Source organism: Pseudomonas salicis, from assembly GCF_057128705.1.
In genome coordinates this window covers 453,306-561,985 of the sequence record NZ_JBSKHU010000006.1, presented here as the reverse complement: position 1 = coordinate 561,985, position 108,680 = coordinate 453,306, and the positions used below count along the sequence as shown (strand labels likewise).

104 protein-coding genes (1 of these 104 only partly in view) are annotated in these 108,680 nt (G+C 59.7%); 65 read left to right on the top strand and 39 right to left on the bottom strand.

Annotated features, from left to right (window positions below; translation table 11 throughout):
• Window positions 1-197: 197 nt before the first annotated feature.
• Together ACWKWE_RS23980 and ACWKWE_RS23975 are read right to left on the bottom strand one after the other, a co-directional pair.
• Window positions 198-1,418, bottom strand: a complete 1,221-nt coding sequence (locus ACWKWE_RS23980; RefSeq protein ID WP_483851896.1) for a CaiB/BaiF CoA transferase family protein — start codon at window positions 1,416-1,418, stop codon at window positions 198-200.
• 10 nt (window positions 1,419-1,428) lie between these two features.
• Window positions 1,429-2,610, bottom strand: coding sequence for an acyl-CoA dehydrogenase (locus tag ACWKWE_RS23975; protein ID WP_341961209.1), 1,182 nt, complete (start codon window positions 2,608-2,610; stop codon window positions 1,429-1,431).
• A gap of 174 nt (window positions 2,611-2,784) precedes the next feature.
• Here ACWKWE_RS23975 and ACWKWE_RS23970 point away from each other — a divergent pair, with 174 nt between their 5' ends.
• The 10 genes from ACWKWE_RS23970 to ACWKWE_RS23925 all read left to right on the top strand — a co-directional run bounded on the left by ACWKWE_RS23970 (window position 2,785) and on the right by ACWKWE_RS23925 (window position 12,729).
• Window positions 2,785-3,681, top strand: a complete 897-nt coding sequence (locus tag ACWKWE_RS23970; protein ID WP_166593828.1) for a LysR family transcriptional regulator — start codon at window positions 2,785-2,787, stop codon at window positions 3,679-3,681.
• A 436-nt stretch (window positions 3,682-4,117) separates the two neighbouring features.
• Complete coding sequence (locus ACWKWE_RS23965; RefSeq protein WP_401151830.1) at window positions 4,118-5,239, top strand: Re/Si-specific NAD(P)(+) transhydrogenase subunit alpha; 1,122 nt, start codon at window positions 4,118-4,120, stop codon at window positions 5,237-5,239.
• Between the two features lie 11 nt (window positions 5,240-5,250).
• Window positions 5,251-5,589, top strand: a complete 339-nt coding sequence (locus ACWKWE_RS23960) for an NAD(P) transhydrogenase subunit alpha part 2 (RefSeq protein WP_166593830.1) — start codon at window positions 5,251-5,253, stop codon at window positions 5,587-5,589.
• Entirely contained in the window at window positions 5,586-7,031 is a 1,446-nt protein-coding gene (locus ACWKWE_RS23955) for an NAD(P)(+) transhydrogenase (Re/Si-specific) subunit beta (protein WP_483851895.1), read from the top strand. The genes ACWKWE_RS23960 and ACWKWE_RS23955 overlap by 4 nt, the downstream gene beginning before the upstream one ends.
• A 188-nt stretch (window positions 7,032-7,219) precedes the next feature.
• Window positions 7,220-8,713, top strand: a complete 1,494-nt coding sequence (scpC, locus tag ACWKWE_RS23950; RefSeq protein ID WP_483851894.1) for a succinyl-CoA:acetate CoA-transferase ScpC — start codon at window positions 7,220-7,222, stop codon at window positions 8,711-8,713.
• A gap of 320 nt (window positions 8,714-9,033) precedes the next feature.
• On the top strand, window positions 9,034-9,249 hold the full coding sequence (locus tag ACWKWE_RS23945; RefSeq protein WP_166593833.1) for a DUF1127 domain-containing protein: 216 nt from the start codon (window positions 9,034-9,036) through the stop codon (window positions 9,247-9,249).
• 435 nt (window positions 9,250-9,684) lie between these two features.
• Complete coding sequence (locus tag ACWKWE_RS23940) at window positions 9,685-10,002, top strand: DUF2388 domain-containing protein (RefSeq protein ID WP_166593834.1); 318 nt, start codon at window positions 9,685-9,687, stop codon at window positions 10,000-10,002.
• 106 nt (window positions 10,003-10,108) lie between these two features.
• A complete protein-coding gene (locus ACWKWE_RS23935) occupies window positions 10,109-10,414 on the top strand; it encodes a DUF2388 domain-containing protein (RefSeq protein ID WP_166593835.1) in 306 nt (101 codons plus the stop codon).
• Between the two features lie 36 nt (window positions 10,415-10,450).
• Window positions 10,451-10,771, top strand: coding sequence for a DUF2388 domain-containing protein (locus ACWKWE_RS23930; RefSeq protein ID WP_166593836.1), 321 nt, complete (start codon window positions 10,451-10,453; stop codon window positions 10,769-10,771).
• Window positions 10,768-12,729 carry a DUF7844 domain-containing protein gene (locus ACWKWE_RS23925; RefSeq protein ID WP_483851893.1) on the top strand — a complete coding sequence of 654 codons (1,962 nt, stop codon included), beginning with the start codon at window positions 10,768-10,770 and terminating at the stop codon, window positions 12,727-12,729. Before ACWKWE_RS23930 ends, ACWKWE_RS23925 begins: the two co-directional genes overlap by 4 nt.
• Window positions 12,730-12,818: 89 nt before the next feature.
• Here the strand turns inward: ACWKWE_RS23925 and ACWKWE_RS23920 are convergent, their stop codons facing one another.
• Window positions 12,819-13,220, bottom strand: a complete 402-nt coding sequence (locus ACWKWE_RS23920) for a GFA family protein (RefSeq protein WP_483851892.1) — start codon at window positions 13,218-13,220, stop codon at window positions 12,819-12,821.
• Window positions 13,221-13,546: 326 nt separating this feature from the next.
• On the opposite strand from ACWKWE_RS23920, the gene ACWKWE_RS23915 reads away from it, so the two are divergent.
• From ACWKWE_RS23915 to ACWKWE_RS23875, 9 genes are all read left to right on the top strand, one after another.
• Complete coding sequence (locus ACWKWE_RS23915) at window positions 13,547-14,854, top strand: CitMHS family transporter (RefSeq protein ID WP_483851891.1); 1,308 nt, start codon at window positions 13,547-13,549, stop codon at window positions 14,852-14,854.
• 66 nt (window positions 14,855-14,920) lie between these two features.
• Complete coding sequence (locus ACWKWE_RS23910) at window positions 14,921-15,688, top strand: TerC family protein (RefSeq protein ID WP_166593840.1); 768 nt, start codon at window positions 14,921-14,923, stop codon at window positions 15,686-15,688.
• A 330-nt stretch (window positions 15,689-16,018) separates the two neighbouring features.
• A complete protein-coding gene (locus ACWKWE_RS23905) occupies window positions 16,019-17,662 on the top strand; it encodes a Na/Pi cotransporter family protein (RefSeq protein ID WP_166593841.1) in 1,644 nt (547 codons plus the stop codon).
• 67 nt (window positions 17,663-17,729) lie between these two features.
• Window positions 17,730-19,112 carry a M16 family metallopeptidase gene (locus ACWKWE_RS23900; RefSeq protein WP_483851890.1) on the top strand — a complete coding sequence of 461 codons (1,383 nt, stop codon included), beginning with the start codon at window positions 17,730-17,732 and terminating at the stop codon, window positions 19,110-19,112.
• Window positions 19,113-19,360: 248 nt separating this feature from the next.
• A complete protein-coding gene (locus tag ACWKWE_RS23895) occupies window positions 19,361-20,536 on the top strand; it encodes a DUF5924 family protein (RefSeq protein WP_166594266.1) in 1,176 nt (391 codons plus the stop codon).
• A gap of 10 nt (window positions 20,537-20,546) precedes the next feature.
• The gene (locus ACWKWE_RS23890; RefSeq protein ID WP_483851889.1) at window positions 20,547-21,716 is read left to right on the top strand and encodes an ABC transporter permease; all 1,170 of its coding nucleotides are present in this window, start codon (window positions 20,547-20,549) and stop codon (window positions 21,714-21,716) included.
• A complete protein-coding gene (locus ACWKWE_RS23885) occupies window positions 21,713-22,519 on the top strand; it encodes an ATP-binding cassette domain-containing protein (RefSeq protein ID WP_166593844.1) in 807 nt (268 codons plus the stop codon). The genes ACWKWE_RS23890 and ACWKWE_RS23885 overlap by 4 nt, the downstream gene beginning before the upstream one ends.
• Window positions 22,519-23,457, top strand: a complete 939-nt coding sequence (locus ACWKWE_RS23880) for an MlaD family protein (protein WP_483851909.1) — start codon at window positions 22,519-22,521, stop codon at window positions 23,455-23,457. Before ACWKWE_RS23885 ends, ACWKWE_RS23880 begins: the two co-directional genes overlap by 1 nt.
• Window positions 23,454-24,104 (top strand): ABC-type transport auxiliary lipoprotein family protein, encoded by a 651-nt coding sequence (locus ACWKWE_RS23875; RefSeq protein ID WP_166593845.1) that lies wholly within the window; start codon window positions 23,454-23,456, stop codon window positions 24,102-24,104. The genes ACWKWE_RS23880 and ACWKWE_RS23875 overlap by 4 nt, the downstream gene beginning before the upstream one ends.
• Here the strand turns inward: ACWKWE_RS23875 and ACWKWE_RS23870 are convergent.
• The 3 genes from ACWKWE_RS23870 to ACWKWE_RS23860 all read right to left on the bottom strand — a co-directional run bounded on the left by ACWKWE_RS23870 (window position 24,077) and on the right by ACWKWE_RS23860 (window position 26,832).
• Window positions 24,077-25,315: a nucleoside recognition domain-containing protein gene (locus tag ACWKWE_RS23870; RefSeq protein WP_483851888.1), complete on the bottom strand. Its 1,239-nt coding sequence runs from the start codon at window positions 25,313-25,315 to the stop codon at window positions 24,077-24,079. The genes ACWKWE_RS23875 and ACWKWE_RS23870 overlap by 28 nt on opposite strands.
• 126 nt (window positions 25,316-25,441) lie before the next feature.
• Window positions 25,442-26,095 carry an HAD family hydrolase gene (locus ACWKWE_RS23865; RefSeq protein WP_166593847.1) on the bottom strand — a complete coding sequence of 218 codons (654 nt, stop codon included), beginning with the start codon at window positions 26,093-26,095 and terminating at the stop codon, window positions 25,442-25,444.
• Window positions 26,096-26,286: 191 nt separating this feature from the next.
• Window positions 26,287-26,832 carry a gamma carbonic anhydrase family protein gene (locus tag ACWKWE_RS23860; protein WP_483851887.1) on the bottom strand — a complete coding sequence of 182 codons (546 nt, stop codon included), beginning with the start codon at window positions 26,830-26,832 and terminating at the stop codon, window positions 26,287-26,289.
• Window positions 26,833-26,944: 112 nt separating this feature from the next.
• Between ACWKWE_RS23860 and prlC the strand changes: the two genes are divergently transcribed.
• Together prlC and ACWKWE_RS23850 are read left to right on the top strand one after the other, a co-directional pair.
• A complete protein-coding gene (gene prlC / locus ACWKWE_RS23855; RefSeq protein WP_483851886.1) occupies window positions 26,945-28,996 on the top strand; it encodes an oligopeptidase A in 2,052 nt (683 codons plus the stop codon).
• Window positions 28,993-29,280, top strand: a complete 288-nt coding sequence (locus tag ACWKWE_RS23850; RefSeq protein ID WP_166593850.1) for a YheV family putative zinc ribbon protein — start codon at window positions 28,993-28,995, stop codon at window positions 29,278-29,280. Before prlC ends, ACWKWE_RS23850 begins: the two co-directional genes overlap by 4 nt.
• 86 nt (window positions 29,281-29,366) lie before the next feature.
• On the opposite strand, the gene ACWKWE_RS23845 is transcribed toward ACWKWE_RS23850, so the two are convergent.
• Window positions 29,367-30,041, bottom strand: a complete 675-nt coding sequence (locus ACWKWE_RS23845) for a dual specificity protein phosphatase family protein (protein WP_483851885.1) — start codon at window positions 30,039-30,041, stop codon at window positions 29,367-29,369.
• 195 nt (window positions 30,042-30,236) lie between these two features.
• Between ACWKWE_RS23845 and ACWKWE_RS23840 the strand changes: the two genes are divergently transcribed.
• From ACWKWE_RS23840 to ACWKWE_RS23830, 3 genes are all read left to right on the top strand, one after another.
• Window positions 30,237-31,295, top strand: a complete 1,059-nt coding sequence (locus ACWKWE_RS23840; RefSeq protein ID WP_483851884.1) for a PA0069 family radical SAM protein — start codon at window positions 30,237-30,239, stop codon at window positions 31,293-31,295.
• A gap of 240 nt (window positions 31,296-31,535) precedes the next feature.
• A complete protein-coding gene (locus tag ACWKWE_RS23835; protein WP_166593853.1) occupies window positions 31,536-32,270 on the top strand; it encodes a carbonic anhydrase in 735 nt (244 codons plus the stop codon).
• 147 nt (window positions 32,271-32,417) lie between these two features.
• Window positions 32,418-33,947, top strand: coding sequence for a SulP family inorganic anion transporter (locus ACWKWE_RS23830; protein WP_166593854.1), 1,530 nt, complete (start codon window positions 32,418-32,420; stop codon window positions 33,945-33,947).
• A 136-nt stretch (window positions 33,948-34,083) separates the two neighbouring features.
• On the opposite strand, the gene ACWKWE_RS23825 is transcribed toward ACWKWE_RS23830, so the two are convergent.
• Window positions 34,084-34,734 carry a hypothetical protein gene (locus tag ACWKWE_RS23825; protein ID WP_483851883.1) on the bottom strand — a complete coding sequence of 217 codons (651 nt, stop codon included), beginning with the start codon at window positions 34,732-34,734 and terminating at the stop codon, window positions 34,084-34,086.
• A gap of 354 nt (window positions 34,735-35,088) precedes the next feature.
• Here ACWKWE_RS23825 and coxB point away from each other — a divergent pair, with 354 nt between their 5' ends.
• From coxB to ACWKWE_RS23805, 4 genes are all read left to right on the top strand, one after another.
• Window positions 35,089-36,216: a cytochrome c oxidase subunit II gene (gene coxB / locus ACWKWE_RS23820; RefSeq protein ID WP_166593856.1), complete on the top strand. Its 1,128-nt coding sequence runs from the start codon at window positions 35,089-35,091 to the stop codon at window positions 36,214-36,216.
• A gap of 313 nt (window positions 36,217-36,529) precedes the next feature.
• Window positions 36,530-38,125, top strand: coding sequence for a cytochrome c oxidase subunit I (gene ctaD, locus ACWKWE_RS23815; RefSeq protein WP_483851882.1), 1,596 nt, complete (start codon window positions 36,530-36,532; stop codon window positions 38,123-38,125).
• Window position 38,126: 1 nt separating this feature from the next.
• Window positions 38,127-38,690, top strand: a complete 564-nt coding sequence (locus tag ACWKWE_RS23810) for a cytochrome c oxidase assembly protein (RefSeq protein WP_166593858.1) — start codon at window positions 38,127-38,129, stop codon at window positions 38,688-38,690.
• Between the two features lie 28 nt (window positions 38,691-38,718).
• Window positions 38,719-39,603 (top strand): cytochrome c oxidase subunit 3, encoded by an 885-nt coding sequence (locus ACWKWE_RS23805; RefSeq protein WP_483851881.1) that lies wholly within the window; start codon window positions 38,719-38,721, stop codon window positions 39,601-39,603.
• 132 nt (window positions 39,604-39,735) lie between these two features.
• Here ACWKWE_RS23805 and ACWKWE_RS23800 read toward each other — a convergent pair whose 3' ends face one another.
• Entirely contained in the window at window positions 39,736-39,939 is a 204-nt protein-coding gene (locus tag ACWKWE_RS23800) for a twin transmembrane helix small protein (protein ID WP_166593860.1), read from the bottom strand.
• A 71-nt stretch (window positions 39,940-40,010) separates the two neighbouring features.
• Here ACWKWE_RS23800 and ACWKWE_RS23795 point away from each other — a divergent pair, with 71 nt between their 5' ends.
• The 4 genes from ACWKWE_RS23795 (at window position 40,011) to ACWKWE_RS23780 (ending at window position 43,181) form a co-directional block, all read left to right on the top strand.
• The gene (locus ACWKWE_RS23795) at window positions 40,011-40,775 is read left to right on the top strand and encodes an SURF1 family protein (protein WP_483851880.1); all 765 of its coding nucleotides are present in this window, start codon (window positions 40,011-40,013) and stop codon (window positions 40,773-40,775) included.
• Complete coding sequence (locus ACWKWE_RS23790; RefSeq protein WP_483851879.1) at window positions 40,741-41,334, top strand: hypothetical protein; 594 nt, start codon at window positions 40,741-40,743, stop codon at window positions 41,332-41,334. The genes ACWKWE_RS23795 and ACWKWE_RS23790 overlap by 35 nt, the downstream gene beginning before the upstream one ends.
• 13 nt (window positions 41,335-41,347) lie before the next feature.
• Window positions 41,348-42,403 carry a COX15/CtaA family protein gene (locus ACWKWE_RS23785; RefSeq protein ID WP_483851878.1) on the top strand — a complete coding sequence of 352 codons (1,056 nt, stop codon included), beginning with the start codon at window positions 41,348-41,350 and terminating at the stop codon, window positions 42,401-42,403.
• 145 nt (window positions 42,404-42,548) lie between these two features.
• The gene (locus tag ACWKWE_RS23780; RefSeq protein ID WP_483851877.1) at window positions 42,549-43,181 is read left to right on the top strand and encodes an SCO family protein; all 633 of its coding nucleotides are present in this window, start codon (window positions 42,549-42,551) and stop codon (window positions 43,179-43,181) included.
• A gap of 224 nt (window positions 43,182-43,405) precedes the next feature.
• Here the strand turns inward: ACWKWE_RS23780 and ACWKWE_RS23775 are convergent, their stop codons facing one another.
• From ACWKWE_RS23775 to ACWKWE_RS23765, 3 genes are all read right to left on the bottom strand, one after another.
• The gene (locus ACWKWE_RS23775; RefSeq protein WP_166593864.1) at window positions 43,406-44,179 is read right to left on the bottom strand and encodes a MetQ/NlpA family ABC transporter substrate-binding protein; all 774 of its coding nucleotides are present in this window, start codon (window positions 44,177-44,179) and stop codon (window positions 43,406-43,408) included.
• 71 nt (window positions 44,180-44,250) lie between these two features.
• Window positions 44,251-44,925 carry a methionine ABC transporter permease gene (locus ACWKWE_RS23770; protein ID WP_166593865.1) on the bottom strand — a complete coding sequence of 225 codons (675 nt, stop codon included), beginning with the start codon at window positions 44,923-44,925 and terminating at the stop codon, window positions 44,251-44,253.
• Window positions 44,925-45,932 carry an ATP-binding cassette domain-containing protein gene (locus tag ACWKWE_RS23765; RefSeq protein WP_166593866.1) on the bottom strand — a complete coding sequence of 336 codons (1,008 nt, stop codon included), beginning with the start codon at window positions 45,930-45,932 and terminating at the stop codon, window positions 44,925-44,927. The genes ACWKWE_RS23770 and ACWKWE_RS23765 overlap by 1 nt, the downstream gene beginning before the upstream one ends.
• 393 nt (window positions 45,933-46,325) lie before the next feature.
• On the opposite strand from ACWKWE_RS23765, the gene katE reads away from it, so the two are divergent.
• Entirely contained in the window at window positions 46,326-48,485 is a 2,160-nt protein-coding gene (katE, locus tag ACWKWE_RS23760; protein WP_483851876.1) for a catalase HPII, read from the top strand.
• Between the two features lie 148 nt (window positions 48,486-48,633).
• Here katE and ACWKWE_RS23755 read toward each other — a convergent pair whose 3' ends face one another.
• The 4 genes from ACWKWE_RS23755 to ACWKWE_RS23740 form a co-directional block, all read right to left on the bottom strand.
• The gene (locus tag ACWKWE_RS23755) at window positions 48,634-49,347 is read right to left on the bottom strand and encodes a PA5502 family lipoprotein (RefSeq protein WP_483851875.1); all 714 of its coding nucleotides are present in this window, start codon (window positions 49,345-49,347) and stop codon (window positions 48,634-48,636) included.
• 157 nt (window positions 49,348-49,504) lie between these two features.
• Window positions 49,505-50,287 (bottom strand): zinc ABC transporter permease subunit ZnuB, encoded by a 783-nt coding sequence (gene znuB / locus ACWKWE_RS23750; RefSeq protein ID WP_166593869.1) that lies wholly within the window; start codon window positions 50,285-50,287, stop codon window positions 49,505-49,507.
• Window positions 50,280-51,089, bottom strand: a complete 810-nt coding sequence (gene znuC, locus ACWKWE_RS23745; protein ID WP_483851874.1) for a zinc ABC transporter ATP-binding protein ZnuC — start codon at window positions 51,087-51,089, stop codon at window positions 50,280-50,282. The genes znuB and znuC overlap by 8 nt, the downstream gene beginning before the upstream one ends.
• A complete protein-coding gene (locus ACWKWE_RS23740) occupies window positions 51,089-51,571 on the bottom strand; it encodes a Fur family transcriptional regulator (RefSeq protein WP_166593871.1) in 483 nt (160 codons plus the stop codon). Before ACWKWE_RS23740 ends, znuC begins: the two co-directional genes overlap by 1 nt.
• 66 nt (window positions 51,572-51,637) lie before the next feature.
• On the opposite strand from ACWKWE_RS23740, the gene znuA reads away from it, so the two are divergent.
• Complete coding sequence (gene znuA / locus ACWKWE_RS23735) at window positions 51,638-52,564, top strand: zinc ABC transporter substrate-binding protein ZnuA (protein ID WP_483851873.1); 927 nt, start codon at window positions 51,638-51,640, stop codon at window positions 52,562-52,564.
• A 163-nt stretch (window positions 52,565-52,727) separates the two neighbouring features.
• Here the strand turns inward: znuA and ACWKWE_RS23730 are convergent, their stop codons facing one another.
• Both ACWKWE_RS23730 and ACWKWE_RS23725 read right to left on the bottom strand, forming a co-directional pair.
• Complete coding sequence (locus ACWKWE_RS23730) at window positions 52,728-53,678, bottom strand: homoserine kinase (protein WP_166593873.1); 951 nt, start codon at window positions 53,676-53,678, stop codon at window positions 52,728-52,730.
• Window positions 53,679-53,712: 34 nt separating this feature from the next.
• Window positions 53,713-54,003 carry a DUF2782 domain-containing protein gene (locus ACWKWE_RS23725; protein ID WP_166593874.1) on the bottom strand — a complete coding sequence of 97 codons (291 nt, stop codon included), beginning with the start codon at window positions 54,001-54,003 and terminating at the stop codon, window positions 53,713-53,715.
• A gap of 74 nt (window positions 54,004-54,077) precedes the next feature.
• Here ACWKWE_RS23725 and polA point away from each other — a divergent pair, with 74 nt between their 5' ends.
• The gene (gene polA / locus ACWKWE_RS23720; protein WP_166593875.1) at window positions 54,078-56,843 is read left to right on the top strand and encodes a DNA polymerase I; all 2,766 of its coding nucleotides are present in this window, start codon (window positions 54,078-54,080) and stop codon (window positions 56,841-56,843) included.
• Between the two features lie 324 nt (window positions 56,844-57,167).
• Here the strand turns inward: polA and yihA are convergent, their stop codons facing one another.
• The gene (yihA, locus tag ACWKWE_RS23715; protein WP_062386430.1) at window positions 57,168-57,803 is read right to left on the bottom strand and encodes a ribosome biogenesis GTP-binding protein YihA/YsxC; all 636 of its coding nucleotides are present in this window, start codon (window positions 57,801-57,803) and stop codon (window positions 57,168-57,170) included.
• Between the two features lie 174 nt (window positions 57,804-57,977).
• On the opposite strand from yihA, the gene ACWKWE_RS23710 reads away from it, so the two are divergent.
• The 6 genes from ACWKWE_RS23710 to ACWKWE_RS23685 all read left to right on the top strand — a co-directional run bounded on the left by ACWKWE_RS23710 (window position 57,978) and on the right by ACWKWE_RS23685 (window position 65,070).
• Window positions 57,978-58,595, top strand: coding sequence for a c-type cytochrome (locus tag ACWKWE_RS23710; protein ID WP_341961148.1), 618 nt, complete (start codon window positions 57,978-57,980; stop codon window positions 58,593-58,595).
• Window positions 58,596-58,797: 202 nt separating this feature from the next.
• Window positions 58,798-59,436, top strand: a complete 639-nt coding sequence (locus ACWKWE_RS23705) for a thiol:disulfide interchange protein DsbA/DsbL (protein ID WP_166593877.1) — start codon at window positions 58,798-58,800, stop codon at window positions 59,434-59,436.
• 6 nt (window positions 59,437-59,442) lie between these two features.
• Entirely contained in the window at window positions 59,443-60,324 is an 882-nt protein-coding gene (locus ACWKWE_RS23700; RefSeq protein WP_371928481.1) for an endonuclease/exonuclease/phosphatase family protein, read from the top strand.
• The gene (locus ACWKWE_RS23695) at window positions 60,321-62,495 is read left to right on the top strand and encodes a GGDEF domain-containing protein (RefSeq protein WP_483851872.1); all 2,175 of its coding nucleotides are present in this window, start codon (window positions 60,321-60,323) and stop codon (window positions 62,493-62,495) included. The genes ACWKWE_RS23700 and ACWKWE_RS23695 overlap by 4 nt, the downstream gene beginning before the upstream one ends.
• A gap of 97 nt (window positions 62,496-62,592) precedes the next feature.
• On the top strand, window positions 62,593-63,369 hold the full coding sequence (locus ACWKWE_RS23690; RefSeq protein ID WP_483851871.1) for an N-acetylmuramoyl-L-alanine amidase: 777 nt from the start codon (window positions 62,593-62,595) through the stop codon (window positions 63,367-63,369).
• Window positions 63,370-63,450: 81 nt separating this feature from the next.
• Entirely contained in the window at window positions 63,451-65,070 is a 1,620-nt protein-coding gene (locus tag ACWKWE_RS23685) for an EAL domain-containing protein (protein ID WP_483851870.1), read from the top strand.
• A gap of 180 nt (window positions 65,071-65,250) precedes the next feature.
• Here ACWKWE_RS23685 and ACWKWE_RS23680 read toward each other — a convergent pair whose 3' ends face one another.
• The gene (locus ACWKWE_RS23680) at window positions 65,251-67,038 is read right to left on the bottom strand and encodes a KinB sensor domain-containing domain (protein ID WP_483851869.1); all 1,788 of its coding nucleotides are present in this window, start codon (window positions 67,036-67,038) and stop codon (window positions 65,251-65,253) included.
• 10 nt (window positions 67,039-67,048) lie between these two features.
• Entirely contained in the window at window positions 67,049-68,395 is a 1,347-nt protein-coding gene (algB, locus tag ACWKWE_RS23675; RefSeq protein ID WP_166593883.1) for a sigma-54-dependent response regulator transcription factor AlgB, read from the bottom strand.
• A 261-nt stretch (window positions 68,396-68,656) separates the two neighbouring features.
• Between algB and ACWKWE_RS23670 the strand changes: the two genes are divergently transcribed.
• The 5 genes from ACWKWE_RS23670 (at window position 68,657) to gltP (ending at window position 72,837) form a co-directional block, all read left to right on the top strand.
• Window positions 68,657-69,508: a BON domain-containing protein gene (locus ACWKWE_RS23670; RefSeq protein ID WP_483851868.1), complete on the top strand. Its 852-nt coding sequence runs from the start codon at window positions 68,657-68,659 to the stop codon at window positions 69,506-69,508.
• Between the two features lie 292 nt (window positions 69,509-69,800).
• Window positions 69,801-70,088 carry a hypothetical protein gene (locus ACWKWE_RS23665; protein ID WP_483851867.1) on the top strand — a complete coding sequence of 96 codons (288 nt, stop codon included), beginning with the start codon at window positions 69,801-69,803 and terminating at the stop codon, window positions 70,086-70,088.
• 88 nt (window positions 70,089-70,176) lie between these two features.
• The gene (locus ACWKWE_RS23660) at window positions 70,177-70,341 is read left to right on the top strand and encodes a DUF1328 domain-containing protein (protein WP_025257796.1); all 165 of its coding nucleotides are present in this window, start codon (window positions 70,177-70,179) and stop codon (window positions 70,339-70,341) included.
• Between the two features lie 5 nt (window positions 70,342-70,346).
• Window positions 70,347-70,814 (top strand): inhibitor of vertebrate lysozyme family protein, encoded by a 468-nt coding sequence (locus ACWKWE_RS23655; RefSeq protein WP_483851866.1) that lies wholly within the window; start codon window positions 70,347-70,349, stop codon window positions 70,812-70,814.
• Between the two features lie 691 nt (window positions 70,815-71,505).
• Window positions 71,506-72,837, top strand: coding sequence for a glutamate/aspartate:proton symporter GltP (gene gltP, locus ACWKWE_RS23650; RefSeq protein WP_166593887.1), 1,332 nt, complete (start codon window positions 71,506-71,508; stop codon window positions 72,835-72,837).
• Window positions 72,838-72,956: 119 nt separating this feature from the next.
• Here gltP and ACWKWE_RS23645 read toward each other — a convergent pair whose 3' ends face one another.
• Window positions 72,957-74,021 carry an aminopeptidase gene (locus ACWKWE_RS23645; protein WP_483851865.1) on the bottom strand — a complete coding sequence of 355 codons (1,065 nt, stop codon included), beginning with the start codon at window positions 74,019-74,021 and terminating at the stop codon, window positions 72,957-72,959.
• Window positions 74,022-74,124: 103 nt separating this feature from the next.
• On the opposite strand from ACWKWE_RS23645, the gene ACWKWE_RS23640 reads away from it, so the two are divergent.
• Window positions 74,125-74,541, top strand: a complete 417-nt coding sequence (locus tag ACWKWE_RS23640) for a PA0061/PA0062 family lipoprotein (RefSeq protein ID WP_166593889.1) — start codon at window positions 74,125-74,127, stop codon at window positions 74,539-74,541.
• Window positions 74,542-74,688: 147 nt separating this feature from the next.
• Here the strand turns inward: ACWKWE_RS23640 and ACWKWE_RS23635 are convergent, their stop codons facing one another.
• Window positions 74,689-74,922 (bottom strand): DUF1161 domain-containing protein, encoded by a 234-nt coding sequence (locus ACWKWE_RS23635; protein ID WP_166593890.1) that lies wholly within the window; start codon window positions 74,920-74,922, stop codon window positions 74,689-74,691.
• Between the two features lie 133 nt (window positions 74,923-75,055).
• Entirely contained in the window at window positions 75,056-75,487 is a 432-nt protein-coding gene (locus tag ACWKWE_RS23630; RefSeq protein ID WP_166593891.1) for an OsmC family protein, read from the bottom strand.
• A gap of 289 nt (window positions 75,488-75,776) precedes the next feature.
• On the opposite strand from ACWKWE_RS23630, the gene ACWKWE_RS23625 reads away from it, so the two are divergent.
• Window positions 75,777-76,778: an LLM class flavin-dependent oxidoreductase gene (locus tag ACWKWE_RS23625; RefSeq protein ID WP_341961130.1), complete on the top strand. Its 1,002-nt coding sequence runs from the start codon at window positions 75,777-75,779 to the stop codon at window positions 76,776-76,778.
• A 253-nt stretch (window positions 76,779-77,031) separates the two neighbouring features.
• On the opposite strand, the gene ACWKWE_RS23620 is transcribed toward ACWKWE_RS23625, so the two are convergent.
• Entirely contained in the window at window positions 77,032-77,256 is a 225-nt protein-coding gene (locus ACWKWE_RS23620; protein ID WP_074757492.1) for a DUF1161 domain-containing protein, read from the bottom strand.
• A gap of 144 nt (window positions 77,257-77,400) precedes the next feature.
• On the bottom strand, window positions 77,401-77,616 hold the full coding sequence (locus tag ACWKWE_RS23615) for a dodecin (RefSeq protein ID WP_166593893.1): 216 nt from the start codon (window positions 77,614-77,616) through the stop codon (window positions 77,401-77,403).
• A gap of 176 nt (window positions 77,617-77,792) precedes the next feature.
• On the opposite strand from ACWKWE_RS23615, the gene ACWKWE_RS23610 reads away from it, so the two are divergent.
• Window positions 77,793-78,119, top strand: a complete 327-nt coding sequence (locus tag ACWKWE_RS23610; protein WP_166593894.1) for an ElaB/YgaM/YqjD family protein — start codon at window positions 77,793-77,795, stop codon at window positions 78,117-78,119.
• A gap of 10 nt (window positions 78,120-78,129) precedes the next feature.
• Here the strand turns inward: ACWKWE_RS23610 and ACWKWE_RS23605 are convergent, their stop codons facing one another.
• Window positions 78,130-79,029: a LysR family transcriptional regulator gene (locus ACWKWE_RS23605; protein ID WP_483851864.1), complete on the bottom strand. Its 900-nt coding sequence runs from the start codon at window positions 79,027-79,029 to the stop codon at window positions 78,130-78,132.
• 134 nt (window positions 79,030-79,163) lie between these two features.
• On the opposite strand from ACWKWE_RS23605, the gene trpB reads away from it, so the two are divergent.
• The 3 genes from trpB to ACWKWE_RS23590 all read left to right on the top strand — a co-directional run bounded on the left by trpB (window position 79,164) and on the right by ACWKWE_RS23590 (window position 81,808).
• Window positions 79,164-80,390, top strand: coding sequence for a tryptophan synthase subunit beta (gene trpB, locus ACWKWE_RS23600; RefSeq protein WP_166593896.1), 1,227 nt, complete (start codon window positions 79,164-79,166; stop codon window positions 80,388-80,390).
• Window positions 80,390-81,202 (top strand): tryptophan synthase subunit alpha, encoded by an 813-nt coding sequence (trpA, locus tag ACWKWE_RS23595; RefSeq protein WP_166593897.1) that lies wholly within the window; start codon window positions 80,390-80,392, stop codon window positions 81,200-81,202. The genes trpB and trpA overlap by 1 nt, the downstream gene beginning before the upstream one ends.
• 126 nt (window positions 81,203-81,328) lie before the next feature.
• Window positions 81,329-81,808: an anti-virulence regulator CigR family protein gene (locus ACWKWE_RS23590; RefSeq protein WP_166593898.1), complete on the top strand. Its 480-nt coding sequence runs from the start codon at window positions 81,329-81,331 to the stop codon at window positions 81,806-81,808.
• A gap of 142 nt (window positions 81,809-81,950) precedes the next feature.
• Here the strand turns inward: ACWKWE_RS23590 and ACWKWE_RS23585 are convergent, their stop codons facing one another.
• Window positions 81,951-82,280, bottom strand: coding sequence for a DOPA 4,5-dioxygenase family protein (locus tag ACWKWE_RS23585; protein ID WP_166593899.1), 330 nt, complete (start codon window positions 82,278-82,280; stop codon window positions 81,951-81,953).
• Between the two features lie 47 nt (window positions 82,281-82,327).
• Entirely contained in the window at window positions 82,328-83,278 is a 951-nt protein-coding gene (locus tag ACWKWE_RS23580) for a choline sulfate utilization transcriptional regulator (protein ID WP_166593900.1), read from the bottom strand.
• A gap of 114 nt (window positions 83,279-83,392) precedes the next feature.
• On the opposite strand from ACWKWE_RS23580, the gene betC reads away from it, so the two are divergent.
• Complete coding sequence (gene betC, locus ACWKWE_RS23575) at window positions 83,393-84,898, top strand: choline-sulfatase (RefSeq protein WP_483851863.1); 1,506 nt, start codon at window positions 83,393-83,395, stop codon at window positions 84,896-84,898.
• 38 nt (window positions 84,899-84,936) lie between these two features.
• Window positions 84,937-85,863, top strand: coding sequence for a choline ABC transporter substrate-binding protein (gene choX / locus ACWKWE_RS23570; RefSeq protein ID WP_166593902.1), 927 nt, complete (start codon window positions 84,937-84,939; stop codon window positions 85,861-85,863).
• A 181-nt stretch (window positions 85,864-86,044) separates the two neighbouring features.
• Here the strand turns inward: choX and aroE are convergent, their stop codons facing one another.
• Together aroE and hemF are read right to left on the bottom strand one after the other, a co-directional pair.
• Complete coding sequence (gene aroE, locus ACWKWE_RS23565; RefSeq protein ID WP_483851862.1) at window positions 86,045-86,872, bottom strand: shikimate dehydrogenase; 828 nt, start codon at window positions 86,870-86,872, stop codon at window positions 86,045-86,047.
• Entirely contained in the window at window positions 86,869-87,792 is a 924-nt protein-coding gene (hemF, locus tag ACWKWE_RS23560; protein ID WP_166593904.1) for an oxygen-dependent coproporphyrinogen oxidase, read from the bottom strand. Before hemF ends, aroE begins: the two co-directional genes overlap by 4 nt.
• A gap of 227 nt (window positions 87,793-88,019) precedes the next feature.
• On the opposite strand from hemF, the gene ACWKWE_RS23555 reads away from it, so the two are divergent.
• Complete coding sequence (locus tag ACWKWE_RS23555; RefSeq protein WP_166593905.1) at window positions 88,020-88,997, top strand: NADPH:quinone reductase; 978 nt, start codon at window positions 88,020-88,022, stop codon at window positions 88,995-88,997.
• A 56-nt stretch (window positions 88,998-89,053) separates the two neighbouring features.
• Here the strand turns inward: ACWKWE_RS23555 and tsaC are convergent, their stop codons facing one another.
• From tsaC to ACWKWE_RS23540, 3 genes are all read right to left on the bottom strand, one after another.
• Window positions 89,054-89,611 carry an L-threonylcarbamoyladenylate synthase type 1 TsaC gene (tsaC, locus tag ACWKWE_RS23550; protein WP_166593906.1) on the bottom strand — a complete coding sequence of 186 codons (558 nt, stop codon included), beginning with the start codon at window positions 89,609-89,611 and terminating at the stop codon, window positions 89,054-89,056.
• 39 nt (window positions 89,612-89,650) lie between these two features.
• Complete coding sequence (gene dprA, locus ACWKWE_RS23545; protein WP_483851861.1) at window positions 89,651-90,763, bottom strand: DNA-processing protein DprA; 1,113 nt, start codon at window positions 90,761-90,763, stop codon at window positions 89,651-89,653.
• Between the two features lie 124 nt (window positions 90,764-90,887).
• Complete coding sequence (locus ACWKWE_RS23540) at window positions 90,888-91,913, bottom strand: LysM peptidoglycan-binding domain-containing protein (protein ID WP_166593908.1); 1,026 nt, start codon at window positions 91,911-91,913, stop codon at window positions 90,888-90,890.
• Between the two features lie 148 nt (window positions 91,914-92,061).
• Here ACWKWE_RS23540 and def point away from each other — a divergent pair, with 148 nt between their 5' ends.
• The 5 genes from def (at window position 92,062) to ACWKWE_RS23515 (ending at window position 96,729) form a co-directional block, all read left to right on the top strand.
• Complete coding sequence (gene def, locus ACWKWE_RS23535; RefSeq protein WP_401152422.1) at window positions 92,062-92,568, top strand: peptide deformylase; 507 nt, start codon at window positions 92,062-92,064, stop codon at window positions 92,566-92,568.
• Window positions 92,569-92,626: 58 nt separating this feature from the next.
• Window positions 92,627-93,586, top strand: coding sequence for a methionyl-tRNA formyltransferase (fmt, locus tag ACWKWE_RS23530; RefSeq protein ID WP_483851860.1), 960 nt, complete (start codon window positions 92,627-92,629; stop codon window positions 93,584-93,586).
• Window positions 93,583-94,902 (top strand): 16S rRNA (cytosine(967)-C(5))-methyltransferase RsmB, encoded by a 1,320-nt coding sequence (gene rsmB / locus ACWKWE_RS23525; RefSeq protein ID WP_483851859.1) that lies wholly within the window; start codon window positions 93,583-93,585, stop codon window positions 94,900-94,902. Before fmt ends, rsmB begins: the two co-directional genes overlap by 4 nt.
• 129 nt (window positions 94,903-95,031) lie before the next feature.
• On the top strand, window positions 95,032-96,405 hold the full coding sequence (trkA, locus tag ACWKWE_RS23520) for a Trk system potassium transporter TrkA (protein ID WP_166593912.1): 1,374 nt from the start codon (window positions 95,032-95,034) through the stop codon (window positions 96,403-96,405).
• A gap of 33 nt (window positions 96,406-96,438) precedes the next feature.
• Window positions 96,439-96,729 carry a tetratricopeptide repeat protein gene (locus ACWKWE_RS23515; RefSeq protein ID WP_483851908.1) on the top strand — a complete coding sequence of 97 codons (291 nt, stop codon included), beginning with the start codon at window positions 96,439-96,441 and terminating at the stop codon, window positions 96,727-96,729.
• 131 nt (window positions 96,730-96,860) lie between these two features.
• Here ACWKWE_RS23515 and ACWKWE_RS23510 read toward each other — a convergent pair whose 3' ends face one another.
• The gene (locus ACWKWE_RS23510; protein WP_166593914.1) at window positions 96,861-97,748 is read right to left on the bottom strand and encodes a lysophospholipid acyltransferase; all 888 of its coding nucleotides are present in this window, start codon (window positions 97,746-97,748) and stop codon (window positions 96,861-96,863) included.
• A 199-nt stretch (window positions 97,749-97,947) separates the two neighbouring features.
• Window positions 97,948-98,502 carry a DNA-3-methyladenine glycosylase I gene (locus ACWKWE_RS23505; RefSeq protein WP_483851858.1) on the bottom strand — a complete coding sequence of 185 codons (555 nt, stop codon included), beginning with the start codon at window positions 98,500-98,502 and terminating at the stop codon, window positions 97,948-97,950.
• Between the two features lie 82 nt (window positions 98,503-98,584).
• Here ACWKWE_RS23505 and glyQ point away from each other — a divergent pair, with 82 nt between their 5' ends.
• The 4 genes from glyQ to ACWKWE_RS23485 are packed head-to-tail and all read left to right on the top strand — an operon-like array spanning window position 98,585 to window position 102,978.
• A complete protein-coding gene (gene glyQ, locus ACWKWE_RS23500) occupies window positions 98,585-99,532 on the top strand; it encodes a glycine--tRNA ligase subunit alpha (protein WP_166593916.1) in 948 nt (315 codons plus the stop codon).
• Complete coding sequence (glyS, locus tag ACWKWE_RS23495) at window positions 99,529-101,583, top strand: glycine--tRNA ligase subunit beta (protein WP_483851857.1); 2,055 nt, start codon at window positions 99,529-99,531, stop codon at window positions 101,581-101,583. Before glyQ ends, glyS begins: the two co-directional genes overlap by 4 nt.
• Window positions 101,584-101,599: 16 nt before the next feature.
• A complete protein-coding gene (gene gmhB / locus ACWKWE_RS23490) occupies window positions 101,600-102,151 on the top strand; it encodes a D-glycero-beta-D-manno-heptose 1,7-bisphosphate 7-phosphatase (RefSeq protein ID WP_483851856.1) in 552 nt (183 codons plus the stop codon).
• Window positions 102,152-102,207: 56 nt separating this feature from the next.
• Window positions 102,208-102,978 (top strand): lysophospholipid acyltransferase family protein, encoded by a 771-nt coding sequence (locus ACWKWE_RS23485; protein WP_166593919.1) that lies wholly within the window; start codon window positions 102,208-102,210, stop codon window positions 102,976-102,978.
• 166 nt (window positions 102,979-103,144) lie between these two features.
• On the opposite strand, the gene ACWKWE_RS23480 is transcribed toward ACWKWE_RS23485, so the two are convergent.
• Together ACWKWE_RS23480 and ACWKWE_RS23475 are read right to left on the bottom strand one after the other, a co-directional pair.
• A complete protein-coding gene (locus ACWKWE_RS23480) occupies window positions 103,145-104,350 on the bottom strand; it encodes an MFS transporter (protein WP_483851855.1) in 1,206 nt (401 codons plus the stop codon).
• Window positions 104,351-104,418: 68 nt separating this feature from the next.
• Complete coding sequence (locus ACWKWE_RS23475; protein ID WP_483851854.1) at window positions 104,419-107,061, bottom strand: MGH1-like glycoside hydrolase domain-containing protein; 2,643 nt, start codon at window positions 107,059-107,061, stop codon at window positions 104,419-104,421.
• Between the two features lie 272 nt (window positions 107,062-107,333).
• Here ACWKWE_RS23475 and ACWKWE_RS23470 point away from each other — a divergent pair, with 272 nt between their 5' ends.
• On the top strand, window positions 107,334-108,449 hold the full coding sequence (locus ACWKWE_RS23470) for an acyltransferase family protein (protein WP_483851853.1): 1,116 nt from the start codon (window positions 107,334-107,336) through the stop codon (window positions 108,447-108,449).
• 176 nt (window positions 108,450-108,625) lie between these two features.
• On the opposite strand, the gene ACWKWE_RS23465 is transcribed toward ACWKWE_RS23470, so the two are convergent.
• A protein-coding gene (locus tag ACWKWE_RS23465) for a WecB/TagA/CpsF family glycosyltransferase (RefSeq protein WP_483851852.1) crosses the window boundary here: on the bottom strand, window positions 108,626-108,680 show its 3' end. Its footprint extends 677 nt past the window's final position; 55 of the gene's 732 nt are visible here — the last part of the coding sequence; its start codon lies beyond the right edge, outside the window; its stop codon occupies window positions 108,626-108,628.

The window sequence follows — 108,680 nt, the reverse complement described above, 5'->3', positions numbered from 1 at the left end:
GAACCTGTAACTCGTTGATCTTCAAGGAGTTTTCGGTTCCGACTGCGCCGGAAGTGGGGCGAATTATAGACACATCCAGAGAGGCGTCAACACTTAATTTCAAATTTATGTCAAAAAACCAAAACATGAGCAAAATCAGCGAGTTCCTTCTGTTTATATAGGGCAGCACTCCTGACGCCCTATATATAGAAGAGTCGCTAAAGCACGCCAGCCTCACGCAAGGCCATAACTGTCTCGTCCGACAGCCCCAATAGATGGGTTAGAACCTCCGACGTATGCTCCCCCAACAACGGTGGCGCTCGGCGGTACTCCACCGGCGTACCCGACAACCGAATAGGGCTGGCCACCTGAGGCACCGTTCCACCCAAGGCATGGGGCAGCTCAATCCTCAAACCTCGCGCCTCAACCTGTGGGTCGGCAAACACTTGGGCCACATCATTGATGGGGCCACACGGAACACCCGCCCCTTCAAGTGCAGCCACCCACTCAGCCGTTGTCTTGAAGACCGTCGCCTGGCGAATCAGGGGAATCAGCTCAGCCCGATGCGCCACACGCTGCTTGTTGGTGGCGAAGCGCGGATCGTCAGCCCATTGCGCCTGACCAGCAACTTCCGCGAACTTACGGAACTGACTGTCGTTTCCTACGGTAAGAATGAAGTCGCCATCGGCAGTGGGAAAATCCTGGTACGGCACGATGTTCGGATGCGCATTGCCCAGACGGCGAGGTGGTGTGCCCGTTGTCAGGTAATTCATGGCCTGATTCGCCAGGCACGCGACTTGAACATCCAGCAGCGCCATGTCGATATGCTGGCCAACGCCACCCTGATCCCGGTGGGCGAGGGCGGCCAGAATGGCTGACGTCGAATACAACCCAGTCAAAATGTCGGTCAGAGCGACCCCGACCTTCACGGGCCCGGCACCGTCCTCGCCCTCAGGCCGACCGGTCAGGCTCATCAATCCACCGAGCCCCTGGATCATAAAGTCATAGCCCGCGCGCTTTGCGTAAGGGCCGGTCTGCCCAAACCCTGTGATCGAGCAATAGATAAGCCGCGGGTTCTCGACTTGCAGCGACGCGTAGTCCAAGCCATACGCCTTGAGCCCACCGACCTTGAAATTCTCAATGAGGATGTCTGACTTTGCCGCCAGCTCACGCACCAGCTTCTGACCTTCCGCCCGTGTGAAGTCGATCGTGACGGACTGCTTGTTCCGATTGGCCGACAGGTAATAGGCAGCCTCGGACGTGTTCTCGCCCCTTGGGTCCTTCAGAAAAGGAGGCCCCCAAGCGCGCGTATCGTCGCCATTGCCAGGGCGCTCGATCTTGATCACGTCGGCACCCAGATCTGCGAGTATCTGGCCCGCCCACGGACCAGCTAAAACGCGAGATAGGTCCAGCACCCGCAAATGCGATAGCGCGCCCATGACTGGCTCCTTAATAGAAAGCCTGAATGCCAGTCTGCGCACGCCCGAGAATCAGCGCATGCACGTCGTGCGTTCCTTCATAGGTGTTCACGACTTCCAGGTTCACCAGATGACGGGCAATACCGAACTCGTCAGAGATCCCATTGCCGCCAAGCATGTCCCGAGCCATGCGTGCGATGTCGAGCGACTTGCCGCAGGAGTTGCGCTTCATGATCGACGTGATTTCCACCGCCGCAGTGCCTTCGTCCTTCATACGTCCCAAACGCAGGCAGCCTTGCAGGGCGAGCGTGATTTCAGTCTGCATGTCGGCGAGTTTTTTCTGGATCAGCTGATTGGCTGCCAGAGGACGCCCGAACTGTTGACGATCCAGCGTGTACTGGCGAGCGGTGTGCCAGCAGAACTCCGCTGCGCCCAGCGCTCCCCAAGAGATGCCATAACGCGCAGAGTTCAGGCAGGTGAACGGGCCTTTCAGACCTCGGACGTCCGGGAAGATGTTTTCTTCCGGGACGAACACGTTATCCATGACGATCTCGCCTGTGATAGACGCCCGCAAACCGACCTTCCCGTGGATAGCCGGAGCGCTCAGGCCTTGCCAGCCTTTTTCGAGCACGAAGCCACGGATATCACCGGCATCGTCTTTGCCCCAAACCACGAACACGTCAGCAATCGGGCTGTTGGTGATCCACATCTTGCTGCCGGTCAGACGATAGCCGCCGTCTACCTTGCGGGCACGGGTGATCATCGCACCCGGATCGGAACCATGGTTCGGCTCGGTCAGGCCGAAGCACCCAATCCACTCGCCAGACGCCAGCTTGGGCAGATACTTCTGCTTTTGCGCTTCGGTACCGAATTCGTTGATCGGCACCATCACCAGCGATGACTGCACACTCATCATTGAGCGATAGCCAGAATCCACGCGCTCGACTTCGCGAGCGATCAGGCCGTAGCAGACGTAGTTCAGGCCACTGCCACCGTATTGCTCAGGAATAGTCGCGCCCAACAGGCCGACCTCACCCATTTCCCGAAAGATCGCAGGGTCGGTTTGCTCATGACGAAACGCTTCAAGGACGCGGGGGGCGAGTTTGTCTTGGGCGAACTGCTCGGCGCTGTCGCGAACCATGCGCTCTTCTTCAGTGAGCTGCTGGTCCAGCAACAGGGGATCAATCCAGTTGAAGCTTGCCTTACCGCCCATGACGTTCTCCTCGCTAAATGATGTTCCCGGACATTGCCGGGAAAAGTCGTGAGTTGATGCTAGGCGCGGATAGGCCCATGGGCAAACGACGATTTCGCATAGTCTTGTGCTAATTTCTCACTCCGAGAATGTGCAAAGCGCCATATCTCAGGCCAATGAGTGAGGTTCAGGTACATGCGCCGCAAAATCCCCAGCACTGCCGCACTGGTCAGCTTCGAGGCTGCAGCGCGTCATGAAAGCTTTACCAAGGCTGCGGATGAGCTTTCGCTCACGCAAAGCGCCATTTGCCGACAGATTGGCGGCCTGGAAGAATTCTTGAATGTGGAACTGTTCCGACGCTCACGAAGGGGCGTGAAGCTGACAGAAGCGGGCCTTTCCTACAGCCGCCGTGTCGCTACCCAACTCGATGCAGTTGAACGGGACACGCTCTCCGTCATGGGCCATCAAGGCGCGAACGTGATTGAACTGGCCGTGGTTCCAACCTTCGGAACTCAATGGCTGCTACCTCGCCTCAAGGACTTTCAGCAACAGAACCCTGACGTCACGATCAATCTGACCAACCGGACGCGGCCGTTCCTGTTCGCGGACACCGACTTTGATGCCGCCATCTATTTCGGCGATGCCGACTGGTCAGGTACGGAATCTCATCGCTTGATGAGCGAAAACCCCATGCCGGTTTGTAGTCCTGCTTTGCTGGGCAACAAACCCCGACTCAGCGCGCGTGAATTATCGGAAATGCCGTTGCTGCAGCAGACCACCAGGCCCTATGCATGGCGACAGTGGTTCGGCTCGATGGACATGAATGTGGCCCGCGACATGACAGGCGCGCGATACGAGCTATTCTCCATGCTCGCTCAAGCGGCTATGCATGACATGGGAGTCGCGCTGATTCCACCTTTTCTGATCCAGCGAGAACTGGCCGAAAAGCGACTGGTGATTGCCAACCCGCATGCGCTGTCGAGCGTAAAAGCCTATTACCTGATGATTCCGGAGCGAAAAGTCGAATCCGCATCATTGAAAGCCTTTCGGGACTGGCTGGTGCATCAGGCTGAAACCTACGCTCTGCCTTGATTTGCGCCTGATTCTATTCAAATGCTGACTTTGTAGTTAGTAAACCAAAAGCGCTACAGATATCTCGTAATGTCGCATTTAAGAAACACCCCTGTTCTTTATACAAAACACGCTGAAGGCTACGATGTGCGCGGCTTACAGCCTGATTACCCCTCACTTTCATCAGGGGCTTTAAAAAAAGTCAAAATGTCACCGGTATCGCTACAGGCCTTTAAACATATGGCCTGTGGCGTTTTATTGCGTCAAACGGTCACAGGGTGACTTGTAGTTAAGTACACGTCGCGTTACAGAATTCCTTGAAGCCCCCGAATTCCGCCTGCAAAATGCCGCGCCCCCGTCTTGTCTAGCGGGGACGTGGTGATCGCTGCCCCAGACGCGCCATCCGCAGCGCGCTGGCCTATTTTCAAAGATAAAAAGATCACGCAGGAGATTTGACGTGCACATTGGAGTCCCTCTAGAAACCCAGTCCGGTGAAACTCGGGTTGCTGCAACTCCGGAAACCATCAAGAAGCTCATTGGCCAGGGTCATAAGGTCACCGTCCAGTCAGGCGCCGGCATTACCGCCAGTGTCACGGACAGTGCCTATGAAGTGGCAGGTGCTTCGATTGGCAGCGTTGGCGACGCCTTCGGCGCCGAGCTGATCCTCAAGGTCGTCGCGCCCAGCGACAGCGAGCTGGCTCTGATCAAGAGCGGGACCGTTGTCATCGGGATGCTCAACCCCTTCAACAACGAGATCATCGCCAAGATGGCCGAGCGCGGGATTACCGCCTTTGCCCTTGAAGCAGCGCCGCGCACCTCGCGCGCGCAAAGCCTCGATGTGCTGTCCTCGCAAGCCAACATTGCCGGTTACAAATCGGTTCTGCTGGCCGCGCATCACTACCCGCGCTTCATGCCGATGCTGATGACCGCTGCCGGTACGGTGAAGGCTGCCCGTGTGTTGATCCTCGGTGCAGGCGTTGCCGGTTTGCAGGCCATCGCCACCGCCAAACGCTTGGGCGCAGTGATCGAGGCCTCTGACGTGCGCCCTGCGGTGAAGGAGCAGATCGAGTCCCTCGGCGCCAAGTTCGTCGACGTGCCTTATGAGACTGACGAAGAGCGCGAAGCCGCGGTCGGCGTGGGCGGTTACGCACGTCCGATGCCTGCCAGCTGGATGCAGCGTCAAGCCGTGGCCGTTCACGAGCGTGCCAAGCAGGCGGACATCGTGATCACTACCGCACTGATTCCCGGTCGCAAGGCGCCGGTGCTGCTAAGCGCAGAAACGGTCTCGCAGATGAAGCCAGGCTCGGTGGTCATCGACCTCGCGGCAGCCCAGGGCGGCAACTGCCCGCTGACCGTGGCGGACCAGGTGGTAATCGAGCACGGCGTGACTATCGTCGGCCACACCAACCTGCCTGCGATGGTTGCGGCTGACGCGTCCGCTCTTTATGCACGCAACCTGCTGGATTTCCTGAAGCTGGTCTTCACCAAGGAAGGCCAGTTCGAGATCAACCTTGAAGACGACATCGTCGCCGCGTGCCTGATGTGCCGCGACGGCCAGATTGTCCGCAAGAACGGCTGAGGATAAAAACAATGGAAGACATGCTGATCTCTCACGGCGTCTACAACCTGATCATCTTCGTGCTGGCGATCTACGTCGGCTACCACGTGGTCTGGAACGTCACCCCTGCGTTGCACACCCCACTGATGGCCGTGACCAACGCCATTTCGGCGATCGTCATCGTGGGCGCCATGCTGGCCGCTGCGTTGACCGTCACCCCACTGGGCAAAACCATGGGCACCCTGGCGGTCGCGCTGGCAGCCGTCAACGTGTTCGGTGGTTTTCTGGTCACCCGCCGGATGCTTGAAATGTTCAAGAAAAAGGCTGCTCCTAATAAGAGCCCAGCCAAAACTGAGGTGCCGAAGCAATGAGCATGAACCTCGTCACCCTGTTGTACCTCGTTTCAGCGATCTGCTTTATTCAGGCGCTTAAAGGACTGTCGCACCCGACCACATCGCGTCGCGGCAACCTGTTCGGCATGCTCGGCATGGGACTGGCGGTGCTGACCACGATCGGCCTTGTGTTCAAACTGGCAGCGCTGTCCACCGACGGCGCTAGCGCAGGCATCGGCTATATCATCGTAGGCCTTTTGGTCGGCGGCACTGCCGGCTCGATCATGGCCAAGCGCGTTGAAATGACCAAGATGCCAGAGCTGGTGGCCTTCATGCACAGCATGATCGGTCTGGCGGCGGTGTTCATTGCCATCGCGGCCGTGGTCGAGCCTCAATCCCTGGGCATCGTTGCGCACCTGGGCGAGTCGATCCCGACCGGTAACCGTCTGGAGCTGTTCCTCGGTGCCGCCATCGGCGCGATCACCTTCTCCGGTTCAGTCATCGCCTTTGGCAAGCTGTCGGGCAAGTACAAGTTCCGCCTGTTTCAGGGCGCTCCTGTGCAGTTCGCAGGTCAGCACAAGTTGAACCTGATTCTGGGTCTGGCCACATTGTTCTTCGGCCTGACGTTCATGTTCACCGGCAGCCTGTTCGCCTTCAGCGTCATGCTGATCCTGGCGTTCGTGATTGGGGTGTTGCTGATCATCCCGATTGGCGGCGCGGACATGCCTGTGGTCGTGTCGATGCTCAACAGCTACTCGGGCTGGGCAGCAGCCGGTATCGGGTTCTCGCTGAACAACTCGATGCTGATCATCGCAGGCTCTTTGGTGGGTTCAAGCGGTGCGATTCTGTCCTACATCATGTGCAAGGCCATGAACCGCTCGTTCTTCAACGTGATTGGCGGCGGTTTCGGTGGCGCAGCGGATGCAGGCGCAGTAGATGGCGCGAAAGAAGCTCGTCCGGTGAAGTCCGGCTCGGCCGACGACGCGACCTTCCTGCTGACCAACGCAGACACCGTGATCATCGTTCCAGGCTACGGTCTGGCGGTGGCACGTGCCCAGCACGCCCTGAAAGAGCTGACCGAGAAGCTGACCCACGCTGGCGTGACCGTGAAGTATGCCATCCACCCGGTGGCCGGTCGGATGCCGGGACATATGAACGTCCTGCTCGCCGAAGCCGAAGTGCCTTACGACCAGGTGTTCGAGATGGAAGACATCAACTCCGAGTTCGGTCAGGCCGACGTGGTGCTGGTGCTGGGCGCCAACGACGTGGTCAACCCGGCGGCGAAGAACGATCCCAAGTCGCCGATTGCGGGCATGCCGATCCTCGAAGCCTTCAAGGCCAAAACCATCATCGTCAACAAGCGCTCGATGGCCAGCGGTTATGCCGGTCTGGACAACGAACTGTTCTACCTCGACAAAACCATGATGGTGTTCGGTGACGCGAAGAAGGTCATCGAAGACATGGTGAAAGCCGTCGAATAAGGCTCTGGCCTGCGGCTGAACGAACCCTCGACGCGTCTATCGGTCGAGGGTTTTTTACATCTTCTGTAACAGTGTTTTACGCTGAGAGCCGCCGTTTAGAGCCTCCAATACGACCTAAGTCATGGGACGCGCCATACCCGACGCTCTAGACTTTGCTGCTCGCATCCTTGTCTTGAGATAAGAACACCATGCACCGTGAACGTATTCGCCTGCCGTCTTTGATGAGCAAGGTAATGAGCGCGGCCGACGCCGCTTCCCTGATCAAAGACGGCATGACCGTCGGCATGAGCGGCTTTACCCGCGCAGGCGAAGCCAAGGCCGTACCCAAGGCGCTGGCTGAGCGCGCCAAGGTGTCGCCACTGAAGATCAGCCTGATGACCGGCGCCAGCCTGGGCAACGATCTCGACAAGCAGTTGACCGAAGCGGGCGTGCTGTCCCGCCGTATGCCATTTCAAGTCGATAGCACGTTGCGTAAGGCGATCAACGATGGCTCGGTGATGTTCATCGACCAGCACCTCTCGGATACCGTCGAGCAACTGCGCAACCGCCAGATCAAGCCGGTGGACATTGCGGTCATCGAATGCGTGGCGATCACCGAAGAAGGTCATCTGGTGCTGAGCTCGTCCGTGGGCAACTCGGCCAGCTTCGCAATCCTCGCCGAGCAAGTGATCATTGAGATCAACATCGCACAGCCTTTGGCGCTCGAAGGCTTGCACGACATCTATATACCTACTTACCGCCCGACACGCCTGCCGATTCCGGTGCTCAAGGCTGACAGCCGAATTGGCAGCCACGCTGTGAAAATCGACCCGGCGAAGATCGTAGGCATCGTATTCAGTGATCAGGCTGACTCACCTTCAACTGTACTGCCTGCTGACGAAGAAACTCAGGCCATCGCCGGGCATTTGGTGGAGTTCTTCAAGAACGAAGTGCGCCAGAACCGTCTGACCAATCAATTGATGCCGCTGCAAGCGGGCGTCGGTACCATCGCCAACGCGGTGATGACCGGGCTGATCGACTCGCCGTTCCACGGCATGGCGATGTATTCGGAGGTATTGCAGGACTCCACGTTCGATCTGTTCGAAGCCGGGAAGCTGGATTTCGCTTCGGGCTGCTCAATGACCCTGTCCGAACGCAAGCACAATGCGGTCTACGACAACCTTGAGCAGTACAGATCGAAACTGTTATTGCGCCCTCAGGAAATCTCCAACCACCCCGAGGTCGTTCGGCGCCTCGGGATTATCGGCATCAACACTGCGCTGGAGTTCGACCTGTACGGCAACGTGAACTCCACCCACGTTGGCGGCACACGAATGATGAACGGGATCGGTGGCTCCGGTGACTTTGCCCGCAACGCGCATTTGGCGATCTTCGTTACCAAGTCGATCGCCAAGGGCGGTGCGATTTCCAGCGTGGTGCCGATGGTCAGCCACGTCGATCACACCGAGCACGACGTTGACATTCTGGTCACCGAACAAGGACTCGCCGACCTGCGCGGTCTGGCACCCCGCGAGCGCGCCCGCGTGATCATCGATAACTGCGTGCACCCCGCATACCGCGAGGCGTTGAACGACTACTTCCTCCGTGCTTGCGCCATGGGTGGACACACCCCTCACGTGCTGCGCGATGCACTCAGTTGGCACCTCAACCTCGAAGAAACCGGCCGCATGCTGGCGGTGTGAGAAAACAGTTTGGAATTGGCGATGACCTTTCGTCGCCGCTTCTGGCGGGCTGAACGCCATTCTGGCAAAAACTGTACTGCTGTACCGGTTGTTTTCAGGGTCGAAAACACAGATTTCACCATTTCAACGCACAAAATGCCCCATTTCGGTGCTTACCGGTACAGTTGCCCCATATATGAACAAAACAGTGCCCCTTCACAGTTAACTGGAGCAGCACAATACAAGTGAACTGTGTCTGGAGAGAGCAGGGCAACGAGAGGAAGATGGGCACCAATCCAAGTCACTATCTAATCCCGCCACAAGCGGAAGGAAGAAGCACCATGGAACGCACCGTAAGTTCCGAACTGTTCTACGAAGAAACCGCAAAATCCGCTCAAGGCTCCCTGCCGCTGCGCATGTTCGCCAACCTGATGCTCTGGCAGCGCCGTCTGTCCAGCCGCCACCAGCTGGCACGTCTGGATGCTCGTCTGCTGGCTGACGCCGGTATCAGCGAATCCCAGCGTTACGAAGAGCTGAGCAAGCCGTTCTGGCGCTAAGTTAGCGTCTGCTGGTCCCAGGCTACGAGCCTCTCACCAGCAACCCGAATTGTTCAAACGAAACCCGTCGCAGGTGACTGCTGACGGGTTTCGTCGTTTCTGGGTCTTGATATCCGGGAAAGGGCGGTATGGCAATTCGACCTGCCAGTAACAGTCCTTCGGATGATACCGCCGTAGAGAAACCTTGCTGCTGAACACGAAAAACCGCGAATAGGTACAGTTTTGAAAAATACCGATTCTTACAGGTACAGTGCCGCATCTGTGCGGCTTCCAGCGGTGCGGGAGAACCACTCTTTGCGAGCTGGCAAAGAGCCGTTCTGGTCCTCACGATCCCGCATACGCTAGTCTTGCACCACTTTTTGTACCCATCGCTGTCAGACCGTTCCGCTCATTCACCGATGTGGTTTTAGATTCACCCTTCCTTGGAGTTCACATATGTCTCGTCTTCGCCTGCTGAGCGCTGCAGCCCTTTTGATTGCGGCCACTGGCGCTCAGGCGTCCAGCTTCGTGGTCACTACCGATACCCTCGTGCGTGCACTGGACGCTTCGTCCAACGCCACGTCGAAAATTTCGTCGTCTTTCCATGACGACAAAATCGTTTTGGCCGCACGTGACGATGCCGCCAGCTTCGTGGCAAGCAATGGCGATATTCGTGGCGTGCATCTGGAAGGCGCGTTTCAGCACATTCGCGAAGTCAGCCCCGGCCTGAACGCCACCGACGCACAACTGGCTCAAGCCATTCTGGCGATCTGATTCAGCCCCGCGACAGCTTTCATACCGCTAGCCCCGACACCTTCACTGGCTCTGGCCGGGGCATTTGCGCTAGCCTTGCGACTCGTTTTCCGAATACCGAAGACTCATGCGTTCATTGTCTCGCCTGTTGTTTGCAGCGACTGTCAGCCTGATGGGTAGCACCCAGGCTCATGCGTTCGACACAACCACACAAAGCTTGATCAAAAGCGGGTACGCCACCAGCCAGGTGACGACCGGGCCTTTCGAGAACAAACTGATACTTGCCGCCCAGGATGATGCAGCAGCGTTCATTGCCACTGATGGCCAACTGCGAGGAGCACAACTGGAGTCGGCATTGATATACCTACGTCAAACCTCTCCAAAACTTCATGCAAGCGACCTTGAACTGGCGCAAGCAATCCTCGTCCAATAGTCACTTTTTGCATCCCCGAATTTTTGGAGACGTTCCATGCGTACCCCGCTGATCGCCGCTGCCCTTGGTTTGCTGCTGCTGACCGATATGGCACAGGCTCAAACCCTCAAGGCCACCAGTAACATTGTTGTCCGCGCCTTGGGCCGCAGTGTCGATTTCACTTCCGACACCACATCCTCCGTTCGCAACTGGAAACTGATCGTCGAAGCTCAAGACGACGCCGCCAGCTACGTCGCCAGCAACGGCAACATCCATGGCGCTCGTCTGGACGCTGCGTTTGTTACGTTGCGCGAGCGTCTGCCTGAAGCCCGCAATGCCTCCGATCAGGACCTCGCCGAGGCCATCCTCGCACTGTGAGGCGTCTGGCCGCCTGGCTGCTGGCGTCGGCGCTTTCGCTGATCTGCCCAAGCGCCTTCGCCGATCTGAGCCTGTCGCTGCACACCGACGGGCTTGATGCCGCGCAACAGAAGGCCAGCCAGACGCTGCTCGACGAAGCCATGGCGCACCTGCCGCCAATGTTCATCAGCAAGCTGGACCGCAAGGTCCAAGTCCACTGGACGGATGACATGCCGTCCAATGCCTATGGCCGCGCTGACGGGCCTTACAGACTCGATCTGAATCAACACCTGCTGGCGGGGCTGGCTGACGGCACTGCTGCCACCACCCGGACCAATCGCCCACACGGCACCGTGCGCGAAGAAATGCTGGCGACTGTGCTACACGAGCTCACCCACATTTATGACCATGCCCAATTGTGGTCACCGGAAGAGCGCAAGCTGATCATCGCCTGCACCCGCCAAGGCAACAGCATGGGCAAAATCGGCCTGCGCGACAGTTGTCGCGGCCAGACGGATCGGCATTTCACCTTCAGCGACGACCCGCGTCTGCTGGACCTCGCAGGCTGGCCGCAATATGTGGGTCGGCGAGGGGAGCGCGAAGAGCGCAACGGCCAGGTCGCACGCAGCCCGGACATTTACGAAATCAGCAGCCCGCTTGAATTCGTTGCAGTGAACATGGAGTACTTCCTCCTCGACCCCGCGTATGCCTGCCGTCGGCCTTCGCTGTATGACTACTACAAGAAGCTGTTCAACTGGGCGCCAGCGGCCAAAGACGAATGCCCGACGTCTTATCCTTACCTCAACGCAGGCAACGACTTCGCCCGTGAACCCCTCGGTAAACTCGACCCCGAACGCGTGTACGAGGTCGACTACCTGCTCGCCGAAGCCAACCAGAATCTGGTGAGTCGTTGGGGCCACAGCATGCTGCGGCTGGTCATCTGCAAACCGGGTCGCCCGCGTGGGCCGGATTGCCGACTCGATCTGGATCAACATCTGGTGCTGTCGTACCGCGCCTTCGTTAATGACCTGCAGCTGTCCAGTTGGAGCGGCCTGACCGGGGCCTATCCGTCGCGTCTGTTCGTGCTGCCGCTAGGGCAGGTCATCGATGAGTACACCAAGACCGAACTGCGCAGCCTGGCGTCGGTGCCGCTGAAACTCTCCCGCGAGCAAATCAACGGATTGGTGCAGCACGCTGCCGAAATGCACTGGGCCTACGACGGCAACTATTGGTTCATCTCCAACAACTGTGCGGTTGAAAACCTCAAGTTGCTGCGCAGCGGTACTGACGATCCAAGGCTCGTCGGGTTGGACAGCATTTTGCCTAACGGCTTGCTGGAGGTGCTGAAGGGCAGGGGACTGGCGGACACCAGCGTGCTGGACGATCCGAAGAAGGCCTTGCGGATGGGCTACCGATTCGACTCCTATCGCGACCGCTATCAAGCGATGTTCGACGTGTTGCGCAAGACCACTGACGTGAAGGAAACAACGGTGGAGGATTGGCTAGGCTTGCCCGCGAAAGAACGCCAACCGTATTTCGCCAAGGCGGATTTACGCACCAGTGCAGCGATGTTGCTGCTGGAACAGGCGAGCATGCGTAGGCAGTTGCTGCTCGCGCAGGATGAGGTGAAGCAGCGTTACCTCAGCGCGGTGGAACAGAAGGACAAAGGCGTTTCCAAGGCGACTGGCACGTTGCAGGACATTCTCGCGAACAGCGGCTTCCTCAGTCGCCCGGCTGAATTGCTCGGCAGCGGCGGTTATGGCCTGCCGCAAGAAGGCGAGTGGGGACGTCTGGAAGCGGAAAGCACCCAGCGTCAGCAGCAGTTGCAACGGCTGACGGGTGATCTGGACAAAGAGGTGAGGGCACTGCTGGAGCCAGACCGCGCGGCCGAGATTGCAGCGACCGAGGAAAACCTCAAGCAGGTCGGCGAGCACCTGCGCGCGCTGCACAAAGCGGCGGGTGGGTTGGAATTGCCGTGATGGTCACGTTGTAACAGCGGGCTTGGCCGCGGCGGGTTTCTCAAAATCGCTGTCGACGGCGAGCCTGACCGCCACAAAGGTCGGCGAGCTTATACAGACTCGCCCCGTTCCCCCGGCAAATGCTCATCCAGATGCAGCCAAGGTAGGCGGCTGTCGGTCCAGATATGCCGTTCGGCAGCGGCCAGTTCGGGTTGGTCGAGAGTGGCGATGGTGACGTCCATGGTCCCGGGGCTGTTTCGGGTGAACAGCGCGACCTGTGCCCCACAGTTACTGCAGAAATAACGTACGCACGTCGGGCTTGAGTCGTACGCCGCCGGACTGCCTGCCGTCCACGTGTACACCTCCATCGGCACGGTGATCCAGGTCACCACGATCCCGCCCGACGTCCGCCGACAGATCGAGCAATGACAATGAGCGATGTCCCGCAAAGGCGCGTCGAGTTGATAGCGCAGGTTCCCGCAATGGCATCCGCCTGTGTGCCTTTCACTCATGTCGCATCTCCCGTTCGTGTTTAACGTCTGACTCTCGCAGGGGCGTTTTACTTCATCTTTTCCTACAGCGATCAGCGGAAAGGCGTCGAAAGCTGGCTGAAAGCTAAGCCCTTTAGCATCCCCCCACCGCCGGCGACAGACCGGCCAAGCCAGGGCCGCACCTTTAAAAGCGGCCCGGCCCATCTACAACAACAATTCGGTGATTCTGATGCTCGCTTTCGCTCCGCAGTACCCCTCGCACGCTCTCCAACGCCACGCGCAGCACGTCTTGAACTGATCGCTTCATCACGTCCGTTTCCACGTCGCGTCCTGCCTGGAGTATTTCTATGTTGACCTTCCTCGGCTTCGCCATGGTCGTTGCCTTCATGTACCTGATCATGAGCAAACGCCTGTCCGCGCTCATTGCCCTGATCATCGTACCTATCGTATTTGCGCTGTTCGGCGGTTTTGCCGCGGGTATCGGTCCGATGATGCTCGCCGGCATCACCAAACTCGCGCCGACCGGCGTGATGCTGATGTTCGCCATTCTCTACTTCGCACTGATGATCGACTCAGGCCTGTTCGACCCGGCCGTGCGCAAGATCCTCAAGCTCGTCAAAGGTGACCCGGTCAAAGTGTCGGTCGGCACCGCCGTGTTGGCGTTGGTCGTCTCGCTGGACGGCGACGGTGCAACCACCTACATGATCTGTGTCGCAGCGATGCTCCCGCTGTACAGCCGCCTGGGCATGAGCCCGCGCATCATGGCGGGCCTGATCATCCTGGCGGGTGGCGTGATGAACATGACGCCGTGGGGTGGTCCGACCGCTCGCGCCGCCAGCGCTCTGCATGTCGACCCCTCCGATATTTTCGTGCCGATGATTCCGGCCATGCTTGCCGGTGTGATCACGATTCTGGCGATCGCCTATTTCTACGGCAAACGCGAGCGCGCACGTCTGGGCGAACTGCATCTCCCAGGCGATGAAGTCGATCACAGCGAAATCAGTGTCTCGCAATTTCCCGACGCTCGCCGTCCCAAACTGATCTGGTTCAACGGTGCGTTGACCCTGGCGCTGATGGTCGCGCTGATCATGGGCCTGTTGCCACTGCCGGTGCTGTTCATGATCGCGTTCAGTATTGCGATGATCGTCAACTATCCCTGCCTGCAAGCGCAGAAGGATCGTGTCGCCGCCCATGCGGGTAGCGTGCTGGCAGTGGTCGGGTTGATTTTCGCGGCGGGGATTTTCACCGGTATCCTGACCGGCACCGGTATGGTCGATGCGATGTCCAAAAGTTTGCTGGCGGTGATTCCGGACGCGATGGGGCCGTATCTGGCCGTCATTACCGCCATCGTCAGCATGCCGTTCACCTTTTTCATGTCCAACGATGCGTTTTACTATGGCGTCTTGCCGGTGCTGTCCGAGGCCGCGTCGCATTACGGCATCACCCCGGTGGAAATGGCACGTGCCTCGATCGTCGGCCAACCCGTCCACCTGTTGAGCCCGCTCGTGCCATCGACTTATCTCTTGGTGGCCCTGGCGGGTATCGAATTTGGCGATCACCAGCGCTTTACCCTCAAGTGGGCCGTGCTGGTGTGCGTATGCATAATGGTCGCAGCGCTGCTGATGGGGATATTCCCGGTCTTCAGCAGTCTATAAGGCACATTACTCCCCCGCTGCCGCGCGAGTGACATCGGGGATCTGACAAGCTCAAAGGAAAACCTAATGGAATGGCTGACCAACCCTGAGATCTGGGTTGCTTTCTTCACCCTGACTGCCCTGGAGATCGTTCTGGGGATCGACAACATCATCATGATCTCGATTCTGGTCAGCCGCATGCCCAAGGCGATGCAACCGCGCACCCGGATTTTCGGCCTCGCGCTGGCGATGGTTACGCGCATCCTGCTGTTGCTGTCGATCACCTGGGTCATGCGCCTGACGGACGACCTGTTCGTGGTGCTCGGCCAAGGCATCTCGGGCCGCGATCTGATCCTGTTCTTCGGTGGCCTGTTCCTGCTGTGGAAAAGCTCGCAAGAGATCTACCACGGCATGGAAGGCGAAGAGGAGGAGATCGACGAGCCGAAAGGCAAGGGCGGCATGTTCCTGTACACCATCATCCAGATCGCCATCATCGACATCGTGTTCTCGCTGGACTCGGTGATCACGGCGGTCGGCATGGTGTCTCATGTGCCGGTCATGGTCGCTGCGATCATCGTCGCCGTGCTGATCATGATGCTGTGCGCAGGGGTCATCAGCGACTTCATCGAGAAGCACCCTTCACTGAAGATGCTGGCGCTGTCGTTCCTGATCGTGGTGGGTACGGTGCTGATCGCCGAGTCGTTCGACGTGCACGTGCCTAAAGGCTATGTGTACTTCGCCATGGCGTTCTCGCTGGCGGTGGAAGCGATCAACATCAAGATGCGCACCTCGATGGCCAAGAAGAAGGCGATGAAAGAGCCGGTGAAACTTCGCAAGGACGTTCCGGGTCAATAACATCCCTGTGGGAGCGAACTCATTCGCGATGCGGACGTACAGCCGATACAAATGTGTCGGATGTCATAACCCATCGCGAATGAAGTCGCTCCTACAGTTTGTTTCGGCGACGACTTGCCAAACGGCTTATTTGTGACAGATTTGTTTCAAGAAATAATCGTCTGTGCCATGCTGGCATTAAGGCTCCAAGCCGACTAAAAGCTTTAGTTGAGTGTGCTGACCACGTCAGATGGGCACGCGCTTTCGCTCGCTACACGCTGCACTTTCAATCTTTTGCCCATGAGTGCCGGCCAGTCTGGCCCGCCGGGCAACCAACAGGGGGCTTTCCGTATGCTGACCCTGCTCGATTTGCTTTCCGCCGTCGCGCTGTTGATCTGGGGCACGCACATCGTTCGGACTGGCATTCTGCGCGTCTATGGCACGCAGCTGCGCCGCGTGCTGAGCCAGAACATGTCCAAACGCCCACTGGCCTTCGTCGCCGGGATTCTCGTCACCGCCTTGGTGCAAAGCAGTAACGCCACCGCCATGCTGGTGACGTCCTTCGTCGGCCAAAGCCTGATGGGGCTGACGCCTGCCTTGGCGATCATGCTCGGCGCCGACGTCGGCACGGCGGTGATGTCGCGAATCCTGACGTTCGACCTGTCGTGGCTCTCGCCGCTGCTGATCTTTCTCGGCGTTATCCTCTTCCTGTCGCGCAAACAGACCCGCGTCGGTCAGCTCGGCCGCGTCGGAATCGGCCTGGGGCTGATCATTCTGGCATTGCAGCTGATCGTCACTGCCGCCGCGCCGATCACCCAAGCGGCTGGTGTGAAAGTGCTGTTCGCCTCGCTGACCGGCGACTTGCTGCTCGACGCCTTGGTTGGCGCGATGTTCGCGCTGATTTCCTACTCCAGCCTCGCCGCTGTCCTGCTGACCGCCACGCTCGCAGGCGCTGAAATCATCGGCTTGCCGGTGGCGATTGGTCTGGTGATCGGCGCCAACATCGGCAGCGGTTTGCTGGCCTTCCTCAGCACCAGCATGCAGAACGTCGCCGGGCGTCAGGTCGCGCTGGGCAGCCTGCTGTACAAGCTGATCGGCCTGCTGCTGATCTTCCCCGTGCTGACACCACTGGTGCACTGGATGGAAACGCTGGACGCCAGCCCGTCGAGCCTGGTCATCAGTTTTCACGTGATTTACAACTCGCTGCGTTGCCTGATCATGCTGCCCACGGTTGGCCCGATGGGGCGACTGTGCGCGTCGCTCCTCCCTCAAGCGGCCGAGGTCAACGGTCAAAACAAGCCTCGTCATCTGGACCTGACCGCGCTGGCAACGCCGAGCCTGGCGCTGGCCAACGCCGTGCGAGAAACCCTGCGCATGGGCGATCTGATCGACAGCATGCTCAATGCGATGCAAGAAGTGCTGCGCGGCAACCAGACAGCGGTCACCCAGGAAGTCCGCCGACTTAACGATGAAGTCGAGGTGCTGTACAACGCCATCAAACTGTACCTGGCGCAAATGCCCCGCGAAGACTTGAGTGATCAGGACAACCGCCGTTGGGCCGAAATCATCGAGCTGGCGATCAACCTCGAACTGGCCAGCGGCCTGATCGAGCGTATGCTGCGCAAGGTGCAGCAGCAGAAGACGTCACAACGCCGGTCGTTTTCCGACGTGGGACTGGAAGAACTCTCCGGGCTGCACGAGCAATTGATGGCTAACCTGCGTCTGGGCCTGTCGGTGTTCCTCAGCGGCGACCCGGAAAGTGCTCGTCAGTTGCTGCGCGAGAAACGTCGTTTCCGGGCACAGGAGCGACGCCTGGCCCATGCCCATGTCAGCAGACTGCAACGTAAGATCGTGCAGAGTATCGAGACCAGTTCGTTACACCTTGAGCTGATCGCCGACATGAAACGACTCAATTCACTGTTCTGCAGCAGCGCCTATGTCGTCCTCGAAACCTCAGACACTGGCGCCTTGTCCAGCGAAAGCCAGCCAGAGTAATCGCGGTGAACGCCGGGGCCGGTCAGCAGTCTGTTACTCATACCGGCCCGCAAGGAAGCCCGTTTTTATGCGTTGCCTGCTGTTCGCTGTCCTGTTTCTGATATCCCTTCCGTCCATGGCGATAGACCGCTTTCAAGTGGAAGGCTATGTGTTGCCGAACGGTTTGCAACTGGTGCTCAAGCCTGCTGAGAAGGGGCATGTGTCGATTCGCTTGGTCGTGGGCATTGGCTTCGATGATTTCCCCTGCGCCGACAAGGAATTGCCGCATTTGCTGGAGCACTTGCTGTTTAGCGGCGTCGACGATTCCGGCGAAGGCGGGCTCGAACAGCAGATGCAGGCACTGGGCGGCGAGTGGAACGCGTTCACCAGCAACACCGACACCACCTTCGTGATCGAGGCGCCCGGGCAAAACCAGCGCAAGGTGCTGGACCTGCTGATCAGTGTGCTGACGCACACGCAGATTACCCAAGCCAATCTGGACACGGTCAAACGCATCGTCGAGCGCGAAGACGGCGGGCATTACTCGCATTTGCAGCGCTGGCTGGACAAGCGCGACCTCGGCCACAGCGCCAGCAGTCAATTGGCGGTGGAGCTGGGCCTCAAATGCGCTGAGCGTCCAGAAGTCGATCACATCACGCTGGATCAGATCGAGTCCATCCACGACAACTGGTATGCGGCCAACAACATGACGCTGATCATCGTCGGTGACCTCGACAAGCTGCTGCCCGCTTATCTGGAGCGCACCTTCGGCCAGCTGAATGCCGTGGACCCGACCGAGCATCCGCCGCTGGCGACCATCACCGAAAAAGCCGACGCGGAGCGCACATTGGTTCGCGGGGCATTGGGCGACGGCGCGAAGCTCCACTTGCTGTTTACTGAGCCGGACCTGGGCGACCAGCATGATGAGACCCTGGACTTGGTGAAGGCCTACCTTGACTGGGCGCTCTACAGCGAACTGCGTCTGAAGCAGGGGTATTCGTATGGCCCATGGGCGGACCGCGAAGCCTTCGGCGATACGGGGTTTCTGAGCCTGAATGCCGATCTGGATCGGGATGACGTCGACGCGGCCGTCAGTGCTGTGCGCGGGATGCTGGAGCGGCTGCGCAAGGAAGGTATGGACCCGGCGACGTTTGCCCGGTTGCAGCAGGCGGCGATTGCCAAGGAGGCGTGGGCCGCTCAAGGCAACAGCGCGTTGGCGGACTATTACTGGGGCGCGATCAACGATTACGACGACGGCCACTTCGACGACCCGACCAAACGCCTGCGCGGCGTGAGCCTGGATTTGGCGAACAGGGCCATGCGACAGTTGTTGGCACAGCCTGGGTATCTGCGCCTCGAGGAACCGCTGGTCAGTTATGACGAGTTGTACGAAATCGGCGTCGCGTTGGCGGTGTTGGCCGCGCTGCTGATCGCGTGGCGCTGGCGGGTGTACAGAAGACGAACGCTTTGATGCAGGCCGCTTCTGGCCGGAGGCCGTAGGAGCGTGGCTTGTCCCGCGATCTGGCGCGAAGCGTCAGTAAAATCAGGCACCTCGGTTGTTTCAAACATCCCGCGCTTGCCGGTTTTGCTGCCGGTTCCCGGCAGATCGCGGGACAAGCCACGCTCCTACGCCTTCGGCAGAACCAAGAGCAAGCTTCAGCCTTGCAGCATTGGTATCCTGCCAAGGATTTTTTTCCTACAGCCGAAGTGATCACCGAAATGCCGGACCTCAACGCTCTGATGCAGAACTCCCTCGTACAGCGTGTGCTGGAGTTCATCAAACGCTATCCGGGCCTGATCGCGCTGTTCGGGTTTTGTTCTGGGGTTGGCAGTTTCATCCTCGTTGATCGCCAGGCACGGCCCGCTAGCTGGATCGCGATCATCCTGCTGATCAGTTGGCTTTGGTTGATGGTGGAAAACAGCGCTGTCAGGCTCATCGCCAAACTCCTCAAACGCGAAATCCCTCAGCCGCTGTTGCGCTACGCCACGCAGATGATCCATCAGGAAAGTCTGTTTTTTGTCCTGCCGTTCTTTTCCATCACCACGACCTGGAATAGCGGCCAGCTCGCGTTCACCGGGTTGCTAGCCGTGGCAGGGCTGATTTCGATCATCGATCCACTGTATTACAAATGGCTGGCGCCCCGGCGCTGGTTGTTTCTGGCGCTGCACACCCTGACGCTGTTCGCGGCGATGCTCACCGCGCTGCCGATCATCCTGCACCTGACCACCGCCGAGAGTTACAAACTGGCGTTGGCGACCGCCATGCTGCTGTCCATTCCGAGTCTCGCGTCGAGCTTCCCCGTCACCAACTGGAAGCGCGGTGTCGGCCTGGTGATCCTGACGCTGGCCATCGGCGGCGCGGGCTGGTTGCTGCGATCGTGGGTGCCACCGGCGACGCTGTGGATGACCGAAGTGGCCGTGAGCACTCAGTTCGACAACCAGAACCGCACCCCCGGCGAAAGCATTCAGGAGATCGGCGTCAACCAACTGCGCAGCAGCGGTCTTTACGCTTACACCTCGATCAACGCGCCTCGCGGTTTGGACGAGCGGATTTATCACGTTTGGCGCCACAACGGCGAAGAAGTGGACCGAATCGCTCTAGACATTCACGGCGGACGTAAGGAAGGCTATCGGGCGTGGACACATAAACAGAATTTCCCGCCGGACGTGCTCGGCAAATGGCAGGTGAGGGTGCTGACAGAGGATGGCCAGATGATCGGCGTATTGCGCTTCCAGGTGACCGACACCGATCAGCCTGCGGTGACTCGCAAAAAGATCAAACCAGCAGGTTTGAAGCCCAATGCAGATACGTTGGGTTCGTCTGATTCGGATGACGACAAGGGAGATGACGATAAGCCATCATCGAGCTCGCCCGCACCGGCCAAAACCAACTAAGCTCGTGCCCATGACCCCAACGACCGACCTGGTTACCCACACGCCCAAGGCACCGGGCAGCGCCTCACTGGATACTTCGACTCAACCCACGCAGCTGTGGATAGTCGGGGACTGGACGCTTGCCCACTACCACGATCTGAAGCGGCAGACCGATGCCTTGAGCGACGGTTTCAGCCCTGCGACGCACGTGGACATGAGCCGATTGGGCGCCCTCGACACAGCCGGGGCGTCGCTGCTGGTCGAGTTGTTGGGGGCGCAACGCTTGCGGCTTCTGGCGGTTCAGGCTCCCAATCTTCCAGAGTCCAGCCGCGCCCTGATGCAGACCATCCAGAGCGCCCTTCACGATTATTGCCAGCCACTGAAAGACCCGGAAGTCGCCGTCGGCACCCAACTGTTGGCACGAGTTGGTTCGGCGGTAGAGGTGCTCTGGCGCGACACGCTGCAACTGCTCGGCTTCATCGGGCTGATCCTGCAAACCTTCGTCGCGACGATGTTCCGCCCTCGACGCTGGCGCACCACCTCGGTGATCGCCCACATCGAACAAATCGGCCTGGACGCGGCGCCCATTGTCGCGCTGCTAACGTTCATGGTCGGTGCTGTGGTGGCGTTCCTCGGTGCTACCGTTCTCAAGGCCTTCGGCGCGACGATCTTCACCGTCGATCTCATCGGCTTCTCGTTCCTGCGGGAATTCGCAGTACTGCTGACGGCGATTCTGTTGGCAGGGCGCACCGCCAGCGCCTTCACGGCCCAGATCGGCTCGATGAAAGCCAACGAAGAGCTGGACGCCTTACAGACGCTGGGGCTGAGTCCTACGGAAATGCTGGTCTTGCCCCGCGTGCTTGCCTTGCTCATCTCGCTGCCAATACTGACCTTTCTGGCGATGATCTGCGGCATCGTCGGCGGTGGCGTGGTGTGCGCGCTGTCGCTGGGGATTTCGCCCGCGATGTTTCTGTCGCTGATGCAGGCAGACATCGGCGTGCAGCATTTTCTGGTGGGTATCGTCAAAGCGCCGATCTTCGCGTTCTTCATTGCGGCGATTGGATGCCTGGAAGGCTTCAAGGTCGAGGGCAGCGCGGAGTCGGTGGGCGCTCACACGACGTCAAGCGTGGTGCAGTCGATTTTCGTCGTCATCGTGCTGGACGCATTGGCGGCGATGTTCTTCATGGAGATTGGCTGGTGACCCGACGTTGCGTTCAACCCACCGAAGCCGTGATTCAGGTGCGCGGCCTGTGCAACCGCTTCGGCCCGCAGGTGGTGCACGAAAACCTCGATCTGGACCTGTATCGCGGTGAAATCCTCGCCGTGGTGGGCGGCTCCGGCAGTGGCAAATCGGTATTGCTGCGCAGCATCGTCGGCTTGCAGCGACCGGCTGAGGGAAATGTCCGAGTATTGGGTCAGGATTTGCTGAATCTCCCGGACAAAGCGCGCTCGCAGGTTGAGCGACGTTTCGGCGTGCTGTTTCAGAAAGGCGCGTTGTTTTCTTCGTTGACCATTACTGAGAACGTTGCTCTGCCGCTGATCGAGCATGCGGGGCTGAGCCGTGAAGAAGCCGAACATCTCGCCGGAATTAAAATGGCCCTGTCCGGCTTGCCGTTGTCTGCGGCGCATAAGTACCCGGCGTCGCTGTCCGGCGGGATGATCAAGCGTGCCGCGCTGGCCCGGGCGTTGGCGCTGGACCCGGACATTCTGTTTCTCGATGAACCTACCGCCGGGCTCGATCCGATTGGCGCAGGCGCCTTCGATCAACTGATCCTGACCCTGCGTGATGCGCTGGGCTTGAGCGTGTTCATGGTCACGCACGATCTGGACACTCTCTACACCATCACCGACCGGGTCGCCGTGCTAGCCCAGAAACGGGTGCTGGTGGCCGACAACATCGACAAGGTGTCGGCCTACAAAGACGATTGGATTCACGAATACTTCCACGGCCCGCGCGGCCGCTCGGCCTATGCAGCGGCCACCCACCCACACGAGGTCTCATGATGGAAACCCGCGCCCATCACGTTTTGATCGGCCTGTTCACGGTGATCGTGGTCGCCGCTGCGTTGCTGTTCGGCCTGTGGCTGGCCAAGTCCAGCGTAGACACGGCGTTCAAGGATTATCAGGTGGTGTTTAACGAGGCCGTCACCGGTCTGTCTCGGGGCAGCCCCGTGCAGTACAGCGGGATCAAGGTGGGTGACGTGGTCAATCTGCGGCTGGACCCGCAAGACCCGCGCCGCGTGCTGGCGCAGATTCGCGTCGCCGGAGAAACCCCGATCAAACGCGACACCTTCGCCAAACTGGCCCTCGCCGGGATCACCGGCACGTCGATCATTCAGTTGAGCGGCGGCACGCCTCAAAGCGAGCCGCTCAAGGGCGAAGACGGCAACTTGCCGGAAATCATTGCCTCGCCGTCGCCCATCTCGCGTCTGCTCAATGACAGCAACGACCTGCTCACCGGAATCAACACGCTGCTGCACAACGCCAACGAGCTCTTGTCGTCCAAGAACGTTCAGGCGCTGACCAAGACCATGGATCATCTGGAGCAGACCACGGCGGTGATTGCTGACCAGCGCGACGACATTCGTCAGACCCTCAAGCAATTGCTGGCGCTGAGCAAGCAGGCCAGCACGACGCTGGATCAAACCTCCACCGCCATGCGCAACGCCAACATTCTGTTCACGGTCGATGGCAAGCAAGCCATCGCCACCGGGCAGGCGGCGATGGTGTCGTTGCAGCAGAGCACCGATACCATCAACCAGTTGATCAAGGCGAATAAAGGGTCGGTGGATGGCGGGCTTCAGGGGCTGGGTGAACTGGGTCCGGCGATTCGCGAGCTGCGTGAAACGCTGGCCTCGCTCAAGACGATTTCCCGCAGCCTGAACGCCAACCCCAGCGGCTACCTGCTCGGTAGCGACAAGAACAAGGAGTTCGAGCCATGAGGCTTGCCCGTCATTCCTTTACCCGGCTGTTGCTCGCGAGTGCGCTGATGTCCTCGGCCTTGTCGATGACGGCCTGTTCGATCCTGCCCAAACAGGAACCATCAGACGTATACCGCTTGCCCACGGCCTCGACCGCCAGCAAGGTTACGGCCCCTGTCGATTGGTCATTGCGCGTGGCGAGACCCAAAGCCAGCGAAACGCTCGACAGTCCACGCATCGCGGTTATTCCCCAGGGCGACGTGATCAGCAGCTATAAAGGCGCGCGCTGGAGCGATCCGGCCCCTGTGCTGCTGCGCAACCGGCTGACTGATGCGTTCTACCGCGACGGCCGCGTGCAATCGATCAGCACTGACGACAGCAACCTGCAGGCGGATTTCGAGCTGGGCGGGGAGTTGCAGGCGTTTCAGAGCGAATACCGGGGCACCGCCGTCGACGTGGTGATTCGTCTGGACGCGCGGCTTGTCGATGATCATCAGCGCATCATCGCCAGCCGCCGCTTCGAGGTGCATCAGCCGGTGACCGACAAGCCCGTCTCAGCCGTGGTAGCGGGCTTCGGGCAGGCCAGCGATGCGCTGACCGCCCAAGTGCTGCAATGGACCGTGGAGCAGGGCCAGCGGCGTTACGCTGCCGAGCCGAAGAACCAATAGCAGACCGCGATGGCCGCGATCACACCGGACAGTTCCGCCAGCAAGGCGCAACCCACGGCGTGACGGGCGCGCTGGATACCGACCGCGCCGAAGTACACGGCCAGCACGTAGAAGGTGGTTTCCGTGCTGCCCTGAATGGTTGCGGCCACCAGCGCCGGGAAGCTGTCCACGCCTTGGGTTTGCATGGTCTCGATGAGCATGGCCCGCGCCGCGCTGCCTGAGAACGGCTTGACCAGCGCGGTGGGCAGGGCATCGACGAAACGGGTGTCCAGGCCCATCCACTGGATGGCGTGGCGGATGCCTTCCAGAATCAAGTCCAACGCTCCGGATGCACGCAACACGCCCACTGCACAGAGCATCGCCACCAGATACGGCAGCAGGTTTTTCGCCACGTCGAAGCCTTCTTTTGCGCCCTCGACGAACGTTTCGTACACCTTGACCTTGCGCAGCGCGCCGACCACCAGAAACAGCATGATGATGCCGAACAGCGTGACGTTGCCCAGGATCGACGACAGGCTCGACAGCGCCGTGGCCGACAAACCGGCGAGGATCGCCATGAAACCGCCCAACAGCAGCGCGCCGGGAATCAGATAAGCCAGCACCACCGGGTCCCACAGACGCAGTCGCTGCATGAACGCCACCGAGAGCAGGCCGACGAGGGTCGAAGCGCTGGTGGCCAGCAGGATCGGCAGGAAAACCATGGTCGGATCGAGCGCGCCTTGTTGGGCGCGGTACATGAAGATGGTGACGGGGAGCAGGGTCAGGGAAGAGGCGTTGAGCACCAGAAACAGGATCTGCGCATTGCTGGCGACGGTCTGACTGGGGTTCAGTTCCTGCAACGAGCGCATGGCCTTGAGCCCGATGGGCGTTGCCGCGTTGTCCAGACCGAGCGCATTGGCCGCAAAGTTTAGGGTGATCAGGCCCAAGGCCGGGTGGCCGCGAGGGACTTCGGGCATCAGACGATGAAACAGCGGCGCGAGAACTTTACCGAGCCAATCGACGATTCCCGCCTTTTCAGCGATGTTGAGAAAGCCGAGCCAGAGGGTGAGGGTGCCGAACAGCAGAACCATGACCTCGACCGAGAGCTTGGCCATCGCGAAGATGCTTTCGACCATCGCGGCGAAGATCCCGGCGTTCCCTCCCACCAGCCATTGCGCCAGCGCGGAAATGGCCGCGACCACAAAAAAACCAAGCCATAGGCCGTTCAGCATCAGTCAATCCCCTCGCAAGATGCGAGGGATGATAGCGGCGGGGGCGCAAACAACAAACCTCTGGTTGTTTACGGATTCCTCTGGCTGCCGAGATTGCGCTTCTGCGGTGTTATCCGTGACGCGGCGTTATCGGGATTTGAGAAACGCCTGGTGCAGAGCCTTCAACGATTCGAAATGATACGTCGGCGCTTCGGCCGCCAGTTCTTCCCGACTGCCAAACCCATACCCCACCGCCGCCACATCCAGCCCGTTGCGTTTGCCGCCGATCAAATCGTGCTTGCGGTCGCCGATCATCAAGGTCTGCTTGGGATCGAGCTTTTCTTCGTCCAGCACATGCCGGATCAACTCGACCTTGTCAGTCCGGGTGCCGTCCAGCTCGCTGCCGTAGATCAGCTTGAAGTGCCGGGCGAAGTCAAAATGGCGAGCGATCTCATGGGCGAACACCCACGGCTTGGACGTCGCGATGAACAGCGTGCGGCCTTGATCCGACAGCAGGTCGAGCAGTTCGAACACGCCATCGAACACAAGGTTTTCGTACAGCCCGGTGACCTTGAAGCGCTCGCGGTAGAAGCCCACCGCCTCCCAGGCCTTCGCCTCATCAAAGTCATAGGCGCGCATGAATTGCTGCAGCAGCGGCGGGCCGATGAAGTGTTCAAGCTGTGTGATGTCGGGTTCGTCGATGCCCAGTTTGCTCAAGGCGAACTGAATCGAGCGGGTAATGCCTTCGCGCGGATCGGTCAGAGTGCCGTCCAGGTCGAACAGAATATTCTGGTAATGCATGTCGTCTCTCAGAAGCGTGAGGTGAATCGCTTGGTGGCGCACGAACCCTGTGGGACCACACAACCCTGTGGGAGCGAAGTTATTCGCGAGAGGCCGTTACATCCGATAGATATTTTTTGGCTGTACCGACGTATCGCGAATGAATTCGCTCCCACAGGTTAATCAGTGTTCAGGGACATTGACGTTGTCAATCAAGGCTTGTCGAAACCCTCAGCCAAATGCTGATCCTTGAGCTTCACATAATTGGTCGCGCTGTAAGGGAAGAAGGCGATTTCCTTTTCCGTCAGCGGGCGAACCTGTTTCACCGGACGGCCCACGTACAGAAAGCCGCTTTCCAGACGCTTGCCTGGCGGCACCAGACTGCCCGCACCGATGATCACCTCATCCTCCACGACAGCACCGTCCATGATGGTCGTGCCCATGCCGATCAGAATGCGGTTACCCACCGTGCAACCATGCAACATCGCCTTGTGGCCAATGGTCACTTCATCGCCGATCAGCAGCGGAAACCCGTCCGGGTTGAACGGCCCGGCGTGGGTGATGTGCAGCACGCTGCCGTCCTGAACGCTGGTACGTGCGCCGATGCGGATGCGGTGCATGTCGCCTCGAACCACCGTCAGCGGCCAGACCGAACTGTCGGCGCCGATTTCGACATCGCCTATGATAACCGCCGAATGATCGACAAAGGCCCGTTCGCCAAGGGCTGGCGTGTGATTCTGGAACGTGCGAATGGCCACGATAGGCTCCTTCTCTGGCATTGATAGCGAGGCTATCCCTGTTAGGTAGCTGCGGTCAGCGCCGATTGTAATTAAGATGCTCGGGTGTTTCTTCCAGCCAAGGTGCCAAACCGTGAGCGCGAACAACCCTCTTTTGCAACCCTACGACCTGCCACCTTTCTCGGCGATTCGCGCCGAGCACGTAAAACCTGCCATTGACCAGATTCTCGCCGACAACCGCGCCGCGATTGCCGACATCCTCGCCAAGCAAGGTGCTCAGCCTACATGGGCTGGCCTGGTGCTGGCGATGGACGAGCTGAATGATCGTCTGGGCGCCGCCTGGAGCCCGGTCAGCCACCTCAACGCCGTGCGCAACAGCGCCGAACTGCGCGAAGCCTACGAGTCGTGCCTGCCTGCGTTGAGCGCGTACTCGACCGAAATGGGCCAGAACCGTGAGCTGTTCCAGGCCTTCGAAGCCTTGGCGAACAGCCCGAAAGCTGCCGGTTTCGACGTTGCGCAAAAAACCATTCTGGAACACTCGCTGCGTGATTTCCGCCTGTCGGGCATCGACCTTCCGCCCGAGCAGCAGAAGCGCTATGCCGAAGTGCAGAGCAAGCTGTCGGAGCTGGGCAGCCAGTTCTCTAACCAACTGCTCGACGCGACTCAGGCCTGGACCAAGCACATCACCGATGAAGCCGCTCTCGCCGGGCTGACCGATTCGGCCAAGGCGCAAATGGCCGCTGCCGCTCAGGCCAAAGACCTCGACGGTTACCTGATTACTCTGGAGTTCCCGAGCTACTACGCGGTGATGACCTACGCCCAGAACCGCGCGCTGCGTGAAGAAGTCTACGCCGCGTACTGCACCCGTGCGTCGGACCAAGGGCCGAACGCCGGTAAGAACGATAACGGTCCGGTGATGGAACAGATCCTCGACCTGCGTCAGGAACTGGCCAAACTGTTGGGCTTCGCCAGCTTCTCCGAACTGAGCCTGGCCACCAAGATGGCCGAGTCCAGCGATCAGGTGCTGAGCTTCCTGCGTGATCTGGCCAAGCGCAGCAAGCCGTTCGCCGCGCAGGACCTGCAACAGCTGAAGGCCTATGCCGCCGAGCAAGGCTGCCCGGACCTGCAAAGCTGGGACAGCGGTTTCTACGGCGAGAAGCTACGCGAGCAGCGCTACAGCGTTTCCCAGGAAACCCTGCGCGCTTACTTCCCGATCGACAAAGTGCTGAGCGGCCTGTTCGCCATCGTACAAAAACTGTACGGCATCGAAATCGCCGAGCAGAAAGGTTTCGACACCTGGCACCCGGACGTTCGCCTCTTCGAAATCAAGGAAAACGGTCAGCACGTCGGCCGCTTCTTCTTCGACCTCTACGCCCGCGCCAACAAGCGTGGCGGCGCGTGGATGGACGGCGCCCGCGACCGTCGGCGCACCTCGGCGGGCTCGCTGCAAAGCCCGGTCGCTAATCTGGTGTGCAACTTCACCCCGGCCGATGCGGGCAAACCCGCCCTGCTGACCCACGATGAAGTGACGACCCTGTTCCACGAATTCGGCCATGGCCTGCATCACCTGCTGACCCGCGTCGAACACGCTGGCGCGTCGGGCATCAACGGCGTGGCGTGGGATGCGGTCGAGCTGCCGAGTCAGTTCATGGAAAACTGGTGCTGGGAGCCGGAAGGCCTGGCGCTGATCTCCGGTCATTACGAAACCGGCGAGCCGCTGCCTCAGGACCTGCTTGAAAAAATGCTCGCCGCGAAGAACTTCCAGTCCGGCCTGATGATGGTCCGTCAGCTGGAATTCTCGCTGTTCGACTTCGAACTGCACGCCACCCACGGCGATGGTCGCACCACGCTGCAAGTGCTCGAAGGCGTGCGCGACGAGGTCTCGGTGATGCGTCCACCGGCGTACAACCGCTTCCCGAACAGTTTTGCGCACATTTTCGCGGGCGGTTACGCAGCGGGTTACTACAGCTACAAGTGGGCTGAAGTGCTGTCGGCGGACGCCTTCTCGAAGTTCGAAGAAGACGGCGTGCTCAATGCCGAAACTGGCCGTGCGTTCCGCGAGGCGATTTTGGCCCGTGGCGGATCGCAAGCGCCGATGGTGCTGTTCGTCGACTTCCGCGGACGCGAGCCTTCGATTGACGCACTCTTGCGCCATTCCGGCTTGAGCGAGGACGCGGCAGCATGACCGATACACCGCACGTGATTACAAAAAAACGCTTCATCGCCGGGGCGGTCTGCCCGGCGTGCAGCGAACCTGACAAGTTGATGATGTGGAGCGAAGACGACGTCCCGCACCGCGAATGCGTGAATTGCGGGTACTCCGACACGCTGAACGCACAAGGGCAGTCAATTCCAAAAGAGTTGGGCACGCGGGTCAACAAACCTGCGGTGAAACCGGCGGATCCGAAGGTGCAAGGGGTGCAGTTCTTCCCGAATCCGAAGCTCAAGAAGCCGGTAGATCCTCAGTAGTCTTCTTCTCTGAAGCCGAAGCAGTCCGGCTTGCGGGCGGTAGCGATTTCAAATCGGCCGTCGGCAAGCCGTGCTGATAGGCGGGGCTACAATCGCCAGAGAATCGTCTGAACGCCCACCACATCTGTCTTCTGAAACCAGCCTTTGATCGCACAGCTTGCAAACGCGCTGGTGCTGCATGCGCCGCTGTTGAGCGCAGTTTTCAAAGCATCCACATCGACCTTGTTGATGTAATCGATGCCATGCTTGAGGCTGTCTTCATCCCCAAATCCCCCGTGTTCCATCTCGTCCAGCGCGGCTTGCTTGGTCCAACCCTGCACGACAATGCGGTACATCGCGGCCACCAGGCCCGTCCGGTCAAGCCCGTGTTTGCAGTGCATCAGCACTGGCCCCTTTTCTTGCGCAGTTTGAATGGCGCGCAGGCTCTGGATGATGTCTGCGTCATCGACATGAACGGTCTGCAGTGGAATCTGCACCTGGGTCACCGACGGGTCCGAGAGCCACTTGCTGTCACTTTCCTTGATGAAATCCACTACGGTTTCCACGCCTAGCTGCTTTAGAAGCGGCTGAGCCGCCGCATCGGGCTGGCGACTGCGATACAGCGTCGGGGTCATTTGGTAGAGGTTGTAATGCTTGTCGATCGGCTGCGCCCACTGACTGGGGCGCAACGTGGCCGAGGGCGTGTCTTCGGCCTGAACGAGCGCACAAAAAGAAGCCGCCCACAACGTGGCGACCAGCGGAGCGATCAATCGAAAGCGCATTGAGCAGTACCGTGCAAGCGTGCAGGAATGGGAGTGCGGCGAGTGTCTGCGCTAGGGGGTCAAGGCGATGTGAGGCAAATGTCAAAACTTCGTTGAGCGCCATTGATCGGTGCCGCGTGGTTTTTCCGGCCGCAGCGTAGAGACGCGATGCATTTCGCGATACTGTATGCATAAACAGTAATCGGGAATGCTCGCATGTCCACGCCATTGCCACCCCGCGGTCGCGGCACCGCCACCAATCCTCACAATCGGTTTGCCCCCAATCGTTCGGTGGCCGAAGACGACGGCTGGTATCAGGAAGTGCCCGTGACACAAGGCACGACTGTCACGCTGGAAACCGCCAAAAGCATCATCGCGCGCAATTCGTCTCCTGACATTCCCTTCGACCGGTCGATCAATCCGTATCGCGGTTGCGAGCACGGCTGCATTTATTGCTACGCACGCCCCAGCCACGCGTACTGGGACATGTCGCCGGGGCTGGATTTCGAGACGAAGCTGATCGCCAAGACCAACGCCGCTGCGCTGCTCGAACAGCAGCTGTCGAAGCCCGGCTACAGCGTGGCCCCCATCACTCTGGGCGCCAACACCGATCCGTATCAGCCCATCGAGCGCGAATACAAAATCACCCGCGCCACGCTGGAAGTGCTGCTGCGTTATCGCCATCCCGTAACGATCATCACCAAAGGCTCGCTGATCCTGCGGGATCTGGACCTGCTGTCAGAACTCGCCAAGCTGAACCTCGTGTCGGTGTTCATCAGCCTCACGTCGCTGGACGATGAGCTCAAACGCATCCTTGAGCCCCGAGCCGCCGCTCCCAAGGCCAGGCTGCGGGCGATTCGAGTGTTGCGCGATGCCGGGGTGCCGGTCGGGGTGCTGCTGGCGCCGATGATTCCGATGATCAACGACATGGAGCTGGAGAAACTCATGACCGAAGCCAAGGCTGCCGGAGCATTGAGCGCAAGCTACGTAATGCTGCGGCTGCCGCTGGAAGTCGCGCCGCTGTTTGAGGAGTGGTTGCAGGCCCATTACCCGCAACGGGCCGAACATGTGATGAGTCTGGTTCGGCAGAGCCGTGGAGGCCAGGTGTATGACAGCCGTTTCGGTTCTCGAATGCGCGGAGAAGGGGTATTCGCTGAACTGCTGGCGCAACGCTACAGTATGGCGGTGAAGAAGCTGGGGCTGAATCAGCGCGAGAGCTTCAGGCTCGATTGTGAAGCGTTCTGCCCGCCCGGTGGTCAGATGTCGCTGTTGTGACTCGGGTGGCGTCTCATTAGCTGATACAGGCGCGTGTATCGCTATCGCTTTAGATTTTCTAAAGCCAGACCCGCGATCTAGAGCGATGCATTCAGTTTCAATTAAGTTTTTATCGCTAAGGTGTTTCGCAAGTGACCGGCTGGTCGCGCACAGATGGAATTGTCCGTCATGCCAGAAAAAAGTGGGACATCCACGGGAATCACTGGAAACTCCACTTCAATCCGACAGAGAGGATGAGACATGAGCAACAGGGATAAACAACCTCAAGCTTCCACGGCCCCAGCCTCGGCCAAGGCTGAATCCGCTGACGAGGCGCTTCAGCATATCGTCGACGGCTTCAAACATTTTCGTCATGACGTCTTCCCTCAGCAGGAAGAGCTGTTCAAGAAGCTGGCGACTGCCCAGCATCCGCGAGCCATGTTCATCACCTGTGCGGATTCGCGCATCGTCCCCGAACTCATTACGCAAAGCTCCCCGGGCGACTTGTTCGTGACCCGTAACGTCGGTAACGTCGTGCCGCCTTATGGCCCGATGAACGGGGGCGTTTCCACGGCCATCGAATACGCGGTACTGGCGTTGGGCGTGCAACACATCATCGTTTGCGGCCACTCCGATTGCGGCGCGATGCGTGCGGTGCTGAACCCGGACACGCTGGAAAAGATGCCCACGGTCAAAGCCTGGCTGCGCCATGCCGAAGTTGCCAAGACGGTCGTTCAGGACAACTGCAGCTGCACCGGCGAACACGAAACCATGCACGTCCTCACCGAAGAGAACGTCATCGCCCAGTTGCAACATTTGCGCACTCACCCGTCGGTGGCGTCGAAACTGGCGAGCGGCCAACTGTTCATCCACGGTTGGGTCTACGACATCGAGACCAGCGAAATCCGCGCTTACGACGCTGAACAGGACGGCTTTCTACCGCTGGACGGCGACCAGAAAATCCCGATGGCCACGCTGCCTCGCGGACGTTACTGATCATTGATTGATCACTGGATGAGCGCAGCGCCGCCCCTGTGACGCTGCGCCATCCCTGACGGTTCAACCCTCTATCAAGCCCTTCACGGCCGCGCACTGCGCGTGCTGTCGGCTTTGTCACGTCTGAAGTTTTTGCGGAGAGTCGTCATGGCTAGTACAGATCTGAAATCCTTGTTACCACGGGAGCTGCTGGCTTCCGTGGTGGTGTTTCTGGTGGCCCTGCCGTTGTGCATGGGGATCGCTATCGCGTCTGGCATGCCTCCGGCAAAAGGACTGATCACAGGCATCATCGGCGGCATCGTCGTGGGTTGGTTGGCGGGTTCGCCGTTGCAGGTCAGCGGTCCTGCAGCGGGGCTGGCAGTGTTGGTCTTCGAGTTGGTGCGTGAACATGGGATGGCGATGCTGGGGCCGATTCTGCTGTTAGCGGGTCTGCTGCAATTGCTGGCCGGTCGCCTCAAGCTGGGCTGCTGGTTCCGGGTGACCGCTCCGGCCGTGGTGTACGGCATGCTCGCGGGGATTGGCGTGCTGATCGTGCTCTCCCAGGCCCATGTGATGTTCGACAGCGGCCCTAAGCCGTCCGGTCTGGACAACCTGATAGCCTTCCCGCAAACCCTCTTCGGCGCCATCGGCCCTGGCAGCGGTATGCAAGCGGGTCTGTTGGGGTTGGGCACCATCGCCGTGATGTGGCTGTGGGAAAAGCGTCGGCCTCACGCACTGCGGTTCGTGCCAGGCGCCTTGCTCGGTGTGGGGATTGCCACGGCCGTGAGCCTGGCGATGGCCCTCGACGTGAAGCGGGTCGAAGTCCCGGCCAACCTCGCAGAGGCCATCGACTGGCTGCGTCCGGCGGACCTGCTGAATCTCACCGATCCGGCGATTCTCATTGCCGCCATTGCCGTCGCTTTCATTGCCAGCGCCGAAACCCTGCTCTCGGCCGCTGCGGTGGATCGCATGCATGACGGTCCGCGCTCTGACTTCGACAAGGAACTCAGCGCCCAAGGCGTCGGCAACATGCTGTGCGGTCTGGTCGGTGCATTGCCGATGACCGGTGTGATCGTGCGCAGCTCGGCCAATGTTCAAGCCGGGGCGAAGACGCGGATGTCGGCGATGTTCCACGGTCTTTGGTTGCTGGCGTTCGTGTTGCTGCTGTCCAGCGTGCTGCAAAGCATTCCGGTGGCGAGCCTCGCGGGTGTGCTGGTTTACACCGGCGTGAAATTGGTGGACCTCAAGGCGCTACGCGGGCTGGGGCGTTATGGGCGTATGCCGATGTTCATTTATGGCGCGACGGCGAGTGCAATCATCCTGACCGACTTGCTGACGGGCGTGCTCATCGGCTTTGGTCTGACGCTGGTGAAACTGGCGCTGAACGCGTCGCGGTTGAAGATCAATCTGGTGGATCTGGAAGCGGAGGGGGAGATGGAACTGCGCTTGAACGGCGCCGCGACGTTCCTGAAGGTCCCAGCGCTGACTCAGGCACTGGGCAACGTTCCGCCCGGCACGACATTGCATGTGCCGCTGAGCAATCTCAGCTACATCGACCATTCCTGCCTGGAGCTGCTGGAGGAATGGGGCCGTGCCAATGCAGCACAGGGTTCGCGCCTGTTGCTGGAGCAGCGCCTGTTGAAACGGAGGGTTGAAGGGCGCATACGCACGTCAATTGGAGGCGCGGCGTTGCATTGATGTGCAGGCAGGCGTCCTCTCTGTAGGAGTGAGCTTGCTCGCGATCAGGCATGTCTGACGCATCTGGGCTGTCAGGCCGGACGCTATCGCGAGCAAGCTCACTCCTACAGGTGTTATGTGAGAGTCTGCCGGCGATTCAATCCTTCGCGCATTCCATCTCAAGCCCCACGCCCAGTTGCCGGGACAGGCTCGGCCAGCGTTTCCACGCGGCGTCGGTGTCGGGGCTGGCGAGTTTGTCGCGATAGGCTTCCACTGACTCCAGCGAAAAGCTGTCTTCGTCCAGCAATTGATCGATGGCGTGGTGGACCACCTCGTCCAGCTGGTTCGCAAACGCTTCACCGATCAACTGATGAGCGATGACGCTGGCCACGGTGGTGTTCACCGGGATCAGCGGTTGAGCGAAGTGCACGATGTAGAGGTCGTTCACTTCTTCCACTAGACGATGAGCCAGATAGGCCTCGTCGAGCAGACTGTCGAGCCCTTCGTGCCCGTCCATGATGGCGGGCGGTGCGCTGAAGAATTGTTCGGCGATTTTCAGCACGGGTTTGATCTGGCTTTCGATACCGGCCTGCACGGCGACGTCGTTTGCGGCGTCCAGCAAGTCCGGAACTTGATCGATGTAGGCCACGACAAAACGTGCCAAAACACCCCGCGCATCAACGTCAGGAAGGTGAATGGCAGGGTGCAGATGGGGGAGTTGCACTTCGAGTTGGCGCAATAGCTGACCGGTTTGGGTCTCGTGTTCCTGTGCTCGTGTGATCTGCTCGCGCAACGCGGCGGTGTTCATGAATGCTCCATAAGGCAATAAAACCAGGCTGTCATTATAGGGAAGTCATACGTTAGCTGGCTTATGAAAGGCGCTAAGACGTAATTGTCATAACAACTTCACGGTTATGTGCATTGGCTATTAAAACGCCACTTTCTCGGCTTTTCCGGCCAAAAACTTGTTACACGCGTGCTTGTATAGCCCGGTTTTGCGAAAACGCCACCGCGTGCTGAGCGCGACAGCGTGTCTATACTCGGTCTGTGATGCAGTAGCTCCACCGGATTTGCTGGCCTGGCCCCGGTCCACCGCACTTTGATGACCGCTCCCTCGCCCGCTGTGGCAACACAATAAGAAGAACAAAGAGGGAAACCCGCAATGAAGCGACATCCACACGTTTGGATGGCGCTCCTGTTGTGGTCGGTATTCAGTCCGGCGCACGGCGCCTGGACCACGAATATGGCGCCGGGAGCGACCGAGGTCAGTCACGAAGTCTTCGGCCTGCACATGACCATTTTCTGGATATGTGTGGTGATCGGAATCATTGTGTTTGGCGCGATGTTCTGGTCGATGATTTTGCATCGCCGCTCGACCGGTCAGGTGGCCGCCAAATTCCATGAAAGCACCACGGTGGAAATCCTCTGGACCATTGTGCCGCTGCTGATCCTCGTCGTCATGGCGATCCCCGCGACCAAAACCCTGATCCAGATGTACGACAGCACGGAGTCGGGGCTGGACATCCAGATCACCGGCTACCAGTGGAAATGGCATTACAAATATCTGGGTCAGGACGTCGAGTTTTTTAGCAACCTCGCGACACCTCAGGATCAGATTCACAACAAGGAAGCCAAGGGCGAACACTACCTGCTGGAAGTGGATCAGCCGCTGGTGGTGCCGGTCGGGGTGAAAATCCGCTTTTTAGTGACGGCGGCTGACGTCATCCATTCCTGGTGGGTCCCCGCGTTTGCCGTCAAGCGCGATGCCATCCCCGGTTTTGTTAACGAGGCTTGGACCCGGATCGAGAAGCCTGGCATCTATCGCGGCCAATGTTCGGAGCTGTGCGGCAAGGACCACGGCTTCATGCCCATCGTCGTCGAGGCCAAGACCCAGGCTGACTACGACACCTGGCTCGCCGGTCGCAAGGCAGACGCTGCCAAGCTCAAGGAACTGACCAGCAAAGACTGGACGCTGGATGAGCTTGTGGCTCAGGGCGACAAGGTCTACCACACCACCTGCGTGGCCTGTCATCAGGCCGAAGGCCAAGGCCTGCCGCCGATGTTCCCGGCGCTCAAGGGCTCTAAAACGGTCACCGGACCTAAAGAAGAACACCTGGCCACCGTTTTCAACGGTCGGCCGGGCACTGCCATGGCTGCGTTCGGCAAGCAGCTGTCGGAGGTCGATATCGCCGCCGTCGTCACCTACGAACGCAACGCGTGGGGCAACAACAAAGGCGACATGGTCACGCCAAAAGACGTGCTGGCGCTGAAACAGGCGGCTGCGAAATGAACCGTTTGCCAGATGTACGCGTTTTGACCTGTGGGAGCGAATTCATTCGCGAAAGGACCGTACATCCGGCACATCTCTATCGGCCAGACGACCGCATCGCGAATGAATTCGCTCCCACAGGACATCAGGGCGCCACAAGACTTTGCGTCCGACGGAAAAACAACTGTAGGAGCGAATTTATTCGCGAAAGGGCCGTGCATCCCACGCATCTCTATCGGCCACGCCGCCGCATCGCGAATGAATTCGCTCCTACAGGTTTCGGGGGCGTCAGACAGCTTCAGGCTTGGCGCGGGATTTACGCAGGAGACAGAACATGAGCGCAGTGATTGACGATCCCCGTCACGACGACCACGCCGGCCATGCCCACGGCCCCGCCAAAGGCCTGATGCGTTGGGTGCTCACCACCAACCACAAGGACATCGGCACGCTGTACCTGTGGTTCAGCTTCTGCATGTTCCTGCTCGGCGGGTCATTCGCCATGGTGATTCGCGCCGAGCTGTTTCAGCCCGGTCTGCAAATCGTCGAACCGGCCTTTTTCAACCAGATGACCACGATGCACGGCTTGGTGATGGTGTTCGGCGCGGTGATGCCCGCGTTCGTCGGGCTGGCAAACTGGATGATCCCTCTGATGATCGGCGCGCCGGACATGGCCCTGCCGCGCATGAACAACTTCAGTTTCTGGCTGTTGCCCGCCGCGTTTCTGCTCTTGGTCTCGACTCTGTTCACCCCCGGCGGCGGGCCAAATTTTGGCTGGACCTTCTATGCCCCGCTCTCCACCACGTACGCTCCCGAAAGCGTCACCTACTTCATCTTCGCCATTCACCTGATGGGCATCAGCTCGATCATGGGCGCGATCAACGTCATCGCCACCATCCTCAACCTGCGCGCCCCCGGCATGACCCTGATGAAAATGCCGCTGTTCGTCTGGACCTGGCTGATCACCGCGTTCCTGCTCATCGCCGTGATGCCGGTGCTGGCCGGGTGCGTGACGATGATGCTGATGGACATCCATTTCCACACCAGCTTTTTCAGCGCCGCAGGCGGCGGCGATCCGGTGCTGTTCCAGCACGTGTTCTGGTTCTTCGGCCACCCCGAGGTGTACATCATGATCCTGCCCGCGTTCGGCGCAGTCAGTTCGATCATTCCGGCGTTTTCGCGCAAGCCGCTGTTCGGCTACACCTCAATGGTTTATGCCACAGCGAGCATTGCGTTCCTGTCGTTCATCGTCTGGGCGCACCACATGTTCGTGGTCGGCATCCCGTTGGTGGGCGAGCTGTTCTTCATGTACGCGACCATGCTGATCGCCGTGCCCACCGGTGTGAAGGTGTTCAACTGGATCAGCACCATGTGGCAGGGCGAGCTGACCTTCGAGACGCCCATGCTGTTCGCCGTAGCCTTCGTGATTCTGTTCACCATCGGCGGCTTTTCCGGACTGATGCTGGCGATTGCGCCCGCCGACTTCCAGTACCAGGACACGTACTTCGTCGTCGCGCATTTTCACTACGTATTGGTGCCGGGGGCGATCTTCGGCATCTTCGCGTCGGCCTACTATTGGCTGCCGAAATGGACCGGCCACATGTACGACGAAACCCTAGGCAAGCTGCATTTCTGGCTGTCCTTCGTTGGCATGAACATGGCGTTCTTCCCGATGCACTTCGTGGGGCTGGCCGGAATGCCCCGTCGGGTGCCGGACTACAACCTGCAATTCGCCAACTTCAACATGGTCTCGTCGATTGGCGCATTCACGTTTGGCGCGACGCAGATTTTCTTCCTCTTCATCGTGATAAAGACCATTCGCGGCGGCCCGCCTGCGCCGGCCAAGCCTTGGGATGGCGCCGATGGCCTTGAGTGGACCGTGCCCTCACCTGCGCCGTATCACACTTTCGTCACGCCGCCGGACGTCGGATGACATGACTTGCGCAGAGCGTCCGAACACGCGACTCGTCATTCGCCTGCTGGTGCTGGTGGCGGCGATGTTCGCGTTCGGCTTCGCCTTGGTGCCGCTCTACGACGTGATGTGCAAAGCGCTGGGCATCAACGGCAAGACCGGCGATCAGTACACCCAAAGTCAGCAGATCGATGCCAGTCGTGAGGTGCGCGTGCAGTTTCTGGCCACCAACTCGGCAGAAATGGTGTGGGGCTTCTATCCCAAGGGCGAGGAGCTGAACGTTCATCCCGGCGCGGTCAACGAGATGCTGTTCGTCGCGCAGAACCCGACCAGCAAGGCGATGACTGCCCAGGCGATCCCAAGCATCGCCCCCAGCACCGCCGCCGTGTATTTCCACAAGACCGAATGCTTCTGTTTCACCCAGCAAATGCTGCAACCGGGCGAGCGAATCGAGATGCCCGTGCGTTTCATCATCGACCGCGACCTGCCCAAGGACGTGAAACACCTGACGCTCGCTTACACGCTGTTCGACATCACCGCGCGCATGCCGCCCATCGTCCGCCCTGTCGCGGCCAATGGCGGTTAGGCCCCCACGGCCTGAGGAGATCTGGAAGATGGCAACCCATGAGCATTACTACGTCCCGGCGCAGAGCAAGTGGCCGATCATCGCCACCGTCGGCATGTTCGTCACGATGTACGGATTGGGCACCTGGCTGGTGGACCTGAAAGCGGGCCGCGAAACACACGGTGCGTGGATATTTTGTGTGGGCGCGCTGATGGTGGCCTACATGATGTTCGGCTGGTTCGGCACCGTCGTGCGCGAAGGTCGGGCCGGGTTGTACAGCGGTCAGATGGACCGCTCGTTCCGCTGGGGCATGAGCTGGTTCATCTTTTCGGAAGTCATGTTCTTCGTGGCGTTCTTCGGCGCGCTATTTTACGTGCGCCACGTCAGCTTGCCTGCCTTGGGTGGCGAGGGCACAAAGGCCGTCGCCCACATGCTCTGGCCGGAATTTCAGAACACTTGGCCATTGCTGCATACGCCCGATCCGAAGCTGTTTCCGCCGCCCAAAGAGGTCATCGACCCTTGGCACCTGCCGTTGATCAACACCGTATTGCTCGTCAGTTCGAGCGTCACCGTGACCATTGCCCACCATGCGCTGAAGAGCGGCCATCGCGCTGCGTTGAAACTGTGGTTGGGGCTGACGATTCTTCTGGGTCTGTCTTTTCTTGCGCTACAGGCCATTGAGTATCACGAGGCCTACACCGAGCTTGGGCTGACATTGGGTTCAGGCATCTACGGCGCGACGTTCTTCATGCTCACCGGATTCCACGGCGCCCACGTCACGATCGGCACGATCATTCTGTTCGTGATGCTGATGCGGGTCATGCGCGGGCATTTCGATGCCGAGCATCAATTCGGTTTCGAGGCGGCGAGTTGGTATTGGCACTTTGTGGACGTGGTGTGGGTGGGGTTGTTTGTTTTTGTGTATGTGTTGTGAACATCGAATTGCCGGCTGCGAGGCCCCCTCTGTAGGAGTGAGCTTGCTCGCGATTGCAGTGTGTCAGCTGACATCTATGTATCTGATCTACCGCAATCGCGAGCAAGCTCACTCCTACAGGGGCCGTGCGGGCTACCAAGGCGGATGCCACACCAACTGCCCGCTGAAATACCCATAGGCAATCAACGCCAGGGTAATCGCGGCACAGCCCACGCGGACGGTCAGGGCTTTGAGCAGGCGAGTGGATGACGCGTCGTCCTTGACCAGAAAAAACAGGCCGCTGAACAGACTCACCACAGTGGCCAGAAGCATGAAGACAATCGCGGCTTTGAGCATCGGGTGACTCCGGGAGCGAACGCTATGCAAAGGAGTATAGGTGTCGCGCAACAGCTGACGCAGGAGGCGTGATGAGACGCTTTCGGCCCGGTATCGCCCCCACGCTGGTTGTTTTTGTGTTGCTGCCGGTGCTGGTTTCGCTGGGCGTCTGGCAACTGGGGCGTGGGGAAGAGAAGCGCGTGATGCTCGCGCACTACGCCGAACGTCGTGCGGCCCCGCCCATGTCGGCGGAGTTGCTGCCGAACACGCCTGACCCAGCCTATCGCCGGGTCCAGTTGCGCGGCAGCTTTGATGCCGAACACAGCCTGATCCTCGACAACAGCACCCGAGAGGGAAAGGTCGGGGTCGAGCTGATCCAGCCGTTCCATGATCAAGGGAGCGGGCTGTGGCTGATGGTCAATCGGGGCTGGCTACCGTGGCCGGATCGGCGCACCCCGCCGACGTTCGACACACCCACTCAGCCGCTGAACCTCGACGCCTGGGTCTACGTTGCCCCCGGCGCAACGTTTCAGTTGCACCCGGATGCGCAGAGCGATGTGTGGCCGAAGCTGGTGACGGCCATCGATCCGGCGAAGGCCTGGCCCGAGCTGAACCGTGAAGGGTTCGCCCATGAGCTGCGACTTGAGGCCGGTCCTGCCGCGTATCGCACCGAGTGGCCCGTTGTCGCCATGGGGCCGGAGAAACACATGGGCTACGCGGTGCAGTGGTTCGCCATGGCCACGGCGCTGACCGGGCTCTACCTGTACTTGAGTTTCAGGCCGCCCAGCCCGACAAAACACAATAAAAAGAAGGAGGCCGCTCATGGGAACGGCGATGAATCCAGCCAGCACGTCTGAAGCTCGTCCTCGGAAAAGTCGGCGGCGCGGCCGCGTGCAGTTGATCCTGGTGTTTCTCGTGGCGATTGGTCCGATGGTGCTCGCAACCGCCATGTACAAGCTCAAGTTCTGGGTGCCCGAGAGTCGCAGCTACCATGGCGAGCTGATCGGCAATGGCGAAAGCCGCACTGAGCTGGGCGTGCAGACGGACGAAAAGCGCTGGCAGCTCCTGGTGACAGCGCCTCGGGAATGCGACGCCGATTGCCAGCAATTGGTGTACCTGGCGCGGCAGGTGCAGATCGGCTTGGGGCGCGATGCGTCTCGCGCCAGCCACGCGCTCACCACGGCACAACCGATCACCGGTGAATACGACGCCAAACTCGCTCGCGAATACCCTCAATTACAGCGCTACCCCCTCGACCTCAAGCGCTACCAACGGATGGCCCCGGGCATCGAACTGCCGCAGCTGTGGATCGTCGATCCCCACGGCAATCTGGTGTTGCGTTACGGGGCGGAGGTCAACGGCAAGGACCTGCTCAACGACCTGCGCCAACTGCTGAAACTGTCGAACATCGGATAAAGGGGAGGCCATGATGACCAAGCCCGGATTTCGTCTCGCCCTCTGCGCAACGCTTTTGGCGCTCATGGTCGTGCTGCTCGGCGCCTACACCCGTCTGACCCATGCCGGGTTGGGCTGTCCGGATTGGCCCGGCTGTTACGGTTTCATCAGCGTGCCCAAGACCGAAGCGCAACTCGCCCATGCCGAGCTGCACTACCCGGATTCGCCCGTGATCGAACACAAGGGCCGAAACGAGATGGTGCATCGTTATTTCGCCGGCGGTTTGGGGCTGCTGATCATGATTCTCGGCGTACAGGCCTGGCATCGGCGCCACATAGCCGATCAGCCGGTTGCCTTGCCGTTGCTGCTGGTGGGCGTGTTGTTCGCCCAAGCGGCCTTCGGCATGTGGACCGTCACGCTCAAGCTCTGGCCGCAGGTAGTCACGGCGCATTTGCTGGGCGGGCTGACGACCCTGAGCCTGCTGTTTCTGCTGACCCTGCGTTTGAGCGGGCGATTCAAACCGATGCCACAGTTGCACCCACGCGTGCGACATCTGGCGGCCGTCGGTTTGGCATTGGTGGTGATACAAGTCGCGCTGGGCGGTTGGGTCAGCGCCAACTACGCCGCCATGGCGTGTACAGATCTGCCGACCTGTCAGGGCCAGTGGTGGCCCGACGCGGACTTCGCCAATGGCTTTCATCTGACCCAACACATCGGCCCTAATTACCTGGGCGGAAAACTCGACAGTGAAGCGCGCACGGCGATTCATCTGACCCACCGTGTCGGCGCGGTGCTGGTGAGCCTTTCGTTGCTGTCGTTGGCGTGGCGACTGAATCGCGCAGGGCTCGGTGGGATGGCGAAGCTGTTGGTGATCGCGCTGGGTACGCAGATTACGCTGGGGTTGGGCAATGTGATCTTTCATCTGCCGCTTGAATTGGCTGTGGCGCACAACGCTGGAGCCGCGGGACTGGTGCTGACGCTGTGCCTGATCAATTACCGCATCCGGGTCCCGTTCGCCGTGACTTCCAGGCGGGTGTCGAGCTTCTGGCAGCACGCCCATGTGCGCCTTCACCTCGGGCCGCATCGCTGAGATGTGAATCCCAGGGCGCGATTCACTTTCTGCCCAGGCCAAGGGTGTTGTACCGTGGCAGCCCGGCCGCATGCCGTGATCGACACGTGGAGCTTTTCCCGTGGTGGGTCGCGCTGCTTGACGATCACTTTTCGATGTTGAACTCATGACCCGAACCCAAAAAACCGTCTTCATCCTTGTGGCCATCGTCGCGTTGGTGCTGGGCCTGACCGTCAACCGCGTATTGTCCGGCAGCGGCCAGGGCGACCAGACCGCGCTGATCGACGCCGGGGTGATCCTGTTGCCGCAAAGCCGTAACGTACCGGACCTGAAACTCATCGATCAGGACGGCCAGCCGGTGTCGCTGGATTCATTGAAAGACAAGTGGACGCTGCTGTTTTTCGGTTACACCTTCTGCCCGGACATTTGCCCCACCACACTCGCCCAACTGCGCCAGATCAAGAGTGACCTGCCAAAAGAAGCGGTGGATAAATTGCGCGTGGTGTTTGTCAGCGTTGACCCCAATCGGGACACGCCGCAGCAGTTGAAGACGTATCTGGGGTATTTCGACAAGCAGTTTCTCGGCCTGACCGCGCCGGTGGATACCATTCAGAAACTCGCCAATGCCATGAGCATTCCGTTCATTCCGGCCGATACCAGCAAGCCGAATTACACAGTCGATCACAGCGGCAATCTGGCCCTGCTCGGCCCGGACGGCACTCAACGCGGCTTCATCCGCGCACCGATCAACAACCAGAAACTGGTCGCGCAGTTGCCGGGGTTGGTTGAGAGGAAGTGACTGACGAGTCTGTAGTAGCACGGTTTGCCGGCGGTGGCGTCATCGAAACCGCTACCGCCGGCATGCCGGACTGCTACAGGGTGTATGTTCGCGGTCGGCGCTCACATTCGGGATATCTTTATCGGATGTATTGCCGCCTCGCGAATGAATTCGCTCCCACAGTTAGTCCGTGTAAAGCCCGATAATTCGCGGTGGTACGGGCTCCTGCGGGAACAAATCCGGGATCAGAACGCCGGAACCACAGCGCCTTTGTACTTCTCAAGAATGAAGGCTTTGGTCTCGGGGCTGTGCAGCGCGGCGACCAGTTTCTGGATCGCTGGCGCGTCCTTGTTATCTTCGCGGGTTACCAGAATGTTGGCGTACGGCGATTCCTGACCTTCGATGATCAGCGCGTCCTTGGTCGGATCGAGCTTGGCGGTCAGTGCGTAGTTGGTGTTGATCAGCGCCAGGTCAACCTGAGTCAGCACACGCGGCAGGGTCGCCGCTTCCAGCTCGCGGAACTTCAGGGCTTTCGGGTTCTGCAGCACATCGCTCGGCTTGGCGGTGATGCTGGTCGGGTCTTTCAGGGTGATCAGACCGGCTTTCACGAGCAGCAGGAACGCACGGCCTTCATTGGTGGCATCGTTCGGCAGTGCCACGGTCGCGCCATCTGGCAGGTCGGCCAGGTTCTTGATCTTGTCCGAGTACGCGCCAAACGGCTCGACGTGGACCTTGGCCACGCTTACCAGGTGCGTGCCCTTGCCCTTGTTGAACTCATCCAGATACGGCTGGTGCTGGAAGAAGTTGGCGTCCATGCGCTTCTGATCGACCTGCACGTTTGGCTGGATGTAGTCGTTGAACACCTTCACATTCAACGTCACGCCTTCTTTGGCCAGCGCCGGTTTCACGAACTCCAGAATCTCGGCGTGAGGCACGGCGGTGGCCGCGACGGTCAGGGTTTCATCGGCGTGGGCGGACAGTGCAGCCACAGCAGCGAATACGGCCAACAGCTTCTTCATGTGTATCGACTCCTTGAAATGCACGCCGGGCGGCGCGCATGTGCCGGTCCGTGCAGGACCGGCGAATACGGTTAACGGTGTGAAAAGTGCGCAACCAGACGGTCGCCGACGGTTTGCAGGATCTGCACCAGCACCAGCAGCAATACGACCGTCACGAACATCACATCGTTCTGGAAGCGCTGGTAACCGTAGCGAATCGCCAGGTCGCCCAAGCCGCCCGCACCCACTGCACCCGCCATGGCCGTGAACGACACCAGCGCAATGGCGGTGACCGTGATGGCCGCCAGAATGCCCGGACGTGCTTCCGGGAGCAGCGCCTTGACGATGATCTGCCGCGTCGTGGCACCCATCGCTTGCGTCGCTTCAATGATCCCGCGATCCACCTCGCGCAGCGCGGTTTCTACCAGACGGGCGAAGAACGGCGTCGCACCTGCGATCAGAGGTGGCAAGGTCCCGAGAATCCCCAGCGAAGTGCCGGTGATGATTTCGGTCAACGGCATCATCACGATCAACAGAATGATGAAAGGCAGCGCCCGCAACATGTTCACGATCAGCCCAATGGTGGCGTAGACCGGCTTGTTTTCGAGCAGTTGGCGCGGGGAAGTGAGGAACATCAGCACGCCGAGGGGCAGGCCCAGCAGCACGGTGAATGCCAGGGAAATGCCGAGCATGATCAGGGTGTCGCCGGTCGCGACCCAGATTTCGTACCAGTCGACGTTGGAAAACAGAGCAGCCAGAGTTTCCATCAGCGCAGGACCTCCATGTGAACGTCAGCCGCGGTGAAGCGGGCGAACGCGGCGTCCATATCGCCGCCAGTGATGGCCAGCGTCAGTTGCCCATAGGGAGTGTCCTTGATGCGGTCGATACGACCGGCCAGGATGCTGTAGTCCACACCCGTCTCCCGGGCGACAGTGCCTAACAGCGGCGCGTAGGTCGCGTCGCCCTGGAACGTCAGACGCACAATGCGGCCTTGAACGTGGGCGAAGTCGGAGTTCTGGTCGTTTTCGTCGACCTGCTCGTCTTCCTGCACGAAACGGCGCGTGGTCGGGTGCTTGGGGTGCAAGAACACATCGGCCACAGCGCCTTGCTCGACGATCACGCCCGCGTCCATCACCGCCACCTGATCACAGACGCGACGAATCACGTCCATCTCATGGGTGATCAGCACGATCGTCAGTTTCAGCTCGCGGTTAATCTCAGCCAGCAGTTGCAGCACCGAGGCGGTGGTTTGCGGGTCGAGGGCGCTGGTGGCCTCGTCGCACAGCAGGATTTTCGGCTTGGTCGCCAACGCACGGGCAATGCCGACGCGCTGTTTCTGACCACCCGACAGCTGCGCCGGGTACTTTTTCGCGTGGTCGGACAGGCCAACTCGCGCCAGCAATTCGGCCACGCGCTGGTCGATCTGCGCCCGGGACATGTCCCCGGCCAGCGTCAGCGGCATGGCGACGTTGTCGGCCACGGTCTTGGACGACAGCAGGTTGAAGTGCTGGAAGATCATCCCGACCTGACGGCGAAAGCCTCGCAAGCCGTCTGCGTCCAGTGCAGTGACGTCGACGTCATCGACGCGGATCGTGCCGCCGCTTGGGGCCTCCAGGCGGTTGATCAGGCGCAGCATCGTACTTTTGCCCGCGCCGGAATGGCCGATGAGGCCAAAGACTTGGCCGTTTTCGATTCGCAGGCTGGTGGGATGCAGCGCTGGGATTTCCCTGTCGGCAACCCGATAGGTTTTATGGACGTTTTGAAACTCGATCACGTAGCGAACCTTGTGGGGGCGCGTTGGAAATTCAGCGTGAGAACAGTCTCGAACGCTACTGGGCGATACGCGAAATGGCGCCGTCTATCGCCTCGACTGGATAAACCGGGCGCGCATTTTAGCCTGTCGGGCCGGGGTTGGGCCGAGAATTCTTAGCATTTATTTGGTGGGTCACCTGCCGAACGGTCATATCGCGCGGATCGGTCAGATGATGCAACGGTAGACCAAAGGTCCGAAAAAACACGGAACGGCCCTTTTTATCATCAGTCACTAAGTAAGCGCCGGGATTTCCCCCTGTCTTTTGTCAGGAAATTTCCTGCTTACCAAGCTCACACCGCCTTTCCCCACGGAAGAACGAGAAAAGAGCTGCCTGAACCGAGGAGTCTTTGACTGATGGCCACGAAAAAAACGACACCTGTAAGCAGCACCCCCAAAAGCGAAATGGCAGGCACCGACACTCTGGATCGGGGCAACACCAACGAAAAGCTCGACAGCCTCGAACAGTTTCGCTCCGATGCCACGGGCCAGGCCCTGCGCACGAATCAGGGCGTGAAGGTCTCCGATAACCAGAACACGCTCAAGGTCGGCAATCGCGGCCCTTCGCTGCTTGAAGACTTCATCATGCGTGAAAAAATCACGCACTTTGACCACGAGCGCATTCCGGAGCGCATCGTCCACGCTCGCGGCACGGCGGCTCATGGCTATTTCCAGAGCTATGAAAACCATTCGAAGCTGAGCAAGGCCGAATTCCTGCGTGATCCGGGGAAAAAGACGCCCGTCTTCGTGCGCTTTTCCACCGTTCAAGGGCCACGCGGTTCGGGCGATACCGTGCGTGATGTGCGCGGTTTCGCCGTGAAGTTCTACACCGGCGAAGGCAACTACGACTTGGTCGGCAACAACATGCCGGTATTTTTCATTCAGGACGCGATCAAGTTTCCTGACTTCGTGCACGCCGTAAAACCCGAGCCGCACAACGAGATTCCTACAGGCGGCTCGGCACACGACACCTTCTGGGACTTCGTTTCGCTCGTGCCGGAGTCGGCGCACATGGTGATCTGGGCCATGTCCGACCGTGCGATCCCGAAAAGCCTGCGCACCATGCAGGGTTTCGGCATTCATACCTTCCGCATGATTAATACCGAGGGCAAATCCTCGTTCGTGAAATTCCACTGGAAACCCAAGTACGGCACCTGTTCGCTGTTGTGGGATGAAGCGCAAAAGCTTGCCGGTAAAGACACCGATTTCCACCGTCGCGACCTGTGGGAATCCATCGAATCGGGCGACTATCCCGAGTGGGAACTGGGTGTACAGATCGTCCCCGAAGAGGATGAACACAAGTTCGACTTCGACCTGCTGGACCCAACCAAGATCATCCCTGAAGAGATGGTGCCTGTAACGCCGTTGGGCAAAATGGTGCTCAACCGCAACCCGGACAATTACTTTGCCGAAACCGAGCAGGTCGCATTCTGCCCCGGCCATGTGGTGCCGGGCATCGACTTTTCCAACGACCCACTGCTGCAAGGTCGTCTGTTTTCCTACACCGATACGCAGATCAGCCGACTCGGTGGACCGAACTTTCACGAGATCCCGATCAACCGTCCGGTCTCGCCGAATCACAGTGGTCAGCGTGACGCGCAACACCGCATGACCATCGACAAGGGCCGCGCTGCTTACGAGCCGAATTCCATTGATGGCGGCTGGCCGAAAGAAACACCGGCAGGCCCGGAAGATGGCGGCTTCGAGACCTACCAGGAGCGCGTCGAAGCGCACAAGGTCCGCGAGCGCAGCCCGTCATTTGCCGATCACTTCTCCCAAGCCACGCTGTTTTTCAACAGCATGAGCGAGCACGAGAAAGAGCACATCATCGCGGCGTACAGCTTCGAACTGGGCAAGGTCGAGCGCGAACATATTCGTGCGCGTCAGGTGAATGAGATTCTGGCGAATATCGACATGACGCTGGCGAGTCGCGTGGCTGCCAATCTGGGTCTGCCCGCGCCGAAAGGCCCGACCGTCAAAGCTCAGAAAACGGGCAAACCGACAGTGGATAAATCCCCGCTGCTGAGTCAGACGAATCTGCTGTCGGGCGACATCGCCTCGCGCAAAGTGGCGATCATCGTCGCGGACGGCGTGGACGACAAAGCCGTCGCAGCGATGAAAGCGGCGCTTGAAGCCGAAGCGGCGCATGCCAAGATCCTTGGCCCAACCTCGGCGCCGGTCAAAACAGCTGGCGGCAAAACCCTGGCGGTGGATGCGTCGATCGAAGGGCTGCCTTCGATTGCCTTCGATGCTGTGTTCATTCCGGGCGGCGCAGCGTCGATCAAGGCGTTGAGCGGCAACGGGGTGGCGCTGCATTACGTGCTGGAGGCGTACAAACACCTCAAGGCCATTTCCTACGCAGGGGAAGCGAAAGAGCTGATCGACCTGCTGCGTCTTGAAGCGGATGCGGGGCTGTTGGCGGTTTCGGACAGCAAGTCGTTCAACGCCTTCTTCGATGCGATCAAACAGCATCGGGTCTGGGCGCGTGAGCCGAAGGCAAAGGCGATTCCAGCGTGAGTTGAGATTGCGAGGATGCGGAGTGCTTCTGTGGGAGCGAATGAATTCGCTCCCACAGTGAAGTCATAAACCGGTCTTGCGAATAAAAAAGGCGTTGCCTGCGAGGGCAACGCCTTTCTTTTGATCCTCTCGCTTGGTCAAAAAGCGATCAGAGCTTCGCAGGTTTCAAAATGATCTGCGCAGGCTCGGTCTTCTCGATCTCACGCTGGATCTGCAATTCGAAATCCGGGTTGATCTTCGCCACGCGCTTGGTCAACAGCGATGCCAGCCATGGGTAATCGTCGGTTCGAGGCACCTGGACCGTCACGTCACAGTTGAACGCAGTCACATCGGCGGCGATGTCGTTAAGTTGGCGACGCAGCTGCTTCGAATCGGTGATTTTCAGCGCAATGGTCGTGCTTTCAACGGTCGGGTCGATGATTTTGGCGCTGCGTTTTGCTTCGGCAGCACGCAGCTCAGCTTCAGCTTTCTCCAGCTCGGCTTTGCGCGCATTGGCGATGGCGCCGTTGACGCCGCTGGTCAGCGCCGGGGCCTTCGGCATCAGTGCGCGGGCGCGGCTAAGGGCGGTGGCGGCAGCGTTAACGTCGCCTTTCTGCAAGACGATCTGGCTGCGGCTCAGATAAGCCTCGGCCAATTGACGTTGATACTGCTCAAGACGCGGATCATCGGCATTCTTGCTTTGCAGAGCGGCGAGCTGATCTTCAGCGGTGGCCAATTCGCTGCTGGCGATGTTCTGTTCCAACTGTTGATAGGCGTCGGGCGCCGCGACGGGCGCGGGCTGCTCGACGGGCTTGCTCTGACAAGCGGCCAACAGAATGGAAAATGCAGCAAGCAGCAGATAACGGGATGCGAACGGCTTCATTCCTGCGATTCTCTATTTGCGCAAAAAACGAGCAAGTCTACACATAAGTGACTTGCACCGAAAATAACAGATCACCATCGGCGGCGCTGAACCGAATCATTGCACATTGCCGCCATTCAATGATTGCGGAGTATGACTCGACTTTCGGAACAAGGTTCTACCGCTTGGGCAAAAGGAAGCTGAGCAGGAACAGCGCAGCGGCGCAAACCACGATCGAGGGGCCTGCGGGCGTATCCTTGAACCACGACAGCGCCAGTCCGCCGCAGACTGCCAGAACACCGATCACGCTGGCACCGAGGGCCATTTGCTCCGGTGAGCGGGCGTGACGTTGTGCCGCAGCGGCGGGGATGATCAGCAGCGAGGTGATCAGCAACACACCGACGATTTTCATCGCCACAGCGATCACCACGGCAATCAACAACATCAGCGTCATGCGCAGCGCGGCGACAGGCAGGCCCTCGACGGTCGCCAGTTCTTCATGCACAGTAATCGCCAGCAGTGGGCGCCACAGCGCGCAAATCAACACCAGCACGGCCGCGCTACCGCCGAGAATCCAGGCCAGGTCGGTGGGGCTGATCGCCAGCAGATCGCCAAACAAATAGCCCATCAAGTCGATGCGGACTTCGCGCATGAAACTCAGCACCACAAGCCCAAGAGACAATGTGCTCGGCGCGAGAATCCCCAGCAAGGTGTCAGAGGCCAGCGGCTGACGCTGTTGCAGCGTGACCAGCAGAATCGCGAGCAGCAGGCAGCCCACGGTCACAGCGATGGTCGGGCTGATGTCCAGCAGAAACCCCAGCGCGACGCCGAGCAGGGCGGCGTGGGACAGGGTATCGCCAAAATAGGCCATGCGCCGCCAGACCACGAAAGAGCCCAAGGGACCTGCAACCACCGCCAGCGCGAGGCCTGCGAGCAAGGCGTAGAGAAGAAAATCAGCCATGCTTGCAGCTGTCCCCGTGGTCATGGTTGTGGGCGTGTGGATGGGTGTGATCGTGTGCGTGCTCAGCGGGCTGGCAGACTTCGCCGTGCAGGTCGTGAGCGTGGTCGTGATGGTGGTGATAAATCGCCAGGCTCGGCGCGTTCTGGCCGAACAGCTCAACGAACGCCGGATCGTTGCTGACTTGCTCGGGATGGCCGGAGCAGCAGACATGGCGATTGAGGCAGACCACCTGATCGGTCGTGCTCATCACCAGGTGCAGATCGTGGGACACCATCAGCACGCCGCATTTGTGACGATTGCGCAATTGCGTGATCAGCGCATAAAGCTCAGCCTGTCCGGCCACATCCACGCCCTGCACGGGTTCATCGAGGACCAGCAGTTCGGGCTCACGCAGCAACGCACGGGCCAGCAGGACCCGCTGCATCTCGCCGCCGGAAATGCCTTGTAACGGGCTGTCGATGACTTTCTCGGCGCCGACTTCCACCAACGCGGCGTGTGCAGTGCTGCGATCGACCCCCGGCACCAGACGCAGAAAACGCAGAACCGAAAGCGGCAGCGTCGCATCCACGTGCAATTTTTGCGGCATGTAGCCCACACGCAGCTTTGGCTTGCGCCAGACATCGCCCGCGTCCGGCTTGAGCAATCCGAGGACGGCGCGCACCAGCGTGGTTTTGCCCGCGCCGTTGGGGCCGATCAGGGTCACAATCTCGCCGGAGCTGACGCTCAATTGAATGTTGTCGAGCACGTTCTGGCCCGAGCGGGTGACGCTGACGCCTTGGAGACGGATCAGTGCGTCGCTCATCAAGCGGCCTTGCAGCCAGCACACACCCCAACGATTTCGACGGTCTGGGTTTCAACATCGAAGCCGACTTCGTTGGCGGCGCTGACGATGGCTGAGCTGATGGCGCCGTGCTGCAATTCGATGGCGGCGTGACAGGCGCGACAGATCAGGAACTGGCCCTGATGTGCGTGCGTCGGATGGTTGCAGCCAGCGAAAGCGTTGAGCGATGCGATGCGATGCACCAAGCCGTTTTCCAGCAGGAAATCCAGCGCACGGTAAACCGTCGGCGGCGCGGCACGACGGCCGTCTTCCTCGCTCAGGACGGCCAGGATGTCGTACGCGCCCAATGGCTTATGGCTTTGCCAGACCAGTTCCAGCACGCGACGACGCAAAGCGGTCAGGCGCAGGCCTTTGCCGGTGCAGAGCGCATCGGCTTCAGTGAGTGCGCTGTGCACGCAGTGAGAGTGATCGTGGGGGCGACTGGCCAGCGGTGTTTTAGACATGGGCGGCGACGGCTTTTGTGAGAGACGTTATTATGTTACCCGTTCCTGCCCCCATGAGTGGTCATCGTGTCCCGACTTTTTTTACTTTTTGTCGTTTTTATCACCGGTTTTTCCGCCAATGCCCCCGCCCAGGCCGACGTTCGAGTGCTGACCAGCATCAAGCCGCTACAGCTGATTGCAGCAGCGGTGCAGGACGGAATCGCCGTACCGGAAGTGTTGCTGCCACCGGGGGCTTCGCCACATAACTACGCGCTGCGCCCTTCCGACGTACGGCGCGTGCAAGAGGTCGATCTGCTCTATTGGATCGGTCCTGACATGGAAACTTTCCTGCCACGGGTCCTGGCGGGCCGCACCAAAGCGTCGGTGCCGGTTCAGTCGTTGCCAGGCATGCACCTGCGGACGTTCACCGCCAGTGCCGAGCATCACGATGATGATGGCGATGACGACGAGCACGATCATGATCACCGCCCTGGCAGCGTTGATGCGCACCTGTGGCTCTCGACCGTCAATGCGCGGGTGATCGCCGCGAAGATGGCCGCCGACTTGAGTCAGATCGATCCCACCCATGCCGCTCGCTATGACAGCAACGTCAAAGCTTTTGACGCGCAGATGGACGCACTGGACGCGAAGATCAAACAGCGCGTGGCGGGCATCTCCGACAAGAAATATTTCGTGTTCCATGAGGCGTTCGATTATTTCGAAGAGGCTTATGGCTTGAAGCATGCCGGTGTGTTTGCGGTCAGCCACGAAGTCCAGCCCGGCGCCCAGCACGTCGCGGCCATGCGTGCGCGGCTGGCCGAATACGGCAAGACCTGCGTGTTCAGCGAACCACCCCTGCGCCCGAAATTGGCCGACACGCTGAGCGCCGGATTACCGGTGAAACTGGCGGAGCTGGACGGTTTGGGCGGCTACACACCTGCGACGGCGCAAGGATATGAGCAGTTGCTGAGCAAACTGGCGGACGATCTGGCGGGGTGTCTGGAGAGCCTTTAGCGCCTGATGAACCTGATGCGCGTTCCGACAATGAAACGCGATTCCCCTGTGGGAGCGAATTCATTCGCGAGAGGCCGGTACATTCGCAACAAATGTGTCGGCTGGGAGATGGCATCGCGAATGAATTCGCTCCCACAGGTGATCGGAGTTTGCAGGTCAGTTGTTACAGGGCAAACGGCAGCGGAATGTGCGTTACCTGACGCTGTTCCAGACGCTTGCGGAATTCGCCGGGGTCATGGATCAGCACGTCCTGCCCGGCAAAGCTCTCGGCCGCGATCAACCGAGACAGCCAGAACCGCACGCAACCCACGCGCAACATCGTCGACCACAGTTCAGCCTCAGCCGCTGTGAACGGGCGCAGTGCCGCATAAGCGCCCAGCAAGGCACGGGCCCGTGGCGCATCGATCTTGCCGTCCTCGAACGAACACCAGTCATTCACTGCAATCGCCACGTCGTACAGCATCGGCGCCGAACAGGCGTTGTAAAAGTCGATCACGCCGGTCAGGTGTGTGCCTTCGAACAGCGTGTTGTCGCGGAACAGGTCGGCGTGCACGTTGGCCCGTGGCAGGGCCATGATCTTCGCCTGTTCGCGGGCGATTTCTTCCACTGACGCTTTCAGTAGCGCGCCTTCGGCTTCATTCAGGTGCGAGATGAAGTTGCCACCCTCTTTCAGCATCCAGTCCAGGCCGCGATCGGTGCGGCGCTCGATGGTCTTCTCGCGGGTCGCCAGGTGCATGTGCGCCAACAGTTCGCCGATCTGCACGCAATGCTGGGTGTTTGGATTGGTCGGATGCTTGCCTGACAGGCGCGGTTGCAGCAGCGCCGGTTTGCCTTTCAGCTCACGCAATGCCTGGCCGTCAGTGGTACGCAGCGCGTACGGGACCGGCAGGTTGGCGTCATGCAGCACGTCCAGCAGTTCGATGAAAAACGGCATCTCCTGCACCGGGCCGCGCTCGACCAACGTCAGCACGAACTCGCCCTGTTCCATGCTGATGAAGAAGTTGGTGTTTTCACTTCCGGCGGCAATGCCCTGGAAATCACGCAGTTGGCCGAGCCCGTACGGGGCGAGAAAAGCTTCCAGCTCGGGCCGAGCCAGGGGGGTAAAAACGGACATATGAACACTGCCAGCAAAAAGTGAATGTAGGGCGTTACCAGCTGAATAATACCCATTGGGGAATCAGCATGTCCGGTTGATCCGAACGAATGAATTGACCGCTCGTGCCGTCAGCGCGCACCAGATAATACGGCTTGCCATGTTTCGGCGTAATTTTCACCGCGTAGACGAAGCCGTTTGCCTTGTATTCCTGAACGAAATTGTCGCCATCTTTCTGGATCGTGACGTCAGGTTCGGCCGACGGAGCCTCGTCTTCAGCTGCCACCGCGATCAGCGGACAGGCAACCAGGAGAGCGACCAGTAACAAGCGAATTTGTGTACGCATGATAACCTTGCTCCTTTGTCGTCAACGGTCCTCGCATTCTAGCGCCGACCCCGCCGAAAAGGTTGATCCCTCACATGAGTCAAGCGCCTCTCGTCCTGGTGGACGGTTCTTCTTACCTGTACCGCGCCTTCCATGCGCTGCCGCCACTCACCACGTCCAAAGGCCTGCCCACCGGTGCGGTCAAGGGCGTGCTGAACATGCTCAAGAGCCTGCGTAAACAGTATCCAGACAGCCCGTTTGCCGTGGTTTTCGACGCCAAAGGCGGCACGTTCCGTGACGAGATGTTTGCCGAATACAAGGCCAATCGTCCAAGCATGCCTGACGACATGCGTGTGCAAATCGACTTCCTGCACAACTGCGTGCGTGGCTTGGGCTATCCATTGCTGTGCGTCGAAGGCGTCGAAGCTGACGACGTGATCGGCACGCTCGCGCGCAGCAGTGCGGCGGCTGATCGTCCTGTGATCATTTCTACCGGCGACAAGGACATGGCGCAGCTGGTGGACGGGCACATTACGCTGGTCAACACCATGACCGGTAGCGTGCTGGACGTGGCTGGCGTGAAGGAGAAATTTGGCGTCGGTCCTGAGCACATCATCGACTATCTGGCCTTGATGGGCGACAAAGTCGACAACATTCCCGGCGTTCCCGGCGTAGGCGAAAAGACCGCTGCTGGTCTGCTGGTGGGTATCAACGGCGGCCTCAAAGAGCTTTACGAGAATCTCGACAAGGTGCCGACGCTGGCGATTCGCGGCGCGAAGTCTTTGCCTGCCAAACTTGAAGAGCACAAGGAGATGGCCTTTCTGTCCTATCAACTGGCGACCATCAAGATCGATGTGCCGCTGGACATCGAACTGGATGCCCTGCACTGCGGCGAGCCGGATCGAGAGGCGCTGCTGGCGCTGTATACCGAGCTGGAGTTCAAGAGCTGGATCAATGACCTGCAACGGGACGCCAAGCAGGAAGGCACCGAAATCGCTACACCTGAAGAGCCTGCCCCGGTCATCGAAGCCAAATACGAACTGATTCTGGAACAGACCCAGTTCGACGACTGGCTGAAAAAGCTCAAGGCCGCCAAGCTGTTTGCCTTTGTCGTGCAGAGCAACGGCACCGACGCCCAGCGCGCACAGATCGTCGGCCTGTCGTTCGCCATCAAAACCCACGAAGCCTGCTACATCCCGCTGACCCACTCCTACATGGGCGTGCCGCAGCAGCTGGATCGCGACGCGGTGCTCAACGCCGTCAAGCCGATGCTCGAAGACGCGAGCAAGGTCAAAGTCGGTCAGCACGCCAAATTCGCGATTAACCTGCTGGCAAACTGCGCCATTGGTGGCGATCAGGCCCAAGGCATCCATGTGCAGGGCGTGAAATTCGACACCATGCTCGAATCCTACGTGCTGGACTCGACCGCCACCCGCCACGACCGCGACAGCCTGGTCGCAAAATACCTGGACCACACGCCGGTCAATTTCCAGGACATCGCGGGCAAAGGCGTCAAACAGCTGAGTTTCGACCAGATTGCCTTGGAGCAGGCAGGCATCTACGCCGCTGAAGAAGTGGACCTGACCCTGCGCCTGCACGAAGTCTTGCAAGAAAAGCTGGCGAAGACGCCAACGCTGGCCCCGGTGTTGAACGACATCGAGATGCCGCTGATGCCGGTGCTGGCGCGCATCGAGCGTCAGGGCGCGTATGTCGATGCCAAACTGCTGGGGATTCAGAGCGTCGAGCTGGGCAACAAGATGACCGAGCTGGAGCGTGAGGCGTTTGCCATCGCGGGCGAAGAATTCAACCTCGGCTCGCCGAAGCAGTTGGGAGTGATTCTTTACGAAAAACTCGGCATGCCGATCATCAGCAAGACCGCCACGGGTCAGCCCTCAACAGCAGAAGCGGTGTTGGCAGAACTGGCCGAGCAGGAATTCCCGCTGCCCAAGGTGCTGATGCAGTACCGCTCGATGAGCAAGCTGAAAAGCACTTACACCGACCGGCTGCCGGAGCAGATCAACCCGCGCACCGGCCGGGTCCACACTTCTTATCATCAGGCCGTGGCGGTGACCGGGCGTCTGTCGTCCAGCGATCCGAACCTGCAAAACATCCCGATCCGCACTGCCGAAGGCCGCCGGATTCGTCAGGCGTTCGTCGCGCCCAAAGGCTACAAGCTGCTGGCGGCGGACTATTCGCAGATCGAGCTGCGGATCATGGCGCATCTGGCGAAAGACGAAGGCCTGTTGCACGCCTTCCGCAACGATCTGGACGTGCACCGCGCCACGGCCGGTGAAGTGTTTGGCGTTGAACTGGCCGATGTCACCAACGACATGCGCCGCAGTGCCAAGGCGATCAACTTCGGGCTGATCTACGGCATGAGCGCATTTGGTCTGGCCAAGCAGATCGGCGTGGATCGTAAGCAATCTCAGGCGTACGTCGACCGTTACTTCGCGCGCTATCCGGGCGTGCTCGATTACATGGAGCGCACTCGTACCCAGGCCGCCGAGCAAGGCTTCGTCGAGACTATCTTCGGCCGTCGCCTGTACCTGCCGGACATCAACGCGAAAAACCAGGCCCTGCGCAAAGGCGCCGAACGCATGGCGATCAACGCACCGATGCAAGGCACGGCGGCGGACATCATCAAACGCGCCATGGTCGCTGTGAATGGCTGGCTGGAGTCGTCAGAGCTGGATGCACGGGTCATCCTGCAGGTTCACGACGAATTGGTGCTGGAAGTGCGCGAGGAGCTGGTCGAGCAGATCAGCCAGGACATCCGCGTGCACATGAGCGGCGCCGCAGAGCTGGACGTGCCTTTGCTGGTGGAAGTGGGTGTTGGCAACAACTGGGATGAGGCGCATTGAGCCAAACCTGAAGACATCTGTTGTAGGAGCGCGCTTGCCCGCGATGGCGTTCGTCCAGCCCCAATAGGTTGAATGACACAGCCCAATCGCGGGCAAGCGCGCTCCTACAGGTCACCAATTCCCAACGGCCAACAGAAAATTTCCCCGGTTTTTGAACTTCTTCGTCCATACCCCGGTCAGAGGTTGCGAATGGCTGACGTAGCCATTCATGCTCCTATGTTGTGTTAAGTGTTGGCAGATATCCGGACTTTTCCCTAAAGGTCTGGACTTAGACCCCGAACTTCCCCTCCCCATATGAAGTCCGGGGTTTTTTTTGCCTGCGATTCAGGCCGCAGGTGCTTTGTCTTCCAGCTCCATCCAGTCGGCGAGGACGGTGTACGCCTCTTCCAGCCCCATGCGTTTGGGGGCCGAAAACAGCTGAATGGTCACAGCGTCGCCCCAACCTTTGCGGATCTCCGACTGCACTTTGAGCAGCGTGTTCTTCGCCGCGCCGAAAGTCAGCTTGTCGGCCTTGGTCAGCAGAATGTGCATCGGCATGCCGCTGGCGATGGCCCAGTCGAGCATCAACAGGTCGAAATCCGTCATCGGGTGGCGGATGTCCATCATCAGGATCAGACCTTTCAAGCTTTCCCGGCTGCCCAGATACGCTTCCAGGTGACGTTGCCAGTGTTGCTTGAGCGGAATCGGCACCTTTGCGTAACCGTAACCTGGCAGGTCGACCAGGCGGCGATCGTCGTCCAGACTGAAGAAGTTCAGCAGTTGCGTACGACCGGGCGTTTTCGAGGTGCGGGCCAGGCTGGCGTGGGTCAGGGTGTTCAGCGCGCTGGATTTACCGGCGTTGGAGCGACCGGCGAAGGCCACTTCGAAACCTTCGTCATCGGGGCATTGGTCGACTTTGGCGGCGCTGAGCATGAACTTGGCTTGTTGGCACAGGCCGAGGATCGGGTTCTTGAGTTGCATGGGATATCCGGTGAGGCGTTGCGGCGAGGGTGCGGCAACGTGTGTCATTTTCCGTTCGATGGGCGCAAGTATATATTGCCGCAGATTTTGTGTGTGCTTGTCCCGTCCACAGGGTGAAGTTCGCAGAAGTCGGACTAACCTTACATCAACAACAAAAATGAGTTGGATCAGCCGATGAACAAGCTATTGGTGAGTCTGCTCCTGCTGCTGGGCATTACCGGCGCAGCGCGAGCCGCTGATGTGGTCGTGGGAGACCCCGCCGCTGGCCAGGCGAAAACCGCTGTGTGTGGTGCCTGTCATGGCCCGGATGGTAACAGCATGGCTCCCAATTTTCCGAAACTGGCCGGACAGGGCCAGCGCTATCTGCTCAAACAACTGCACGAAATAAAAGACGGCAAGCGCACCGTGCTGGAAATGACCGGGATGCTGAACGCCCTCAATGATCAGGACCTGGCGGACATCGCCGCTTATTTCTCCGGCCAGAAAGGCAGCGTCGGTGCGGCGGACGCCAACCTGGTGGCGCGGGGCGAAGCACTGTTTCGCGGCGGCAAGATTGATCAGGGGATGCCCGCGTGTACAGGCTGTCATTCACCCAACGGCGCTGGTAACGCGGCGGCAGGCTTTCCGCATTTGGGTGGGCAGCATGCGGACTATGTGAAAAAGCAGCTGACGGCCTTCCGCGAAGGTGACCGCACAAACGATGGCGACACCATGGTCATGCGCACCATTGCATCCAAACTCAGCAACAAGGATATCGACGCGTTGGCGGCCTACATACAGGGTCTTCATTAAGTCTGGATTAACGCTAAAGCCTTGATTCAGGGCCATTCGACGGCCGGAAAACGTCGTTCACGTTTATCGTGCAGGCGGGCTAAAAAGGGTAGCGAACGGCTGCCCTTTTTTGTGCGCGCAAGCGTTACACTTGCGAACTCACATCACCCCGCCGGGTCCAACTGCGGCCATCGTGGTGACTTTTCATGCCCAGGAGTTAAGCATGCGTAATCTGATTCTCAGCGCCGCTCTGGTGTTCACCAGTCTGTTCGGTCTGACCGCTCAAGCGGCAGAGCCGATCGAAGCTGGCAAGCAATATGTCCAGCTGAGCAGCGCCGTTCCGGTCGCCGAGCCAGGCAAGATCGAAGTCGTTGAAATGTTCTGGTATGGCTGCCCACACTGCTACGCGTTCGAGCCGACCATCAATCCATGGGTTGAAAAGCTCCCGGCTGACGTTCACTTCATCCGCATCCCGGCGATGTTCGGCGGCCCATGGGATGCCCACGGCCAACTGTTCATCACGCTGGACACCATGGGTGTAGAGCACAAGATTCACACTGCTGTGTTCGATGCCATCCAGAAAGGCGGCAAGCGTCTGACCGACCCGAACGACATGGCTGACTTCGTCGCCACTCAAGGTGTCGATAAGCAGAAATTCCTCGAAACCTACAACTCGTTCGCGGTTAAGGGCAAGATCGCTCAATACAAGGACCTGGCCAAGAAGTACGAAATCACTGGCGTCCCTACCATGATCGTCAACGGCAAATACCGTTTCGACCTGGGCACGGCCGGTGGTGCTGAGCAAGCGCTGGATGTGGCCGATCAGTTGATCGCCAAAGAACGCGCAACGCTTGCCAAGTAAGCGCCGATCATGACGCGCTGGGGTACTGAACGCACCGTTGCCCGGCATATCCCCAAGGTCAACGAGCGACACCTGCAAGAAACCGGATTGCCTGCCGATGGCCGGCTCCGGTTGCTCAGCTTCAACATTCAGGTGGGCATCAGTACCGAGCGCTATCGGCATTACCTGACCCGAGGCTGGCAGCATTTGCTGCCCCACACCGGTCGGGCTGGAAACCTGCAAAAGATCGGCAACCTGCTGAACGACTATGATCTGGTCGCGTTGCAGGAAGTCGATGGCGGCAGCCTAAGGTCAGGCTACGTCAATCAAGTCGAACACCTCGCCCAGCTCGGATCATTCCCGTACTGGCACCAGCAGCTTAACCGTAACCTCGGACGTTTCGCCCAGCACAGCAATGGCGTGCTGAGTCGTCTGCGCCCGTGGGACATCGAAGATCATCCGTTGCCCGGCCCCTCGGGTCGCGGCGCGATTCTGGTCCGCTTCGGTGAAGGTGAAGACGCGTTGGTCGTGGTCGTCATGCACCTCGCACTCGGGGCGCGCACCCGAACCCGGCAACTGGCGTACATCCGCGAGCTGATCGGTGGCTACAAGCATCAGGTGCTGATGGGCGATATGAACACCCACGCAGCGGACCTTTTGGAAACCTCCCCCCTGCGCGATCTGGGCCTGCTTGCGCCTCAGATCGAAGCCACATTTCCCAGCTGGCGCCCGCAGCGCTGTCTGGACCACATTCTTCTCAGCCCGACCCTGACGCTTGAAAAAGTGCAGGTGCTGGCTCAGCCCATTTCCGATCATCTGCCGGTTGCGGTGGAGATTCGCTTGCCGGCCTCATTAATCGGTGACTCCCTGCCGATAACAAGCACATCTCCCCGTGAGCCCTCGGAATGAGCGACGAAGCCCAACGCTGGAAAGAAAAATACCTCAAGAGCATCGAGCAACAGGACAAGCTCGAAAAGCGCTGGAATGCCCGTCTCGACCTGCTGCGGCGTGGTCTCGTGCGCAGCAGCCTGGCGGCTGAAGGCGCTGACAAGGCAGTCGATCAGTGCATGAAAGAAATGCGCGAAATCGTGCGCAAGGACGACATGGATGCCGGACTGGCGGCACTGATTCCACGGCTCGAAAAGGCGGTGCTGGATTCCGAACAGCGCCGCGAACAGCGTATCGAGCAAATGGGCACGGCGCTGACCTCGCTGGTCACTCAATTGCAGTCTTTGCCTCTGCCTCGCGAAGTCGCCAAGCCACTCAAACGCTTTGCCAAGAACCTCGAAGACCGCGTCAATCAAGCCCGTGAGTTGCCGTTGCTGCTGAGTGAGCTCAGCGGTTTGCAAGGCCAGGCATTGTCGCAGGTCGAACACCCGGAAGGCGCGAGCCGGCCAGGCTTCTTGCAGCGTTTGTTCGGTAATCGTGATTCGGCAGCCGACGGCACTGACGCCTCGCACCTGCCTGATCACCCCGTTGCCGAGGCGCCCAAGCCGATTGCGCCGGTCAAGACTCGCAATGATGACGACGATGACGAGGTGCCTGCCGCGCCGGTCGCGCAAACGGCGCAGTGGACTAACGAAGCCCCTCCCGCCGAGCTTCCAGCCATGGTTGAGCCTCCTGTCTCGCGCGCCGATGCTGCTGCGCCAGTCGAGGCCCCCGAGACGGTGGCGATGGCCCCGTCCCACGAGGTCAAGCCTGCCCCTGAACCTCGGTCGATCGAGCAACTGGAGAGCGAAGTTCCTATCGCCGAGGCAGCCCCATCGCCCGTGGCAGTGGTCGAGTCGCCTGCGGTCGTCGAGCCCGAGCCTGCGGATGTGGTCAGTGAAGTGCCGCTGAGTGACGAAAACAAGACGGGCGAAGAGACGTCCAGCGAAGAACAAGCCATTGAGGCTGCCGAGGCTGAGAGGGTGGAAGACGAGGTCGCTCAGGAAGCGATCGATGACCGTGCCAATGACGAACAGGCCGACGAAGACGAGGCCGATGAGACTGAAGAGGAGGGTCCTTATGCGCTGCCGTCCTCTCCCGAGCCTAGCTACAGCTCTGTCGCCGCGCACATTGAAGAGACATTGCTGGGTCTTCTCAACGATCTGACCCTGCCCGAGCACCACCGGCCCCAGGCCGAAGCCATGCGCGTCAGGCTTGAGCATGGGCTGAACTGGTACGAACTGCTGCCGATCCTCGATGACCTTGCCGTGCTGATGCTGGCCATCACCGACAGCGGCCAGCACGAATTCGAGCTTTATCTCAAACAACTGAACGAGCGTCTGGAGTCATTCCAGGCGAATCTGCAAGCGGCCAGCGACGATCACGCAGGGCAGCAGACCGCCTCCCGCGAAATGAGTGATCAGTTGCGCGAGCATGTCGGTGATTTGCAGAGCAGTGTGCAGGAAGCGGCTGATCTCACCAGCCTGAAAACGATTCTGGAAACCCGGCTGGAAGGTTTGCTGGGCACCATGGACGCGCATCAGCAGCAACGCGATGAGCGCGAGCAGGAAGTCGCATCGCGGTTGCAGTCCCTCGCCAGCCGCGTGGCGACCATGGAGCAGGAAGCGGTTGGCTTCCGTGCGCACCTTGAAGAGCAGCGGCAAAAAGCCCTGATCGATACGCTGACAGGGTTGCCCAACCGTGCCGCCTGGAATGAGCGCCTGGAGCACGAAGTCGCTCAATTGCAGAAGCGGCGCTCCAACTTGCTGCTCGGCATTCTCGATCTGGACCATTTCAAGCGCATCAACGACGGCTACGGTCATCTGGCGGGCGACAAGGTGTTGAAGATCGTCGCCGCACAGCTGAAGAAGCGTTTGCGGTCCTCGGATTTCATCGCCCGTTTTGGCGGTGAAGAGTTCGTGGTGCTGCTTCCTGACACTCAGTTGCCCGATGGCGTGGCGCTGCTGGAGCGACTGCGAGAAGCCGTCGAACAATGCCCGTTTCACTTCAAAGGCGAGCCGGTGACAATCACGGTCTCGATGGGCGTCACCCTCTTCAAACCGGGTGAACGCAGTGATCTGGTGCTTAAACGGGCAGACGAGGCCCTGTACCGGGCCAAGGACAGCGGTCGGAATCGCATCGAGCAAGGGTGAGACAGCACGCGTTCAGTTTCGGCCTATCGCAACTTTGGGCGCCGCGCTGGCATTACGTTACACTGTTGCATTACTTGCCTCAGTGTTCTGCCTTTTTATGAAGTCTTATTGCGTACTTTTCCTCGCCCTGCTGCTGACAGCTTGCTCCAGCGGACCGAAGCTGGACACCAGCCATCCTTCGGCAAATTTCGACAGCCGCGCCCAGTTCGTGGTGGTCCATTACACCTCTGCCTCTCTGGATCGCTCCCTCGCGTTGCTGACCCATGGCGAAGTCAGCGCTCACTACCTGATCGGCGATGGCCCTGCCACGACCTACAAACTGGTGGATGAAAGTCAGCGCGCCTGGCATGCCGGGGAAAGCGAATGGGACGGCCGCACCTGGCTCAATTCCAGCAGCATCGGCATCGAGATCGTCAATCCGGGCTATCGCGACACACCGACCGGGCGCCTGTGGTACCCATACAGCGAAGCGCAGATTCAAGCGCTGATCGTGCTGCTGAAAGACATCGTCAAACGCAACAAGATCGAACCCCGTCATGTGATCGGCCACAGTGACATTGCGCCCTTACGCAAACTTGATCCGGGGCCGTTGTTCCCGTGGAAGCGTTTGGCTCAGGAAGGGCTTGGCATCTGGCCGGACGAGCAGCAGGTCGCCCAACAGCAGGCGCAGATGACGGGCGTGGTGCCGAGCGTCACCTGGTTCCAGCAACAATTGGCGATGCTGGGTTATCCGACCCCGCAAACGGGCGAGTGGGATATTGCGACGCGCCACGTCCTGAGGGCGTTCCAGATGCACTATCGACCGCAGAAATTTGACGGCGAGCCGGACCTGCAAAGCGCGGCGATCCTGCAGGTATTGAATTCAAAGCACTAAATTTTTCTTAGGGCCGCTTTTTAACGGGCTATTTCTGCGCTTGTTGCTATACCTCATGGGTATTCCACTGGATATTGGCCGATGTTCACGGCTTCACCGCAGTTGCGCTCAGTCTTCTACCGCCCTTCGCTCCTGGCTTTGCTGGCAGCGTTGTTGAGTGCGGTCGTGCTGCTGGCGGGCAGTTTCGGGCTGGCGATGCATCAGGCCAAGCAGGAAGAAAGCGCGCAGATGAATGCTCAGGGCGAGCGTTTTCTGGTGCGTCTGGAGCAGCTTTTCGACCAGCTCCGCGCTGGCCTTGATCAGCTCGAAGCCCAGCCCTTGCGTGGTTGTAGTCCGGAAATGGTCGAGCAATTGCGTCAGGTAAACTCGCGCTACCGCTTCATTTATGAAGTCGCGTACGTCAGTGAGGCTCAAACCTGTTCCAGTTGGACGCGCGAGAGCATGATCGGCAAGCCCCGAGCACCGGACATTCGCGGCCCTATCTACGATTACTGGCTCAACACCTCGACTCAACCGGACGATAACCTCGCCTCGCTGATGCTGGGCAGGGGTGATTTTCGCGTATCAACGTCACGCGGCCATTTGACCGACGTGGTCGATCTGCCTGCAGGCGGGAGCCTGGTTGTGGTGCTCGATCAGGGTAAAAAAGCCGTCCCGGTGCTCGGGCCGCCCCAAGCGTGGCCGCCTACGCCCGACTGGTCGCCAACGACCATCGAGACATTGATCACCACTCAGGACAAGTTGGTCTACCGGATGCCCACGCAGAGTCCGGAATACCAGTTGGTCCTGATCACGCCGCGTAACGGCTTGCAACAGAAAATCACCGGCGCCTGGTGGCTGCTGGTTCCCGCTAGCGTGTTGGTCTCGTTGTGCATCGGGATTCTGGTGTTGCAGCTCGTTCGGCAACGCCAGTCGCTGGGTGGGGAATTGCACGGTGCGCTCCGTCGGGGCGAGTTGAAGGTTCTGTACCAACCCATCTTCGACCTGAATACCCGCTTGTGCGTGGGCGCTGAGGCACTGGTGCGTTGGCGACGACCTGACGGCACGCTAACCAGCCCCGACCTCTTCATTCCGCTGGCCGAAAACACCGGGCAGATTCGTCAGATCACTGATTTCGTGTTGCAGCAGTTGCTTGAGCAGCTCGGGCAACTGCTGCGCGCCAATCCGCATTTGTACGTGTCGGTAAACCTGGCAGCCTGCGATGTGATGGCACCTCGGATTGGTCGAGTGACTGCAAAGCTGCTGGCGTTGCATCGCGTTGCAGCCCGGCAGATTGCGTTTGAAGTGACCGAGCGGGGGTTAGTGGACGTGGTGGTCGCACGCAATCACCTGCAAGCGTTGCGTGACCGCGGGCATCAGGTGCTGATCGACGACTTCGGGACGGGGTATTGCAGCCTGGCGTACTTGCAAACCTTGCCGGTGGATTGTTTGAAGATCGACAAGGCCTTCATTGATGCCCTTGGTCATGACGCCGCCAGTAGCGGCGTTGCTCCACACATCATCCGCATGGCCCACGCCCTGCAATTGAAAGTGATCGCCGAGGGTATCGAATTCGAATCTCAAGCCCTGTTACTCAAGAGCGAGGGCGTGATCTACGGCCAAGGCTGGCTCTTCGCCCGGCCTCTGACAGCAGCCAAATTCACCGAACTGGTGACCGGTGGGCGGCGCAATGCCGGACGCAGGGCCGATGATGTGGCGTGATGGGTTTAGTGGTTACGAAGTCAGCACTGGCCCTCTGTAGGAGCGAATTCATTCGCGAGAGGCGGGTGCATCCAACAGACATCTTTCGTCTGTACCACCGCATCGCGAATGAATTCGCTCCCACATGGGGCAGTGTTTATTCTGCGAGGGTTAAGCAGCGTCCAGGCTTGCGAACGATGCCTACAACGGCAACGCCATATAAAACTGCGTGCCTTGCCCCGGCCGTGAGTACACGCCCATGCGTCCGCCGTGGAGTTGGACGATTTCCTTGCACAGCGCCAGTCCCAGTCCCGCGCCACCTTTCTTGCGCCCGACCTGCACAAACGGTTCGAAGATCCGGGCCTGCTGGCCGTAGGCGATGCCCTCGCCGTTGTCTTCGACGCTGATGATCAGCCGCTCCCCGTGTCGACGCGCCTGGAGCCGGATGAGCCCGGATTGCGGCGTGTGGCGCAGGGCATTGTCGAGGAGGTTGTCCAATACGCGGTCCAACTGGACCTTGTCGGCCTGCAGACGTGGCAAGGGTTCCTGCATTTCCAGCAGGACCATTACGTCCTGTTCCTGCGCGGTTTCGGCAAAGCGCTGACGCGCCTCAGTGAGCAGGTCATTAACATCACAGGGCGCCAGCGCGAGTTTTTGCAGGCCATTCTGGTAGCGCGAGAAATTCAGCAGGTCGTTGATCAGCTGCATCAGCCGCTGCATCTCTTCATTGACGGTCTTCAGCAAGTCCGTTTCCCGGGAATCGGGGGCGAAGTGCACGCGCTCCTGCAACAGCCCGAACGCCATGTGCATGCCGGTCACCGGGGTGCGCAATTCGTGGGAGGCGCGAAGCACGAATTCGCTGCGCACCCGTTCGAAGGCCCGCTGCTCCGTCACATCGTGCAACACCATCACCGCCCCGAGGATGTGGCCTTTGGTGTGGCTGACAGGGGTCAGGCTGTAGGTCAGCAGGCGGGTTTCGCCGTCGACCTCGATAGACAAGTCTTCCGGCGCTCGCTCCAGCGTTCCGCCGCGCAGCACCAGGTACAACTGCTCATCCAGTTCCGGACGCTGCAACGCTTCACCCAGTCCTTGGCCCAAACGTCCCTCTTCCCAACCCAGCTGCCGCTGCGCGACCGGGTTCAGGTGTTCGAGGCGGCCTTGGCGGTCGATCATCAACAGCCCGTCGTCGATGCTGTCGAGGACCGCTTGCAGCCGCTGCTGACCGGCGAGCAGCTCATCCACGTTGGTGACCTGATGCTGACGCAGGGCCTCGGCCATGATGCCGAAGCGACGCGTCAGCAAATTCATCTCGGCAGAGGATGAAATGGGCAGCAGCACTTCAAAGTTGCCTTGGCCAATGTTGTCCGCCGCCTTGGCCAACGCCTCGATAGGGGCGCCAAAACGGCGGGCGATGCCGTGGGCCGTGACGAAACCGATGGCGAGCACCGCCAACCCGACCAGCCCTAATAAAGCAGCCACCCACAGCGCGCGAGTTCGCGAGGCGCTTTCAGCCTGGCTGATGTTTTCCAGCGCCTGACGATGGGCGTCGAGCAAGCCATTGCGTAGCGCGTTGAAGGCCGTGGTGACCGTCTTGTCGTCATTCAGTGCATCGGCTGAGTCGCCCGCTTCTTCCAGCGACTTGAGGAATCGCTCGTAATCCACCCGCGCTTTCTCGAAACCGCTGTGGATGTTGGTCTGCTGATCGTGATCGATGCCTTGATCGAGCAAATCCTGGAACTGTGCCTGATTCTGCTTGAGCGCCACTTGATCGGGACGGTCCTTGAGCAGCATCACCAACTGATCGCCGAGGTTCTGGCGCAGTTTGAGGCCGATATCGAGCGTGATGAAGTTGTGGTGGATCAAATCCTCCTGGGACTTGGCCATCTGCATGACGCTGACCAGACCTAGTATCAGCCCCAGCAACGCAACGGTCATCAGCGCCGAAATGCTGAGGAACAGTCGGGTGCGCAACTTCATCGCGAACTTCATGGGCGCCCTGTCACAAGTTGTACTGCTTGCGTTTGCGGTACAACGTCGAGGCATCGATGCCCAGCGTGCGCGCAGCCTGATCGAGGGTATCGCTGGTGGCCAGCACGGCGCCGATGTGCGCTTTTTCCAGTTCGTCCAGACTCAACGCGGCGCCCACACGTGGTGCATTGTTGGTCGGTTGTTCACCCATCCCCAAGTGGGTGATTTCGACCTTCTCTTGAGGGCAGATAATGCTGGCCCGCTCGATCACGTTACGCAGTTCGCGAATGTTGCCCGGCCAGCGGTAGTTCACCAGCGCGCTGCGGGCTTCTTCACTGAAACCACGGGCAGGGCGACCGTATTCCTTGACGAAACGGGCCAAAAAGCGGTCCGCCAGCGTCAGGATGTCCTCGCCGCGCTCACGCAACGGCGGCAGGTGCAGCGTGATCACGTTCAAGCGATACAGCAGGTCCTCGCGGAAACGGCCTTCGCGAACCATGTCTTCCAGATTCAGGTTGGTGGCCGCAAGGATGCGCACGTCGGCACGGCGGGTAACAGGGTCGCCTACGCGCTCGTACTCTTTGTCCTGAATGAAACGCAGCAGTTTGGGCTGCAATGTCAGTGGGAAATCGCCGATTTCGTCGAGGAACAATGTACCGCCGTCTGCCTGATTGACCCGGCCCAGTGTGCTTTCGCTCGCCCCGGTGAAGGCGCCGCGGCTGTGACCGAACAGCTCGCTTTCCATCAGCTCGGCGGTGAGCGACGGACAGTTGATGGTCACGCAGGCTTTTTTCGCCCGTTTGCTCCAGCCGTGAATCGCCCGCGCCAGCTCGCCTTTACCGGTTCCGGATTCGCCGAGGATCAGGATGTTGGCGTCGGTGTTCGCCACTTGGCGAGCTGTTTCCAGAATCGCCATCATCGACGGGCTGTGGGAATCCAGACCGTCCTTGGGTTTGCGCACTTCGCCTTCCAGCGCTTCCAGACGCGCCGACAACTGACGCACCTCCAATTGTTTGGCGGTCGCCAGACGCAACTGATCAGGGCTGCACGGTTTCACGAGATAATCCGCCGCACCGGCCTGGATGGCGTCCACGGCAGTGTCCACCGCCGAATGTGCGGTCACGATGACCACGCGCATCCACGGCGCCTGAATGCGCATCTGCGCCAACACGTCGAGACCGTTGTCTTCACCCAGACGCAGGTCCAGAAAGCACACGTCGAACACTTGACGTTGCAACAGCGCCTCGGCCTGTGCCGCACTGTTGGCGGTGGCGACGCTGTAGCCTTCATCTTCCAGGCAATAGCGGAAGGTGCGAAGGATGGCGGATTCATCATCCACAAGCAGAATACGGCCCTGATTCTCAGTGGCTGCTTCCATTTTTCCTACGCTCCTAAATGAATGATCTTGGTTAGTCCCGGAAAAATCGGGCAAGTTGCATGGTTCATTCTGATTGATTCAATGCGATGCCGGGTAGTTATCTGGCGAAATTTCAGACAACAGATTGATCTACGTCCTACAGCGCCGACTCTCTGTCTGGTGCAGAGATCGTGATCTGCATCGCCATCCTCGGGTGTAGAACGTCTGAGCGAATGGAAAGTCTCTCCAGTAGCACCTTTTGGAACTGTCTGGAGAATTGCCATGCACCCGCTCAAGAAAATCGCCTTGGCTGTGGCCACCACCGGCTGGCTCGCGACGATGCCGGTCGCGCACGCCGCGCAAGGCGATGTGCAAACGCAACTGGCCGAAGCGCGTCAGGAAGGTTCGATATGGACGGCCTTCGCACTCAATCGCCATTTGAGCCCGTTCAACATTGGCGTAAAGGTTGAGCAAGGCACAGCCATTCTGACCGGCAAGGTAGAGAACGAGGTGGACAAGGAGTTGGCGACGCAAATCGCCGGCGATACGCAAGGCATCAACAAGGTCGACAATCAGCTGCAGATCGATCCGGGGGTCGCAGCGGAGCCCGGCACCAAAGCCAACATGGCGCAGCGCTTCGACGACGCCACGCTGACCGCGACGATCAAGTCCAAGCTGCTGTGGAACAGCGTCACCGAAGGACTGAACATCGATGTCGCGTCCGCCAAGGGCGTGGTGACGTTGAAGGGCCAGGCAAAAGATGCCGAGGCCAAGCAACTGGCGGGCAGCCTGGCGAGCAACACTGACGGCGTGACGGAAGTGAATAACCTCATCAGCGTCAGCGCACGCGACACCCAAGCCATCAAAGAGCAGAGCGAAGCGCAGGCCAACAGCGTGCGTGAAGAGTTCAGCGACGCGTGGATCACCAGCAAGGTGAAGTCCAGCCTCATCTATAGCCGCAATCTCGATGGCCTGAATATAAAGGTGGAGACCAAAGGCGGCGTGGTGAGCCTGGATGGCGTGGTGGCCAACTACGCCGAGAAAGAGCTGGCCGTTGAAATTGCTCGCAACATTCGAGGGGTCAAAGGCGTGGATGCCGATACCTTACGGGTGATGACCCGTAGTGCCGGTTGATGACACAGCCTCTCTAGAGCAGCGGGTTTGTCGGCGGTGGCGTCCTTGACGCCTGCCGCAACCGGCCAGCCCGCCGCTAAAGGCCGCGACACTTTGCCCCACCTCTTCGTGCAATACGCACGATGTCAAATGTTCAATCGTGCAGCTTGCTCGTAGGAAGCTTCATCACATCATTGCTAAGCGACTGATTTATAAAGGCTTTATTGGATCAAAAAAGCTGGCACACAGGCTGCAATATCTCTAGCAACAAGGTCTGAACCGTCGACCGACAAGATTGCCTGGAGCCCACTGCATGAACACTCAACGCCTCGCCACTCTGCGTATCTCTCCACTGCACCTGCAGCAAGGTTTGTTCGCCAGCCTGGCGTTGATGATCACGCTGATCGCCGTTCAGCAGTTCGCACACTGGACCCAGAAACAGCAAGAGGTTGTCCAGATTCACCACGCCTATAGCCATGCAGCGCCTTTCGCCAAAGCGAGCGCGCTCAAGGCCACTGATGTAGGCCTGAGTCTGCAACCGGTTGAAGACGCCGCTGCCGCCGTTGAGCAAGCGCCGCGTCAACAGAGTTGGGTTTTCTGACCAGCAATGGCGAAGACGCAATCTATGCCGAGGTTCTTATCCGATACCTCGCTGTAGCTGAAAATTAAAAACAGTAAGGAGAATCACCATGTTGAGCTGGGCTATCACATTTCTGATCATCGCTATCGTCGCTGCAGTTCTGGGCTTTGGTGGCATCGCAGGCACCGCCACGGGTATCGCCAAGATTCTCTTTATCGTGTTCCTGGTGATGTTCGTCGTGTCGTTCTTCTTCGGTCGTCGTGGTCGAGGCTAACCAGAATGATCCGCAAGCACTTCCATGCCATGACGCTGGCGCTCCTCACGAGCGCCAGCGCCATGGCAATGGCAGCAAACGACGGTCAGGCGCGGGTGAATGAGCTGTTGAGCTCTGATCCCGAGTATCGCCAGACCTGGTCAAGCGTTGTGAAGAAAGAGGAACGGTTGCCCGATTGGGTAATCAATCTGTCTGGCGCATCGGACCAGATGAATGCCGTGACTGAAGGCGGTGACAAATACCTGGTAGGGCCTCTCTGCGAAACCCAGGACACGTGCACCCATAACCGGCTCATCGTAGCGTTCAGTCTCGACAAGTCGCACGCCTATGCCATGTTGGTCGAGGTCCCAGCGGGCCTGCCGGCGGACAAGTCCCCGACACGCCACGCTGAATACCGTTTCATCGGTAAGCCGGACGAAGGCATGCAAGGCCTTCTCAAAGAGCAGCTGCAGAAAGATCCGAACTGGTACTGATTCAAATGAAGGAAGACCGAATGTCGTTGGGTCTTCCCGAAAGCCGCGCAGCCCGAGGAGGGTCTGTGCGTGACCAAGGGGCCGGGGCGCTCTGACCAATGGAGTGGTTGCAGCGCGCCAGGTGTACAGGGAGTACTCCCATTCGTGGGCCGGGTCAGGAAGCCGCACCGCAAGTCCATCGTCCGATCGCCTTTGAGTGGCGAGCCGACAGTGGGCTTGCGACGCGCAAACGATAAGTTCGTATAACCCGAGTAAATCCCCTCGTTCTATCCTCAACGTTTCACGACCGTATATCGATAAATCTGCCCCCTCAGATGACGTCTCGGTCGTGTGTGACCATTTTGTCACTTGCCTCTTCCGATACACCTCCCACTGGGCTGCAGGCGACGTTTTAGCCACTTCTCAGCACAAATGTGCGCGTCGGCTAATGCTCTGTTTCAGGGCATTTCACAGTAAGTCTTTGATTTTCCTCATGCCGATTACGTATGAGGTAGTCGTTTACGGCATTAGACGCTGATGGTCTGGATGGGAATAGTTGCGCCCTTTTTCCGCCTGCTGAGAGCTTGGACGCTCGTTTGCAGAGACCTTCTGGACAGATCCAAGGGCATCCGCGCTTCGATTCGACTTCACAAGAGCGACCCCGAAAGTGTCGGTGAGAAATGTCCACGCCAACTACAACAAGGTTAACGACATGAAGAAGGCAAAAATCAGCCTCGCCTGGCAGATCCTCATCGGTCTGGTGCTGGGCATCGCGCTGGGTGCTGTGCTCAACCACTTCAGCGCTGAAAAGGCCTGGTGGATCAGCAACATTCTGCAGCCCGCAGGCGATATCTTTATCCGCCTGATCAAGATGATTGTTATCCCGATCGTCATCTCGTCGTTGATCGTCGGCATCGCAGGGGTGGGCGACGCGAAAAAGCTCGGTCGCATCGGCCTGAAGACCATTTTGTATTTCGAAGTCGTCACCACCATCGCCATCGTTGTCGGCCTCTTGCTGGCCAACGTTTTCCATCCGGGCACTGGCATCGACATGAGCACGCTGGGCACCGTGGACATCTCGCAATACGAGAAGACCACCGCCGAGGTGCAACATGATCACGCCTTCATCGCGACGATCCTCAACCTGATCCCGTCGAACATCTTCGCCGCCGTTGCTCGTGGCGACATGCTGCCGATCATCTTCTTCTCCGTATTCTTCGGCCTGGGCCTGTCCAGCCTGAACGCAGAAGTGCGTGAGCCGCTGGTCAAGGTGTTCCAGGGCGTCTCGGAAACGATGTTCAAAGTCACTCACATGATCATGAACTACGCGCCCATCGGCGTGTTCGCGTTGATCGCCGTGACTGTCGCCAACTTTGGCTTTGCCTCGCTGCTGCCCCTGGCCAAGCTGGTGATTCTGGTTTACGTCGCCATCGCTTTCTTTGCTTTCGTAGTGCTGGGACTGATCGCCCGTTTGTTCGGTTTCTCGGTGATCAAGCTCATGCGCATCTTCAAGGATGAGCTGGTGCTGGCTTATTCCACCGCGAGTTCTGAAACCGTGCTGCCGCGCGTGATCGAAAAGATGGAAGCCTACGGCGCGCCGAAGGCTATCAGCAGTTTTGTGGTGCCGACCGGCTATTCGTTCAACCTCGACGGCTCGACCCTGTACCAAAGCATCGCGGCGCTGTTCATCGCGCAGCTTTATGGCATCGACATGCCGATCAGCCAACAGATCATGCTGGTGCTGACGCTGATGGTCACCTCCAAAGGCATCGCCGGTGTGCCGGGCGTGTCGTTCGTGGTGCTGCTGGCGACCCTGGGCAGCGTGGGTATTCCGCTGGAGGGCCTGGCGTTCATCGCTGGCGTTGACCGGATCATGGACATGGCGCGTACCGCACTGAATGTCATCGGTAACGCCTTGGCCGTCCTGGTCATCGCCCGTTGGGAAGGCATGTACGACGACGCCAAGGGTCAGCGCTACTGGAACTCTCTGCCCCATTGGCGCAGCAAGGAATCGTTGCCTGCGGCGCATTCAGCGGTTGATTGATCGCTGCACCGTTTGAGTACAAACCCCGGCCTTGGCTGGGGTTTGTTGTTTTTGGGATTTTGCTCGCCCCGCGATCCTGATCTCTGCACAGTCTCTTTGAGCAGTTCAGGGGCAGTCGCTCAGGACTTCTTCAGCAACCGCTCCAATGCCGCCTTGCGCTCCTCTTGGGGCAACCTGCCGAGCGTTTCCACGGCGGTGAAAAACGCTGGCCAATCCCCGTCCACCTGTTTGAACAGCGCCGCAAACGCTGGCGTCCATTGGTCATACAACCCAATCGGCAGCAGCCGCGCGTTGTTCATCGGTGCGTACACCCACGCATCGAAACGCTTGTCGCCACCCCACTGACTGTCGCGCAATTGCTTGTATTGACCACGCAAGCGCTCAAATTCGGCGGCCTTACGCTGACGCATGACGTCCGCGCTCAACGGTTCGGCATACAACGTTTTCAGCCGGTCTCGCGTATCCAGTACCAGTTGCGTCAGTTGATCGCGACGCAGGGTTTCGGATGACGCTGTTTCAGGCGACATCCCACGGGCTGCACGCCATTGTCGTGTGCCTTCCTGCTCCACGAAGGTGGCATAGGACTCGTTGAACTCGCTGTCGTCCTTCACGTAAAAACGCTGGTGCGCCAGCTCATGGAAGATCAGCGTCGCGAGACGTTCATCGCCCCAGGTCATCATCGAACTGATAATCGGGTCGTTGAACCAGCCCAGCGTCGAGTACGCCTCCACGCCGCTGACGTAAACGTCCTTGCCGTCGAGCTTTTGCAGCGCCGCTTCGCCCCGCGCCGCGCTCTGGTCGTAGTAGCCGCGATAGGCCACGCAGCCTGCGATGGGAAAGCAGTGGGTCACGGGGTCGAGCGAGAACTCGCCCGTGGCAAAAACGTTCCAGACCACGTATTGCCGATGAATGTCGGCATAGAGTCGATAGCTCTGATTGTCCGGCAGATGCAGGTGCTGACTGGCGAACTCGCGGGCCTGCTGCGACGTGCGCAGACGGTCGCGCAGCTTGGGGTCGCGCTGCGGATCGGCAATCACGTCGGCGACCGGTTCGCGGGCGCGCAGCAATGCCAATTGGCCGCCCGCCAACTGTGTGTAATAGGAAAGACTGGAGCAACCGCTGAGGAGTAAAATCGCCAGCATCGGCACGCCGCGCCGGAACCACAAGATGTTCAATCGATTCATGCAGCGGCCTTAACGTCGGAATAAAGGGTTGCCCCCAGCGTTATGCCGGAGAGACGACCTTCGTCGCAACCTTCTTGTTATTTCCCTGAATGCGGAGTTTGTCATGCGCCTGCCCTTGTCGATCATTGCCCTGAGTCTGCTGGCCGGATGCGCAGGTCCGTTGCCTGCGGTTGACCCGCAACAGGCGTGGGTCGATCTGCACACGTTCACGGGCAAGACCCTGATGGCCGACAAGCTCGACGGCGTCAGAACGGAAGACGGCCGCTATTTCCAGGTAACGCCGGGCAAGCACAAGCTCGAAGTGCGCTACGACTATGAATACGCGCCGGGCGGGATGGGGTTGTCGATGGACATCTACAACGAGCTGACCTGTTACGTGACGATCAACTATGACCATTTCGAAGCGGGCCGCCGTTACAGGCTCGACGTCCGCCACATCGCCAACAGCATCGACGCGCAATTGCGCGATGAACAGCGCAAGGTGCTGGCGGAAGAAGGGCAGATTTTTTGTATTCCGTGATCAAGATCAAACGCGATTGCACAGTGGGTTGATGGCCTGTGGGGGCGAATTCATTCGCGAAAATGGGTCAGGCGAAAAAAGTGCATTGCCTGCACCGGCCAATCGCGAATGAATTCGCTCCTACAGGGATCGTCGCCGGCTCGGGGATTAGCGATCATTCTTCTGATAAATGATCTTCTTCGTGCCGTTTTCGCACGTACCCACCACCATATTCTGGTCATGAACCTCTTCGTTGCTGACGACTTCAAGGGTGTACGAGCTGACATTTTGCGCCTGAATCTTGGCCTCGATTTCGGCCTTAAGCTCATCACAAGGCTTGGGAGCGGCGAACACGCTGGTGGTCAGTGCAGCGAGGATCAGGGTGGTAGCGATACGTTTCATGTTCGACTCCTTCGATGCCGCGCGGATCGCGTCGGCCCTTCATATGACCTTGCTGACCTGAACCGGTTCTCATGACCCTGAAACGCAGATGACCCGCATGGGCGGGTCATCGGGGTGTCGCGTCAGCGCAGGATCAGCTCAGCAGTGTGGCATCCAGCGTGATCTTGGCATTCAGCACTTTGGAGACCGGGCAGCCTTCTTTGGCTTTGGCGGTCAACTCATCGAACTGCGCCTGAGTGGCGCCTGGCACTTTGGCCTTGAGAATCAGGTGCACGGCGGTGATCGAAAACCCTTCGCCATCCTGGTCGAGAGTGACCTCGGCTTGAGTGTCGATGCTGTCGGCTTTCAGGTTCGCGCCGCCGAGGATCATCGACAGGGCCATCGAGAAACAACCCGCGTGGGCCGCGCCGATCAGTTCTTCAGGGTTAGTGCCTTTGCCGCCTTCGAAACGGGCCTTGAAGCCGTACGGTGCTTCGCGCAGCACGCCGGTTTCCGTGGAGATGCTACCGATGCCGGACTTCAGGTCACCTTCCCAATGGGCGGATGCTTTCTTGACGATGCTCATGGTGTCTCCTTGTTGAATAAGTGCGATGGACTCGCACGCTGACCAAAAGTCTGAGGAGTGTAGGCGGGACTAAGTTCAACGGTTGTGACGCACGTGCTTTATTTGCCGATTTCTTGAAAGGTAATTTCCGACCAAATTAGTAGGAAATTTCGCTTTGCCCATTGCAACCTCAGAATCCAGACGTATCCTAGGGCCTTAACGCAAATATTTAGGCTTAACGCAGGCTATGCTCTCGCGCCCATCAACTTCGGGCGTCCGACTTGGCCCCCAAGAGGACTCACCACAGCCTATGAAACGCCTAGCTGATGTGAAAATTTCCATGCTCGATCTGGTGCCGGTGCGCGAGGACAAAGGCCCGGCCTTATCGCTGCACAATTCGCTGGATCTGGCGCAACACGCCGAGAAATGGGGCTACAACCGTTTTTGGGTCGCTGAACACCACAACATGGACGGCATCGCCAGCTCCGCGACCTCGGTGTTGCTGGCCTACCTGGCGGGGGGCACCTCGACCATTCGCGTCGGCTCCGGCGGCGTCATGCTCCCCAACCACGCGCCACTGGTCATTGCCGAGCAGTTCGGCACCCTGGCCAGTTTGTACCCAGGCCGCATCGACTTGGGTCTGGGCCGTGCACCGGGCTCCGATCAAATGACCGCGCGTGCCCTGCGCCGCGAACGCTCCGGAAGCGCAGACGACTTTCCCGACGACGTCGCCGAGCTGATGAGCTACCTCGGACCGCGTCAGCCCCATCAGCGCGTGATCGCCGTGCCGGGCACCAACACCAACGTGCCGATCTGGCTGCTGGGTTCGAGCCTGTTCAGCGCACAGCTGGCCGGTCAGCGCGGGTTGCCGTATGCCTTCGCTTCGCACTTCGCGCCGCGATTCATGCACGAGGCCATTCGTGTGTACCGCAATCACTTCCAGCCTTCTGCCGTGCTGGACAAGCCGTACGTGATGCTCGGCGTGCCTCTCGCAGCGGCAGATACCGATGAGCAGGCGGATTATCTGGTGACGTCGGTCTACCAGCGCATTCTCAACCTGATGCGTGGCCAGAGCCTGATGCAAAAGCCGCCTGTGGAAACCATGAACGGCCTGTGGCTGCCCCACGAACGCGAAGCGGTGATGGACTTCCTCGGGTTGGCGATGGTCGGCGGCCCCGAGAAAATCCGCGCCAAGCTGGACGTGCTGCTAGAGCAGACCGACGCGGACGAGCTGATCTTCACGTGCGACATGTATGAACATGCGGATCGGTTGCGCTCGTATGAGATTTTGGCGCAGGTGGCCAGAGGTTAAGGCCAGTACGTGACTCGACCTGTGGGAGCGAATTCATTCGCGATGCGGCGGTACTGCCGATAAAGAGGTGTCGGATGTAAGGCCATCTCGCGAATGAATTCGCTCCCACACAGGGTCAGTGGTGCCAATCAAATCATCACCGTTTGCAAGCCGTGCCGCCCTCAGAGCTTCCGTTCGAGATCATCCTTCAGCGTCGGCCGGGCTTAAAAAAACCGACGCGTGATGCGTCGGTTTTTTATTGAAGCGAGCAGAATCAACCGCGTTTGTAGACGATTTCCTTGCTGCCGCCGTCGCAGGTGCCGACGACTTTTCCGTCTGCCGCGCTGCCTTTGTCCACCGCTTCCAACGTGTAAGACGCCACGCCCTTGGCCTTGATCTTCGCATCGATGTCCGCCTTCACGTCATCGCACGATTTCCCGGCTGCAAAGGTGGTGCCCGCAATACTCAACAACCCTACCGCCAAAAGAATCTTCTTCATCGGTCACACTCCCTCGTCAGGCGCTTTTCAAGCGTAAGAGGCCGCCCAAAGGAGCGGCCCGTGCACATGATCCTCGCGTCCGAATTCACGAACGGCGCGGTATGTATAGCGAAGGTTGTGGCATTCAGCCAGCGTAAAAGTTCATCAGCTGTTTTCGAGGCGGAAGCCCACTTTGATGGTCACCTGGAAGTGCGCGACCTTGCCGTCCTTGATGTGGCCGCGGGTTTCGAGCACTTCGAACCACTCCAGGTGCTTCACGGTTTCGGCGGCACGAGCGATGGCATTCTGGATTGCATCGTCGGTGCTGGTAGTCGACGAGCCGACCAGTTCAAGCAGTTTGTAAGTGTGATGATCAGACATGGCAGTTCTCCAAGTGGACTTCTAAGGGAGCGTAGCAGTGAAAAGCTCTTTAGCTCTGGCGAGGAAAGGCTCACAAAAGTTCACAAATAACCGCGCGGTAAAACCGCACTGCACTTTCTGAAAACCCTGTAGTCGGAATCAACACACGCCACTCATCACTGCAGGAGAGTCAAATCATGGCATTCACGTCATCCCGTAAAGCGTCTTTGCAAAGTATGGAAGCTGAGATCGAAAGTCTGCTCAAGTCGTTGGAGAGCTTGAAGTCGGACGCTTCGGACGAGTCGCGCAAAACCTTGAAGACGCTGAAAGCCAACGCCGAAAGCGCGCTGAGCCATTCACGCAGCCTGTTGAGCGATGTCTACGAAGACGCCAAAGTGAAGACCCGCGAAGCCAGCGTCGCGACCCGTGACTATGCGCAAGAGCATCCTTGGACCACAGCCGGTGTGGCCGTCGGTGCAGTGGGCCTGTTGGCTGCTTATCTGCTGTGCAAGCGCGGCAACTGATCACACCTGATCAGGCCCGACCTGAATGCGCCAGCTCTTGCTTGAGCCATTGAGCCAGTTGCTGGGCCCGCCCATCGGCAGCGCGTTTAGGCACCCATAACGCCAGTTGCGCCGGGGTTTCGCTGAAGCCCCACGGCGCAGCGAGGCGTCCGGCTTTCAAGTCATCGGCCACCAACGGTTCCGGGGCGATGGCAATGCCAAGGCCCGAGACAGCGGCCTCCAACAAGTAGTACAGATGCTCGAAACCCTGACCGTATTTCAGCGCGTCGGGATCAATGCCGTTTTGCTTAGCCCAGCTCGGCCACGCTTGCAGACGCGACAGGGTTTGCAGCAGCGGCTCATGCAGCAATGCCTGTGCGGGGCTGTTCCGCAATGTTTCGTATCGCGAAAAACGAGGGCTCAGCACCGGCCCGATGCGCTCGCTCGCCAGTTCGAATACCTGCATGTCGGAAGGCCACGGCGGCTCTGCGAAGATCAGCAGCGCGTCCAGACCAGGGCGCCGAGGATCGAGATCGCCTTCACCTGCCGACAGGTGTAATCGCAGATCGGGCAGGTCGGCATTCAGTCGGCCCAATCGCGGAATGAACCAGCGCGCCAGCAAACTCCCCGAGCAGCCCAGGACGAACGGCGCATCGGCGCTGTCCTGACTCAACTCGGCGCACACGCTGCGCAGTCGGTCGAACGCCTCGCCACTGGCGTCTCGCAAACGGACGCCGGCATCTGTGAGTTTCAGGCCGCGCCCGTCCTTGCTAAACAGGCTCACGCCCAAGTGTTCTTCCAGCACTTTCAATTGTCGGCTGACTGCACCATGGGTGACGTGTAGCTGTTCCGCGGCCTGACTGACGCTGTTCAGGCGGGCGGTGGCTTCGAAGGCGCGCAAAGCGTTTAGGGGGGGAAGGTCGCGGCTCATGGTATCTGTGAGTTTTTCTGACAGGTTGCGGCGATCTTATCGGTTTTCATCGGCTTTGGCGCTGGTTAAAGTGTGTTCACTGCCGCCGCAGCCACATCAGGCGGCTCACCCTATTCGTCACCCTGGAGGTTCCTATGTCCCAGACAGAGACCCAATACCGCAATGGCCCGGATGATCGCGGCATGTTCGGCGCGTTCGGCGGTCGTTACGTCGCTGAAACCCTGATGCCCCTGATCCTCGACCTGAACCGCGAGTACGAAGCGGCGAAGGAAGATCCTGCGTTCCTCAAGGAACTGGCCTACTTCCAGCGCGATTATGTCGGACGTCCAAGCCCGCTGTATTTCGCTGAGCGTCTGACCGAACACTGCGGCGGCGCGAAGATTTACCTGAAGCGTGAAGAGCTGAACCACACCGGCGCTCACAAGATCAACAACTGCATCGGCCAGATCCTGCTGGCGCGTCGCATGGGCAAGAAACGCATCATCGCCGAGACCGGCGCGGGCATGCACGGCGTAGCGACTGCCACCGTAGCGGCGCGTTTCGGTCTGGAATGCGTGATCTACATGGGCACCACGGACATCGAGCGCCAGCAGGCCAACGTGTTCCGCATGAAGCTGCTGGGCGCCACGGTGATTCCGGTCGTGGCCGGTACCGGCACCCTGAAAGACGCGATGAACGAAGCCCTGCGTGACTGGGTGACCAACGTTGACACGACGTTCTATTTGATCGGCACCGTGGCTGGACCGCACCCGTACCCGGCAATGGTCCGCGATTTCCAGGCCGTGATCGGCAAGGAAACCCGCGTGCAGTTGCAAGAACAGGAAGGCCGCCTGCCAGACAGCCTGGTGGCGTGCATCGGCGGCGGCTCCAACGCCATGGGGCTGTTCCACCCGTTCCTGGATGACACCAGCGTGCGCATCATCGGCGTCGAAGCGGCCGGTCACGGCATCGAAACCGGCAAGCACGCGGCGAGCCTGAACGGCGGCGTGCCAGGCGTCCTGCACGGCAACCGCACCTTCCTGCTGCAAGACGACGATGGCCAGATCATCGACGCCCACTCGATTTCCGCCGGTCTGGATTACCCCGGCATCGGCCCTGAGCATGCGTGGTTGCATGACATCGGTCGCGTGGAATACACCTCGATCACTGACGACGAAGCCCTGGCGGCGTTCCACCAGTGCTGCCGTCTGGAAGGCATCATCCCAGCGCTGGAAAGTGCTCACGCCCTGGCCGAAGTGTTCAAACGCGCGCCGACGCTGCCGAAAGATCACCTGATGGTGGTCAACCTGTCCGGTCGCGGCGACAAGGACATGCAAACCGTCATGCACCACCTGGATCTGTCCCAGCAGGAGAAACACTGATGAGCCGCCTGCAAACCCGTTTTGCCGAGCTGAAAGAACAAGACCGCGCCGCCCTGGTGACCTTCATCACCGCAGGCGACCCGGCGTATGACACCTCGCTGGCGATCCTCAAGGGTCTGCCAAAAGCCGGTGCTGACGTGATCGAGCTGGGCATGCCGTTCACCGATCCAATGGCCGACGGTCCGGCGATTCAGCTGGCGAACATTCGCGCGCTGGACGCTAAGCAAAACTTGGCGAAAACTCTGCAAATGGTTCGCGAGTTCCGCGCCGAAGACAGTAGTACACCGCTAGTACTGATGGGTTACTACAACCCGATTCACAACTACGGCGTCGAGCGTTTCATCTCCGAAGCGCACGAATCCGGCGTTGATGGCCTGATCGTCGTGGACCTGCCGCCCGAGCATAACGGCGAGCTTTGTGATCCAGCGCAAGACGCGGGTCTGGACTTCATTCGCCTGACCACGCCGACCACTGACGACAAGCGTCTGCCAACCGTTTTGAATGGCAGCTCGGGCTTCGTCTATTACGTGTCGGTGGCCGGTGTCACGGGCGCGGGCTCGGCGACCATCGAGCACGTCAAGGAAGCCGTTGCGCGTCTGCGCCGTCATTCGGACCTGCCGATCAGCGTCGGCTTCGGGATTCGTACGCCGGAACAGGCGGCCGCGATTGCTCGCGTAGCCGATGGCGTGGTGGTGGGTTCGGCACTGATCGACCACATCGCCAACGCGCAATCGCCTGACCAGGCGGTGAGCAACGTGCTGAAGCTGTGTTCGGAACTGTCGGAAGGCGTGCGTAAGGCCCGTGTGTCCTGAACGTAAAGTTTCTGATACAGAGGAATCAACGGGTTCGTTAGCAGACTAAGCAGTACAGCAAAAGGGGTTCAGAACCTGATTCTGAACCCCTTTTTGCTGCCTCGAATTCGCCCAGGAGCACGCTACATGAAAGTCTCGAATCGTTTGATCGCCGGGTTGGGCGTGCTGATGCTCAGCGCCAGTGCCTTGGTGCACGCGGCGCCGCCGGATCAACGTGACGGTCATGATGATCACGGCCAAGGCCAGCATCAGGATCATGGGCCACAAGGGGGTCCACAGAATAATCGGGGCAATGATCATCGCGCTGACAACCGTGGCGACGATCATCGCGGAGGTGGTCGCCCGCCAGCTGATTTCGGTGACGTTCGCCGCACGATTCAAGAGCATCGTGAGGTCATCGGTCGCGGCCAGCCGCTGCCACCGAACGTGCACATCGTGAAGGGTCATCCGCTGCCACGGGGTTACGGCCGCCGCCTCGACGCGCGCTCGCAGGAATTCTTGCCACGTTACGACGGCTACGAATGGCGCCGCCTGGGCCCGGATGTCGTGCTCGTCGCGATTGGCAGCGGGATTGTGTATGAGATTCTGGATGGTGTGCTGAACTAAGGTTCCCCCTGGCAAAAAGGGGCAAACCTGTGGGAGCGAATTCATTCGCGAATGGCCGGTACATCCGACAGATATCTGTGGGATGTGCCACCGCTTCGCGAATGAATTCGCTCCTACAGTTGATATCGGCGCCAGACAACGACTACCTGAACATCCCGACATTCAACTCCCGAATCGCTCCCATCCAGATCGCATGCTCGGTGTGATCCGCCAGGTCATCCCCGGTAAGAGGGTGGGTGAACACCACCAGCCCGCTGCGATTCAGCGCCAGATACAACATCACATCCGCAAATTGCTCGTGGGCGAATGCCAACTGGCAACTCCAGTCCGGATGCGGTCCGACAGGCCGTTCATGCACACGCCCCATGCGGATATCGAATTTCGCCGCAACCGTCTCGCACAGGGCCCGCGCCTGCTCGATTGTCTGGGCGTCGAAGTAGACATGGGCGTGGTAGCCCTCGATTGATGACATCTGGGTTCTCCCTTCATTTGGCATGACACATTGTGAGCCGGCCGCGTCTAAACCGCGATGGACGGCAACGGCTTGCCGACCAGCGAATCCCCGCTTAACGCCTGCTCGCTTTTTAACCAATCAACAAACCGCTGCACGATCTGCACCCGCCGTTTGCGTTGCGGGAGCACGATGTAATAACCGTAGGCGGAAATGGCCGTGGCCTCGATGGGCCGGCACAACAGCCCCTGCTCCAGCAGCTCATCCACCAGATGCCGCCAGCCGATGGCCACGCCTTGCCCGCCAATCGCGGCCTGAATCAACAGCGTGTAATTGTCGAATCTCAACTGCCCGGGTGCAGGCGCTTGAGCGATGCCGAGGGCGCGAAACACGCCGCCCCAATCGAACCAGTTGTTGCCGCCTTCACCCCGCAGGTGCAGCAGCGGAAACTCTTTCAGCGCTTCGGGCCGCAGCGGCAGATCACGCCCGGCCAGCAGTTTGGGGCTGCACACCGGAAACACCTCTTCGCTGAACAGCCAGTGGCTTTCACCCTGCTTGAAACGGCCGTCGCCAAACAGCACCGCCACGTCGATATCAGCACGCAACATGCTGTGGCTGCGTTCGCTGGTGACCAGACTGACGTCAACGTCGGGGTTGTCTTTGTGAAAGCGGTGCAGACGCGGCATCAGCCAGTACGCGGCGAAGGCGAAGTCGGTCGCCACTTGCAACACCTCATGCTGATGCTGCTCGGTGATCAGGCTCAATCCGGCGTCCATCGACTGCAAACCGGCCTGCACGTGATTGAACAGAATCTCCCCCGCGTCGGTGAGTTCGATGCCGCGATAGATGCGATCGAACAGGCGCGTTGCCAGTTGTTCTTCTAACCTTTTGATTTGCTGGCTAATGGCCGGTTGGGTGGTGCCGAGTTCGATGGCCGCCGCTGTAAAACTGCGCAGTCGGGCAGCGGACTCAAAACCGCGAAGCAGGTCCAACGACATGTCACCGAGGGCTTCAAACATAAGCGTGGCTTATCCTAGGCATTGCGTTTTATGGGCTTTACCGCTGAATCCATGGGTCTCATTCTCTGGACCAGCAATTTCGCATAAATATTCACTATGGAATGCCGCGAAGACATGAAGCGCAAGAACATTCTTTTCATCATGGCCGATCAGATGGCCGCGCCGATGTTGCCGATTTACGCCTCATCTCCAATCAAGATGCCCAATTTGAGCCGCCTCGCCGCTGAGGGCGTGGTGTTCGACGCTGCCTATTGCAACAGCCCGCTGTGCGCACCGTCGCGTTTTACCCTGGTCAGCGGCCAGCTCCCGAGCAAGATTGGCGCTTACGACAATGCTGCCGACTTTCCTGCCGACGTTCCGACCTACGCCCACTACCTGCGTCGTCTCGGCTATCGCACCGCGCTGTCCGGCAAGATGCATTTCTGCGGCCCGGATCAGCTGCACGGCTATGAAGAGCGCCTGACCAGCGACATCTACCCCGCTGACTACGGTTGGGCGGTGAACTGGGACGAGCCGGACGTGCGCCCAACCTGGTATCACAACATGTCGTCGGTGCTGCAAGCCGGCCCATGCGTGCGCACCAACCAGCTCGATTTCGACGAAGAGGTGGTGTTCAAGGCTCAGCAATACCTGTTCGATCACGTGCGTGAAGACGGCGATCAGCCGTTCTGCCTGACCGTGTCGATGACTCACCCCCACGACCCGTACACCATCCCCAAGGAATACTGGAATCTCTACAACGACGACGAGATTCCGATGCCGCCTGCGCCCCCTGTCCAGGCCGATCAGGACCCCCACTCCCAGCGCCTGCTCAAGGTCTACGACCTGTGGGACAAGCCGCTGCCGGAGAACAAGATCCGTGACGCCCGCCGCGCGTATTTCGGCGCGTGCAGCTATATCGACGACAATGTCGGCAAACTGCTGAAGACCCTCGAAGACACCGGCCTGGCCGACGACACCATCATCGTGTTCTCGGGCGACCACGGCGACATGCTCGGCGAGCGTGGTCTCTGGTACAAAATGCACTGGTTTGAAATGTCTGCCCGCGTGCCGCTGCTGGTGTACGCTCCGGGGCAATTCAAGGCTGGCCGCGTGAAGGCTGCCGTGTCCACCGCCGACCTGCTGCCGACGTTCGTGGCGCTGGCCGAAGGGAATCTGGAAGCCGGTCTGCCACTGGACGGTCGCTCGCTGTTGCCGCATTTGCAAGGCGAGGGCGGTCATGACGAAGTGTTTGGCGAGTACATGGCCGAAGGCACCAACAGCCCGTTGATGATGATTCGTCGCGGCGCTTACAAATTTATCTATTCGGAACAGGACCCATGTCTGCTGTACGACGTGCACAACGATCCGAAGGAGCAGGAAGAGTTGAGCCAATCCGAGGCCCATCGCGACCTGTTCAACACGTTCCTGGCTGAAGCGAAGGCCAAATGGGACATTCCGGCGATACACCACCAGGTGCTCGCCAGCCAGCGTCGTCGGCGTTTCGTCGCCGAGTCGCTGGCGCTCGGCAAGCTGAAGAGTTGGGATCACCAGCCGCTGGTAGACGCCAGTCAGCAATACATGCGCAACCATATCGATCTCGACGATCTGGAGCGTAAGGCCCGTTATCCACAACCTTGAACCCTGCCAACACCTAGAAAACCAAAAAGGGGCACACCATGAAGAAGTTGTTCACAACGCTGGCGGTTGCGGTGATGAGCTTGGGCAGCGTCGTTGCATACGCCGCTGACGCGAGCTGCAGTACGGTCAAGATGGCCGATCCAGGTTGGAGCGACATCGCTGCAACCAATGCCACGGCGGGTTTCCTGCTCGAAGGCATGGGTTACAAGACCAAGGTCGATACGCTGGCAGTGCCGATTGCCTATGGTGGTCTCAAGGACGGTCAGATGGACGTGTTCCTGGGCAACTGGATGCCTGCGCAGCAGGGGTTCTATGACAAGTTCATCGCCACGGGGGACGTGACGCAGTACAAGAAAAACCTGGAAGGCACCGAGTTCACCCTCGCGGTCCCGGACTATGTCTACGACGCGGGCGTGCATGATTTCGCCGACCTGAACAAATTTGCCGAGAAGTTTCACAAGAAGATCTACGGCATCGGCTCGGGGGCTCCGGCCAACGCGTCGATTCAGGAGATCATCAAAAAGAACGAGTTCGACCTGGGCGACTGGAAGCTGGTCGAGTCCAGCGAACAGGCGATGCTGGCCGAAGTGAAGCGTAACGTGAAGAAGAAAGACTTCGTGGTCTTCCTCGGCTGGACCCCGCACCCGATGAACGTGCAAATCAAAGGCATGCACTACCTGAAGGGCGGCGAGAAATACTTCGGTGACACCGGCAGCGTCTACACCGTGACCCGCAAAGGCTACGCCGACGCTTGCCCGAACGTGGCCAAACTGTTCTCCAACCTGACGTTCACTCAGGACATGGAAAACAGCATCATGCAGGAAGTGGACAGCAAGAAGATCAGCAACACCGACGCGGTGAAGGCGTGGATCAAGGCCAACCCTGCCGTGCTTGAAAAATGGCTCGACGGCGTGAAAACCATCGACGACAAAGATGCACTGACGGCGGTTAAAGCAAAGTTATAAGCGTGACGCACGGCCTTGTGATCTCTCCGATCTCAAGGCCGGTGCCTGACCTGTAGGAGCGAATTCATTCGCGAATGGCCGGTACATTCGACGCATCTCCGTCGCTTGTACCACCGTTTCGCGAATGAATTCGCTCCCACAGGGGGACACCGTTGGCAGGAATATTTATGACGGCTCGGGATCAGGCCTCGGCCATCAACCGCCGCAACTCCGCCAGTACTGGCGTCGAATCAGGGCGAACACCACGCCATACGTAGAATGCCTCTGCCGCCTGCTCCACCAACATCCCCAAACCGTCCACCGCCTGCCCGGCCTGATGCTCGGTCGCCCAACGGTAGAACGCGGTCGGCTCTTTGCCGTACATCATGTCGTAGCAAAACGTTTCGCCCGGCTGAATCAAGCTCGGCGCAATCGGTGGCAACTCACCCGCCAGGCTCGCTGACGTGGCATTGATGATCACGTCGAAGGGCTCTTCCAGCCAGTCATACCCGGCCGGCAAAACAGGTCCCAATTCGGCGAATTCCTTTGCCAATTGCTCGGCCTTTTCCACCGTACGATTGGCGATCACCAGCACGTAAGGCTCTTCCGCCAGCAATGGCGCCAGCGCACCACGCACCGCGCCACCGGCCCCTAGCAACAGGATGCGTTTGTCTTTGAGAGTGACGCCGTGGTTCACCGTCAGGTCTCGCACCAACCCGGCGCCGTCGGTGTTGTCGCCCAACAACGTGCCATCCACCTGAATCGCCAGCGTGTTCACGGCACCGGCGCGACGGCCGCGATCGGTCAGTTGATCCGCTAGTCGATACGCCTCTTCCTTGAACGGCACCGTGACGTTTGCGCCCTTGCCTGACTCGAAGAACTGTTTGGCGAACGCCGGGAAACCGTCCAGCGGCGCCAGCGCGGTCTGGTAATCCAGCGATTCGCCGGTCTGTTCCGCGAACAAGCGATGAATCAGTGGCGACTTGCTGTGAGCGATAGGGTTGCCGAAAACAACGTAGTGATCGGTCATGCTTGTGCTCCTTCGGCCAGCCAGTCGCGGTCTTGCAGGAAATACTCGGTCAGGCGCGCCTCTTCACTGCCCGGCGCGGCCTTCCAGTCGTAGCCCCAGCGCACTTGCGGCGGCAGCGACATGAGGATCGACTCGGTACGCCCGCCCGATTGCAGCCCGAACAGGGTGCCGCGGTCGTACACCAGGTTGAACTCCACGTAACGGCCACGGCGGAATTCCTGAAATTCGCGCTGCTGCGGCGTAAACGGCGTGGCCTTGCGGCGTTGAACGATCGGCAGGTACGCCTCAACAAAGGCATCACCGATGGCGCGCAGGAAGGCAAAGCTGGTGTCGAAATCCCATTCGTTCAAGTCATCGAAAAACAGGCCGCCGACGCCCCGGGGCTCGTTGCGGTGCTTGATGTGGAAATAGCGGTCGCACCAGGCTTTGTAACGCGGGTAGACGTCCGCTCCGAACGGCGCACAGGCCTGCTCGGCCACACGGTGCCAATGAACGCAGTCTTCCTCGACGCCGTAATAAGGCGTGAGGTCGAACCCGCCGCCGAACCACCAGACCGGCTCTTCGCCCTCTTTTTCAGCGATGAAGAAACGCACGTTGGCGTGTGAGGTCGGAACATGTGGGTTGTGCGGATGCATCACCAGCGACACGCCCAGCGCTTCGAAGCCGCGACCCGCGAGTTCCGGTCGATGAGCGCTGGCGGAAGGGGGCAAACCGGCGCCGAAGACGTGGGAGAAGTTGACCCCGCCTTTTTCGAACAGGCCACCGTTCTCGATCACGCGAGTACGACCACCGCCGCCCGCCGGACGCTCCCAGGCGTCTTCGACGAAGCGGCCGCTGCCGTCTTCTTGCTCCAGCGCGGCGCAGATCCGGTCTTGCAGGTCGAGCAGGTAGGCTTTGACGGCATCGGTGCGTGAGGACATGGGCGTACCTTGAAGTAACGTGTAACCGGTATTTTGAGCGTCGTTCCGCTTCTGGCGTGCATTCGGCAATGGCACCGCTGGCGTGAACGACATCCTGAAAGTGGCGCGTAGCATACACCGGCTCGCGCGCGGCCGCAGTTGACGAAGTCCGAGCGAAGGAGTCCGATAGAGCCCTTTCGCACCCACAGTTTTGTTCCAGCAGTTTCGATCCATGACGGAGAAAGCAAATGGCAAAGCGTATCCAGTTCCGCAGCCACGGCGGCCCTGAAGTCCTTGAATATGTCGATTTCGAACCGGCCAAACCGGGTCCAAAAGAAGTCGTCGTGCGCAACAAAGCGATTGGCGTCAACTTCATCGAAACCTATTTCCGCACTGGCCTGTATCCCGTCGCCTCGATGCCGTCGGGACTGGGAAATGAAGGTGCGGGCGTGGTCGAGGCCGTCGGCAGCGAAGTGACTCACGTCAAGGTGGGCGACCGTGTCGGTTACGGCACTGGCCAGTTGGGCAGCTACGCGGATCTGCACCTGACGCAAGGCGCCAACGTGGTGAAACTGCCGGACGACATCAGCTTCGAACAGGCCGCCGCGATCATGCTCAAGGGCCTGACCGTGCAGTACCTGTTCCGCCAGACGTATGAAATCCGTCCTGAAGAAATCATTCTGTTCCACGCGGCCGCCGGTGGCGTGGGCTCGATTGCCTGCCAATGGGCGGCTGCGCTGGGCGTGAAGCTGATCGGTACCGTCAGTTCTCCGGAAAAAGCCGCTGTCGCCAAGGCGAACGGCGCGTGGGAAGTGATCGACTACAGCAAGGAAGACGTGGCCAAGCGCGTGCTGGAGCTGACCGACGGTAAGAAAGTATCGGTGGTGTACGACGGCGTCGGCAAAGACACGTGGGAAACGTCGTTGGATTGCCTGGAGCTGCGCGGACTGCTGGTCAGCTTCGGCAATGCCTCGGGCGCGGTGTCGGGTGTGAACCTGGGGATTCTGGCGCAGAAAGGCTCGCTGTACGTGACCCGTCCGACCTTGGGCTCCTACGCCAACAGCCCGGAAGCCTTGCAGGCGATGGCGGATGAAGTGTTCGCGATGGTCACCAGTGGCAAGGTGAAGGTCGATGACATCAAGAAATACGCGTTGAAAGACGCAGCTCAGGCGCACACCGACCTGTCGGGTCGGCGCACCACGGGGTCGATCATTCTGGTGCCTTAACGCCGCTGGCTCTTGATCGTTCTTACGCTCCGCGTGAGAACGATCAGAGAATTGCCTCAGCCTGCACGCACCACTTCAGCTGTCACTAAATCCCGAATCACGCTCGGATTGCGGCGGCCGCCCAGTTCGCCGTTCAACACCATGTCCAGCTGTCCATGGAAATACTGCTCGATCCGCAAGCGGGAGCGGGCAGCCGGGCGGCCGGTGGGGTTGGCTGAGGTGGAGACCAGCGGGCCGGTGAGGGCGCACAGTTCGCGTACTTGCGGATGGTCGCTGACGCGTAGGGCCACGGTGTCGCGTCCGCCGGTGATCCAGTCGGGTAGCAGGCCCTGGTGCGGCACCAGCCAGGTGTTCGGGCCCGGCCAGGTGCTGGCCATGCGGTCGATCCACAGCTCTGGAAAGTCTTCGAACAGAAAGTCGAACTGACGGATGTTGTCGGCAATCAGGATCAGGCCCTTTTCCACAGGCCGCGCCTTGATCGCCAACAAACGGTACACCGCCTCGAAATCCCAAGGATCACAGCCCAAACCCCAGACCGCTTCGGTTGGATAGGCAATCACCGCCCCGGCACGAATTTCTTGTGCGGCTTGTTGCACACGCCAACTGCTGACCATCACTCGCTCTCCGAATAAACCCTGGTCGGCAGTTTAACCTCAGCGTGCCCGGGCAAACCATCGTCCCGCCTCACTCGCCACGCAACCGTCCAGCTCAAGCTCCGTCAGCGCCACCAGCACATTCGGCAGTGACCACCCGCTACTGGCAGCCAGCCCTTCGCTGGTATGCGGCGCAGCGTGCAGCAGCGCCAGCAGGGGATGGTCGGGCTTGACGGGGTTTTCCAGAGGCGCTTGAGCGGGCGCCAGGTTCTTCCAACCTTGCAAACCCTCAAGAATATGATCGACGGTTTCGACCAGCGTCGCGCCTTCCCGAATCAACTGATGACAGCCCCGCGCACCGGGATGATGGATCGACCCCGGAATGGCGTACACCTCGCGGCCTTGTTCCGCTGCCAGCCGCGCCGTGATCAGCGAACCACTGGCCACACTCGCTTCCACTACCAGCACGCCCAGCGATAGGCCGCTGATAATCCTGTTCCGACGCGGAAAGTTACTGGCATGAGGATCAGCATCCAACGGCAGCTCCGAAACCACCGCACCACCGTGAGCCACCATGTTCGCCGCGAGCTGACGGTGCCGCTGTGGATAAAGTTTTTCGATCCCCGTTCCCAAGACGCCAATTGTGGCGCCTTTAACGTCCAGTGCACCCTGATGAGCAGCCCCATCAATGCCCAACGCCAAGCCGCTTGTGACGACAAATCCGGCGCCCGCCAGGCTTCGTGCAAATGCGGCAGCGGTATCGAGCCCGGGTCGGGATGCACGCCGACTGCCGACCATTCCCAACTGTGGGCGATCAAGCAAAGCGCGATTACCGGCGACGAAAAGGAGTGGCGGCGGATCAGGAATTTCGGCCAGCAGGGCGGGGTAGTCCGGGTCGTCCCACATCAACAAATGCTGGCCCGGACGCTCTAGCCAGGCCAATGCGGCGCTCGCGCCATCGCGTACGGTTGGGTCGCGACGGGCGTCGGCACTGATCGCGGGCAGACGCAAAGAACGCCAGGCGGAGGCTGGCGCACTCAGGGCAGCAGAGGCGCTGCCGAAGGCATTGATGAGGGTCTGAAAACGCTTGCCACCAATTTCAGGCAAGCGATGGAGCCGCAGCCGCGCCTCCAGTTCGGCAGGCGACTGCCCCACTTTTTCGAACATCGGCATGAGATCTTCCTTGACCGGCGACCCACCTCAATAGGTGGGCCAACCTGTGGATAACTCTGTTGACAACGTTTAGATAAGTGAAGCATGCCGGTGGAAAAAAGTGTTTTAGAGCTGATACATAGGATTACGGATTGCGCACCCGGTCGTTGACCGCCAACGATCGGGTTGCGTGCAATACCATGCCGTAAGCGAGGTGGTTATAGGTGCGGAACACCATCAGCAGACCGGATCGCTCGTCGGGAATCTTTACCTGTTCGCCCGTGATGCGGTCACGGACGGTTTCACCCGCTTTGTAGATCGCCAACACGTTGCCATCGGACAGACCGTCCATCTTTCCGCGATCGAGGGTGACCACGTCGAACTCGCCGATCTGCGTCACACCCCGTGGCACGTCGATGATCGTGCCGCGAATTTCCTGCTGCGGCTCGCTTGGGACGAAGGTCGAGTTGATCGCACGCTCTTCGCTGACGAACAGGCGGTCACCCAGACGGACTTCCTGAGTGGAGCGCTGCATCTGCACGGTTGCGATGTCGCCTTCAGCCGCCACGATTTCACCACTGCCCACGTCGTCGGCATTAATGCCCAGCGGAACGTTGGTCTCTGGATCAAAGTAGGTCTTGCCCTTACGGAAGACCCCGTACGACACGTGGTCCGGGCTGAATTGGCCACGGGCGTAGATGCGGTCCCCGGCGCCACTGAGCACGCGCTCGCCGTTGCCAGCCACGATGTACGGGGCGGTTTCGAATTCTTCAGGGGTGTCGATGATGCGGTTGTTCAGCAGAAACGCGTTGATCGCGCCCAACGGGATGGTGGGAATCGCGTCGGCAATCGGCGTGCTACGCACACGCGGTGACAATTTGATGGTGCCGCGAGACTCGCCACGATTGGCGACGATCCTCGGTTGACCGTCCACGTAGATCAGCGTCAGGGTGTCGCCGGGGTAGATCAGATCCGGGTCGTGAACCTGCGGATTGGCTCTCCAGAGCTGCGGCCATTTCCATGGCTGACTGAGAAACTTGCCTGAAATGTCCCAAAGCGTGTCACCGGCGACAACGGTGTAGCGCTCTGGATGGCCTTCCTTGAGTTGTACTTGCGCCTGGACAAGGCCTGTCGCGGCCAACAGCAGCAGGGCGAGTAGTGATTTCCTCATGCGGTGAATCCCTTTATCATGTTGGCTTCGCGTGAAACGTGGAGTCTTGCGAGACTTCTGTTTTACAAGGGCTGCCCGCTTGTCTTGTAACGCCCCCAAGCCTAGCAGCCGATTTTGACTTTACCCTACAAGTGCATCTCTTACGTATATGGCCATTTTAAACATTCTCGAATTTCCCGATTCGCGCCTGCGTACCATCGCCAAGCCGGTGGCTGCTGTGGACGACGGCATTCGCCAGTTGGTCGACGACATGTTTGAAACCATGTACGAAGCGCCTGGCATCGGTCTGGCGGCGACGCAGGTTAACGTACACAAGCGCGTCGTTGTAATGGATCTCTCGGAAGACCGCAGCGAACCACGGGTTTTCATCAACCCGGAGCTGGAGCCGCTGACCGACGAGATGGACCAGTATCAGGAAGGCTGCCTGTCCGTTCCCGGTTTCTATGAGAACGTCGACCGTCCGCAGCGGGTCAAGGTCAAGGCGCTGGACCGCGACGGCCAGGCCTACGAACTGATTGCCGAAGGCCTGCTCGCCGTGTGCATCCAGCACGAGTGCGATCACCTCAACGGCAAGCTGTTCGTCGATTACCTGTCCACACTCAAGCGTGACCGGATCAAGAAAAAGCTGGAAAAACAGCACAAGCAGAACGCTTGATCCCTCACCCAAAAGGCCTCTTGCTGAGGCCTTTTCTTTTTTACACAACGAGAAGCCCATGACTGAGCCATTGCGCATCGTCTTCGCCGGCACCCCGGAATTCGCCGCCGAACACCTCAAAGCCCTGCTCGACAGCCCTTATGACGTGATCGCGGTCTACACCCAGCCTGATCGCCCGGCGGGTCGTGGCCAAAAGCTGATGCCAAGCCCGGTCAAGCAACTCGCCCTGCAACACGACATTCCCGTGCTTCAACCGCCGACCCTGCGCGCCCCCGAGGCCCAGGCCGACCTGGCCGCGCTCAAGCCGGACCTGCTGGTCGTTGTCGCCTACGGCCTGATCCTGCCTCAAGTGGTCCTCGACATCCCCCGTCTTGGTTGCATCAACAGCCACGCTTCGCTGCTGCCTCGCTGGCGCGGTGCGGCGCCAATTCAGCGCGCTGTGGAAGCGGGCGACGCCGAAAGTGGCGTGACCGTGATGCGTATGGAGGCAGGGCTGGACACCGGCCCGATGCTGCTCAAGGTCGTCACGCCCATTACGGACGAAGACACCGGCGGCACCTTGCATGATCGCTTGGCCGAACTTGGCCCGCCTGCTGTGGTGCAAGCCATTGCCGGTCTGGCTGAGGGCACGCTGGTGGGCGAAGTGCAGGATGACAGCCTCGCGACTTACGCTCACAAACTGAATAAAGATGAAGCGCGCATCGACTGGTCGCGTCCGGCCGATGAGCTGGAGCGACTGGTGCGTGCCTTCAATCCTTGGCCGATCTGCCACAGCACCCTCAACGGCGAAGCCTTGAAAGTTCTGGCCGCGCAAACCGCTGAAGGGCAGGGCGAGCCGGGTACGATTCTGAGCGCCAGCAAAGACGGCCTGATCGTGGCCTGTGGGCAACAGGCCCTGCGGCTGACCCGCCTGCAATTGCCGGGTGGCAAGCCGCTGGGGTTCGCCGACCTGTTCAACAGCCGTCGTGAGAAGTTCGCGACCGGGACCGTTTTGGGTCTCTCGGCTGACGCGTCATGAACCCGCGTCTGGCCGCCGCCAAGGCTTTGGCTGCCGTGCTCAGTGGCAAGGCTTCGCTGAACAGCTCGTTGCCCACGCAACTCGACAAGGTGGAAGATCGTGATCGCGGTCTGACGCAAGACCTGGCGTTTGGCACGGCGCGTTGGGAGCCTCGTCTGTCGGCGTTGGCGGCCAAGCTGCTGCAAAAGCCCTTCAAGGCAGCCGATAACGACGTTCAAGCGCTGCTGCTGGTGGGCCTCTATCAGCTGTTTTATTCGCGCATTCCCGCTCACGCCGCCATTGGCGAGACGGTCGGCTGCGCTGACAAACTGAAGAAACCGTGGGCCAAGGCGTTGCTCAATGCCGTGCTGCGCCGTGCCCAGCGCGAAGGCGAAGCGCTGTTGCTTGAGCTGGAACACGACCCCGTGGTCCGCACGGCGCACCCGCGCTGGCTGCAAAAAGCCTTGAAGGCCGCGTGGCCCGAGCATTGGGAAGCCATCTGCGCCGCGAACAACGCGCACCCGCCGATGATTCTGCGGGTCAATCGCCGTCACAAAACCCGCGAGCAATACCTGCAGCTGCTGCAAGACGCCAGCATCTCGGCCATTGCCAGCGCGTTCAGCCAGGACGGCATCGTGCTGACCGAACCCGGCGACGTCCGCTCGCTGCCGGGCTTCGCTGACGGCTGGATCAGCGTTCAGGACGAGGCCGCGCAACTGGCCGCCGACCTGCTGGAGCTGGCGCCGGGTCAGCGCGTGCTCGACGCGTGCTGCGCGCCGGGGGGCAAGACCTGCCATCTGCTGGAAGTGCAACCGGGCTTGTCCGGTGTCGTCGCGGTGGACCTTGAAGCCAAGCGCATGGTGCGTGTGAAAGAGAACCTCGACCGTCTCGGGCTGAGCGCCGAACTGATCGCCGCCGACGCCCGCGCCACCGATCAATGGTGGGACGGCAAGCCGTTCCAGCGCATCCTGCTCGATGCGCCGTGTTCGGCGACCGGTGTGATCCGTCGTCACCCGGACATCAAGCTGACCCGTCAGGCCGACGACATTCCGGCCTTGGCGACGCTGCAAGGCGAACTGCTCGACGCGCTGTGGCCGACGCTGCAAGTGGGCGGGATCTTGCTGTACGCAACCTGTTCGACGCTCCCGACTGAGAACACCGACGTGATCGACGCTTTCCTCGCCCGCACACCGGGCGCGCGCGAGCTAGACATCGCCGGTCAGCAAGGCAACCCGCCGCCGGGGCTGAAACAGCCGCACGGTCGGCAGTTGTTGGTGCAGGAGGGCGGGCACGACGGGTTTTATTACGCGAAGTTGATCAAGATTTCTGCGGGTTGAAATAAGACCTGTAGGAGTGAGCTTGCTCGCGATAGCAGTGTGTCAGGCGACAAATCTGTGACAGGCCTACCGTCATCGCGAGCAAGCTCACTCCTACAGCACTGTGCAGAATTCCTAAGGAGAGGCTGATTGAAAATCATCATTCTCGGTGCAGGTCAGGTCGGCGGCACGTTGGCTGAGCATCTGGCCAGCGAGGCGAATGACATCACCGTCGTGGACACCGACCCGGATCGCCTACGAGCGCTGGGCGACCGTCTGGACATTCGCACCATTCAGGGCCGCGGCTCGTTCCCCACCGTGCTGCGTCAGGCCGGGGCAGACGACGCCGACATGCTGGTCGCCGTGACCAGCAGCGACGAAACCAATATGGTCGCCTGCCAGGTCGCCTACACCCTCTTTCATACCCCGACCAAGATCGCCCGTGTGCGCGAGTCGGCGTACCTGACCCGCTCGGGCCTGTTCGACAACGACGCCATTCCGGTGGACGTGCTGATCAGCCCCGAACAGGTCGTCACCAACTACATCAAGCGCCTGATCGAATACCCGAGCGCGCTGCAAGTCATCGACTTCGCGGACGGCAAGGTTCAGCTGGTGGCCGTGAAAGCCTATTACGGCGGCCCGCTGGTGGGTCAGCAACTGCGCCAGTTACGCGCCCACATGCCGGAAGTCGATACACGCGTCGCGGCCATCTTCCGTCGTGATCGTCCGATCATTCCTCAAGGCGATACGGTGATTGAGGCCGACGATGAAGTCTTCTTCATCGCAGCGAAGGCGGACATTCGTGCGGTGATGGGCGAAATGCGCAAACTGGACGTCAGCTACAAGCGCATTGTCATCGCCGGGGGCGGGCAGATCGGCGAAAGACTGGCCGAGGCCATCGAAAACCGTTACCAGGTGAAGATCATCGAGATGAACCCGGCGCGTTGCCGCTACCTGTCGGACACCCTCGATAACACGGTGATCCTGCAAGGCAGCTCTTCGGACCGCGACCTGCTGATGGAAGAAAACATCGACAACGCTGACCTGTTCCTGGCGCTGACCAACGACGATGAGGCCAACATCATGTCCTCGCTGCTGGCCAAGCGGCTGGGGGCGAAGAAGGTCATGACCATCATCAATAACACGGCGTATGTGGACCTGGTGCAGGGCGGGGAGATCGACATCGCTGTCAGCCCGCAGTTGGCGACCATCGGCACGTTGCTGGCCCACGTGCGGCGCGGCGATATCGTCAGCGTGCATTCATTGCGGCGGGGTGCGGCGGAAGCCATCGAGATCGTGGCCCACGGCGACGCCAAGTCGAGCAAGGTGATTGGCAAGGCCATCATGCACATCAACCTGCCGCCCGGTACCACCATTGGCGCGATCACGCGTGCGGACAAAGTGCTGATCGCTCACGACAGCACGGTCATCGAATCCGGCGACCACGTGATCATGTTCCTTGTGGATAAAAAGCATATCCGCGACGTGGAACGGCTGTTTCAGGTCGGGTTGAGTTTTTTCTAAAGGAGGGTCTGCGTGCTCGAATCACTGGAAAAGATGCTCGCCAAGGGCATGGACAACGCCCTGCTGCGCTTCGGGCTGGGCAAGGGCTATCTCGATGCCGGGGATCATGCCAAGGCAGCGGAGCATTTGCAGCGCTGTGTCGAATTCGACCCGAAATACTCGGCGGCGTGGAAGCTGCTCGGCAAGGCCTGGCTCGCTTCAGGGGATCACGCAAAGGCTCGTCAGGCGTGGGAGCAGGGGATTCAAGCCGCGGTCGGCCATGATGACAAGCAGGCCGAGAAGGAAATGACGGTGTTTCTCAAAAAGCTGGATCGCGAGGCGTAACGCCATCCCAGATTGAAATGTGATCCCTGTAGGAGTGAGCTTGCTCGCGATAGCAGTGTGTCAGTTAGAGCATGTATGACAGTCATTGCGTGATCGCGAGCAAGCTCACTCCTACAGGGGGTTGCCCTGGGTCAATACCAGCGCTTCTCGCCCTCAGGTCGTTTCTTGAAGCGCTTCATCGTCCACATGTACTGGCTTGGATACGCCCGCACATACTTCTCCACGACCTTGCTCATCGCCGCCGCCGAGGTTTCGGTGTCGGTGCTGTACATGTCGTCTGGCGCGGCTTCCAGGACCACTTTGTAGCCCGAACCATCCTCCAGGCGCATCGCGTGCAGGAACACACCGACGGCCTTACCACCGGCCAGCATGTTCGGCACGAATTTGCTGGTCAGCGCCACCGTCCCACAGAACGGCACGAAGACACCCGCCGACTCTGCTGGCTCCGGGTCAGCCGGAATGCCCACCGAGCCACCTTTGCGCACTTCTTTGATGACGCTGAGAATGCCTTCCTTGGTCGATGCCGCGACGCGGTTACCCAATTGCACGCGCTGTTTGCGCAGCAGTTCATCCACCGCCTTGAGCTTTGGCGGGCGATAGAAAATGATCGGTTTGCACTGGCTGCAATAGAAGTGGTTCAGCACTTCCCAATTGCCGAGGTGGCTGGTGATGCCGACTACGCCTTTGCCGGAGGCCAGCGCGTCTTTCAGCACCTGTAGCCCTTCGACTTCGCGCACCAGATTGATCGATTTTTGCGCAGGCCAGATCCAGGCGCAGGCGCTTTCGGTCAGGGTCTTGCCGATGTCCATCAGGCTGCGACCGACCAACGCTTCAAGCTCCGTCGGGCTCAGCTCGGGAAAGCACTTGGAAAGGTTGATTCGCGCGACTTCGCGAGAGCGATTGGGCAGCTTCCACATCAACCAACCAATGCCGGTGCCCACCCACTGCACGGCGCGCCAAGGCAACAATGCAAACAATCGCAACGCCCCGACCATCATGGCGCCTTTGAACTTATCCACAGATCACTCCTGAATCGATGAGGCGGGCATTGTAACCATTCAGCACAAGCGTTCGCACAACGATGCACTGTCGCCCGCTGAGCTGAACGAACATCCCCTGTGGGAGCGAATTTATTCGCGATAGGCCGGTACAGCCGATGCATCTCTATCGCCTGGCAGATTTTTCGCGAATGAATTCGCTCCCACAGATGTTCATCTCTCACGCGTTAGCCAACTGCGCATACCGATCACAATCGGTCGTGTGGTCCATGACCATTCCGGTCGCCTGCATATAGGCATAACAGATGGTCGGCCCCACGAACGTGAACCCGGCTTTCTTCAACGCCTTGCTCATGGCCTCGGCCTCAGGCGTGATCGCCGGGACTTCACTGCGTCCCTGGAAGTGATTGATTTTGGGCTGCCCACCGACAAACGACCAGACAAACGCCGCCGGGTCTTCGAGGCGCAACCAGGCCTGTGCATTCTTGCGGGCGGCGTTGAGCTTGAGGCGGTTGCGAACGATGCCCGGTTCCAGCATCAATTCTTCGATTTCAGCGTCGGTCATGGCCGCGATGCGTCGCACGTCGAAGTCGAACATTACTTCGCGGTAGCGGGCGCGTTTCTTCAAAATGGTGATCCACGACAGGCCGGCCTGGAACCCTTCGAGCAATAGAAACTCGAACAGCTTCTGCGCGTCGCGCAACGGCACACCCCACTCATGGTCGTGGTAGTCCATATAAATCGGCTCTTCGTTGCACCAAAAGCAGCGTGGCATAGGGCTCCCAAGGGTGGAGGCGCTGCCGAATCGGGTATACTCCCGCTCTTTAAATCGCAGCCCCCCAGTACAGGTGAATTTCGTGAGCCAGCCTACGCCAGCCGTGCGTACCTTCCAAGACTTGATCCTCGCCCTCCAGCAATACTGGGCTGAGCAAGGTTGTGTGGTACTTCAGCCCTACGATATGGAAGTGGGCGCCGGCACTTTCCACACCGCCACGTTTCTGCGCGCCGTTGGCCCGGAAACCTGGAACGCCGCCTACGTACAACCGAGCCGTCGTCCTACCGATGGCCGTTACGGCGAGAACCCTAACCGCCTGCAGCACTACTACCAGTTCCAGGTGGTTCTGAAACCCAACCCGGACAACTTCCAGGAGCTGTACCTGGGTTCGCTGAAACACGTCGGCCTGGACCCGCTGGTCCACGACGTGCGCTTCGTCGAAGACAACTGGGAATCTCCAACCCTGGGCGCCTGGGGCCTGGGCTGGGAAATCTGGCTCAACGGCATGGAAGTCTCGCAGTTCACCTACTTCCAGCAAGTGGGCGGCATCGAGTGCTACCCGGTCACCGGCGAAATCACCTACGGCCTTGAGCGTCTGGCGATGTACCTGCAAGGCGTCGACTCGGTCTACGACCTGGTCTGGACCGACGGCCCGTTCGGCAAAGTGACCTACGGCGACGTGTTCCACCAGAACGAAGTGGAGCAATCGACCTACAACTTCGAACACGCCAACGTCGACAAACTGTTCGAACTGTTCGACTTCTACGAAAGCGAAGCGATGCGCCTGATCGAAGCCGAGCTGCCACTGCCGAGCTACGAAATGGTCCTCAAGGCCTCGCACACTTTCAACCTTCTGGATGCCCGTCGCGCGATTTCCGTGACTGCGCGTCAGCAATACATCCTGCGCGTACGCACCCTGGCCCGCTCCGTCGCCCAGGCGTACTTGATGGCCCGGGCCAAGCTTGGCTTCCCGATGGCCGCACCTGATATCCGCGACGAAGTGTTGGCGAAGCTGGAGGCTGCACAATGAGTGCTCAAGATTTCCTGGTTGAATTGGGCACCGAAGAACTGCCACCCAAAGCACTGAACACCCTGGCCGACGCGTTCTTGGCCGGTATCGAAAAAGGCCTGCAAGCCGCTGGTCTGACCTACAGCGCCAAGCAGGTGTACGCCGCGCCGCGCCGTCTGGCCGTACTGATCACCGAGCTGGCAACCCAACAGCCGGACCGCAGCGTCAATCTGGACGGCCCGCCACGTCAGGCGGCGTTCGACGCCGACGGCAATCCGACCCAGGCAGCTCTTGGCTTCGCCAAGAAGTGTGGCGTCGATTTGAGCGAAATCGATCAGAGCGGCCCGAAGTTGCGTTACAGCCAGAGCATCGCCGGTAAACCGACCGCGAGCCTGCTGCCAACCATCATCGAAGACTCGCTCAACGACCTGCCGATCCCGAAGCGCATGCGCTGGGGTGCGCGCAAGGAAGAGTTCGTGCGTCCGACCCAATGGCTGGTGATGCTGTTCGGTGACCAGGTCATCGATTGCACGATCCTCGCCCAGACCGCTGGCCGTGAATCCCGTGGCCACCGTTTCCATCACCCGGAAAGCGTGCGCATCACCTCGCCAGCGAACTACGCCAGCGACCTGCGTGCCGCTCACGTGCTGGCTGATTTCAACGAGCGTCGTGCGCTGATCAGCAAGCGTGTCGACGAACTGGCGACCCAACACGAAGGCACCGCCATCGTGCCGCCTGCGTTGCTGGACGAAGTGACCGCGCTGGTCGAGTGGCCAGTGCCACTGGTGTGCTCGTTCGAGGAGCGTTTCCTCGAAGTGCCGCAAGAAGCCCTGATCACCACCATGCAGGATAACCAGAAGTATTTCTGCCTGCTGGACGCTGAAGGCAAGCTGCTGCCGCGCTTCATCACGGTCGCCAACGTCGAGAGCAAAGACCCGTCGCAGATCGTCTTGGGTAACGAGAAGGTCGTTCGCCCACGCCTGACTGACGCCGAGTTCTTCTTTAAACAGGACAAGAAGCAGAAGCTGGAAACCTTCAACCAGCGCCTGCAGAACGTCGTGTTCCAGGCCCAGTTGGGCACCGTGTTCGACAAAGCCGAGCGCGTGTCGAAGCTGGCCGCGTTCATTGCGCCACGCATCGGTGGCGACGCCCAACGCGCGGGCCGTGCCGGTCTGTTGTCGAAGTGCGACCTGGCGACCGAGATGGTCGGCGAATTCCCTGAAATGCAGGGCGTGGCGGGTTACTACTACGCGCTGGCCGATGGCGAGCCGGAAGACGTCGCACTGGCACTGAACGAACAGTACATGCCACGTGGCGCAGGCGCTGAACTGCCAAGCACCCTGACCGGTGCGGCGGTGGCCATCGCTGACAAGCTCGACACCCTGGTCGGCATCTTCGGCATCGGCATGCTGCCAACCGGTAGCAAAGACCCGTACGCACTGCGTCGCGCCGCGCTGGGCATCCTGCGGATTCTGATCGAGAAGAAGCTGGATCTGGACCTGATCAAGACCGTGCAATTCGCCGTCACTCAGTTTGGCGCGAAGGTCAAACCGGCCGGACTGGCCGAGCAAGTGCTGGAGTTCATCTTCGACCGCCTGCGTGCGCGTTATGAAGACGAAGGCGTCGATGTCTCGGTCTACCTGTCGGTCCGTGCCCTGCAACCAGGCTCGGCGCTGGACTTTGACCAGCGCGTGCAAGCCGTTCAGGCGTTCCGCAAGTTGCCGGAAGCCGCTGCACTGGCCGCCGTGAACAAGCGCGTTTCGAACCTGCTGAGTAAGGCTGAGGGCACCATTGCTCAGACCCTCGAGCCGAAATACTTCGATAACGCCAACGAGTTCTCGCTGTACTCGGCGATTCAGCAGGCAGACCAGGCCGTCGCGCCAATGTCTGCCAACCGTCAGTACAACGAAGCGCTGGCCCGTCTGGCAGCACTGCGCGAGCCGGTGGACGCCTTCTTCGAGGCCGTGATGGTCAACGCCGAAGACGCCAGCGTGCGCGCCAACCGTTATGCGTTGCTGGCGCGTCTGCGCAATCTGTTCCTCGGCGTCGCTGACATCTCCCTGTTGGGCTAACGCCGGAGCGCATGATTTGAAACTGCTGATTCTCGATCGGGACGGGGTGATCAACGAAGACTCCGACGCTTACATCAAGTCGGTGGAGGAGTGGATTCCGATTCCCGGCTCGATCGAGGCCATCGCGCAGTTGAGCAAGGCGGGCTGGACCGTGGCCGTGGCCACCAACCAGTCCGGTATTGCTCGCGGTTATTACGACCTCGCCATGCTGGACGCCATGCACGCCCGTTTGCGCGCACTGGTGGCGGCGCAGGGCGGCGAAGTCGGCCTGATCGTTTATTGTCCGCATGGCCCGGACGCGGGGTGCGATTGCCGCAAGCCCAAGCCGGGCATGCTGCGCAACATTGCCAACCATTACGCCGTGGACCTTCGCGGAATCTGGTTCGTCGGCGACAGCAAGGGTGACCTGGAGGCGGCGGTGACCGTCGACTCTCAACCTGTTCTGGTCATGACCGGCAAAGGACACAAGACGCGGAGCAACCCGTTGCCCGCAGGAACGTTGATTTTTGACGATCTGGCGGCGGTTGCCGCAAAACTTATTCACAACAGCGCATCAACGAACGACTGACCGGTCGTCCAACGGTACGCTCCATCCGGGCACTGCCCGTAACGGTAAAAGCAGCTATGTCGATAGTGCAGGCCATCAGGATCTTCATCTTTTACCTGCTGCTGGGCACCACTGCCCTGCTATGGTGCTCGCTGAGTTTCTTCGTTGCGCCTTTTCTGCCTTTCCGCGTTCGTTATCGCTTCATCAACGTGTATTGGTGTCGCTGTGCGGTCTGGCTGACGAAGGTGTTCCTTAACATCAAGGTCAACGTCACCGGCCAGGAAAACGTGCCAAAGACGCCGTGCGTGATCGTGTCCAATCACCAGAGCACGTGGGAGACTTTCTTCCTGTCGGCGCATTTCCAGCCCCTGAGCCAGGTGCTCAAGCGTGAACTGCTGTACGTGCCGTTCTTCGGCTGGGCGATGGCGATGCTTCGCCCTATCGCCATTGACCGTAACAACCCTAAGGCCGCGCTCAAGGTGGTGGCCAAGAAGGGTGACGAACTGCTCAAGGACGGCGTGTGGGTACTGATTTTCCCGGAAGGGACGCGGGTGCCTTACGGCCAGATCGGCAAGTTCTCACGCAGCGGCTCGGCCATGGCAGTAAATGCTGAATTACCGGTCCTGCCCATCGCCCATAACGCGGGCAGGTATTGGCCAAAAGAAGGGTGGGCCAAGAAGCCCGGCACCATCGAAGTAGTGATTGGTGAGCCGATGTATGCAGAAGGCACTGGCCCGCGGGCGATTGCCGCGCTGAATGATCGGGTGTCCGCCTGGAACGAGGCGACACAGAAGGCGCTAGGCTCGCCTGTCATGCCAGCGCCCACACCGGAAAAATCACCGGCGTGAATTGTGGATAACCTGTGCACCAAATGTGTGAAATTTTTGAGAATCGTCCGTAACCTCATGATTTGGTTGCTTATTTCCAGAGGCGATGATCGAACCAAAAACGTGCATAAGTTTTTTCTGACAGACATTTTTTACGCTTGAAAACATCGGTCTTGAGCCTTCACGGTCAAGACCGATGTCGTTTTGACGCGAGTGTTTTTGGCGTGGATATCCACAGATTGCAAAGCGCCGCCATTCCGATCAAAACCAGACCTCCGCAAGCTGCCGCAACGAACCCCATCGCAGGGGAAAGGCTGTCGATGGCGAAGCCAACGAGCGGGGCGGACAGTGTCTGGCCTATTCGATACGCCGAGTCATGCAGCCCCATCACTTCGCCTCGCACATCCGAAGGCGCCAGTTTAGCGACAGCTTCCGATCCCGCTGCCAGCGTAGGCGTGCACAACAGATTGGTGGGCAACAGCGCCAGCATCAGCCACCACCAGACTTGATCGAACAGCGCCACCGGCAGCAGCAGCAAACTCATCGCCAACGCCAGTCGGGTTTGGGACCACGACCGCCGAACAATGCCATGGACAAATCCGCCCGTGATCGATGCTACGGACATGGCCGCGATCACATACCCCGTAAACGCGATTTCGCCATTGCTGCGCAGCACAGCAATCAGCGCCAGCTCAGTCCCGTAGAGCACAAACAACGCCGCCGCACTGACAAACATTGCAGACAGCAGCGGGCCGCTCATCCACGTCCTCAACTTGGGTCGGACACGCTGTATCTTCTGAGCGGCTTCGTCGAGAGAACGCGTAGGCCAGTTCAGCTTGTACAGCACAATGTACGAAATGGCCCGCCACACGCCGATACCAATGATGGTCGCTGTGGCCGAGTAGGACGTGATCAGGAGAATGCCGGTGGCAGGCGCAATGACGAAGCCCAGCTCCATCAACATCATGTTCAGCGAATACGCCGGGCGACGCTGGTCTTCAGGCACCAGGCTGGCCACGAACTGACGGGCCAGCGAACCCGTTGGCACCGTGAACATGCCAGCAATAAAAGCCAGACAGACATAGACGGGGTAACTCGCCAGCGGCAGGCCCAGCCACGCGACGGTGGATATCGTGCCGCTAACGGCCACCACCGGGCGCAGACCGTGGGAATCGATCTTGCGCCCCAACAGCGGCGAGCCCACGGCAAACCCCAACGCCGTGGCGGTCGCGACGACACCGGCATCGAAATAACTGCGCCCCATTTCATTCAGCACATGCAGGCTGAGCGTGAGGGTCATGATCGTCAGCGGCAAGCCGGCGACAAACATGAACAGCGTCGCTGGCAACACCCGAGGGATGGCCAACACTTTCTGGTACTTGCGAAACGACATCCGGTTATCGCTCCTTTAACCCCGTCCCTGTCCTGATACAGCGCCTCTCACCGAATCAGCCGGCGAGTTTATGCCTTTGGTTGAAGCAGAAGGGCCACCAGCGCGCTCCAGCCCGTCTGGTGTGATGCCCCAAGGCCACGGCCGTTTTCGCCGTGGAAGTATTCGTGAAACAACACGAGATCCCGACTCTGCGGGTCTATTTCAAGCTGTGGATAACCGGCCATGGAAGGCCGGTTGCCTTCTTCGTCGCGTAGGAAAAGTCTGTTTATGCGGTGGCTGAGTCCGTCAGCCACTTCGTCGAGCGAGGCCAGATACCCTGAGCCGCTGGGGTATTCGACCGAAAAGTTCTCGTCGTAATAGCGATGAAACTCACGCAACGATTCGATCAGCATGTAGTTCAAGGGCATCCACACCGGCCCCCGCCAGTTGGAGTTGCCGCCGAACAGACGGGAGTTCGACTCCGCCGGTTCATAATCCGCCGACAGTGTGTTGCCGTTGATCTTCATGCTGAATGGGGTTTCGCCGTAGTACCGAGACAACGAGCGGATGCCGTGGGGCGACAGAAATTCGCTTTCATCGAGCATGCGTTTGATCAGGTCTTTGGTGCGTTGGCCGCGCAACAGCGCCAGCAGCAACCGATTGCCTTTGCCCGGTTCGGTCCAGCGTGAGACCAACGCCGCCAGATCAGGCCGGTGATGCAGAAAACCCAGCAACCGTTCACGCAGGCCTTTCAGGCCTTCATGTTCGCGCTGCTCCAACACGCGGACGGCGAACAGCGGGATCAAGCCCACAAAGGAACGCAGTTTCACGGACTCACGCACGCCATCCGGCCGGTGCAACACGTCGTAGAAAAAGCCGTCCTGATCGTTCCACAGGCCTTCCACTTCGTCCTTATCGACTTCGTTGATCGCGCCAGCGATATAAAGGAAGTGTTCGAAGAACTTCACCGCAATGTCGACGTACACCTCATTGTGCTGCGCGAGCTCCAACGCGATTCGCATCAAGTCCAGCGCGTAACCCGCGACCCACGCCGTGCCATCCGCCTGATCGAGCTGATAACCGGGGGCGAGGGCGGCCGAGCGGTCGAACAGACCGATGTTGTCCAACCCGAGGAATCCACCCTGAAAGATGTTGTGGCCCTCGGCGTCCTTGCGATTGACCCACCAGGAAAAATTCAGCAGCAGCTTGTGGAAAACCTTTTCAAGAAACACCCCGTCGCCTTGCCCTTTTTGCGCCTTCTCCATCTGGTACACGCGCCACGACGCCCAGGCATGAACGGGCGGGTTGGCGTCGTCGAAACGCCATTCGTAAGCGGGCAACTGGCCGTTGGGGTGCATGAAGCGGTCTTTGACCAACAGCAGCAGTTGATCCTTAGCGAAATCGACGTCGATCAAGGCGAAGGCCACGGCCTGAAATGCCAGGTCCCACGAGGCGTACCACGGGTATTCCCACTTGTCGGGCATCGAGACGATGTCGAAATTGCACAGGTGGCGCCATTGGTTATTGCGAATGTGCGAACGCCCTTCAGGTAAAGGGGGTAGTCCGGGGTCACCCGCGAGCCACGCCTTGACGTCGAAGTAATACAGCTGCTTCGACCAGAGCAGCCCGGCCAGCGCCTGACGCTGAACATTGCGGGCGTCGACGTCTTCGAGCTTGTGCTGCAAGGCGCCGTAGAATTCGTCGGCTTCCCTGCGACGTTGGTCGAAGAGCGCGCGGGCATTCACGTGGGCTGAACCGGCGGGCGCAAACCGGAGGTACACCGCTTGGGAGGCGCCGCCTTCCAGCGTCAGGACGAAATGAGCGGCGGCCTTGGTACCCAAGTCTCGATGAATCGCGTCCGGGTTTGCGCCAATCAGCCAGTCATTAATGCCGTCTTTGAACGGGCCGGCTTCAGGACGACCGAACAGCTTCGGCGCATTGGTGCGGTTCTCGCAAAAGACCCACTCGGCCGTTTCATGCCCCCAGGCCGTGGCTTCTCTCGCGGACGCCTTGGGATGCCGAGCGGTCACCACGTTATCCACACGCGACAGGGCAGGGCGGTCGACCTCGTCGCCCCAACTCCAGATGTCCCGCGCCCAGAGTTGCGGCAGGACGTGCAAACGCGCCTGCCGATCCGAGCGGTTGACCACGGTAACCCGCATGAAGATGTCATCGGGCGTGTGTTTGGCGTATTCGACGCTGACGTCGAAGTAGTGGTTGTCGTTGAACACGCCGGTGTCGAGCACTTCGTATTCAGGGTCGTCCAGCCCTCGACGCCCGTTTTCTTCCACCAGATCGCTATAAGGGAAAGCAGCGTGAGGGTACTTGTAGAGCATGCGCATGTAGGCGTGGCTCGGCACGCCATCGACGTGGAAATACAGCTCTTTCACGTCTTCGCCATGGTTGCCTTCCGCGTTGTTCAGGCCGAACAAGCGTTCCTTCAGAATGGGGTCACGCTCGTTCCACAGCGCCAGCCCGAGACACCAGTGCTGGGCCTTGTCGGAAAAACCTGCCAAGCCATCTTCGCCCCAGCGATACACCCGGCTGCGAGCATGATCGTGGGGGAAAAAAGCCCACGCATCACCGTCTGCGCTGTAGTCCTCGCGCACCGTGCCCCATTGCCGGTCGCTCAGGTACGGCCCCCATTCGCGCCACTGCTCGGCAGTCTCGCCTTGCAGTCGCAGCCCTTCGGTGGTGTGCAGCGGTGTCGCATTGGCAGAGTCGGCAGGCATGTTCACTTCCAGAATTAACGCCGTGGAAACGGCTGGAAACCGGCGCAGGATGCAGAGAAATCTATCGCGCCGCAGCTTTGGTCAATATTTTGGCAACCGGGTTATTCACAGGCCGATTAGTGATGGCAATTAGACGCTGTACACGGTCGGCGTATGGTTTCAACGTGGGATACGCCTATGGCCCCTTCGGTGTTGCGCCAGTCTCTCTGCGCAACGCATCACAGCGGTGAATGGATCGAAACGTGGTTGCTCGTTTAACGGGCGGAGGCGGTATGAATACATTGGGTGATCTGGCGTCCAGACGGAACAACAATTTCAACCTGATCAGGATGCTCGCCGCCACTGCCGTGCTGATTTCGCACAGTTACCCACTGTCGCAGGGCAGCACGGCGGTTGAGCCTTTGTCCGGTTGGCTGGGCCTCTCGCTGGGCGAATTGGCCGTGATCACCTTCTTCTGCGTGTCAGGTTTTTTCATTTCGCTGAGCCGTGACCGCGCCCCCGGCACGATTGATTTTGTCTCTGCGCGATTCCTGCGCATCTACCCCGGGCTGACGCTGGTGCTGTTGATTAGCGTGTTTCTGATCGGCCCGGTCTTTACGACACTCGGCACGCAAGATTATTTCCGCTCGGGCGCAATATACGGTTACCTGAGCCACAACCTGACGCTGTTCAGCATGCAGTTTCAATTGCCGGGGCTGTTCGAAGATAACCCATGGCCTGGCATCAATGGCTCGCTGTGGACGCTGTTCTACGAGGTGATGTTGTACGTGCTGGTCGGCGGTTTAGGGGTGTTCGTCTGCTATGGGCAGAATCGTCGCTTCGCCGTGTTTCTGCTGGTGTACGCGATTGCTTATGTCGCGTTCAAAGTGCTGTCGGCCAGTACCACGCTGCTGGCGGACATGCACCGCCTGCAATACTTCTTCACGTGGGGTTTGCCGTTCGTACTGGGCATGTCGCTGTACCGCTATCGGCAGCACATCCCGCACCGCTTCATTTGGTTTGTGCCGCTGGCTGCGCTGGCGGTCGGGTCTTACAAAACGCCATATTTCAGCGAGTGTTTCGTGCTGGCCTGGACCTACCTGATCTTCTATCTCGGCTTCGCGACCCACCCGCTGATCGACCGCTACAACCGGTTGGGCGATTACTCGTACGGCGTCTACATTTATGCGTTTCCGGTGCAAGAAATTCTTGCTCATCAGTTCAAGGGCATCGGGCCGGTGACCATGATGCTGGTGGCGTTCCCGATTGTGCTGGCGGCGGCGGTGTTCTCGTGGCACTTCATCGAGAAACCGGCGATGGCGCGACGGCATGCGTTGGCTGCGCACATCACCCATTCGTTCAGCGGCCTGAAAGCGTATTGGGCGGCGATGGGAAAAGGCACGGCGTAAAACGCAAAAAAACCCCGGACGATGTAAATCGACCGAGGTTTTTGACGAAGAGCATTGGGCACTGTAGGAGCGAATTCATTCGCGAAAAATCGTTCGGGCGATAGAGATGTGTGTCCCTACCGACCAATCGCGAATAAATTCGCTCCCACAGAAAGCGTTAGCTCACTTGGACGGGATCAAGTGCCCGAACGATTACGGAACTGCCGAGCGATGATCGGCAGAATGCGGTAG

Bases quoted from the DNA above. Each gene is read 5' to 3' on its own strand.
- ACWKWE_RS23980 (WP_483851896.1), bottom strand. From the start codon at position 1,418: ATGGGCGCGCTATCGCATTTGCGGGTGCTGGACCTATCTCGCGTTTTA.
- ACWKWE_RS23975 (WP_341961209.1), bottom strand. From the start codon at position 2,610: ATGGGCGGTAAGGCAAGCTTCAACTGGATTGATCCCCTGTTGCTGGAC.
- ACWKWE_RS23970 (WP_166593828.1), top strand. From the start codon at position 2,785: ATGCGCCGCAAAATCCCCAGCACTGCCGCACTGGTCAGCTTCGAGGCT.
- ACWKWE_RS23960 (WP_166593830.1), top strand. From the start codon at position 5,251: ATGGAAGACATGCTGATCTCTCACGGCGTCTACAACCTGATCATCTTC.
- ACWKWE_RS23955 (WP_483851895.1), top strand. From the start codon at position 5,586: ATGAGCATGAACCTCGTCACCCTGTTGTACCTCGTTTCAGCGATCTGC.
- scpC (WP_483851894.1), top strand. From the start codon at position 7,220: ATGCACCGTGAACGTATTCGCCTGCCGTCTTTGATGAGCAAGGTAATG.
- ACWKWE_RS23945 (WP_166593833.1), top strand. From the start codon at position 9,034: ATGGAACGCACCGTAAGTTCCGAACTGTTCTACGAAGAAACCGCAAAA.
- ACWKWE_RS23940 (WP_166593834.1), top strand. From the start codon at position 9,685: ATGTCTCGTCTTCGCCTGCTGAGCGCTGCAGCCCTTTTGATTGCGGCC.
- ACWKWE_RS23935 (WP_166593835.1), top strand. From the start codon at position 10,109: ATGCGTTCATTGTCTCGCCTGTTGTTTGCAGCGACTGTCAGCCTGATG.
- ACWKWE_RS23930 (WP_166593836.1), top strand. From the start codon at position 10,451: ATGCGTACCCCGCTGATCGCCGCTGCCCTTGGTTTGCTGCTGCTGACC.
- ACWKWE_RS23920 (WP_483851892.1), bottom strand. From the start codon at position 13,220: ATGAGTGAAAGGCACACAGGCGGATGCCATTGCGGGAACCTGCGCTAT.
- ACWKWE_RS23915 (WP_483851891.1), top strand. From the start codon at position 13,547: ATGTTGACCTTCCTCGGCTTCGCCATGGTCGTTGCCTTCATGTACCTG.
- ACWKWE_RS23910 (WP_166593840.1), top strand. From the start codon at position 14,921: ATGGAATGGCTGACCAACCCTGAGATCTGGGTTGCTTTCTTCACCCTG.
- ACWKWE_RS23905 (WP_166593841.1), top strand. From the start codon at position 16,019: ATGCTGACCCTGCTCGATTTGCTTTCCGCCGTCGCGCTGTTGATCTGG.
- ACWKWE_RS23900 (WP_483851890.1), top strand. From the start codon at position 17,730: ATGCGTTGCCTGCTGTTCGCTGTCCTGTTTCTGATATCCCTTCCGTCC.
- ACWKWE_RS23895 (WP_166594266.1), top strand. From the start codon at position 19,361: ATGCCGGACCTCAACGCTCTGATGCAGAACTCCCTCGTACAGCGTGTG.
- ACWKWE_RS23890 (WP_483851889.1), top strand. From the start codon at position 20,547: ATGACCCCAACGACCGACCTGGTTACCCACACGCCCAAGGCACCGGGC.
- ACWKWE_RS23880 (WP_483851909.1), top strand. From the start codon at position 22,519: ATGGAAACCCGCGCCCATCACGTTTTGATCGGCCTGTTCACGGTGATC.
- ACWKWE_RS23875 (WP_166593845.1), top strand. From the start codon at position 23,454: ATGAGGCTTGCCCGTCATTCCTTTACCCGGCTGTTGCTCGCGAGTGCG.
- ACWKWE_RS23870 (WP_483851888.1), bottom strand. From the start codon at position 25,315: ATGCTGAACGGCCTATGGCTTGGTTTTTTTGTGGTCGCGGCCATTTCC.
- ACWKWE_RS23865 (WP_166593847.1), bottom strand. From the start codon at position 26,095: ATGCATTACCAGAATATTCTGTTCGACCTGGACGGCACTCTGACCGAT.
- ACWKWE_RS23850 (WP_166593850.1), top strand. From the start codon at position 28,993: ATGACCGATACACCGCACGTGATTACAAAAAAACGCTTCATCGCCGGG.
- ACWKWE_RS23845 (WP_483851885.1), bottom strand. From the start codon at position 30,041: ATGCGCTTTCGATTGATCGCTCCGCTGGTCGCCACGTTGTGGGCGGCT.
- ACWKWE_RS23840 (WP_483851884.1), top strand. From the start codon at position 30,237: ATGTCCACGCCATTGCCACCCCGCGGTCGCGGCACCGCCACCAATCCT.
- ACWKWE_RS23835 (WP_166593853.1), top strand. From the start codon at position 31,536: ATGAGCAACAGGGATAAACAACCTCAAGCTTCCACGGCCCCAGCCTCG.
- ACWKWE_RS23830 (WP_166593854.1), top strand. From the start codon at position 32,418: ATGGCTAGTACAGATCTGAAATCCTTGTTACCACGGGAGCTGCTGGCT.
- ACWKWE_RS23825 (WP_483851883.1), bottom strand. From the start codon at position 34,734: ATGAACACCGCCGCGTTGCGCGAGCAGATCACACGAGCACAGGAACAC.
- coxB (WP_166593856.1), top strand. From the start codon at position 35,089: ATGAAGCGACATCCACACGTTTGGATGGCGCTCCTGTTGTGGTCGGTA.
- ctaD (WP_483851882.1), top strand. From the start codon at position 36,530: ATGAGCGCAGTGATTGACGATCCCCGTCACGACGACCACGCCGGCCAT.
- ACWKWE_RS23810 (WP_166593858.1), top strand. From the start codon at position 38,127: ATGACTTGCGCAGAGCGTCCGAACACGCGACTCGTCATTCGCCTGCTG.
- ACWKWE_RS23805 (WP_483851881.1), top strand. From the start codon at position 38,719: ATGGCAACCCATGAGCATTACTACGTCCCGGCGCAGAGCAAGTGGCCG.
- ACWKWE_RS23800 (WP_166593860.1), bottom strand. From the start codon at position 39,939: ATGCTCAAAGCCGCGATTGTCTTCATGCTTCTGGCCACTGTGGTGAGT.
- ACWKWE_RS23795 (WP_483851880.1), top strand. From the start codon at position 40,011: ATGAGACGCTTTCGGCCCGGTATCGCCCCCACGCTGGTTGTTTTTGTG.
- ACWKWE_RS23790 (WP_483851879.1), top strand. From the start codon at position 40,741: ATGGGAACGGCGATGAATCCAGCCAGCACGTCTGAAGCTCGTCCTCGG.
- ACWKWE_RS23785 (WP_483851878.1), top strand. From the start codon at position 41,348: ATGACCAAGCCCGGATTTCGTCTCGCCCTCTGCGCAACGCTTTTGGCG.
- ACWKWE_RS23780 (WP_483851877.1), top strand. From the start codon at position 42,549: ATGACCCGAACCCAAAAAACCGTCTTCATCCTTGTGGCCATCGTCGCG.
- ACWKWE_RS23775 (WP_166593864.1), bottom strand. From the start codon at position 44,179: ATGAAGAAGCTGTTGGCCGTATTCGCTGCTGTGGCTGCACTGTCCGCC.
- ACWKWE_RS23770 (WP_166593865.1), bottom strand. From the start codon at position 44,925: ATGGAAACTCTGGCTGCTCTGTTTTCCAACGTCGACTGGTACGAAATC.
- katE (WP_483851876.1), top strand. From the start codon at position 46,326: ATGGCCACGAAAAAAACGACACCTGTAAGCAGCACCCCCAAAAGCGAA.
- ACWKWE_RS23755 (WP_483851875.1), bottom strand. From the start codon at position 49,347: ATGAAGCCGTTCGCATCCCGTTATCTGCTGCTTGCTGCATTTTCCATT.
- znuB (WP_166593869.1), bottom strand. From the start codon at position 50,287: ATGGCTGATTTTCTTCTCTACGCCTTGCTCGCAGGCCTCGCGCTGGCG.
- znuC (WP_483851874.1), bottom strand. From the start codon at position 51,089: ATGAGCGACGCACTGATCCGTCTCCAAGGCGTCAGCGTCACCCGCTCG.
- ACWKWE_RS23740 (WP_166593871.1), bottom strand. From the start codon at position 51,571: ATGTCTAAAACACCGCTGGCCAGTCGCCCCCACGATCACTCTCACTGC.
- ACWKWE_RS23730 (WP_166593873.1), bottom strand. From the start codon at position 53,678: ATGTCCGTTTTTACCCCCCTGGCTCGGCCCGAGCTGGAAGCTTTTCTC.
- ACWKWE_RS23725 (WP_166593874.1), bottom strand. From the start codon at position 54,003: ATGCGTACACAAATTCGCTTGTTACTGGTCGCTCTCCTGGTTGCCTGT.
- polA (WP_166593875.1), top strand. From the start codon at position 54,078: ATGAGTCAAGCGCCTCTCGTCCTGGTGGACGGTTCTTCTTACCTGTAC.
- yihA (WP_062386430.1), bottom strand. From the start codon at position 57,803: ATGCAACTCAAGAACCCGATCCTCGGCCTGTGCCAACAAGCCAAGTTC.
- ACWKWE_RS23710 (WP_341961148.1), top strand. From the start codon at position 57,978: ATGAACAAGCTATTGGTGAGTCTGCTCCTGCTGCTGGGCATTACCGGC.
- ACWKWE_RS23705 (WP_166593877.1), top strand. From the start codon at position 58,798: ATGCGTAATCTGATTCTCAGCGCCGCTCTGGTGTTCACCAGTCTGTTC.
- ACWKWE_RS23695 (WP_483851872.1), top strand. From the start codon at position 60,321: ATGAGCGACGAAGCCCAACGCTGGAAAGAAAAATACCTCAAGAGCATC.
- ACWKWE_RS23690 (WP_483851871.1), top strand. From the start codon at position 62,593: ATGAAGTCTTATTGCGTACTTTTCCTCGCCCTGCTGCTGACAGCTTGC.
- ACWKWE_RS23685 (WP_483851870.1), top strand. From the start codon at position 63,451: ATGTTCACGGCTTCACCGCAGTTGCGCTCAGTCTTCTACCGCCCTTCG.
- ACWKWE_RS23680 (WP_483851869.1), bottom strand. From the start codon at position 67,038: ATGAAGTTCGCGATGAAGTTGCGCACCCGACTGTTCCTCAGCATTTCG.
- algB (WP_166593883.1), bottom strand. From the start codon at position 68,395: ATGGAAGCAGCCACTGAGAATCAGGGCCGTATTCTGCTTGTGGATGAT.
- ACWKWE_RS23670 (WP_483851868.1), top strand. From the start codon at position 68,657: ATGCACCCGCTCAAGAAAATCGCCTTGGCTGTGGCCACCACCGGCTGG.
- ACWKWE_RS23665 (WP_483851867.1), top strand. From the start codon at position 69,801: ATGAACACTCAACGCCTCGCCACTCTGCGTATCTCTCCACTGCACCTG.
- ACWKWE_RS23660 (WP_025257796.1), top strand. From the start codon at position 70,177: ATGTTGAGCTGGGCTATCACATTTCTGATCATCGCTATCGTCGCTGCA.
- ACWKWE_RS23655 (WP_483851866.1), top strand. From the start codon at position 70,347: ATGATCCGCAAGCACTTCCATGCCATGACGCTGGCGCTCCTCACGAGC.
- gltP (WP_166593887.1), top strand. From the start codon at position 71,506: ATGAAGAAGGCAAAAATCAGCCTCGCCTGGCAGATCCTCATCGGTCTG.
- ACWKWE_RS23645 (WP_483851865.1), bottom strand. From the start codon at position 74,021: ATGAATCGATTGAACATCTTGTGGTTCCGGCGCGGCGTGCCGATGCTG.
- ACWKWE_RS23640 (WP_166593889.1), top strand. From the start codon at position 74,125: ATGCGCCTGCCCTTGTCGATCATTGCCCTGAGTCTGCTGGCCGGATGC.
- ACWKWE_RS23635 (WP_166593890.1), bottom strand. From the start codon at position 74,922: ATGAAACGTATCGCTACCACCCTGATCCTCGCTGCACTGACCACCAGC.
- ACWKWE_RS23630 (WP_166593891.1), bottom strand. From the start codon at position 75,487: ATGAGCATCGTCAAGAAAGCATCCGCCCATTGGGAAGGTGACCTGAAG.
- ACWKWE_RS23625 (WP_341961130.1), top strand. From the start codon at position 75,777: ATGAAACGCCTAGCTGATGTGAAAATTTCCATGCTCGATCTGGTGCCG.
- ACWKWE_RS23620 (WP_074757492.1), bottom strand. From the start codon at position 77,256: ATGAAGAAGATTCTTTTGGCGGTAGGGTTGTTGAGTATTGCGGGCACC.
- ACWKWE_RS23615 (WP_166593893.1), bottom strand. From the start codon at position 77,616: ATGTCTGATCATCACACTTACAAACTGCTTGAACTGGTCGGCTCGTCG.
- ACWKWE_RS23610 (WP_166593894.1), top strand. From the start codon at position 77,793: ATGGCATTCACGTCATCCCGTAAAGCGTCTTTGCAAAGTATGGAAGCT.
- ACWKWE_RS23605 (WP_483851864.1), bottom strand. From the start codon at position 79,029: ATGAGCCGCGACCTTCCCCCCCTAAACGCTTTGCGCGCCTTCGAAGCC.
- trpB (WP_166593896.1), top strand. From the start codon at position 79,164: ATGTCCCAGACAGAGACCCAATACCGCAATGGCCCGGATGATCGCGGC.
- trpA (WP_166593897.1), top strand. From the start codon at position 80,390: ATGAGCCGCCTGCAAACCCGTTTTGCCGAGCTGAAAGAACAAGACCGC.
- ACWKWE_RS23590 (WP_166593898.1), top strand. From the start codon at position 81,329: ATGAAAGTCTCGAATCGTTTGATCGCCGGGTTGGGCGTGCTGATGCTC.
- ACWKWE_RS23585 (WP_166593899.1), bottom strand. From the start codon at position 82,280: ATGTCATCAATCGAGGGCTACCACGCCCATGTCTACTTCGACGCCCAG.
- ACWKWE_RS23580 (WP_166593900.1), bottom strand. From the start codon at position 83,278: ATGTTTGAAGCCCTCGGTGACATGTCGTTGGACCTGCTTCGCGGTTTT.
- betC (WP_483851863.1), top strand. From the start codon at position 83,393: ATGAAGCGCAAGAACATTCTTTTCATCATGGCCGATCAGATGGCCGCG.
- choX (WP_166593902.1), top strand. From the start codon at position 84,937: ATGAAGAAGTTGTTCACAACGCTGGCGGTTGCGGTGATGAGCTTGGGC.
- aroE (WP_483851862.1), bottom strand. From the start codon at position 86,872: ATGACCGATCACTACGTTGTTTTCGGCAACCCTATCGCTCACAGCAAG.
- hemF (WP_166593904.1), bottom strand. From the start codon at position 87,792: ATGTCCTCACGCACCGATGCCGTCAAAGCCTACCTGCTCGACCTGCAA.
- ACWKWE_RS23555 (WP_166593905.1), top strand. From the start codon at position 88,020: ATGGCAAAGCGTATCCAGTTCCGCAGCCACGGCGGCCCTGAAGTCCTT.
- tsaC (WP_166593906.1), bottom strand. From the start codon at position 89,611: ATGGTCAGCAGTTGGCGTGTGCAACAAGCCGCACAAGAAATTCGTGCC.
- dprA (WP_483851861.1), bottom strand. From the start codon at position 90,763: ATGCCGATGTTCGAAAAAGTGGGGCAGTCGCCTGCCGAACTGGAGGCG.
- ACWKWE_RS23540 (WP_166593908.1), bottom strand. From the start codon at position 91,913: ATGAGGAAATCACTACTCGCCCTGCTGCTGTTGGCCGCGACAGGCCTT.
- def (WP_401152422.1), top strand. From the start codon at position 92,062: ATGGCCATTTTAAACATTCTCGAATTTCCCGATTCGCGCCTGCGTACC.
- fmt (WP_483851860.1), top strand. From the start codon at position 92,627: ATGACTGAGCCATTGCGCATCGTCTTCGCCGGCACCCCGGAATTCGCC.
- rsmB (WP_483851859.1), top strand. From the start codon at position 93,583: ATGAACCCGCGTCTGGCCGCCGCCAAGGCTTTGGCTGCCGTGCTCAGT.
- ACWKWE_RS23515 (WP_483851908.1), top strand. From the start codon at position 96,439: ATGCTCGCCAAGGGCATGGACAACGCCCTGCTGCGCTTCGGGCTGGGC.
- ACWKWE_RS23505 (WP_483851858.1), bottom strand. From the start codon at position 98,502: ATGCCACGCTGCTTTTGGTGCAACGAAGAGCCGATTTATATGGACTAC.
- glyS (WP_483851857.1), top strand. From the start codon at position 99,529: ATGAGTGCTCAAGATTTCCTGGTTGAATTGGGCACCGAAGAACTGCCA.
- ACWKWE_RS23485 (WP_166593919.1), top strand. From the start codon at position 102,208: ATGTCGATAGTGCAGGCCATCAGGATCTTCATCTTTTACCTGCTGCTG.
- ACWKWE_RS23480 (WP_483851855.1), bottom strand. From the start codon at position 104,350: ATGTCGTTTCGCAAGTACCAGAAAGTGTTGGCCATCCCTCGGGTGTTG.
- ACWKWE_RS23475 (WP_483851854.1), bottom strand. From the start codon at position 107,061: ATGCCTGCCGACTCTGCCAATGCGACACCGCTGCACACCACCGAAGGG.
- ACWKWE_RS23470 (WP_483851853.1), top strand. From the start codon at position 107,334: ATGAATACATTGGGTGATCTGGCGTCCAGACGGAACAACAATTTCAAC.